Raw genomic sequence first — 113229 nt, forward strand, 5'->3', positions numbered from 1 at the left:
CGGCGGGCTTTTTTTACATGGGTGAAATGTCAGCTCCGGGTGCGTTCGTAGAAGCGCTGTGGCAGACCCCAGGCGATGATGAGGAAGCTCACCACCAGCGCTGCAGCCAGAGCGTACAGCCCCATGGACGCGCTGCCGGTGACGTCCTTGACCTTGCCCACCATGTAGGGGCTGATCAGTCCGCCTAGTTGGCCGATGGAGTTGATCAGGGCGATCCCGGCGGCGGCGGCCATGCCGGTCAGAAAACGCTGGGGGAAGACCCAGAACAGACCGATGGCGGAGATCACGCCCGTGGCCGCCAGCGTCAGACCGAACAGCAGCGCCACCGTGTGTTCGCTGTACATGCCGCAGATGAAGTAGCCCGCGCCGCCGAGCAAGGCCGTCAAAGCCAGGTGCCAACGGCGTTCACCGGTGCGGTCGGAGTTCTTGCCCAGCAGAATCATGGTCACGCCGGCGACCAGATAGGGAATGGCCGAGATCAGGCCGATGGCAAACGTGTCCTGTGTGCCAGCGGTCTTGATGAGCTGGGGCATCCAGAACACCAGGCCATAGATGCCGCCGGCCAGGCACAGATAGATGATCGACAGAATGTAGGTGGCGGGTTCGCGCAGCGCCGCACCGAAGTGGTGGGTATCCGCCTTCTTGGCATCGCGGCTGACCATGCTGCTCCAGAACTGCCGGTCGCTGGCGCTGAGCCATTTGGCATGCTCGATTTCATCGTCCAGGTGGAACCAGACGATGATGCCCAGCACGATGGAAGGAAGGCCTTCCAGCAGGAACAGCCATTGCCAGCCATGCAGGCCCATGGCGCCATCCGTGAACTTCATGATGCCGCCCGAAATGGGGCCGCCGATGATGCCGCAGAAGGCAATGCCGGACATGAAGATGGTGTTGATGCGGCCCCGGCGCTGGGCGGGGAACCACTTGGTGAAGTAGTACAGGGCGCCGGGCACAAATCCCGCTTCCAGGGCACCGACCAGGAAACGGATGAAGTAAAAGCCCATCTCGCTGGTGACGAACATGGTGCAGGCCGAAGCAATGCCCCAGGTCACCATGATGCGCATGATCCAGATGCGGGCCCCTACCCGGTGCAGGATCATGTTGCTGGGCACTTCAAACAGGAAGTAGCCAATGAAGAAGATGCTGGCCCCCAGGCCATAGACCGCATCCGAAAAACCCAGCTCGCTTTGCATCTGCAGCTTGGCAAAGCTGATGTTCACACGGTCCAGGTAGGCCATGACCCAGCAGATCACCAGCAAGGGGATGAAACGCCAGAAGACTTTGCCGTAGATCTCCTTCTCGCGTGAAACTTCCCCGGTGTTTAATCCACTTTCTACGTGCAGTGTTGTGCTCATAGCTTGTCTCCTTTTTTATTGATGGAACACGCCGCTATGCTGCGGCGTTGTCAGCTCAGTCAGTAGGTCGCCCGGCCGCCGGAAAGATCGAAGACCGCGCCCGTGGTGAACGAGTTTTCCTCGCTCACCAGCCAGCCCACCAGCGATGCAATCTCGTCGACCTGGACGAAGCGGCCGCGGGGAATCTTGGAGAGCATGTAGTCGATGTGCTGCTGCGACATCTGATCGAAGATCTTGGTCTTGGCCGCCGCCGGGGTGATGGCGTTGACCGAGATGTTTTGGCCGGCGGTTTCCTTGCCGATGCTCTTGGTCAATGCAATGACACCGGCCTTGGACGCGCTGTAGGCGCAGGCATTGGGGTTGCCTTCCTTGCCGGCGATGGACGCTACGTTCACCACCCGGCCATAACCCTGGGTCACCATGCCCTTGAGCAGCACCTTGTTGACGTTGAACGTGCCATGCAGGTTCACCTTGATCACCTGGTCCCATTCCGCAGCCGGGTAGTCGACCGTGGGGGCGTTGGCGCCCGCAATGCCGGCACTGTTCACCAGGATGGAAACCGGTCCCAGGGCGGCCGCCGTGTCCGCGCTGGCCTGCTCCACACTGGCCATGTCCGTGATGTCGGTGACGACGGTGTGCACGGTGCCTTTGGCCTGCAGGTTCTGCTGCGCTGTCTGCAGGGCCTGGGGGTCGCGGTCCCAGATGGCCACGGCCGCACCGCCGTCGAGCAGCCGCTCCACCACGGACAGGCCAATGCCTTGGGCGCCGCCGGTGACCACTGCCACCTTGCCTGCGAAGTCGTACTGGTTCATGTTCATCTCCTTACGCGGCAATCACGCGCTGTTGCTGTTCGCCCAGGCCATCGATGCCCAGGCGCATGGTCTGGCCTGCGCGCAGGTACACCGGTGCGGGCTTGATGCCCATGCCGACGCCGGGTGGGGTGCCGGTGGAGATGACATCGCCGGGGTGCAACGTCATGAAGCGGCTGAGGTAAGCAATGATTTCGGGCACCTTGAAGATCATCGTGGCGGTGCTTCCGTCCTGGTAGCGGTGGCCATCGACTTCCAGCCACAGCCTGAGCTGGTGCGGATCCGGCACCTCGTCCTTGGTGACCAGCCAGGGTCCGGTGGGGCCGAAGGTGTCGCAGCCCTTGCCTTTGTCCCAGGTGCCTCCGCGCTCGATCTGGTATTCGCGTTCCGATACGTCGTTGACCACGCAGTAGCCTGCCACATGGTCCATGGCCTGGCTGGCGTCGATGTAGGACGCGGTTTTGCCGATGACGATGCCCAGCTCCACTTCCCAGTCGGTCTTGACCGAGCCGCGGGGAATCTTCACGTCGTCATTGGGGCCGACCACGGCCGAGGTCCATTTGTTGAAGACCACGGGCTCCTGGGGGATGGGCATATTCGATTCGGCGGCATGGTCGGCATAGTTCAGGCCGATGCAGATGAACTTGCCGATCTGGCCTACGCAGGCACCCAGGCGAGGTTGACCGGCCACCAGCGGCAGGGTGGCGGGATCCGTGGCCGCCAGCTGGGCCACGGCGGCGCTGGCCAGGAACTTTCCGTCAATATCCGCCGTCAGGGCGGAGATGTCCCGGATGCGACCTTCCGTGTCCAAGATTCCTGGCTTCTCCGCACCGGCTGGGCCATAACGCAACAACTTCATACAACGTCTCCAAGTAATTTATTCGACGCTGCGCAGTCTAGGAGTCGCCAGCAGGCGCGCACATGCGGAACACAGGTCCAGGTAGAACAAAATGGAATCTCCGGAGAAACCCGAGCAGGATGTGGCGCAGCAATTGGCCAGCCTGCATGCCATGGGCGGCCGGCTCAAGTTCAAGCAGCTCAAGCTGCTCATCGCCATCGAAGACATGGGCTCGGTGCACCAGGCCGCCGTGCTGCTGCACATGTCGCAGCCGGGCGTGAGCAAGGCCCTGCGCGAAATAGAAGAAGCGATTGGCGTCACCTTGTTTGCCCGCACGCCACAGGGCCTGGTGCCGACCGACATGGGGCGTTGCGCCATCCGGTATGCGCGCCTGATGCTGTCCAGCCTGGCACACATGCACAAGGAACTGCTGGGCATGTCCCGCACTTCCGGTGTACGCATTGCCGTGGGTACGATTGCGGGCGCATTGGCGGCCGTGTTGGCCAATGCCCTGATTGCCTTCCACAGGCTGCACCCGGATGTGACGGTCGAGCTGCAGGAGGGCACCAGCGCCGACCTGCTGGAAGGCCTGCAAAGCGGCGTGCTGGACCTGGCGCTGTGCCGGACATCGGTGGCCCGGCGCACCGATATCTTCCATTTCGAATGGCTGCGCGAGGAAGAGGTGGCGGTGGCGGTCTCGCCCATGCATGCGCTCAGCCGCACCCCGGATGTCGGCTGGGAACAGGTGGCGCAGTACCCGTGGATTCTGTTTCCTGGTCACATGCCGCTGCGCACTCTGCTGGAGCGCGAGGCGGCCAGCAACGGCGTGGTGCTGGCGTTCAGGCCGGTGGAGACCTCATCGACGTTTGCCACCGCGCTGTTGCTGAACAAAAGCCCTGCCATGGTGGCCCTGATGTCGCTGGAGACCCTGCAGTTTTTCGAGGCCCGGCAGACGCTGGCACGGCTGGACCTGAAAGTGCATGCCAATGCGGAGCCCTACGGCCTGGTGACCCGGGTCGGGGCACCGGAGTCGGCAGCGCTGACGGCGCTGAAGGCCTGTATTCGCAGGCAGGCCCTATCGGCCTGAAACCTGTTGGAACCGGGAGGGCCGGCTGGCCCGTGGCTGCAGCACCCCGTCAGCGTGGTGCAGCAGGGCTCATTTCACTGTGCCTGGGCTGTCTGGCGACTGCGGGCGGCTCCCAGTGTGATCCAGGTCAGCGCCACGCCGCACAGTGCGCCGGTGGCCATGCCCACCACCATGGGCAGGGGCTTGCCGGTGGAGAACAGGCCCACCAGTTGCATGGCGATGGCGCCCATGAGCATCTGCAGCGTGCCCAGCAGGGCCGATGCGGTGCCGGCAATGGCGCCATGCTCTTCCAGGGCCAGCACGGAGGTGGTGGGAATCACCAGGCCCATGAAGGCACTGGCAATGAAGTACAGCGCCATCAGTACCGCCAACTGATCGCCGCCCAGCAGGTAATAGGTCAGCAGTGCGACCATGACCACACCGCTGGCGCTGGCCGCCAGCTTGACCACGGTGGCCAGGCCGAAGCGCTGGCCCAGCGCGCCGGTGAACTGCGCGGCACCGATGAAGGCCACGGCATTCAGTGCAAACGCCATGCTGTACTGCGTGGTGGAGAGGCCGTAGTGGTTGATCAGCACAAAGGGCGAGCCGGCCAGGTAGACGAAAAAGCCCGCCATGGCGCAGGCCCCGATGAAGACCAGACCCAGGTAGTGCGCGTCACGCAGCAGCAGCGCATAGGCGCGGAACGTGTCGGCCAGATGGCTGTCGCCGCGTGCCGCTGGGCCACGGGTTTCGGGCAGGCCGCGCACCATGGCCAGCATGCCCAGTACCGCGGCCGCAGTGACCGCCCAGAACACCCAGCGCCAGCCGCCCAGCCCAATCACCGCGCTGCCGGCCAGCGGTGCCAGGATGGGCGAAACGCTGAACACCAGCATCAGCAGCGACATCATGCGGGCCGCCTCGTGGCCGGTGTGCAGATCACGCACCACGGCGCGGGGAATCGCCATGCCGGCTGCAGCCCCCAGGCCCTGGATGAAGCGCAGCACTACCAGGGTCTGAATGTCCTGCGCCAGCGCGCAGCCGATGCTGGCCAGCACGAAGATGGCCAGGCCCAGGTACAGCGGTTTTTTGCGGCCCCACAGATCGGCCAGCGAGCCGAACAGCGGCTGGCCCACGCCCAGCGCCAAAAAGAAGGCCGTCAGACTGGCCTGCACGGCCGATACCGGCGCGTTCAGGCTGGCGCCGATCTGCGGCAGCGCCGGCAGGTACATATCGATGGCAAACGGCCCGATGGCCGAGAGCAGGCCCAGGATCAAGACCAGACGCAGGGCGGAAGTGGAGGAGGGGGAGGCGGGAGCAGAGTTCGAAACGGGCAAATCAGACATAGGGGCGGGATTGTCGCGGATGGGCAGAGGTTGCTGTGCGGCAAGGGCACTGGATGTCCCTGGATGGCCTGGCTGCGTCTGCAGGGAGTGCCGGTGCGGTGATGGCGTTACCCGCCATGGGTGTGTTGGCGCGCAGGTGCAATGCGACCCTCCCCGCCAGGATCCCGGGAAGAGGTGTTCGTTCCTGCCGCTAGGGTGGCATGGCGGCCGCAATCTATGTTGGCAGGGAGCGCGCAGACGGCGCGAAGGCACAGCCGAGGTCGATGTCGATGGCTATGCGCTTGCAGACGGTTTAAACCGCTCTCAGCTTTGCTGTTTGTCCAGCCGCTTCAGGAACACGCCCAGCTCTTTCACCACCTGGGCATCGCCCTTGTCCTGGGCGCAGGCCAGGCCGCTCTCCCAGGCCTGGCGCGCGGCGGTGGGGTTGTCCAGCGCCAGCTGGGCTTTGCCCAGCAGTTTCCAGGCCACGGAATAGTGCGGATCCAGTGTGGTGGCGCGCAGCAGGTGTTCCAGGGCAGCGGCAGGCTGCGCGTCGTCCAGTGCGGCTTTGCCCAGGGTATAGCGCAGCAGCGCGGTTTCCTTGCCGGCATCCAGTAGTGCCTGGAGGCGTTGTGTCATGGCGTTCATGGTCCAGTCCCTCGCGCAATGCATGCGCTGAACGCCATCTTGCCTGTGGTGCAGCACACGCACGCGGTGTAGGGGTGCAGGTGCATGCCCTAAACCATTGATGGCAGTGCAGGCACTGCAGGCGCGGTCAGTCCGCCGTACAGTGAAGGTCTGCGACTCCAGGAGCGCTGCCATGCTTACGTTCACCTTGATGAAACCCGAAGGCATTTTGCGCTTGCACCCCAGCGGTCCGCTGACCGAGCAGGACTTCGAGCGGCTGCGGACCGAGGTGGATGCCTATCTGATGGGCCACGCCCGGCTGAATGGGGTGCTGGTGCGGGCGGCCGAGTTTCCCGGCTGGGAGAATTGGGCCGGGTTCAGTGCCCACATGCACTTTGTGCAGGCGCACCACAAGCGGGTGGAACGCATTGCCCTGGTGACCGACAGCGCGGCGGCAGGCCTTGCCGAGTTTCTGGCCGAGCATTTCACTTCGGCCGAGGTGCGGCGTTTTGCGCTGGCCGATGAGCGGCTGGCGCTGCAGTGGCTGCAAGCGGCATCCTGATCGCTGACCAGAAACCCCTTGGTGGTTGGCGGGCTGCGCTGCTGCCATCCTGAAATAAGGAGGCACGCAGCCGCGCGCAGGCGTGTTCAGCGCATGCGCCAACGCACCAGTGCGGCGGCGGCCACCAGCAGGACCGAGGCGCTGAGCAGCACCGCAGTGAAACCCTGGTCAAAGGCCCTGTGGGCGGCGTGCACCAGCGGCTGTGCCATGGCGGCGGGCAGGCCTTCGGCCGCTAGCAGTGCTTCGTCCAGGCTGTCACGCACGCTGGCGGGCATTGCACCGGCCAGCGCCGGGAGCGCCAGACTGTGGGCGTAGACCGCCGAGAGCATGCTGCCCATCAGCGTCACGCCCAGGGCACCCCCCAGCTCGTACGACACTTCTTCCACCGAGGCGGCCATGCCCGCGCGTTCGGGCGCGACGCTCATCAGGATGGTGGCCGACGCTGCCGTCATGGTGGCGCCTACGCCAAAGCCCAGCACTGCCAGGCTCAGCACCTGCCATGGCGTGGCGGCTAGGTGCACCCACCAATAGGCCGCCATGCCCAGACCGGCTACCAGCAGCGCGCGCGCCAGCAGCAGCGGGCTGCCCCAGCGGTGCAGCAGCCGGCCGGCAATGGGGCCGGCCACAAACGCCGCCACCGGCAGGGGCAGCGTGGCCCAGCCTGCTTCCAGGGGGGAATAGCCCGCGACCAGTTGCAGCCGCTGGCTGAACACCAGTTGCATGCCCAGCAGCGCGGCCGACGAGGTCAGTGCGGCCACCACCGCCATGCTGAACGTGGGGTTGCGAAACAGCTCCAGGTCCAGCAGCGGGTGGGCACTGCGGCGCTGGCGACGCACGAAGATGGCCAGAAACGCCGTGCCCAGCAGCAGGGTCAGCAGCGCCATGGCCCAGTTCGGCGTGGCCTTGCCCGCTTCCTTGATGGCATAGGTGCAGGCCACCAGCCCCACCATCACCTGCAGGCTGGCAATGCCGTCCCAGGGGCGCTGGCGGTCGCCGTGCGAGGGGGCGATATAGCGACAGGCCAGGGGCAGCGTGACCAGCACAATGGGCACGTTGAGCAGGAACACCGAACCCCACCAGAAATGCTCCAGCAGCGCGCCGCCCACCACCGGCCCGAAGGCCGCACCGCCCGAGGCCACCGAGGCCCAGATGCCGATGGCCAGGGCACGTTCCTTGTCATCGCCAAAGCTCAGTCGGATCACCGACAGCGTGGCCGGCATCATCATGGCGGCGCCCACACCCAGCAGTGCACGCGCGGCAATCAGCACGCCGGTGTCGGGAGCAAACGCCGCCAGCAGCGAGGCCGCACCAAACACCGCCAGGCCTGACAGCAGCATCGTCTTGTGACCCAGCTTGTCGCCCAGTGTGCCCATGCCCAGCAGCAGGCCCGAGACCACCAGCGCGTAGATGTTGAGGATCCACAGCTTGGCCGAGGCACTGGCCGCCAGATCGTGTGTCAGCCGGGGCAGGGCGGTGTAGAGCACCGTCATGTCGATGACGATCAGCAGCAGGGCCACGGACAGAATGCCCAGCACCAGCCAGCGGTGGCGCGCGGCGGGAGCGGTGTGGAGGGGAGTGGAAACAGACAGAACCATGACAAAACCAATGCGTATCAGCCAGCGCTCCAGCTCTGCTGGTGCGCAAAGACCGCATGATTAATCAATTTATTGATTTATAAAAGTTTGATTCAATCAATAAAATTGATGCATGGAATGGACACTTGAACGCCTGAACCAGTTTGTTGCCGTGGCCGAATGCGGCTCGATGACGCAGGCCGCACGCCGTCTGGGCCGGGCGCAGTCGGCTGTGAGCATGGCCATGGGCTTGCTGGAGGCTGATCTGGGCGTGGCGCTGTTCAGCCGTGCTGGCCGCAGCGTGCAGCTCACACCGGCCGGCAGCGTGATGTTGCTGGAAGCTCGCGCGCTGCTGCACCAGGCCCAGGCGCTGGAGCTGCGGGCCCGTGCACTGGCCGCAGGCCAGACCGCCACGCTGTGCATGGCGCTGGACGAGGCGCTCCCGTACCCGCCGATCGCCCGGCTGCTGCGTGAACTGGCCCAGCACTATCCGGCGCTGGAGCTGACGGTGCTCAATGGCACGGCTGCCGAAGTAGCGCTGGCCGTGCAAAGCCAGCGTGCCCAGCTGGGCTTTCAGTTTGACCGGGGGGTGGTCGGCGGACAGTTTGCCCAGTGCGCCGTGGCAAGCGTGCCGCAGATGGTGTGTGTGGCGCACGACCATCCGCTGGCCCGGCAGTCCCGCGTCAGCCGCCAGGCCCTGGCTGCGCAGCGCCAGCTGGTGATGTGCATCGAAGGCGTGGAGGAGCTGATGCTCAGCCCCCGCGTGTGGCGCTCGGACAGCTTTTATGTGCTGGCCGACATGGTGGCCGATGGCCTGGGCTGGGCCATCCTGCCGCGCAACATCATCGAGTACGGCGAGGGGCTGTCGCGCCTGAGCGTGCTGCAGTGCACCGAGCTGCTGCTGCCGCCGCTGGCCGTGCGCATGCTGACGCTGCAAGGCGCGGTGCTGGATGCCACTGCGCAATGGATCCAGCAGCGCATGGCCGAGGTGCTGATGCCCGAGGACCAGGGTCTGGTCCCCTGATGGCGGACAGCGCGTTGCGTCGCCGGAAGGGTATCCGGGCCCTGGTGCGACACGTTTTTTTCTCTAAAGCCTTCGTATAGAAATCACTGCAGACCCTTATGCAGACAGCACGGTTTGCTCCTCTTTCTGCAGGAACGCCTGTGCCATGGCGTTCACCCGCAGCGCTTCGGGCTTGTGGTTAGCAGCGCTGCCCCCACCTGTGGCAGTCTGTGGACTTCTGACCTCTTTCGCGCCATGCCACTCTCCAACCCCTTGGCCCGTTTCTTTCGCAGCCCGGTTGTGGCCTATCCGCAATCGCCGCAGTTTGCGGGCGGGCGCTTTCGCAACATCCACCCCCGTCCTGCCCAGGGTCCGCAGCCCGGCGCCAAGGTGATGTGGGATTTTTTCTTCAACAAGCCGCGCAACTCGGAGCCGGCGGCACCGCTGCCGGTGCAACCAATCACGCGCGCCCAGCTGGAGGCGGCGCCCGAGCGCAGCCTCTACCGCATCGGCCACTCTACCTTGTTGATGAAGCTGCGTGGGGGCTGGTGGATCACCGACCCGGTGTTTGCCGAACGTGCCTCCCCGTTGGCGTTCTTCGGGCCCAAGCGCTTTCATGCACCACCCATTGCCTTGGCAGAGTTGCCACCACTGCGCGGCGTGCTGCTGTCGCACGACCATTACGACCACCTGGACCGTGCCACGGTGCGGATTCTGGCGGCCAAAACCGATCTGTTCATCTGTACCTTGGGCGTGGGGGACCGGCTGGTGGCTTGGGGCGTGCCGGCAGCCAAGGTGCAGCAGTACGACTGGTGGCAGGGCACGCAGGTGGATGGGCTGCGCTTCACGGCCACGCCGGCCCAGCATTTTTCGGGTCGCAGCCTGCGCGACGGCAACCGCACGTTGTGGGCGTCCTGGGTGATCGAAGACCTGGAAAGCACGCAACCGCTGCGCATCTTCTTCAGTGGTGATGGCGGCTACTTTGACGGCTTCACGCAGATCGGCCGGCAGTTTGGCCCCTTCGATGTGACGCTGATGGAGACCGGCGCCTACAACGAACACTGGCCCTATGTGCACATGCACCCGGCGCAGACCGTGCAGGCCCACCAGGATCTGGGCGGCAAATGGCTGCTGCCCATCCACAACGGCACCTTCAACCTGGCCATGCATGCCTGGTGGGACCCGTTCGAACGCGTGGTGGACCTGGCCGAAGCCCAGGCCATTGCCGTGGCCACGCCGCTGATGGGCGAACGGCTGGACCTGGGGGCCCCCCGCGCCGGCGAGCGCTGGTGGCGGGCGCTGGTGCCGGTGGAGGTGGGGGAGCCCCGTACCGCGTGATAGGGCGGCCCTGTGCATCGCCCATGCGGTGCCCCCGGACCGGGCGCTCAGTCCAGGCTGATATGGCTCTGACGGATCACCTCGGCAAAGCGCTGGTGCTCGGCGGCAATGAACTGCTCCAGCTGTTTGCGGGTGGCGGGAAAGGGCGTGTAGCCAAAGCTCTGGAACTTGGTGCGCGCTTCGGGGGTGTCCAGTGCGGCTTGGGCATCCTGGCGGATCTGCTCCGCCACGGCGGGCGGCAGGCCGACCGGGGCCACCAGTGCGTTCCAGCCCGAGACTTCCAGCCCTTGCGGGCCACCGGATTCGCCGACAGTGGGCACATCCGGAAAATCGGGCGAGCGCTGCGGTGCCGCAATCGCCAGAAAGCGCAGTTTGCCGGCGCGCTGCAGCGGGCCGGCAGTGGCGGCGCTGCCCAGCGAGAAGTGCAGATCGCCGGTGGACACCGAGGTGTAGAGCTGCGAGGTTTCCTTGAACACCACATGCTGCATGCGGGCGCCGGTGCGGGCGGCCAGCAGCTCGGCCCCCAGGTGCACCGGGTTGCCCACCGACCAGGAACCGTAGTTCAGCTGGCCCGGACGGGCCAGGGCATCGGCCACCAGCGCGCCTACCGAGCGGTAGGGGCTGTTCTGCGGAACCGTGATGAAAAAATAGGTCTTGAACAAGGCCATCAGCGGCATGAAGTCGCGCTGCGGGTCGTAGGGCAGTTTTTTGAACAGGCTGGGGTAGGCCGACAGGTGCAGGCCATCCAGCACGATCAGGGTGCTGCCGTCCTGGGGAGCGCGCTTGAAGGCATCAATGGCAATGAAGCCGTTGCCACCCGGGCGGTTCTCCACCACCACCGGCTGGCCCCAGCGGCGCGCCAGGCCATCGGCCAGCAGGCGGGCCACACCGTCCGGACCGCCCCCCACCGGGAAGGGAGTGATGATGCGCACCGGCTTGCCAGGAAAGGCAGGGGCGGGCGGGGCCGCATGGGCCGCAGCAAGCGGCAGCGCGCCCAGAGTCCCCAGCGCCAGGACAGCGCCCAGGGCCCGGCGGGCCTGTGCAAAACGAGAGAGCATGGTGCAGTGCGGTGGCCGCAGGTGGGGTAGCGGTCCGTTCAAAAATGGGCTGCAGTGTACAAAAGGTGCTGCCGCGTCTGCTGCCTGCCGGCCCTGGTGGGGGCAAGGGTGTGGTGCGGTCCCAAGGGGCCGCTGCGTGCTAGGCATTTTCCCGCGTTGCAGGATGCGGTGCGCAAAGGCCCTGGCGTGGCCGGCTGGCGGCCGGTACGCGACAATCGGCCCATGACGACCACTCCTGCGCAGCAACCCCGCAACCCCTTGCACGGCATCACGCTGGAGCGCATCGTGACCGAGCTGGTGGACTACTACGGCTGGCCCGGCCTGGGCGACCGCATCCAGCTGCGCTGCTTCAATGTCGATCCCAGCATCACTTCCAGCCTGCGCTTTCTGCGCAAGACGCCCTGGGCGCGCGAGAAGGTGGAAGGGCTGTACCTGTTCATGCTGCGCGAGCAGCGGCGGTACGGGGAGCGCTGACAGGTTCGTTTCTGCGCGGTGGCCGCTGCTGCATCTGCAGCGTTGTGGCCTCGCAAGCCTGGGGGTGAAGGCCGTCTGCGCTGCGGCGCGCAACCGCTTCAGGCCTTGGGTTTGGCCTGGAAATGCACAAACTGCGGAAAGTGTTCGGCCACGCCGGGGCCGTCAAAGTCCCAGCCCTTGCACTGGCCCAGGTAGCGCGGCGGGGTGTCCGGGGCGGTGGTGAAGGCGCCGACAATGCTCTGGAAAGTGGCGGTGGCCATGCTTTGCAGCAGCTCGCGCATATGGGTGCAGCCGGCGATGGTGCCCAGGTGCGTCTCGATCGACTTGCGCCAGCCGCGTGCCATGCAGCTGCCCACCATCTTCTGCATGGCCTCCAGCGCGGCGGGGCAGCCACCCAGAGGGTGGGCATCCATCACGGCTTCGATGGACTGCACCACCAGCTGGGTATTGACGGTGACGCGGATCCACATGTGGTGGACGGGGTCGCCTGCCTTGCGTATGCCGGGGCTGTTGACCCGGGGCACATCGACGGCCTTGGTGTCCAGCAGTTCGCCTTCGATGTCCCACAGCCCGTCCTCACGGACAAAGCTGTTGAAGTGGATGCGGCGGATATGCTGGGGCGTGCGGGCCACCGTGGGTGCGGACAAAGGCATGTGGGACGTGGATGTCAAAACGCAGCTGCATAGGCCGTGTCTTATGAATTTGATAGCGTGATGGCGGCTGCTGCGCACGGATGGCGCGCAACAGCCTGATTTGGTCTGCATCCTAGCGAAAAAGCCGGCGCCGCGCTGTCCGGTGCGGCTCAGTGTGCTGCAGCGCCGCGGCGGTCAGCCATGGCGGATGGCCACGGTTTTCAGCACCGTGAAGCCGTACAGCGCTTCAAACCCTTTTTCGCGGCCGTGGCCGCTGGATTTGACGCCGCCAAACGGCAGCTCCACGCCGCCGCCCGCGCCGTAGTTGTTGACGAAGACCTGGCCGCAGCGCAGTGCCCGCGCCATGCGGAACTGGCGCGCGCCGTCACGCGTCCACACACCGGCCACCAGACCGAAATCCGTGCCATTGGCCAGGCGGACGGCGTCGGCTTCATCGTCAAACGGCATGGCGGCCAGCACCGGGCCAAACACCTCTTCCTGCGCCAGGCGGTGGTCGGGCGGCACATCGCGCAGCAACGTGGGCGCCTGGTAGAAGCCGGATTCGGGCGCTTCTTCCACGATCTGGCCCTGGGCCACGACCGGAATGCCCGCCACCTGTGCGTCCGACAGGAAATCCCACACGCGCTGCTGCTGGCTCTGGCGGATCAGCGGGCCCACATCCAGGTCCATGGCGGCCGGGCCCACACGCAGTGCGGCAAAGGCTTCGCCCAGGCGTTCCAGCAGCGGCTCGTAGATGCTGCGCTGGACCAGCAGGCGTGATCCGGCCGAGCAGGTCTGGCCGGCGTTCTGCACGATGGCGTTGATGAGCGTGGGGATGGCGGCGTCCAGGTCGGCATCTTCAAACACGATCTGCGGGCTCTTGCCCCCCAGCTCCAGCGTGACGGGCACATGGCGCTCGGCAGCAGCCTGCTGGATCAGCGTGCCCACATGGGGACTGCCTGTGAAGCTGAGGTGGTTCACATCCGGGTGGCGGGCCAGCGCATCGCCCGCCTCATGGCCGTAGCCGGTGACGATGTTGATGCAGCCGGGCGGAAAGCCGGCCTCGGCCGCCAGCTGGGCCACACGCAGCACCGAAAGGCAGGCGTCTTCCGCCGGTTTGACCACGCAGGTATTGCCTGCTGCCAGCGCTGCGCCCACGCAGCGGCCGAAGATCTGCATCGGATAGTTCCAGGGCACGACATGGCCGGTCACGCCATGGGGCTCGCGCCAGGTCAGCACGCTGTAGCCGTCCTGGTAGGGAATGGTGTCGCCGTGCAGCTTGTCGCAGGCTCCGGCGTAGAACTCGAAGTAGCGCGCCAGCGCCAGGGTGTCGGCCTGGGCCTGCTTGGTGGGCTTGCCGCAGTCGCGCTGCTCCAGTGCCGACAACTCCATGCCGTGTTCCAGCACCAGGGCGGACAGGCGGGCCAGCAGGCGTCCGCGCTCCACGGCCGGCGTCTTGCGCCACACGGTCTCGTAGCACTGGCGCGCCGCAGAAACTGCACTGGCGATGTCTTCGGCGTTGCCGCGCTGGATGTCTTCAAATGGCTGGCCGTCCGACGGATCAATCACCGCGATCGTGCGGCCGGAGGTGGACGGGACGGAGGCATTGGCGATGTAGTGGTAGAGCATGCCGGCCATTGTGGCGATCTGCGCGGACTGCGCCAGTCGCGCAGCCGTCATGGGGTGGGCGTACGGAGAGGCGGGCGCTTCGATGGTGCCTTCAGCCCTGGCATCAGTGCGCATGAGATGGGTACGGGATGCTCTCAAATGCGGAGCTTTCGGGAATTTCCCGCAGTCGCCGGCTGGCCCGCCGCTGCGCGGGATGCCCCCAGTGGACAAATGCCAGCGGGCGCCGGAATATGTGCCGAAGTGAACAAGCGTGCTTTTTTGACTTCTCTCCCCATTTTTCGCTCTGTAGCCCAGCCGGAGACGCCCCATGAAAACCTTGACCGACCAGCTGTCGCAGTACGCCGACTACCACCGCGATCCGCGCAACATCCTGACCCATTTCTTTGGCGTCCCCATGATCCAGATGGCCGTGGTGATTCTGCTGTCGCGTCCGGCCTTGGACATCGTGGCCCTGGGTGGGGTGCCGGTGTCGCCCGCCGTGCTTGCCGCCGTGCTGGCTTGCAGTTATTACCTGCTGCTGGACCTGCGCTACGGTCTGACCATGGCCGCGGTGCTGGCGGCCATGCTCGCCGTGGCTGCACCGCTGGCCCAGCAGGCCACCAGCATCTGGCTGGCCTGGGGCCTGGGCCTGTTTGCAGTGGGCTGGGTGATCCAGTTCATCGGCCACTATTACGAAGGGCGCAAGCCGGCTTTCATGGACGACATCGTGGGCCTGCTGATCGGTCCGCTGTTCGTGATGGCGGAGATGGGCTTTGGCCTGGGCCTGCGCCGCGAGGTGCAGCAGGCCATCGAGGCGCGCAGCGGCCCGGTGCGCCAGCGCCAGGCACCAGCCAACTGAGAGGTGTTGGCGCGCAGGGGCATGCCCGCTGAAGGGGGGCTGTGCGGCAGGCGCTGCGCCGGGCGGTGCGGATATTCCGTGCGGCTGCAAGAAGCCGGCAAGGGTGAACCCCTAAAATGCATGGGTTGGCCCCTTGCGGGCTTTTGTTTCAACCCACCCACACAGCACCATGTCTCTGAACAATGTGACCCCCGGCTCCAAGGCCCCTGAAGTCTTCAACGTCATCATCGAAATCTCGGCCAACTCCGCTCCCGTGAAGTACGAAGTGGACAAGGAAACCGGCGCCCTGTTCGTGGACCGCTTCATGGGCACGGCCATGCACTACCCCGTGAACTACGGCTATGTGCCCCAGACCCTGGCCGGCGACGGCGACCCGGTGGACGTGCTGGTGATGACCCCCTTCCCCCTGCCCAGCGGCGTGGTCGTGCCGTGCCGCGCGATCGGCATCCTGCAGATGGAAGACGAAGGCGGCGTGGACGGCAAGGTGCTGGCGGTGCCCACCCAGAAGCTGCTGCCTTCCTACGACAAGATCAACCACCTGAGCGATATCCATGAGCTCACCCTGCAGCAGATCGCCCACTTCTTCGAGCACTACAAGGACCTGGAAAAGGGCAAATGGGTCAAGGTGCTGGGCTGGAAGGGCGTGGATGTGGCCCACAAGGAAATCACCGACGGCATCGCTGCCTACAAGGGCTGATCCGCCGCAGGCGGTATCCCTATTGTCAGAATGGTTTGACCGGCCGGCCTTCGCAGGCTGACATTGCCGGTCCCTGCTGCCTGGGTGACGGGCACGCCAAGCTGACACCATCGCCGCGATAACGCGCGTTCCTCTTCGGGAATGCGCGTTTTTTTTGTAACATCTGTCGGCTCGCCGTTGGTCGGCCTCTGCCGGGGCTTGGTGGTGGGCGGGTGCCTCTGGCACTCCTTACAACAAGGAGAGGGCGTATGTTGCGATGGTCTGATATGCGGGTGGGCACCAAGCTGTTTGGTGGTTTTGCCCTGGTCGTGTTCTTGACGCTGGTGGTCGGTGGCCTGTCGCTGTGGCAGCTCCAGCGGCTGAACGCCGCAATGGAAACGGTCAGCAACCATTCCATGCCCAGCGTGGCAGATACCGGCAATCTGCGCGGCCAGTGGAACCGCTTTCGCCGCATGGAAGCCGGCATCCTGAATGCAAACAGTCTGCAGGAGGTGCAGAGCATCACCAAGCAGTCCGAAGCGCTGCTGCAGCTGATTCAGGGTGTGGAAAAGTCGTATGAATCGCTGCCCCGTTCGGAGGCCGAAAAGCAGCTGATGCAGTCCTACCAGCAAAACCGCAGCGCCTATCTGGACACCCATGCGCAATTCCTGAAGGAGGCGCAGGCCAAGGATTACGCTCAGGGCAGCGGGGATCTGCTGCTGGGCGACACCGTCTCCAATCTGTATGCCGGCCAGGCGGAAGTGAGCTTTGTGGCACTGGCCGAGACCGTGGGCAAGCTGATGCAGCACAGCTTGGACGAGGCCGACCGTGCCCGCACGGCGGGCCAGCAGGTCTATTCTGCCGCCTGGTGGTGGGTGGTGGCCGGCATGGCGGCCAGCGTGGTGCTGGCGCTGCTGTGCGCCTGGTTGGTGACACGTGCCGTTACGCGGCCGGCATCGCAGGCGGTGCAGGTGGCGCGCCGCATCGCCCAGGGCGACCTGGCGGAGGCCGTGCCGCAAGGCGGCAAGGACGAAATGGGTGCGCTGCTCAATGCCTTGGGTGCCATGCGCGACAGCCTGGGTGAAGTGGTGGAGCATGTGCGCCACAACGCGGAATCGGTGGCCACGGCCAGCAGCGAGATTGCCCAGGGCAACAGCGATCTGTCCAGCCGCACCGAAGAGCAGGCCAGCGCGCTGCAGCAGACCGCGGCGGCCATGGCCCAGCTGGGCTCCACCGTGCGGCAGAACGCCGAAAGCGCCCGCCAGGCCAACCAGCTGGCCATGAGTGCCTCCACCGTGGCCGTCCAGGGCGGCGAGGTGGTGGGCGAGGTGGTGACTACCATGCGCGGCATCAACGACAGCAGCCACAAGATTGCCGACATCATTGGCGTGATCGATGGCATTGCCTTCCAGACCAATATCCTGGCGCTGAACGCCGCGGTGGAAGCGGCCCGCGCCGGTGAGCAGGGCCGCGGCTTTGCGGTGGTGGCCGGCGAAGTGCGTACGCTGGCCCAGCGCAGTGCCGAAGCGGCCAAGCAGATCAAGCTGCTGATCGACGAAAGCGTGCAGCGGGTGCAGACCGGCAGCCAGCTGGTGGACCGCGCTGGTGCCACCATGACCGAGGTGGTGGGCGCCATCCGCCGCGTGACCGATCTGGTGGGCGAGATCACCGCGGCCAGTGCAGAACAAAGCGAAGGCGTGTCCCAGGTGGCCGATGCCATCACCCAGATGGACACCGCCACCCAGCAGAACGCGGCCCTGGTGGAAGAAAGTGCGGCAGCGGCCGACAGCCTGCAGCGCCAGTCCGGCGATCTGGTGCAGGCCGTGGCGCGATTCCGCACCGCCGGTGGCGCGCAATGGGCGCTCCCGGTGGCTGCTGTGACGGCCTCTGCACCGCTGGCGGTGCCGCGCAGGGCTGCTGCATCGGCCATCCCCGCATCCGTTGCTGCCGAAGCCCATGCGCCGCAAAAGGCCCAGGCCGGCCTCCCGTCTGTATCCACTCCCGTGCGTGCCGCTCCGGCCAAGGCGGCGGCACTCACGGCTGCCGCGGCAACCACCACTGCAGCCACGGCCGCTGCGGACGACGAGTGGGAGCAGTTCTAACGTCTTTTCCGCACTGCGCGGGCCAGCCGCGTTGCGTGCCTCCATGCCCGAATGGCCTGTAGACAGGCCGCTCTCACCACCCCATGCCACCGCTCCGGTGCATGGGGTTTTTTGTGGGTGGCTCTGGAGGCGCGGTGCCTGCCGGTTCTGTGGCGCAGGGAGATTCTGCCGTCCGGCTCTGGGTGCAGGACGGGCGGGCTGTTGCGGCTGCTTGCTGGCACGCTCCCTGCATTAGCCTGCAGTATGGGCCTGGCACAGGTGTCGGCACGTTCAGGACCGTTTGGCCGCAGGCCGGGGAGGACACAGATGACGCAGCACCACGCAGCCAGCGCCGGTTTTTCTGAGTGCCTGACCTTTCGCCTGGGCGAAGAGGAGTACGGCATCGACATCCTGCGGGTGCAGGAGATCCGCTCCTATGAAACGCCCACCCGCATCGCCCACGCACCGGCGTTCATCAAGGGGGTGATCGATCTGCGCGGTGTGATCGTGCCCATTGTGGACCTGCGGCTCAAGCTGGCCTGTGCCAGCTCCGAATACACGCCGTTCACGGTGGTGATCATCCTGAATGTGGCCCAGTCGGTGATGGGCGTGGTGGTGGATGCCGTGGCCGACGTGGTGCAGATCCCGCACGAGGCGTTGCGACCCGCGCCGCAGTTTCAGAGCCAGTCCCAGGTGGATGGGGCCTTCATCAAGGGTATCGCCAAGGTGGGCGAACGCATGTTGATCGTGGTGGACATCGCCGCCATGCTGACGGCCCAAGAGATGGGAGTGTTGCGCACGGCAGCGCAAGCTGCCTGAAGTGCCGGCCGGGCCATCAACGTTGGCATGGCGCGCGGCAGCGCCGCCATGGGCATAGATATACAACAGGGAGGGAAACATGCAGAACTGGAAGATATCAACGCGGCTGGCCGCAGCATTCGGGATGCTGGTGGTCGTGCTGCTGGGGGTGGCCGGTGCGGCGCTGCTGCAGCTGTCGACACTGAACGCTGCCACCAAGCAGATCACCGGAAACAACCTGATCAGTGTGGAGCTGATCAACAAGCTGGGGGCCGACATGATCGAGGCGCGCCTGCTGGAGCTGCGCCATGTGTACAACGAGAGTCCGGAATACAAGGCCAGCATCGAGCAGCAGATGGGCAAGCTACAGGCCGGCATGGATGACATCAAGGCCAGATATGCGCCGCTGGTGTATTCCGAGGCCGAACGCAGCGCATATGACACGCTGTTGGCCCAGCGCAAGGAATATGTGGTGCTGATGGAGCGGCTGTTCCAGATGTCGCGCAGCGGTGAAAACGACAAGGCCCGCGAATTCATGAACGGCGAGTCGCTCCAGCTTTACAACGCCTCGTCGGCTACGCTGAACAAGCTGCTCGAAATCAATACCAACGATGCCAACAACGAATCGCGCAAGGCTGATGCTGCATTTTCCAACGGCGTATGGGTGATGGGCGTGGCGGTGCTGCTGGCGCTGGCACTGGCCGTGATCTCGGGGATCTGGATCACCCGCTCCATCCGCACACCGCTGCAGCTTGCCGTGGCCCTGGCCGACAAGGTGGCGGGCGGCGATCTGAACAACCGCATCGACGTGCGCACCACCGACGAGCTGGGCCAGCTGTTCTCGGCCCTGCAGCGCATGCAGTCCAGCCTGGCGGAGACGGTCAGGGTGGTGCGCCGCAATGCCGAGGGGGTGGCCTCGGCCAGCAGCCAGATCGCCAACGGCAATGCCGACCTGTCCAGCCGTACCGAAGAGCAGGCCAGCTCGCTGGAGGAAACGGCGGCCTCCATGGAGGAACTGGGCTCCACCGTGCGCCTGAACGCGGAGAATGCCCGCGAAGCCAACCAGCTGGCCCGCACGGCGGCCGATGTGGCCGTGCACGGCGGCGACGTGGTGGGCGAGGTGGTGACCACCATGCGCGGCATCAACGACAGCAGCCGCAAGATCGCCGACATCGTGGGGGTGATCGACTCCATTGCCTTTCAGACCAATATCCTGGCGCTGAACGCCGCCGTGGAGGCGGCCCGTGCCGGCGAGCAAGGCCGCGGTTTTGCCGTGGTGGCCAGCGAGGTGCGCTCCCTCGCCAGCCGCAGTGCCGCAGCGGCCAAGGAGATTGCGGCGCTGATTTCCGAAAGCGTGGGCCGGGTGGAGCGGGGCACGGTACTGGTCGACAAGGCTGGCAACACCATGGCCGAGGTGGTGGACTCCATCCAGAAGGTGACCGCCATCGTGGGCGAGATCAGCACCGCGAGTGCGGAACAGAGCCAGGGCGTGACCCAGGTGGGCGAGGCAGTGTCACAGATGGACACCGTCACCCAGCAGAATGCCGCCCTGGTGGAGGAAAGCGCCGCTGCGGCCGACAGTCTGCGCCGCCAGGCCCAGGAGTTGCTGCAGGCGGTGGAGGTCTTTCGTCTGTCCGACAGTGAAGTGCACCACGGCGCTTCCAGCGCATCGGCGGCCTTCGCGGTAGTGCCGGCGCAGCCGTCCAGTGTGGGATCGCGGGGGCGTGTGCTGGGCCTGGGGCTGCGCAAGAAGACCGCTGCCACGGCGGTGGCTGCCGACGTGTTCTGAACACCGGGGCCCGCAGTGGGCCCCGGTAGCATCCCTGACGTCTCTGGAGACTTTAGCCAGCGCTGTGGCGCAGGGGGCTGTGGGCCTGCAGTTCCTGCAGATAGTGGGCCATGCCTTCGCCCTCGCGTTCCAGAAAACGCTCCACCGCATCGGCAAACGCCGGGTGGGCCAGCCAGTGGTAGCTGGCCGTGGCCACCGGCAGCAGGGCGCGGGCCATTTTGTGCTCTCCCTGGGCGCCGCCTTCAAATGCCGCCAGCCCGTGCTGGATGCACCACTGCAGCGGCTGGTAGTAGCAGGCGTCAAAGTGCAGGCAATCCACCCGCTCCAGTGCCCCCCAGTAGCGGCCATAGGCCGTGGCACCGCGCAGTGCGGCAGTGGGCGCTTGTGGGGCCAGATGCGCCAGCGCATCCGCAGCGCCTGCTTCGGCATGGCGGTCGTCTGGGCCGGGTGTGGCATCCGCGCTGACCGCGATCAGGCTGCATGCCATGCGCTGGCCGCCGCGTGCAGCCACAAACAGCACCCAGTGGCCGGGCAGGTCCTGCGCCATGCGGGCGAAGAAGTCACGGCTCAGATACGGTGGGTTGCCATGCTCATGGTAGGTCTGGGCATAGCAGCGGTAGAAGAAGTCCCAGTCGGCCGCGCGGATCTGCCGCCCCGCCAGCACCTGGAACTGCACGCCGGCCTGGGCCACGCGCTGGCGTTCCTGGCGGATTTTCTTGCGCTTGGCCTGCTGCAGCTGGGCCAGGAAATCATCGAAGTCGGCATAAGGGCCGCTCGTGGGGTTGCAGGCCGTCTCGGCAGGTGGGGCGTCAGGGGCCGTGGAGAGGGGCGAGGACCGGTTTTGCCAGTGAAACTGCACGCCCGCGCGCGGCATCCAGCCCACTTGTTGCAGAGCGGCATGGTCTGCCGCATCCCCGAACAGCACATGGGCGGACGACAGCTGCTGTGCGGCACACCAGTCCTGCACGGCCTGCACCAGCTGCACACGCAGCGCGTCGCTGGCGGCCAGCAGCCGGCTGCCGGGCACGGGCGTGAAGGGCACGGCCACCACGGCCTTGGGGTAGTAGGCCAGGCCATGCTCCTGGTAGGCGCGGGCCCAGGCCATGTCGAACACATATTCACCCCAGGAGTGGGCCTTGAGGTACAGCGGGCAGGCGGCCACCATTTGCTCGCCCTGCGGCTCGGTGTGCCACAGGGTGATGAAGTGCGCATCCCAGCCGGTTTCCCGCACGGCGCTGCCGCTGTCCTGCATGGCCGCCAGGTAGGCATGGCGCATGAAGGGGGTGGGGGTTGCCTGCAGTGCCAACAGGGCATCCCAGGCCGTTGCTGCAATCTGCTGCACGGAGGTAAACACGCGGGTGATAATGGGCTTTTCAGTCATGCGGGGCGCAGGCAGGGTCTCGTTCCGCACAGTTTATGCAGGCCGTTTCGGCCCCAACGCCTTCCATGACGCTTTCCATTCGCATCGCCCAGCTGAATTTTGTCGTGGGCGATCTGCCCGGCAATGCCCAGAAAATCATCGATGCCGCCACCCAGGCCTATGCCGACGGTGCGCAGCTGCTGCTGACGCCGGAGTTGGCTCTGAGCGGCTATGCGGCCGAAGACCTGTACCTGCGTCCGGCCTTCCAGGCGGCTTGCGACCGCGAACTGGAGCGCATCGCCCAGGCCACGCTGTCCTGGCCGGGGCTGGCACTGGTGGTGGGGCACCCCACGGTGGTGGACTATCCTGAAGAACGCCGCCGCTACAACACCGCCAGCGTGCTGCGCAGTGGCGTGGTGGAACGCAGCTACCACAAGCAGTGCCTGCCCAATTACGGCGTGTTCGACGAGCAGCGCCACTTTGTGCCCGGTGACCGCAGCTGTGTCATCGACCTGGCCGGCGTGCGCGTGGGCCTGCTGATCTGCGAAGACGCCTGGCAGCCGGCACCCGCCATGGCCGCGAAGGCCGCCGGGGCCCAGTTGCTGGCCGTGCTCAATGCGTCGCCTTTCCACCACCACAAGCAGCAGGAGCGCGAGCGCGTGCTGGGCCAGCGTGCGGCCGAAACCGGCTTGCCGCTGGTCTACGCCCATCTGGTGGGGGGGCAGGATGAGCTGATTTTTGACGGCGGCAGTGTGGCGGTGAGCGGGCAGGGCTCCGTGGTCGTGCGCGGGCCCTCGTTCCGTGAAAGCCTGGTGGCCCTGCGTGCCACGGTGGTCCAGGGGGCCGTAGAGCTGGCAGGCGACATTGCCCCCGAGCAGACGCCCGATGCCGCCCTGTGGGATGCCCTGGTGCTGGGCGTGCGCGATTACCTGGGTAAAAACCGCTTTCCCAGCGCCGTCCTGGGTCTGTCCGGCGGCATCGACTCCGCCCTGGTGCTGGCGATTGCCGTGGACGCGCTGGGCAAGGACAGGGTTCGCACGGTGATGATGCCTTCGCCGTACACGGCGGACATCAGCTGGATTGACGCCCGCGACATGGCCGAACGCCTGGGCGTGCGCTATGACGAAATCGCCATTGCACCGCAGTTCGAAGCCTTCAAGGCCGCACTGGCCAGCGACTTTGCCGGTCTGGCAGAAGACACCACCGAAGAGAATCTGCAGGCCCGCATTCGCGGTACGCTGCTGATGGCCTTGTCCAACAAGCATGGTTCCGTGGTGCTGACCACGGGCAACAAGAGCGAAATGGCCACCGGCTACTGCACGCTGTATGGCGACATGGCGGGTGGCTTTGCCGTGATCAAGGATGTGCTCAAGACCCGGGTGTTCGACCTGGCGCGCTGGCGCAATGCCAACGACCCTTACGGCACCGGTGCCAATCCGATTCCGGAACGCATCATCACCCGCCCGCCCAGCGCCGAGCTGCGCCCGGATCAGAAGGACCAGGACAGCCTGCCATCGTATGAGGTGCTGGATGCCATCATCGTCCGCTACATGGAAAATGACGAGCCTATGGCATCCTTGGTGGCCGACGGTTATCCTGCTGCGGATGTGGACCGGGTCACGCGGCTGATCCGCATCAACGAATACAAGCGCCGCCAGGCGCCGGTGGGCATCCGTGTCTCGCCGCGCAGCTTCGGCAAGGACTGGCGCTACCCGATTACCAACGCGTTCCGGGCCTGAAGCCCGTGGGCGCACCGCAAATTTCACAACCTAGCTCTGGAGTAATCCCACTATGAAAATGATCACCGCCATCATCAAGCCGTTCAAGCTGGAAGAGGTGCGCGAAGCACTGGCCGAATGCGGCGTGACGGGCTTGACTGTGACGGAGGTCAAGGGGTTTGGCCGTCAGAAAGGCCACACCGAGCTGTACCGTGGTGCGGAGTACGTGGTGGACTTTCTGCCCAAGGTGAAGATCGACGTGGTGGTGGCCACCGAAGATGTGGACCGCTGCGTGGATGCTGTGGTGGCCGCTGCCCGCACGGGCAAGATCGGTGACGGCAAGATCTTTGTCACCCCCGTGGAGCGTGTGGTGCGCATCCGCACCGGTGATCTGGACAACGCCGCCATCTGAGCCGGCGGCCTTTTCAGGCCAGCGGGTGCGACAGTGGGCAGGATTTCCGCAGTTTCAGCAGCGCACCGATCGGGTAACCGCTGGGATCGGAAGCTGCGATATCCAGCAGAGCGACCACTTCTCCATCAAAAAAAGCAGCCCTGAGGCTGCTTTTTTTGCGGATGGCATGGGGTGGTGGGGTCAGATTTTGCCGCGCAGGTTCTGGCTTTCGGGCGCCAGGCCCGCCTCTTCAACCAGGGCCTGCAGCAGCGCACCGATGTCGGTGCCGTGGCGGATCAGGTCCATCTGCCAGGGGCCCATGAAACCGCTGGCCACGCTGCTGTCCAGGAACTGCAGCATGTGGTCATAGTAGCCAACGGTGTTCAGCAGGCCGATGGGCTTGTCGTGGTAGCCCAGCTGGCGCCAGGTCCAGACTTCAAAGAACTCCTCGAAAGTGCCAATGCCGCCCGGCAGCGCCAGAAAGGCGTTGCTGCGTTCGGCCATCATGGCCTTGCGCTCGTGCATATTGGCCACGATGTGCAGCTCGTCGCAGGCAGTGTTGGCCAGTTCCTTGTCGACCAGGGCCTGGGGAATCACCCCCACCACGCGGCCGCCCGCCTGGCGCGTGGCTTCGGCCACCGTGCCCATCAGGCCGGTGCGCCCGCCGCCATAGACCAGCTGGCCGCCCAGCTTGCCAATCCACTGGCCCACCGCAGTGGCGGCTTCGGTGTAGGCGGAGTTCTCTCCCGGACGGGAGCCGCAGTAGACGCAGATCGAAAAAGCGGGGGTGGTGGTGGCGGTCATGCAAACAAAGCGGCGGCAAAGCGCGCGTATAAGGCAGAAACAAAAGCGGCGCCGCACAGCAGCAGGCTCAGCAGCACGGCAGCACTGCCCATGTCCTTGGCGTTCTTGGACAGCTGGTGCCATTCCGGCCCGATGCGGTCGATGGCGGCTTCCACTGCGCTGTTGAGCAGTTCGGTGATCAGCACCAGCAGCACGGTGGCGGCCAGGAACATGCGCTCCAGCCAGCTCTGGCCCAGCCACAGCGCGAGGGGGAGCAGGGCGATGGCCAGGATGGCTTCGGTGCGGAAGGCTTTTTCCTTCCAGCCTGCGCGCAGGCCGGCCAGCGAATAGGCGCCGGCATGCAGGATGCGGGTGAGCCCGGTGCGCTGCTTCTGCGGGTTGTCAAATGGTGTCGGTGCGGTCATGGCGTCGGGTGAAGCAAGGTGTCAGGACTGTACCGATGTCAGACGGGTTCCGGCCAGCACATCGTGCCAGAACTGGCGCTGCGGGTGAAAGCGGCTGAGCACGGCCCAGACCAGCACCCAGCCGCAGACCAGTACGGTGCTTTCGATGGCGGGCAGGTGAAATGGTGCCACGGCGGCCAGCGGGGGCAGAAACCACAGCCAGCACAGCGCATAGCGGGCCAGGGCGCGTACGCGGGTCAGCGGGTGACCTTCAGGGTCGACCACCTGGATGCGCCAGGTCTTCATGGCCAGGGTCTGCCCGCCGCGGCTCCAGAACCAGACAAAGTAGGCGCCAAACACCACAAACAGCACCACCTGCAGCACATGGGCACCTTGGAGCGCCGGAATCAGCAGGCCCAGCACCCCCTGAATGAGCACGGCGATAAAGAGCAAGGCAAACAGCAGCAGCCCTTCATACAGCCAGCAGGCCATGCGACGGCGCAGGCTGGGAGCTTGCAGGTTCAGGGGGGCGGTGGAGGGAGGGGCGACGGTGTTCACGGAACGGCGATCAAAATCCAGGCGGCAGCGTCAGGGCGAACCGGTGCGGCACGTGCTGGAGGCGCATGGGGGTATGCGCCGCTGCAGAACCGCGCCCGCCGGCCAGCGCTCCCGCGACCGGAGCGGGCGGGGCAGGTCTGCCCTGCTTACTGCGGGGAGTGGATGGGAGGGAAATCGGGGTGCGAGTGGCTGACGGAAGCGTCTCTGTCGGTCACTTGCTCAAGGGGGGCATTGTCACCCAAAGGCGGCAGGCTGATCACGGGGGCTGCCTGGGGCACCACCACCGGAGCAGTCTGCACCGGGGGGGGCGCCACGGGAGGGATCACCGGTGCCGTAGGTGCCGGCTGCTGGCGCACCGGCGGTTGGGGTGGTGGCAGCAGGATCTTGGGCGGGTTGGCCACGGTCTGCGGTGTGTTGCTGGCCGCGGGAATGGTGGCCAGCTTGCGTTTGGACTGCGGGCGCAGGGCCGTAGCGGCACCCCGGGTCTTGGGGGCGGCCTTGGCGGCCAGGCGGCGCTTTTCGTCGGAGCTCAGGGCCTGGTAGGCATCCCACTTGGCTTGCAGATCCTCGGGCGAGAGCTGGCGGCTGGTGAAGAAGTTCAGGCGTGCCTGGTTGCGCTGCTGGACGCTCAGGCTGGACCAGGTCTGCATGCGTTGCTGCAGCTTTTCCTGGTCTTCGGGGGGCAATTGGTCAAATCCGTCGGCCAGGCTGATCCAGCGGCGCTTGGTCAACTCTCCCATGGTGCTCCAGCGCTCCTTGAGGGGGGCGAGCACTTCGCGCTGCGCGCCTGTCAGTTCGTTCCAGCCGGGGCCCGAACTGGCGCGCTGCAGGGTCTGGTGGGTGCCTGCCGACAGCGAGCGGCGGGCTTTGCCGGTGGCCGACGAGACGGACATCTCGGCCGGCACGGCGCTGGGCGCCATGCGCACCTGCGACACCACCCAGCCGCCGCCGATCGCCAGGCCCAACAACACAGCAGCCGCCACAGTGGTGGCGGCGCGGGTCAGGGTGGAGGAGGCGTTCAGTGGGCTGGTGGGCATGCAGGCAGAAAACTGGGCGTCAGTGCGCCGGGGTGGACGGGTTGCTTTGCAGGAACTGGATGAAGCCAGGGTCTGTGTAAGCGTCGGGCGGCAGCGCGTCGGTCAGCAGCTCGGTGTCGAGTTCGGCCACTTCCAGGGTGGAACTGGCATCTTGCTGCACGCCGATGAATGCAATGCCGGCCACCATGGCGGCGATGGGCAGCGCGGTGAGCGCATGGCGCAGCCACTGCGGCATCCAGCCCGACGGGCCGGTGCCCAGGGTCGCCGAGCCGTCGGCGCCCATCTGGACGCTGTGCAGGGTCGCTTCCTGTGCCGGACGGGCGATGGTGCTGACGGCGCGCTTGCGCATGGACAGGGCCTGCTCGCGGGAGGCGCGCAGGCGCTCGGTCACGACATAGGGCAGATCGGCTTGACCGGCGCTCAGGCGTGCAGCGATCTTGCGGCCGAAACGATCGGCAACACTTTCGGTGGAGATGCTGGTGGTCATAACTCGATTCCTTTGGCCTTCAATGCCTTGCTGAGGGTCTGGATGGCGCGAAAACAGTGGGTTTTGACGCTCCCTTCGGAGCAGCCCATGGCCGCAGCCGTTTCTGCAACATCCATTTCCTCCCAGTAACGCATCAGGAAGGCCTCGCGTTGACGTGCTGGCAGTTCTTGTATCTCTTTTTCGATGCTCTGCAAAACCTGAGCGCGCTGTGTTGAATCTTCGGCGCTCTGCACGGTTTTCTGTGCAGTGTCGCTGGCATGACTTTCCAGCCAGTCGTAGCCATCGTCTTCGCCGTCGCGTTGCTCGAAGTCCCCGATGTTGGTGAACAGGGCGTTGCGCGTCTTCTGGCGGCGGAACCAGTCCAGCGTGCTGTTGGACAGGATCCGCTGAAAGAGCATGGGCAACTCTTCCGGCGGTTTGTCCCCGTAATGCTGGGTCAGCTTGATCATGCTGTCCTGCACGATGTCGAGTGCAGAGTCCTCGTCGCGCACGTGGAATACCGTGCGCTTGAAAGCACGTTTTTCCACGTCTTTGAGGAATTGGGACAGTTCTTGTTCAGTAGCCAAGGCAGGGGCCGCAAGGGGAGGCGAAGGCCGCGGTGCGGCCCGGAGAAAACGCGATTATCGCATTTACATTTGAATTTTCGGCATGAACGGTACAAATGCGTGTTGCAGTGCGATAATGTTCGCTGCATTTCAAAAAGGCAAACGGGTCACGGTCCGGCGTCCACTCATGTCGCCCATGTCCTTGGCCCTAAGTCCTGAACCACTCCCACAAGGAGGCGGCCAGGGGCACCCAAGGTTTTTCGTTAGAGAAATTCACAAAGGTTGATCATGGAAATCTCCAAGGCCGAGCTGTCTTCTGCAGCGGCTGCTTCCACACAGGCGGGCACCCAGGAATTGATGGGCGCCGAAATTCTGGTCAAGGCCTTGCAGGCCGAAGGCGTCCAGCACCTGTGGGGCTATCCCGGCGGTGCGGTGTTGTACATCTACGACGCGCTCTACAAACAAGATTCGATTCAGCATGTGCTGGTGCGCCACGAACAGGCGGCCGTGCATGCGGCAGACGGCTTTGCCCGTGCAACCGGTGAAGTGGGCGTGGCGCTGGTCACTTCCGGCCCCGGCCTGACCAATGCAGTCACCGGCATTGCCACCGCCTATACCGACTCCATCCCTCTGGTGGTGATCAGCGGCCAGACGTCCACCAACTACATCGGTACCGACGCCTTCCAGGAATGCGACACCGTGGGCATCACGCGCCCGGTGGTCAAGCACAACTTCCTGGTCAAGGATGTGCGCGATCTGGCGGCCACCATGAAGAAGGCCTTCCACATTGCCCGCACCGGCCGTCCCGGCCCCGTGGTGGTCGACATTCCCAAGGATGTGTCCTTCAAGAAGGCGACCTATTCCGGTTACCCGCAGAGCGTGGAGATGCGCTCCTACAACCCGGTGAAGAAGGGCCACTCCGGTCAGATCCGCAAGGCGCTGCAGCTGCTGCTGACCGCCAAGCGTCCCTATATCTATACCGGTGGTGGCGTGCTGCTGGGCAATGCCTGCAACGAGCTGCGCCAGCTGGTGGACCTGCTGGGTTACCCCGTCACCCACACGCTGCTGGGCTTGGGGGCTTATCCGGCCAGCGACCGCAAGTTCCTGGGCATGCTGGGCATGCACGGCACCATCGAAGCCAACAACGCCATGCAGAACTGCGATGTGCTGCTGGCCGTGGGCGCGCGCTTTGATGACCGCGTGATTGGCAATCCCAAGCACTTCATGTCGGTGGAGCGCAAGATCATCCACGTCGACATCGATCCTTCCTCCATTTCCAAGCGCGTGAAGGTGGATGTGCCCATCGTGGGCGACGTCAAGGATGTGCTGACCGAGCTGATCGCCATGATCCGCGAAGGTGCTGCCAAGCCCGATGCCGCGGCCCTGGGTCAGTGGTGGAATACCATCGAAGGCTGGCGCGACCGCGACTGCCTGAAGTACGACCGCGGCAACGGCGATGTCATCAAGCCCCAGTACGTGGTGGAAACGCTGTGGAACCTGACCAAGGATGCCGACGCCTACATCACCTCCGATGTGGGGCAGCACCAGATGTGGGCTGCACAGTACTACCGCTTTGACGAGCCGCGCCGCTGGATCAATTCCGGCGGCCTGGGCACCATGGGGGTGGGCCTGCCCTATGCCATGGGCATCAAGCTGGCCAAGCCTGAATCCGAGGTGTTCTGCATCACGGGTGAAGGCTCGATCCAGATGAACATCCAGGAGCTGGCCACCTGCTTCCAGTACAACACGCCGGTGGTCATCTGCGCGCTGAACAACCGTTTCCTGGGCATGGTGCGCCAGTGGCAGGAGATTGAATACTCCGGTCGCTACAGCCACAGCTACATGGATTCGCTGCCCGACTTCGTCAAGCTGGCGGAGGCCTATGGCCACCGCGGCATGCTGATCGAAGATCCGGCCCAGGTCGAATCCGCGCTGCAGGAAGCGCGCCGCATCGTGCGTGAAGAAGGCAAAACCGTGTTCCTGGACTTCCGCACCGATCCGACCGAAAACGTCTTCCCCATGGTCCAGGCCGGCAAGGGCATCACCGAGATGCTGCTGGGCGCCGACGACCTGTAAGCCCTGCTCCGGAAAACCGGGCGGCTGCACACGCAGCGCCGGTTTCCGGAGGATGGCAGCGTGCCTACGCGGCAAGCCACTTTTTATTGACGAATCTATTGTCCGCCAAGCCTGGCACTTACCGGTGTCAGGGGAGGGCGGCGAAAAGAGGAATCTGGACCTATGAAACACATCATTGCCGTGCTGCTCGAAAACGAGCCCGGAGCCCTGTCGCGCGTGGTCGGCCTGTTTTCGGCCCGCGGCTACAACATCGAATCCCTGACCGTAGCGCCGACGGAAGACCCGTCGCTGTCGCGCATGACCATCCAGACCACCGGTTCGGACGACGTCATCGAGCAGATCACCAAGCACCTGAACCGCCTGATCGAGGTGGTGAAGGTGGTCGATCTGACCGAAGGCGCCTACACCGAGCGCGAGCTGATGATGGTCAAGGTGCGTGCCGTGGGCAAGGAGCGCGAAGAGATGAAGCGCATGGCCGACATCTTCCGCGGCCGCATCATCGACGTCACCGAAAAAAGCTACACCGTGGAGCTGACCGGCGACCAGTCGAAGAACGATGCCTTCCTGCAAGCCATCGACCGCACCGCCATTCTGGAAACCGTGCGCACCGGTGCCAGCGGCATCGGCCGCGGCGAACGCATCTTGCGCGTCTGAACCCTGTGCCTGTGGAGCGCTGCTGACGCGGCCATGACCCGGTTGTAAGCCTGGTCGTACACAATCCCCTTTTTTCGACCCAACACCTACCCCAACAAGCAACTGGAGCCAACCATGAAAGTTTTCTACGACAAAGACTGTGATCTGAGCCTGATCAAGGGCAAGACCGTGGCCATCATCGGCTATGGCAGCCAAGGCCATGCACACGCGCAAAACCTGAACGAATCCGGCGTGAACGTCGTGGTTGGTCTGCGCAAGGGCGGCGCCTCCTGGGACAAGGTCGGCAAGGCCGGCCTGAAGGTCATGGAAGTCAACGACGCCGTGAAGGCCGCTGACGTGGTCATGATCCTGCTGCCCGACGAGAACATCCCCGAGGTGTACAAGAACAACGTCGAGCCCAACATCAAGCAAGGCGCCATCCTGGCCTTCGCCCACGGCTTCAACGTGCACTACAACCAGGTGGTGCCCCGTGCCGACCTGGACGTGATCATGGTCGCCCCCAAGGGCCCAGGCCACACCGTGCGCTCCGAGTACCTGAAGGGCGGCGGCGTGCCTTCCCTGATCGCCATCTACCAGGACAAGTCCGGCAAGGCCCGTGACGTGGCCCTGTCCTATGCCATGGCCAACGGTGGCGGCAAGGGCGGCATCATCGAAACCAACTTCAAGGAAGAAACCGAGACCGACCTGTTCGGCGAGCAGGCCGTGCTGTGCGGCGGCGCGGTGGAGCTGGTGAAGATGGGCTTCGAAACCCTGACCGAAGCCGGCTACGCCCCCGAAATGGCGTACTTCGAATGCCTGCACGAGCTGAAGCTGATCGTCGACCTGATGTACGAAGGCGGCATTGCCAACATGAACTACTCCATCTCGAACAACGCCGAGTATGGTGAGTACGTGACTGGCCCCGAAGTCATCAACGAAGAATCCCGCAAGGCCATGCGCAATGCCCTCAAGCGCATCCAGAGCGGTGAATACGCCAAGATGTTCATCAGCGAAGGCCGTCTGAACTACCCTTCGATGACTGCACGCCGTCGCCAGAACGCAGATCATGCCATCGAGCAGGTCGGCGGTCAGCTGCGTTCCATGATGCCTTGGATCTCCAAGAACAAGCTGGTCGACCAGTCCAAGAACTGATCGCGTTGCACCCGCCTGCTGCCGCAAGGTGGCGGGCGAACCGGTGCACGGCCAGGCCACCTGCAAAGGTGGCTTTTTTTATGCGTGTGGCAGGCTGCGGCCATGGCCTGCGGCGGGCTGTCGCAGCCCGGGTACACTGCACTCCATCGCGCGCTGCCACAGGCATGCGCCTAAAATACTACGGTTTTGATAGCTGCCCGTGAAAGCGGTTGTGGCGTAGGAGATCAGTTTGATGCAAAACGAGAACGAATCCGGCGACGCCGTGGCCGTCAAGCCGCGCAGGCTGCGCAAGGGCATTTATGTGCTGCCCAACCTGTTCACGCTGGCCGCGCTGTTCGGTGGCTTTTATGCCATCGTCATGGCCATGAACAACCAGTTCGAGCTGGCGGCCGTGGGCGTGTTCTGCGCCATGGTGCTCGACAGCCTGGACGGCCGGGTGGCGCGCATGACGCACACGCAAAGCGCGTTTGGCGAACAGATGGATTCGCTGTCCGACATGGTGTCCTTCGGCGCTGCACCGGCGCTGATCGCCTATGAATGGGCGCTGCGCCCGCTGGGCCGCTGGGGCTGGATTGCAGCTTTTGTGTACTGCGCCTGCGCGGCGCTGCGCCTGGCGCGCTTCAATGTGAACACGGGCGTGGTCGACAAGCGCTACTTCCAGGGCATGCCATCGCCTGCTGCCGCGGCCCTGGTGGCGGGTTTCATCTGGCTGACCAGTGCGCTGATGGTGTCGCACCGCGATGTGCCCATCTTCGGTGAGGTGATTTCCTGGTTTGGCGGCTACCCCACGGACCGCGCCGACCTGTCGTGGATCATGTTCGCCATCACGCTGTTCGCCGGCCTGACCATGGTCACCAACATTCCCTACTACAGCTTCAAGGACATCGGCGGCGCCAAGAGCGTGCCGTTTGTGAGCCTGGTGGTGGTGGCCTTGCTGATCGGTGTGGTCAGCATCGAGCCTGCCACCATGCTGTTCCTGATCTTCGTGGGCTACTCGATCTCCGGCTATGTGATCTACGCCTGGCGCCGCTCGCAGGGCCACCAGGTCAGCATTGTCTCCACGTCCAAGGATGAGCCGGACGAGCGCGGTCTGCACCAGGATGATTGATCGTTACCAAATAAATGCGGCTGTGCCGTGCCAGTTGTGCTAAAGTGATCCGCATGCAAAACCTGTCGCTAGCTCTACTAATCTTCATGTCCAACGGGCAGAGCCAGTAGCGCGCGCGTACAACCACCTACTTCCACGGCCCGTCAGCACCAGCGACGGGCCGTTTTGTTTTTGAAGTCGCTGGGAAGCAGGCCACTTTTCTTGAGTCACTAAAGAAAGATCTCTTCGATGTTGCAGAATCCCGCCACCAAATACCGCCCCTTCGCTCCCGTGCGCTTGACCGACCGCACATGGCCCGATGCGGTGATCTCCAAGCCACCGGTCTGGTGCAGCGTGGACCTGCGTGATGGCAACCAGGCGCTGATCGAGCCCATGGACATCGAACGCAAGATCCGCATGTTCGAACAGCTGGTGAAAATCGGCTTCAAGGAAATCGAAGTGGGCTTCCCTTCGGCTTCGCAGATCGAATTCGACTTTATGCGCAAGCTCATCGAGGAAAACCGTATCCCCGATGACGTCACCGTGCAGGTGCTGACCCAGGCGCGTGAACACCTGGTGCGCCGCACCTTTGAAGCACTGGAAGGCGTGCCCCGTGCCATCGTCCACCTCTACAACGCCACGGCCCCCGTGATGCGCCGTGTGGTGCTGAACATGAGCGAAGACGAAATCGTCGAACTGGCCACCACCAATGCGCAGATGTTCACGGACATCGCCGCCACCTATCCCCAGACAAAGTGGACCTTCCAGTATTCGCCCGAGATGTATTCGGACACCGAGCTGGAATTCTCCAAGCGCGTGATCGATGCCGTGACCGCCGTGTGGAAGCCCACACCGCAGAACAAGTGCATCATCAACCTGCCGACCACGGTGGAGCACTCCACGCCCAATATCTTTGCCGACATGGTGGAGTGGACACACCGCCACATCGAGCGCCGCGACAGCGTGGTGCTGTCGGTGCACCCGCACAATGACCGCGGTACCGGCACCGCCACGGCAGAGCTGGCCATCATGGCTGGCGCAGACCGCCTGGAAGGCTGCCTGTTCGGCAATGGCGAGCGCACCGGCAATTTGGACGTGGTGAATGTGGCCCTGAACATGTACATCCAGGGTGTGAACCCGGGGCTGGATTTCTCCGACATCGACGGCATCCGCGCCACGGTGGAGCACTGCAACCAGCTGCCCGTGCACCCACGCCACCCGTATGTGGGCGATCTGGTCTACACCTCGTTCTCGGGCTCGCACCAGGATGCCATCAAGAAAGCGTTCGCCGCATACCGGGATGGCGAGATCTGGGACATGCCTTATCTGCCCATCGACCCCAAGGACCTGGGCCGCAGCTACGAAGCCGTGATCCGCGTGAACAGCCAGTCGGGCAAGGGTGGCATCGCTTACCTGCTCGAAAGCGAATACGGCCTGCAATTGCCCCGCCGCCTGCAGATCGAATTCAGCCAGGTGGTGCAGCGCGAGATGGACGCCTCGGGCAAGGAACTCACCGCTGCCGACCTGTGGTCGCTGTTCCAGCGTGAATACGGTCTGGGTGAATTCCGTACCCCCCAGTACCGCCTGCAGGAAGACAATGGTGTGGTGACCCTGTCGGCAGCCATGGACTGGGAAGGCCAGCGCCTGGAGCTGGAAGGTGAAGGCACCGGCCCGATCGACGCCTTTGTGCAAGCGCTGAGCAATGCCGTGGGCCGTTCCGTGCGCGTGCTGAACTACAGCGAACACGCCGTGGGCGAGGGTGCCAATGCCCAGGCCATTGCCTATGTGGAAGTGCGGGTGGATGACTCCGAGGTGGTGCACGGCGTGGGCAAGGATGCCAACATCGTTTCCGCCTCGATCCGCGCCATTCTGTCGGGCCTGCGCCGCGCCCCCCAAGGGCAGCCTGTGGCCGCCTGATCCTGTTGAGATGGACCCCGGACGGAGGGAATGGCCAGTGGTCTATAACCCTCTGTCAAGCCCTGCCATTTTTGCCTGGCAGGGCTTTTTTACGTGGGCAACCAGTCTGTATGCGAAGTGTGCGCTTCGGTTTTACAAAAAAACAGGATGCAAAAATTTGTACCAAGAATATAATTTGATAAACGTCATGCGGACTTGAATGCAAGTTACTGATTTACTTGTATTTTTGCGCTGCAGCATCCCAATTTCTTAGCCGCCTGGAGCATTGAATGCATCCCCCCAGCCGATCCGCACACGGCCGTATTGCCCAAGCACTGGCTTTTCTCACCATTTCCTGTGCGTTGTCCGTACAGGCGGCCCCCAGCAAACAGCCTGCCAAGAAGCAAGTGTCCACTACGGCTTCCAAGCGCGCCGCCGCCAAGGACGAGCCCCGCAAGCGTGTGGTGGTCAAGGTCGAACGCCAGAAGGCCGTGGTGGCCAAGGCTGCTCCGCGTGGCAAGGTCGCCCGCAGCGCCAAGGCACCGGTGCGTGCCGCTGCAGCGGCGGCCGCTGTGGCGACGGCCGCTGCAGTGGCCCGTCCTTCCTTTGGCCAGATTGCCGGCCTGCACATGGTGAATGATCCGCTGGACCTGAAGTCCAGTGTGGCCCTGGTGGTCGACCAGGACACCAAGGAAGTGCTGCTGAGCAAGAACGACCATGCGGTGCTGCCCATTGCCTCGCTGACCAAGCTGATGACGGGCTTGCTGATCTCCGAAGCCAAGCTGCCCATGGACGAGCAGATCACCATCACCCAGGATGATGTGGACACCGAAAAGCACAGCAGCTCCCGTCTGCGGGTGGGCACCACGCTCACGCGCGGCGAGATGATGCACTTGGCGCTGATGTCCAGCGAAAACCGTGCTGCCCATGCCTTGGGGCGCAGCTATCCGGGTGGCCTGCAGGCTTTTGTGCGCCAGATGAATGCCAAGGCCAAGCTGCTGGGCATGAACGATACCCGCTACATCGAGCCGACCGGCCTGTCCAGCAGCAACCAGTCCAGTGCCCATGATCTGGCCGTGCTGGTGAATGTGGCCCATGCCGATCCGCTGCTGCGCGAGCTGTCCACGTCGCCCGGTTTCGAGGTGGCGGTGGGCAACCGCATGATGCAGTTCAACAATACCAACCGCCTGGTCAAGAGCGACAACTGGGACATCGGTCTGCAAAAGACCGGTTACATCTCGGAAGCGGGCCGCTGCCTGGTGATGCAGGCCAGGGTCTCGGGGCGCAAGCTGATCATGGTGTTCCTGGATTCGGCCGGCCGTTTCAGCCGCCTGGGCGACGCCGAGCGCGTGCGCAGCTGGGTGGAGTCCATGGGCCCCCACGCAGCACGCACCACCACGGCCGCCCACATCAAGGGCTGAGCCAGGGCGCCCGTGCGGCAGTGCACGGACAGCTCCTCCGAAAAGGGACCGCAAGGTCCCTTTTTTGTGCGCTGCACAACGGTGCTGGAGAGCGTTGTGTTGCTGCCCGATTCGGCCTTTGCCCCAATCCATGAGGTGGTTGGCTGCTCTTGATTTGGGAGTGTAGGGCGTTCAAAGGGATGCACAGCCTGCCCGTGCACTTACCACCACCACCCGCAGGTGCGGGCGAGCGTGCGAAAATAGGGTATTAGTGCGCTGCAGGCACACAACCAGACGAACAAGCCGTCCTGCATGCCCATCCTCGGCGTCCGCGCCGGGGCCAACACGGACCGAACATGACAAGCTACAACGCCCCTTTTGAAATTCACGTCCACGGCCAGGTGGTGGTGCGTGCCGATGTCACTTTCGAGCAGCTGCAAGAAGCGCTCAAGCCGCTGTGGGCCTATGCCGGCGCACGCTCGCTGACCGATGGCGCCAGCAGTTCCTATGACGAGGAGCCCGGCATCCAGTTCAATGCCAAGGAGCATGTGCTGCAGATGTGCTGGACGGTGTCGGGTGACGAGGATTTCCGCCAGGCGCTGGACGATATGTGCATGGGCCTGAACGAGCTGGCCGAGCAGGGCGCTGCCATCGAGGTGACGTTCTATGACGCCGAGTTCGACGAAGAGGAAGAGGCGCCCGGCACCCAGTCGCGTGACGACTTCGTGATGCTGTTCGTCGGGCCCAACCCGGCCGCCATCATGCAGGTGCAGCGCGATCTGCTGGTGCAGGATGTGATCAACATGATGGAGCGCCACTTTGACGCCAGCGAGCTGGGCGGCGTGGTGGGCGAGATCGACAAGCTGTTCACGCAGCGCTTTGACAGCCTGGTGAACTCGCTGGAGCTGGGCAAGCCACCGCGCGGCCCTGGCAGCGGAGGCGCCGCAGGCGGCCATGGGGGCAACGGCCGCCGCCCGCGCCACCTGCACTGATCATTCGTTTTTTGTCTTGGATCCACCGGCTGCATGGCGCCTGTACCAGGTGCCATGCAGCCGGTGGCCGCTTGTGAGATGACCACTTCCGCATTCACCCCCTTGCCCTATCTGTCGGCCTACCCGGCGACGCTGCAGGACCAGGTGCGTGCGTTGATGGCCCAGCCCCAGGGCGTGCGCGACTGGTTGCTGCGCCGGCACCCGCATGCCCACCAGCTGCGTACCGACAAGGCCTTGTATGGCTATGTGGACGATCTGAAGAACGACCATCTGCGCAAGGCCGGCACCATCCACAAGGTGGTGTACGACAACAAGGTGCACATCGTGCGCAATGCACTGGGCACGCACACGCGCCGTTCCGTGGTGCAGGGCAGCAGGTTGAACACCCGCCATGAAATCCGCATCGCCGCGCTGTTCCGCCAGGCTCCCGAGGCTTTTTTGCGCATGATCACCGTGCACGAGCTGGCCCACCTGCGTGAGCTGGACCACGACAAGGCCTTCTACAAGCTGTGCACCTACATGGAGCCGAACTACCACCAGTACGAGTTCGAGGTGCGTGTCTATCTCAGCCATGTGGAAGTGGGTGGCGACAAGCTGTGGGGTGGAGACGCCGACCCGGCTTGATCGCCGCCGCAGCACCTGGTGCCGCAGTGCATGCCGCAGCCCGGGCTGGCGCCGTGGATGGCGTGGCGTGTGGAGCCTGCAGCAGGCTGTGCTCGCTGACTGCGAGCCGGCCACACCGCAGGCCATAGACAGCCTGAACCTTCTGCGCAGGCTTGTGCCCTCCGCCGGCAGTGCCATCGTTCAGCGCGCTGGCACAGGCTCCGCATGCAACGGTACATCCACCGTGCGGCAGCAGTCGGCCGGCAGGTCCAGCCAGCGCCGGGCTGCAGACTGCAATGCGTCCAACTGGCCGGTGGTCATCAACTGGATCTGCGTGGATCCGGCCAGCGCATCGGGTCTGGCGGTGGCCGGCTCCGGTGCCAGTGTGCCGGCCTGGGCCAGGATGCGGCGGGTCTGCCGTGCCACGGGGGCACCGGTGTCCACCAGCTGCACCTCGGGCCCCAGCAGGGCGCGCAGATCGTCCTTGGCAAAGATGTAATGGGTACAGCCCAGCACCAAGGTGTCAATCTGCCCGGTCTTGACGCCAAAAGTGCCGAGGGCGCCGGTGTAGCGCGCGCACAGGGCTCGGATTTCGGTGGCGCTGGCATCCTCGGGGGGCGGTGCTTCCGTGCTCACTTCGATCGCACGGGCCAGACCGTCGCAGGCCTGCACATGGAACTGGGCGCGGCCGCCATGTTCGGCCACCAGGCGGGCAAAGCGCTGGCTGTTGACCGTGCCGCGCGTGGCGATCACACCGACATGGTGGGTCTGGCTGGACAGTGAGGCAGGCTTGAGGGCCGGCTCCACGCCAATCAACGGCAGATCGGGCATCTCGGCGCGCAGCAGCTCCACCGCAGCGGCTGTGGCCGTGTTGCAGGCGATCACCAGCGCCTTGATGCCGTAATGCTGCCGCAGGTGCTGCGCCACCGTGCGGGTGCGGGAGATGACAAAGGCATCGCCGCGCTCGCCGTAGGGGGCATTGCCGCTGTCGGCCAGGTAGACGAACTGCTCATGGGGCAGCTCATGGCGCAAGGCCTGCAGCACGCTGAGGCCGCCGATGCCGCTGTCGAACACACCGATGGGGGCGGGGGAGGCGGGAAGCGGGATGGAGACCATGGTGGTGGGGGGCGGTGTGTGTGGCGTTCGGAACACGGCAGTATGCACGGTTGCCGAGGGAACGAAGTCAAGGCCCGCCCATGGGCCGGTGCGCAGGGCGGTCTATGCGTGGCCTGCGCACCGTGAGCGTGTGGTGACCGGGTGCTGGCGTACCTTTACCGCGGCACGGTGTCCGCCGCCTGTAGGCGGTACAGCACATGGGTGCGCAGCGGGTGGCCTACCGCCAGGGCTGGGTGTTCGAACGTGGCGGCATCGCGCTGCATACCCAGGCGCTGCATCAGCGCCTGCGAGCGCTGGTTGCAGAGGGTGGTGAAGGCCACCACATCGGTCAGGTGCAATGGGCCAAAAGCAAAGTCCAGTGCGGCGCGGGCGGCCTCGCCGGCCAGGCCCTGACCCCACCAGGTGCGGGCCAGGCGCCAGCCGATTTCCACGCAGGGCGCAAAGGGCAGGGCTGCGCTGGGAATGTTCAGCCCCACAAAGCCGATGAACTGGCGCGTCTCCAGGTGCTCGACCGCCCAGAAGCCCCAACCCTGGCGCACGATGCGCCGGTTGATCTCATCGGCCAGGGCATTGCTTTGTGCCGTGCTCAAAGGGGCGGGAAAGTGGCGCATCACCTCGGCATCGGCCGTCAGCGCTGCAAAGGCCGGCCAGTCGGCCGGCTGCCAGGGGCGCAGCCGTAGGCGTGCGGTCAGCAGGACCTGGGGCTGTTGGGCAAAGCGGGCAGTGTGCGGTGGCATGGGGGCAAGGCTTACGTCGGGGTGTCGGTATCGTCTGGCACGCTGGCGCCGCAGCTGGGGCAGAACTGGTGCTGGTGGTCGACGGCATGGCCGAGCGGGCACTGGCGCAGCCGCAGCAGGTGCGGCATGCGCCAGGCGGAATAGAAGATGCACAGCGCCACGGCATAGAACAGCATGCCATGGCCGGTAAAAGCGCGCAGACTGCCCCATTCGGATGTCTTGTCCTTTGCAATGCTGACAAAGAAGTTGGCAAAGGCATAGGCGAACAGCAGGCCGATGGCGACACGCATCCACAACGGGCAGCCCGCCAGCACCCGCTGCCACGAGAACTGCTTGCGTCCGCCGGGGCTGATGCGCTGGGCAATCAGCACCGCCGGAACCCAGGCCGCAAACATGCCGCCGATCAGCAACTTTGCATGTTCCCGGGCCAGGGGCTGGAGCAGCCCGGGCATGTGGCCCGTCCAGGCGGCCAGGTGCAGGGAAAAGCTCAGTACCAATCCGGTGGCAGACAAGGCCATCAAGGGCCACAGAAAAACATGCATGGAACAGTGAGAGGGCAAACGGGTCGCGATGGCGCCGGCAGTGCTGCCATTGCTGCCAGCGCGGTCTGCGCGGCCGGCGTGCGCCCGAAAAGATCAAAACAGGTGGAGCGTCCGAGTATGCGGCATGACACACCACGCCAAATGCACAGGGCTGCGGTCTAGGGAGCGCTGCCGGTGTGTTCCGGTACGTTCAGTCGCACGGTGTGGACATAGTCCCCCAGGTCTGTGCGCCGGCTGAGCACCGTGGCGGGCAGCGGGCCTTCGGGCAATTGGTCGAAGGAATCGCTGTCCACGCAGAATTCGAACAACCAGAACCGGGTGTCGGCCAGTTGCAACTGGTGGTGGCAGCTGCGGCGGCCGGAGCCACGCTTTTTCTGGGCCTGTGTGCTGCGGCTGGCTTCCTCACCGGTCCAGCGGGTCAGCAGCATAGGGGCCGTCATGGCCAGATCCAGCCACAGCACCAGCAGAAAGAATCCCACACACAACGGGGCCAGGGTCCAGCGCTTGACGGGGCTGTAGCTGAGCCAAGGGCCCGCAGGCGTCCACAGACCGCGTCGAAACCAGTACCACAGCAGACCGCATGCCGCGCTGGTGCACAGCACGGCCAGCAGCAAGGCGGTGCGCGACCAGCCGGAGACGGGCACAAAGCTGCGCGAGAAAATGGGGACCAGGGCGCTGAGCATCACCAGCAGGAATACGCTGATCAGCCATCTCTGCCGCGTGGGGGTTCCGGGGGCCCAGAGTCCGTGTCTCATGCCAAAATTCCCTCTCTATGCGGTGCGCTGCCAAGCAGATGCTATGGTTTTATTATCCAGCAGCCAAGGCGCGGACCCGGTGCTCACCCGCCTGAGCAGGGGGCGTGCGCCACTGAAGAGCGGGCCGAGGCGGAACAGCGGGGAAGCCGCAGCGCTGCACAGCCATGTCGGAAGGCGCTCAGGAACCTCGGTATGACCTGCGAGATCAGTATGACCTGCATGGGTGCATCAGATCACGATGCCGTGCTTGTCCATCAGTCGGTACAGCGTCATGCGCGATACGCCCAGATCGCGCGCCGCCTGGGTGATGTTGTGGCCGGCTTTGGTCAGCGTGCTCTGGATGATCTCACGCTCGGCCTGGGTGCGGGCATTTTCCAGGCCGATGCCCACCAGTGGCTCCGGTGTGGACAGGCCCAGATCGGCGGCGCTGATCCAGCGGCTGTCGCTCATCACCACCGCGCGCTGCACGCGGTTGTACAACTCGCGCACATTGCCGGGCCAGTCGTACGCCGCCATGGCGGCCAGTGCGTTCTGGGCAAATCCGTGCAGGCGGGTGCTGCTGTGGCCACCGCACAGCGCAAAGAAATGCTGTGCGAGCACCACCACATCTTCCCGCCGCGCGCGCAGCGGCGGCACGTCGATGGGCAGCACATTCAGCCGGTAGAACAGGTCTTCCCGAAAGCGTCCCTGGCTCACCGCATGCTGCAGCTGCACGTGGGTGGCGGCCACCACCCGGGTATCCACTGCCACGCTGTTCAAGCCTCCCACGCGGTAGATGCTGCGCTCCTGCAGGAAGCGCAGCAGATTGGCTTGCAGCTCCAGCGACAGATCACCGATCTCGTCCAGAAACAGGGTGCCGCCATGGGCCGCTTCGATCAGCCCCTGCTTGCGGGCCGTGGCCCCGGTGAAGGCCCCTTTTTCGTAGCCAAACAATTCGGACTGGATAAGCGATGGTGCAATGGCGGCGCAGTTCACCGCCACAAAGGGCGCGGCGCAGCGGTCGGAGCTGTCGTGGATGGCACGTGCCGCCAGCTCCTTGCCACTGCCGCTTTCGCCGCTGATCAGCACCGGGGCATGGTTGGCCGCCACCTTGCGCAGCTTGAGGCGCAGCTGCGCCAGCACGGCACTGTGGCCGACCATGCCCAGCGTGGCTTCCCTGGTGGCGGGTGTGGATGGCGCCTGCAGGCTGCGCCGCAGCTCGCTGCGGCGGTACAGGTAGTCCAGCACGCGGGCCACTTCGGTCCAGTCGGGAGGCGTCAGCTGGTAGTCGAAAAAGCTTTCCAGCAGCAGGGTGCGCAACGCGGCCGATTCCAGCGCGCTGGCATCGCACAAGGCCACCCATTCCAGCGGCTGCAGGCGCTGGATGCTGGTGACGGCCGATTCCAGATGCGTCCAGGACAGGGGTCCATGGCCTGTGCTGCTGCAGGTGTGCGGGCCGAGCAGCAGCAGCCCCGCCTGGATGGGCTGCTGCGCCAGCGCCTGCCGGGCATCGGCCGTATTGCCGACCCAGATGGCCTCCCATCCCAGGTGGTGCAGTGCACACAACAGCGGGGAAGGGTCGGGCAGTCCCCAGGTCAGGGTCAGAACTTTTTTAGCCTGCATGCTCCATCACTTAAAACGACATGGGCACGCGCACGCTCAGGGACAGGTCGGGTGTGTCGCGGGTCAGGCCTGCACCCACCGATACATTGATCGTGGTGCGGGGGCTGTAGCGGTAGGAATAGCCCAGCAGCAGCGAGGCCAGCTGGATGCGCACGGCGTTGGCCAGGGCTGTGCCGTTTTGCTTGGTGCGGCCTACGGTGTTCAGTTCCACCCCCAGGCTGAAGGACGAGCGATCGTTGAGCGCCAGCCCCATGCCGAAGTTGATGCCCAGCACATCGCCGGGCTTGACCGAACCGATGTATTCCTTCTCGCCATTGAGCACTGTGCGGGAGACGCCGCTGCGCCCGAAGTTGTGCGTGTAGCTGACGCTGCCGAAGAACACGGCAGGGTCCGATGGCAGCAGCCACGTCAGGCTGGTCTGCAGGGAGTTGAAGCCGGAGCCCGTGGGCAGTTCCAGCGGCATGCCGGTGCCGGTGGTGTTGCCAATACAGCGGGTGACGCAGTCGGTCACCACATCGAAGGGGTCTTTGCCGGTGCGGGTCTTGAAGCGCAGGCCGGCGATCAGATAGGGCTTGTTGGCCTGCGGTTCGTTCAACTGGTAGCGCAGTGCCAGTTCCACGTCGCCGATGGCGTTGCCACGGTTGCTGAACGCGCGTTCCGACGCGGAGCCGGTGAAGATTTCACGGCTGATGGAATCATCGCGCCGCGATACATAGGGGATGCGGATTTCGCCTTCCAGGCGCTTGGTCAGGCCGAAGCGGCCCGTCAGTGCCATGGTCAGGGTATTGCGTTTGACTTCACGCACATCTACCAGGCCAATCAGCAGAGCGGGAATCACGGTGTAGCCCACCAACGCCACCCGGTTGCTGGAGGAGTAGCCGTATTGGACCGAGGGCTCCAGCACGTAGTGGCCGGGTTGGGTCAGGATGCCGGGCTGCTCGAAGATCTGGGCCACCTGCAGCGGCGCTTCCGGCTCCGGTGGCGCAGTGCCCACCCGCACGGCGCGGCCCCCGGGATCGGGTGGTGCCATGCCGACGGCGGCGGTGGCGGCCGGTACCGCATTGGCTGCCGATGGCGACCGGTAACCGCCATCGGCGACCGCGGTGGCGCCGCCTGGCTGGGCCTGCATCTGGCGCTGCAGCTCATCGTGCTGGGAAACTTGTGTGTCCAGTCGTTCGCGCAAGGCCTGGATTTCCTGTGCCTGTGCCTCCAGCCGTGACTGCAGCAACTGCACCTGCTGCATCAGCGTGGGAGGGCGCGCCGGCACCGGCGCGCGGCTTTTGGTGGCACGTGGTTTGCTGAGGTTTTCCGACGTGGAGGATGCCGGTGCATCGGTGCTTTGTGCCAGGGTGTATCCCGGCGCCAGACTCAGCAGCGGCAGCAGACATGCCGCACCGTAAATGCGCGGTTTCAGCGCGGAATGCAGGCTCGGCATGGATTGTCTCCTCGGTACGCAATCGACTTGCTCGGATGCCTTGTGCAGCGGCCACCGCCTTTTCCGTCCAGGCATTTCGAAGGCAGTGTGGAAGACGTCCCGACAAGCGGCAAGCCGCCTGCTGCAAGCGAACGTAACGGGTGTTCAGGAAATCTTTGCATGCTGCACAGCGGTGTCGCAGCCGTGCAGCACCGGGGCCAGGCAAGGGCTCCTGAGAAGCGCAATTTCGGGCCCAGCGCAGGTCGGATGTCACATGCACGTGACGGTGTGTTTTATGTGATTTTCCTATCGAGATGGCGCATCCATAAAGGGAAATGCATGGGCTGAATGCGGGCCGTGCGGGGTGCTATGCCATGCCGTTGGCCTGCAGGAAAAGTCAGGTGGCCGGCATGCCATGTCACACCCATGTGACAGACCGCAACGGTGGTGCGCACCCTTGTGGAAGGCTGCTGTGGGTGTGGGGATCTTCTACAACCAGAAACAAAAAAGATCGAACCTGAATCAGGCTATACAAGCGATTGAAGCGCAGTGAGCACTGGCATAGAAGCTGCTAAGCGACCTTCGATCTGCGCCTGCGCAAATCACTCCTAGTCGGTTTTCATTCCTTTTTCCCTATTTCGGAGGACGTATGCAAAAGACACTTCTGGCCACTGCTGTGGCTGTGCTGCTGGGTGCCAGCGGCGCGGTCATGGCCAACACCACGGATCAGGATACGGTGCTGGGCAACAACACATCGAACAGCACGATGAATGAGGACTACTCCAGCACCACCAACACCGCAACCACCACCACCACCACGCGCACTCCAGACAACAGCATCAACAAGAACTCCGGCGCTGCCACCGCCAGTGCTGCGCGTTCTGTCGCGCTGAACAACGGCGCCACCGGCAACTTCAGCAACGCGTTCAACGTGACCACGGCCGTGGCCAGCAGCAACCTGACCGGCTATGTGTCCGGCAATGCCATCAGCAATATCGGCAACTGGGCGACCAATGCCGGCAATGCCAATGGCGGTACCGGCAACGGCGGCACAGGTGGTGCGGGCTCCGGAGGAACGGCAGCCGGTAACGGCCAGGGCGGCTCCGGCGGTACCGGCAACGGTGCGGTGGGTGCCACAGGCGGTAGTGCCTCCAACGGCAGCAGCTCCGCTGGTGCCGCCAACAACCAGGGTGCGAGAGCCGGCAACGGTGCTTCGGGCAATGGCGGCGGAGCAGGCGGCGCCAACAGCGGCGGTCCCGCTTCCACCACCACCACAGCAGGTGCCGGCGGCGGCGGTGCTGGCAGCAGTGCTGGCGCCACGGGCGGCAGCGGCGGCCTGCTGGGTACGGGCGGTGCGGCCGACAACTCCAGCGGTGCAGCATCGGGTGGCGCAGGCTCGGCAACGGCCGGTGGCGGTTCGCCCATCAGCACCGGTGGGGAAGGCACCCGGACTGCAGGCAGCGGTAGCGGTGGTGCCGGTGGCAGCGCCACCAATGGCAGCGCAACCTCGGGCAGTGCCAGCAATGGCTCGGCCACCGCAGGCAACGGCGGCAATGGCGGCAACGGCACGGGCGGTACAGGTGGTGCAGGCAGCGCCACCAACACCGCCCATGGCGGCACCGGCGGCACCGGCGCAGGCGGCTCCGGCGGCGCAGGCGGCACCAACCGCGTGAACGCCGGTACCTTCAGCATGGCCAACACCATGACCAGCGTCGGCCAGTCGGCCGCCGGCATCATGATCGCCAGCCAGAACAGCGGCCTGTCTTCCATGGTGCAGCAAAGTGTGAACGTCCAGGCCAATCTGGCCGTGGGTCGTTAACGCGCAGCGGCTGCAACCCCCCTGAGATGGCCGGGCGGCCATTTCAGGGGCGCGTTGCGGCAGTTCGACACTCTGTCCCCAGTGAAAGGAGCCGCCATGTGGGTCTCGATTTCGCACCGGTGCTGGCCATGGGTCTGCAGCCTGCTGCTGTATGGAGTGACGGCATTGCCCGCAGGGGCGGAGCCTTTAGCGGTCGTGGGTGCATCCGCCGCGGAGTCGGTGTTCGGCACGCCCGTGCCAGCCAGCCAGCTGGCCGATGCGCGCGGTGGATCTTTTCACACCGAAAACCAGATGACATTGACCGGGACCACCAGTGGCAACAGTGCCCAGAACGTGATCACCGGCAGCAACGCCATCGAAGCCGGTTCCTTCGATCAGATGACCGGCCTGCCGGTGGTGATCCAGAACTCGGGCGCCAATGTGCTGATCCAGAACGCCGTCATCGTCAATTTGCAAATGCAGTGAACCGCGCGCATTGCGCTTTCATTGCCGGGGGAGCTTGCCATGCCCGCACCATCCTCGTTGTTCTGCCTGGCCATGCTGCGCGCGGGGCAGCCGGCGCCGGGTTTTCGCGGCCTCTGCCGGGGGCTGTGCCTGGCTTGCGGCCTGATTGCCGCAGGGCTGGCGCAGGCGGCGGAGCCTGCTGTCGCCGCGCCTGCTGACACCGGCCAGGGCTACGCCTACTTTGCATCGCTGGGCCAAGGCAGCGTGCGCCTGCCCATCACCAGTTTGCGGGACGGTCGCCTGGCCCGCACGCTGATCCAGCAGTACGACTTCAGCTGCGGCTCTGCGGCCCTGGCCACCTTGCTGACCCACCATTACGGCATGGCCACCACCGAGCAGGCTGTGTTTGAATACATGTTTGCGACGGGTGACCAGGCCAAGATCCAGAAGGAAGGTTTTTCGCTGCTGGACATGAAGCGCTATCTGGCGCAATGGGGCATGCAGGCCGATGGATTTGCCCTGGGGCTGGAAAAACTGGCCGAAGCGCGCACCCCCGCCATCGTGCTGATCAATGAAAACGGCTACCAGCACTTCGTGGTGGTCAAGGGGCTGGAAAAAGACCGTGTGCTGTTGGGCGACCCCGCCCAGGGGACGCGTGCCATGTCGCGCACGCAGTTTGACGCCGTGTGGCCCAGCCGCCTGCTGTTTGTGATCCACAACCGGATCGGCCAGGGCCAGTTCAATCTGGCGCAGGACTGGCAGGTGGCGCCGCGCAGCCCGCTGGCGCAGGGGCTCAGCCGCGAAAGCCTGAGCGCCATCACCTTGCCCAAGCATGGCGTGGGAGACTTCTGATGTCCCGCAAACACCTTCCTGCGTGGTGCGCGGCCAGTCTGGTGCTGGCGGCGGCCGCACCTGCGCTGCAGGCCCAGGAAATGCCGGAAACCACGGTGCGGGCATCTGCCGGACCCTCCAGGGCAGTAGAGCAGATCTGGCACACGGTGGCCGATGCGCAGCTGGACCGCATGCGGGGTGGTTTCGATGTGGGCGGCGGACTGATGGTCTCGCTGGGCATCCAGCAAGCCACCTATATCAATGGCCAGCTGGTGACCCAGACCGCGATTCCGCTGGCCCAGCTGAACCAGCTCACCGCCGCCCAGGCCGCCACCTTGCGCGAGCGGCTCAACACCTTGACGGTGGTGCAGAACGGCCCCGGTAACCGTTATGGCGCGATCCAGAGCCCGGCCGATGGCAGTGCGCTGGTCAGCCAGATTGCCGGTGCAGGGGCTGGGACGGTGATCCAGAACAGCCTGAGCGGCCAGCGCATCCAGCAACTGACCACCATCGATGCGAGCTCCAACGGCATGGGGCTACTGCGTGCCGGCCAGTGGCAGCAGACCTTGCGCGACAGCATGGGGGCCGTGGGCGGCATGCGCTGAGCGCCTTTCAGGTCCTGGGGCCGTGTGCGCCCGGTGCAAGCTAGGCCCGTGCCGTGTAGATGGTCTTGCCTTCCTGCCCGCAAGCCACGTCTGTTCGGGGTCGCAGGCAGGCCAGGTGGGGCCGCTACGCCTGCTCGGCGTTGCCGCTCGCCACCGGTGTGCACAGCTCCACCAGCGTGCCGTCCGGACAGCGCACATAGGACACGGTCTGCCCCCAGGGCTTGGCTGTGGGCGGCGACAGTTCGGCGGCACCTGCGGACAGGGCCTGTGCATGGGCGCCCGCCACATCGGCCGTGACCAGGGCGATTTCAAACCCCAGGGGCTGGAGGGACGAGTGGGCTGCCACATGGCCGCCCGGGAAGTTGCTGTCCCCGAGTGCATGGGCCGCAAAGGCCAGGGTGGTGGCGCCGGTGTCCAGCTCGCCATAGGTGCCGGAATCGTGCACAAAGCGCTGGCGCAGGCCGAAGGCGCGCCGCCAGAAATCCAGTGAGGCTGCCACGTCGGGCACGTAGATGATGGTGTATCCCAGCTGCATGGTTCGTTCCTGCATGGTGTGGTCGCTGTGCCCCGGGTTCAATGGGGGCCGAATGCCGCATGGTATGCGACCTCGCCGGTTGCCTTGCTGTTCCCGAAAGCCAGTACCTGGAAGTAGGGCGCAGGGACACCGGCAAAAACGCACTCGGCACGGTGGGCGAAGCCAAAGCGGCCGTAGTAGGCCGGCTCTCCCAATACCACGCAGCCTGCGGCACCCCGGGCACGCAGCAAGTCCAGCCCTTGCTGCACCAGGGTAGCACCCACTCCCTGACCTTGGTGCAGGGGCGCGACCGCGATCGGGCCCAGGCCGTACCAGCCCGCACTGCCGTCGGAAAAAGTGATCGGCGAAAAAGCCGCATGACCGACCACCTGTCCATCCTGCTCTGCCACCAGCGACAGCGTGAGCGCTCCCGCCGCGCGCAGGCGCACAATGATCAGGTGCTCGGTCTGGTCACTGTGCGGGTGGTGCTGGAACGCGGCACGGGTGATGCGGTCGATAGCGTCCACATCAGCGGCAGTCTCGGGGCGGATGGCACAACGGGGCATGGCAAAACGCAAGGCAATGAATGCGGTGGAGCGTGGCAGAGAACCCGGCGTGCATTGGGCCGACCCGCAGGGCGCCGCCGTTCAGAGAAAGCCGATCCAGCGGCCCACCAGCACCATGGCCAGCCACAGCAGCAACGACAGGGCCGCACGGCAGCGCACCGCCACGGAGGGCGCTGCGGTGTTATGTGCACTGGCCGACCAGCCGATCGCCCCATGCTGCCAGGCGATATTGCCCAGGGCCAGCACCAGCAAGGCCAGCTTGCATTGGAAAGCGGTGTTGACGGCGTAATCCGCCGGGCGCACGCTGAACAGCCACAGACCGGTCAGCAGCGCCAGCGCCAGGCCCAGGGCGGCCATGGACTGCAACACCGGCCGCAATGCAGCCAGGGGCACCTGACGCCACAGCCCCAGCAGGCGCAGATCCAGCGGCACGATGGCGCCCACCAGCAAGCCCAGGCCCAGGATGTGGGCGGCATTCACCCACAGATAGGCCGTGCCCGATGCCTGCAGCCAGCGTGCGCCAGGCCACAGGGACAGCGCCTCCAGGGCCTGCAGCAATGCCGCGGGCATGGGGGCTCAGTCCTGGATGCGCTCGGGGTACATGTCGTAGTTTTTGCCCCCCACGGTGATGCGCACGGCTTTCATGTGCAGTGCCTGGGCATCCTTGCTGCGGTTGCCGCGCACGGTGATGGCGTCGCCCACCTGGGCGGTATTGCCGGCAAAACCCGAGCGCTCGGTCTGCGACGGATTGCCCAGGTCCACCTGCCAGCGCCCGCCATCGGCTGCCTGGACGGTCAGCACAGGGTGGGGCGGCGCCATGGAAATGCGTGCAATCTGGCCTTGCAGCGTCATCTGTTCGCCTTCGGCCCAGGACCAGCCATGGTGTGCCTGGGCTGCGACCGTGCCCAGCAGCAGCGCAGTGGCCGCGGCCAGGCGGGACAGGGGCAGCAGGCGGCGCTGCGGCCCGGATGGGTGGGGCAATGGGGTCATCGGAGCCTCCTTGCAGACGGTAGGGTGGGCGAGCGGGGGCACGGACTGCGCCGTGCGGGGGATGGGTCAGCTTGCGTGCATTTCCTGCGCCTCACACAATGCCTTGAGCCGTTGCAGCGCGCGCGGGTAGGTGTCGTGCATGTATTGCACATAGTCGGCCACGGTGTCCACTTCCACCCGCAACTCGGTGCCGCCGGCAGGCAGATCCCGCAGGTGGAAGTTCTCGTAGGCCGGAGCCCAGGCCAGTACCTGGGGACTGTGCGTGTCGTCCACACCCTGGCGGATCTCGCCCAGGTGGCGGATGGACAGCAGGGTGCCTTCGCGCCGCTCGGCAATTTCAGAAGTCATGCCATCGCCGCTGGGCGCCAGGAAACGGATTCTGGCACCTTGCTCCCACGAGCCTTCGTAGGTGGAGCCTTCGCAGAAGGCGGACGTCCAGTCGCGGTAGCCGTCCGGCGACTGCAGGGTCAGCCAGACCCTGCTGCGCGGGGCGGCGATGCTCACCGCAAAGTACAAGCGTTGTGTCATGGCAGCGGTCCTCCGGGTTGCAGGATGGCTCCATGGTAGAGCGCCTGCGGCACCGGCACATCCCTCGTGCCTGCTGGCGGTACGGGTTTGCTGCAGTGCGGCACCATGCTGGAAAACCATGTGCAGACATTCCCGCAGACCAGCCCTTGAGGCCCTGGTGGCAAGGCCGGGCGCCGGAATAATGGCTGCCGCACTTTTTCCTTTCACATCTGGCGGAGGCAACATGGCGGTGGACTTTGCAGCGGGGACACGGGGAGGCTACGGTGGTGGGCTGGCGGTTGTGGCCATGGGCCTGCTGCTGGCGGGTTGCGGCACGGCGCCGCCGCAGTTGCCGGCCCAGCCGCTGGCATGCAGCGCCTTGCAGGGCCAGCAGGTGCCGGCTGGGCAGATCGCTTTGGCCACCCGGGGCGCGGTGGTCACCCAGGCGCAGGAGGTGGCAGCGGCGGGCGAAGGCGCTGCCGCCGTGGGGGCCTATTGCAAGCTGCTGGTGGACATCCGTCCGGTGGACCCGGCGGCCCCCATGATCAAGGCGCAGTTCAATCTGCCGCAGCAATGGAATGGCAAGGCCTTGATGGGCGGCGGTGGCGGCTACAACGGCACTATCCCCAGCATGACGGGCAACTATGCGGCCGGGCCTGCGCGCACGCCGGTGCCGCTGGCTCAGGGCTATGCCACGTTCTCCAGCGATTCCGGCCACCAGGCGGGAGCCACCACCAGCCGCGACGGCAGCTTTGGTACCAACGATGAGGCGGTGCGCAACTTCAGCGGCGATGCCCTGAAGAAGACACGCGATGTGGCTGCCCAGCTCATCGGCTGGCACTACGGCAAGCTGCCTGCGCGCTGGTATTTTGTGGGCGGCTCTACTGGCGGGCGTGAGGCCCTGGCCGTGGCACAGCGCTGGCCCAAGGATTTTGATGGCGTGATTGCCTGGTACCCGGCCTGGAATGCTGCGGCACTGGATTTGCAGTTTGGCCGTATCACCCGCGCCCTGGCCCAGCCAGGGGCCTATCCCAGTCAGGCACAGCGTGCGCAGCTCCTGCGTGCTGCGCTCCAGACCTGCGACAAGCTCGACGGGGTCGAGGATGGCGTGGTGTCCAACGTGGCCGCCTGCAACCGCCAGTTCGACCCGGCCACCGCCCTGGTGGACGGCAAACCGCTGCGCTGTGAAGGCGGGCGCGCTGCGGGCGACCACTGCCTGGCCGATGCGCAGATCACGGCGCTGAAGGTGATGGACAGTCCCATCACCTTCAGCCGTCCGCTAGGCAGCGGCGAAACACAGTATCCCGGCTTCAACCTCTGGGGGGCTGACCTGGGCCTGGCGCGTGGCACGCCGCAAGCGCCCACCATCACGCTGCTGGCACTGGGTACCGGCCAGCCCGGCAGCCCCATGCCGCTGACAGCGCCCTATCACAGCGTGTTCTGGGACCAGTGGGTGCGCTTCTTCGTCACGCGCGATGCGCAGTTCAACAGCCTGACGCTGGACCCGCAGGCCCCCGGCCCCTGGCAGGCGCGCATCGATGCGCTGACCCGGTTGCAGGACATCAACCGCACGGACCTGTCCGCCTTCCGCGCACGCGGCGGCAAGCTGCTGATGGCGCATGGCACGGCCGATGTGCTGGTCAGTACCCGGGCCACGCAGCAGTACTACCAGCGCATGGTGCAGAGCATGGGCCAGGCGGCGGTGCGCGACTTTGCCCGCTACTACGAGGTGCCAGGGTATGGCCACGCGGTCAGCGGGATCTACAACGCCGCATGGGACAGCCTGGCGGTGCTGGATGCCTGGGTCACACAGGGCCAGGCCCCGCAGGCGCAGGTGGTGGAAGACACCGTGGGGCAGCCGGGCCGCACCCGCCCGCTGTGCGAATACCCCAGTTGGCCGCGTTACAACGGCAGTGGCGATGTGAACGCCGCCGCCAGCTTTCGCTGCGTGACCGAATAGACGCGCAGTCCGCCTGCATGCTCCCACCGCCCGCGGGAGCTTGGGTGGGAGCAAGGTCGGCCATCAAGACCGGCCATCAGCCTTTGCGGAACACCAGCGTACGGTTGTTGGCCGGCATGGCATGGTCCTGCACCAGCTCCAGCCCATGGCGGGTGCCCAGTGCCTGCAGGGCTTCCAGGTCGCGGATGCCGCTGGCTGCATCGCGCTGGCGCAGCCAGGCATCGAAAGCGCGGTTGCTGTCGCTGGTGAACTGGCCGCCGTAGTTGAACGGGCCGTAGACGGCGAACACGCCCCCCATGGGCAGATGGGCGCCCACCAGCGCGAACATGCGCTCCACCAGCGGCCAGGCCACGATGTGGCAGGTGTTGCTGGTGAACACGGCGTCGAATGCTCCATCGGCTGTCTGCGGCCAGTGGCTGCTGTTCAGATCAAAGATCAGCGGTGCACGCAGATTCGCGGCGGGCTGGGTAGCATGCCAGGCGAGGATGCCCGCATGGTGCTCGGGCAGGTCGCAGGTCTGCCACACCAGTTGCGGCAGGAGGGGTGCCATATACACGCTGTGCTGACCGGTGCCCGAGCCGATTTCCAGCACCTGCCGCCGATCGGCAAAAGCCTGTTCCAGCACCGCCAGGATCGGCGCCTGGTTGTTGGCGCAGGCCTGGGAGAAAGGGCGTTCGGCTGGCGTGTCGGGGTGGGGTGTGAACGGATGCATGCGAAGAAGAGGACGGGTGTCGGGAAGAAGGATTGTCCGCGCCACAGAGCCATGGCGACCCATGGCCCTCTGACGCCAGGGCCCTGCCGTACAAGTGTGCGGGGGCCGCGTACACATGCAGTGCCTGGAGCGCACGCCCCCCATTTCCTGCCCGCTCACCCCATGGCGGCTGCAGGCCGTACGCAGGCATCGGCGGGCTTTCCTGGCTGTCCTGACTGCGATAGGCCATGCCATGGCCGCCGCAGTTGGCCCCGGCTGCGTTCAGCCTCCGCGCACCATCTGCAGGATCTTGGCGGTGTTCAGCCCGCGTGCGGTTTCCTGCATCTGGGGCAGGTAATGGGCCTGCAACTGGCGTCCGTCGCGCATCACATGCTGGTAGGCGCTCTTCAGCATCTCGGTGCTCAGGGTGCGGCCGCCGGAGTAGTACTGGTTGGCCACATGGCCCAGGGCGTAGGTGCTGGCAAAGCTCATGCCGCTGCTCACGGCCTGTTTGCCCAGGCCGCCGAAGATGCCTTTGCCGGCCTTGCCCAGCAGGCCGCCGAGCAGCTTTCGGCCGGCTTCTTCCAGGTACTGCGAGGTCAGGCCCACGCCCAGCGCGGCCAGCAGGTCCTTGATGTGGCCCTTGTCCAGCTCGTAGCCATAGCTTTGACCGATCTGGTAGACCAGTCGCATCTGCAGCGGAATGATGGCCAGAGTCGACAGGTTTTCCGGCAGCAGCTCGATGGCACCGTTCACGATGGCGGCTTTCAGAATCTTGCTGTCCATTTCGGTGGCGGACAGCTTGCCGGGACGGCGCTGTGCCGCTGCACACAGCGGGTCGACCGCCGTGGGGTGAGGCACCGGTTCCTGCGAGGGCAGGGTGTCCACGTCAGGCAGTTGTGCGTTCAGCGGCGCGTCGGCGACGGTCTGTGCCTGGCTGTCGAAGCTGCTGGCCGCACCTGCATAGCCGGCCACCGCGGTGGCTGCATTGCTGGCGTTGCCGGTGCCACTGGCGCCCATGCCCCAGGCCTGGCGCAGCTGTGCCAGAAAGTCCTGCTCCTTGGCGCTGGTGTGGCCATCGGCCTCGCACACGCAGACCGCCATTTCATAGGCCAGCTGGCGCGCTTCGGGGGTGGAGAGCTGGGCCAGCACAGCGGGCAGTTGCACGCGGCGCAGCAGCACATCCTGGTACAGGCCGGGCAGGTTCACTTGCTGGTCCCCCGCCAGACCTTCGGCCACCTGGCGGATCTGTTCGCGCTCGCGATCGTGCTTCTCTCCGTCGGCGAAGGAAGCCAGGAGGCAGATGGTCAGGGTGGCGCGAATGTCTTCAGAGGTCATGGTGTTCCCAGGTAGGTGAAGGGGTCCAGATGGGAGTGCTGCGCAGGCAGCAGGTTCCGTGCACGCCAAGGCGCTGTTTGAAAAGACAGCAGCCTGTGCACGTGCAAGGCATGGGAGCGGCCTGTGTGTGGTGAATTCTGGTGGGCCGTGGCGCCCGGCGTCGGATCTGCACATGCTGCCGCTGGTCGCTGTTCAAACCAGTTTACGTGCGTAGCAGGCAGTTTGAAAAGTGCATGCAGATATTCAGTCCCTACCTGTGGGCATCTGTGTGGCCACCTCGGCCTGCCAGCGGTCCAAGTTCTGTTCGTTGGCGGGGACCACCACGGCCTGCACGGCTGCCGCCACGTCGGCACTGTCAAACACCTGCTCCCAGTCCACGCGGGTGCCGGGCTGACCGTCGGACGGGTGGTCTGTCAGCGTGATGGTCAGTCGGAAATGCGGGTGGTTCAGGTGGCGGATAACCACGCGGTCGGGTGCATCCACGGCCTCGAACACCGATTCGTTGGCGTAGTGCCGGCCGTCCGGTCCGTGCATGGTGAAGCGCCACATGCCACCGCTTTCGACCTCGCATTCGGTGAAAGTGTTGTGGAACCCGGCCGGCCCCCACCAGCGGGCCAGCCGGGTGGGATCGGCCAGGGCGGCAAACACGGCGTCGGGCGGAGCGGCAAAGTGCCGGTGGGTGTGAAAGCGGGTCATATCGCACTCCTGGTGGCGGGCACAGCGGGGAGGGGGCTGCGGCCATGGCAGTGCCGTGAGCAGCGTATGGCCCTATGGAAGCACTGCCGGGGCCGATCGGCAAGAGCTGACCCGTTTCCAGCAGGGTTTTCAGACCGCCTGGCGAAGCCCGCAAGCCTGACCCTGCCTCAGGCCTGGGCCTGTGCAGGAGTGCAGGCGGCAGGGCAGCACTCCGTTCCAGCCAGGACATCCATCAGCAGGAACTGGCCGGGCTGGCTCTGGTGGCGGTCGATCTGCGGCACCAAACGCTGGAAATGCTCGGTGGCGCAGTGCGTGTCCAGCGCCGCGCGGTCGGGCCAGGTTTCGATGAAGGTGAAATGCCCCGGATCCTTCTGGTCCACAAACAGCTCGTAGGACAGGCACAGCGGCTCCTGCCTGGTTTTCTCCACCAGCTCGCGGTACAGCGGCAGCACGGTGGCAATGTGTTCCGGGCGGATGAAGTCTTGGGCAATCACTTTGAGCATGGGGCGGTGTTCCTGGTGGGGCGTGGAGCGCATTGGCGGCGGCACCGTGCTGCGCCATGCCGTCCTGCATGCTGCTGAACCTATCACACCTGGATATGCACGCTGGAGGGCCTTTAGCGACGTGGCAAGTGGAAAGCCGCCACGCAATACGGAGCAGACGTCTTGATGTGCCAGCCTCAGCGAGGGCAGCCTGGCTGCAGCAGCCGCCGCACGTCAGCACCCCATGGCGAGCGACCACGTCCCCGGTTCCAGCGCTGTACCCACAAAAAGGCCCGCTGTCGGTCAGCGGGCCGGTGGTACCAGCGCGGTCAGTGCATCTGCTCATGGGGCGGTGGCGGGGCTTCGGTGCCCAGCTGCCGCTTGTTGCATTTGCTCTGCTGCTGGCTGTATTTGGCCTCGTGCAAGGGCTGCCCCATCTGCAAAGGCCAGGGGGACGGGCTGGGCATCTGCTCCGGGCGCAAACCGGTCATGGCAGCCGCTTCCGTCCCCGCCAGGGTGCTAGCGCTGTTGCTGGGGTTGCTGCTTGGACGGTTGCCCGGGCTGCTGTTGCCCGGGAGATTGCTGCTGTTGCTGCTTCTCCTTGGGCTGGCCCGGTTGTTGGCCGGGTTGTTGTGGCTGCTGGTTCACTTGGTTCTGCGGGTTGTGCTGCTGTTGCATGGCAAAAAGCTCCTTCAGTGGTGAACGACAGACCGGGTGGCCTGTCTGACAGATCGGGGCGAGCTGTCTGGTGCCACCTTCGCCGCATTTGGAAGCCACTTTGTAAGCGTGGGGCTTACATGTTTTCCCTTGGGCACCCGAGGGGGACAGGGCGCTGTGCTCTGTCCCCGAATGGAACGTTTTTTTACGCAATCACACAATGATGTCGTTCAAGGTGGAGGTAAGGAGGTTTTTCATGCCCTTGCATCTGTCTGCCGCTGCACCCGCCATGCCCAACCCGCACATCCCGAACGAGCCCCTGCTACCGCCGGATCCGGACAAGGTCCCGGGCCGTCCCGAGCCCGTGGCGCCGCCTGCACCGATTGACCCACCGGTCACCGCGCCGCCGATCCGGTTGCCGCCGCAGCCGGTGCCTCCATCGCCATCAACCAGCCAAGGAGCACGCCATGCCACGCGGTGACAAGTCGGCCTATACCGACAAGCAAAAGCGCCAGGCCCGCCGCATCGAGGAAAGCTACGAGAAACGCGGTGTGAATCCTGACAAAGCGGCCGAAATTGCCTGGGCCACGGTGAACAAGGAAACCGGCGGTGGCAAGCTGTCGGGCTCCGGCCGGGGCCACCCGGTGGACCGCGTCTCGGCCCGCAAAGGCGGGCGCATCGGCGGTGCTGCTTCCGCTGCGCGCACGGCCGAAGAGCGGTCGGCTTCGGCCAGGAAGGCGGCGGCAACGCGCAAGCGCAATGCCGAGGCCAAACGGGCCGCTTTGGCGAAATAGCGCGATCCAAGTCGCACAAGCGCCGCATCAGGGCCGTATCAGAGCCGCAGAATGCGCATTCCCCATGCCATCTGGCTGAGGGTTCCTGCATTTCTCCGTGAAGAGATGGCGGCGATTTTTCTGGTGGAAGACACCGTTGAAAGGTCTGGGCAGGCACCCAATAAAAAACCGCCCGAAGGCGGTTTTTTATGCAGGCAGCAGCGGAGTGGTTACGCACCGGCCACTTCAATGCCCTTGAATTCGCCGGTCGCAATCTTTTCCTTCCAGACTGCAGGGCCGGTGATGTGGGCGCTGGTGCCGCCGGCATCCACGGCCACGGTGACGGGCATGTCGACCACGTCGAATTCGTAGATGGCTTCCATGCCCAGGTCTTCAAAGCCCACCACCTTGGCGTGCTTGATGGCCTTGGAGACCAGGTAGGCAGCGCCGCCCACGGCCATCAGGTAAGCGCTCTTGTGCTTCTTGATGGCTTCGATGGCGACGGGGCCGCGCTCGGACTTGCCGATCATCGAGATCAGGCCGGTCTGCGACAGCATCATCTCGGTGAACTTGTCCATGCGGGTGGCGGTGGTGGGGCCGGCCGGGCCGACCACTTCGTCGCGCACGGGGTCCACGGGGCCGACGTAATAGATCACGCGGTTGGTGAAGTCCACGGGCAGCTTTTCACCCTTGGCCAGCATGTCCTGGATGCGCTTGTGGGCGGCGTCACGGCCGGTCAGCATCTTGCCGTTGAGCAAGATGGTGTCGCCGGGCTTCCAGCTGGCGACTTCTTCCTTGGTCAAGGTGTTCAGGTCCACGCGCTTGGACTTGTTGTAGTCAGGTGCCCAGTCGATCTTGGGCCAGCTGTCCAGCGAAGGCGCGTCCAGGTACACGGGGCCGGAGCCGTCCATCACGAAGTGGGCGTGGCGGGTGGCGGCGCAGTTGGGGATCATGGCCACGGGCTTGGAAGCCGCGTGCGTGGGGTACATATTGATCTTGACGTCCAGCACTGTGGTCAGGCCGCCCAGACCTTGGGCGCCAATGCCCAGGGCGTTGATCTTCTCGAACAGCTCCAGACGCAGCTTTTCCACGTCGTCCAGCTCTGCACCGCTGGCAGCCTTGGCCTGCAGCTCGTACATGTTCAGGTCTTCCATCAGGCTTTCCTTGGCCAGCAAGACGGCTTTTTCTGCCGTGCCGCCAATGCCGATGCCGATCATGCCGGGAGGGCACCAGCCTGCGCCCATGGTGGGGATGGTCTTGAGCACCCATTCCACCAGGTCGTCGCTGGGGTTCATCATGATCATCTTGGACTTGTTCTCGGAGCCGCCGCCCTTGGCGGCCACGGTCACGTCCACCTTGTCGCCGGGCACGATCTGCACATTGATCACGGCGGGGGTGTTGTCCTTGGTGTTCTTGCGCTTGAAGTGGGGGTCCGCCACCACGGACGCGCGCAGCGTGTTGTCGGGGTGGTTGTAGCCACGGCGCACGCCTTCGTTGATGGCGTCTTCCAGGCCCATGGTGAAGCCTTCCCACTTGACGTCCATGCCCACCTTCAGGAACACGTTGACGATGCCGGTGTCCTGGCAGATGGGTCGCTGGCCGGTGGCAGCCATCTTGGAATTGGTCAGGATCTGCGCCATCGCATCCTTGGCCGCAGGGCTTTGCTCGCGCTCGTAGGCGCGGGCCAGATGCTGGATGAAATCCGGCGTGTGGTAGTAGCTGATGTACTGGAGGGCACCTGCGATCGAGTCGATCAGGTCCTGCTGGCGGATGGAGGTCGTCATCGTGAAGCTTCTCTGTTATAGGTGCGCAGGGGCTGCGCTCGGAAAACCTGCTGATTATCCGCGCTAAGCCCCCGGGCTGTAGGCCAAAGCCGACAAGTCTTATAGAGGACTTGGGGCGCGCCGCAGCTTACTGCAAGCCGCTGTCCGGGTGCTGACTGTGGGGTTCTGGGGACTTTCAAAAACCATAGCTTCTTGCGCCCGTGCATATTGGGAAAAAAGCCAATCCGGCCACCTGTGCAGCATGGCTGTGCCCGATGTGCTGCGGTGCGGTACAACACGCCAATGAGAATGGCTGTCATTGCCTGGGTTAGCATGGCGGTCTGCTTTTTTGCTGGCATGCCTGCGCATGCCAGTGTGTTTTGCGGCCAACCGTAGCCAGATCGCCTCCAGCCAGCTGCGCCGCCTTGTTTGCTTTCAAGGAGTCCCAAAATGACGAGCACTTCCACCCCCGGCCAGGCCATGCGCCAGGAAAAAGACACTTTCGGCCCCATCGACGTTCCGGCCGACAGGCTCTGGGGCGCCCAGACCCAGCGTTCGCTGCAGAACTTCGACATCAGCGGCGAACAGCAGCCGCGCGAGATCATTGCCGCGCTGGCGCAGGTGAAGAAGGCATCGGCCACGGTGAACCACGCCCTGGGCCTGCTGGATGCCAAGAAGTCCCAGGCCATCAACGCCGCTGCCGACGAAGTGCTGGCCGGCCAGCACCCGGGCGAATTCCCGCTGGTGGTGTGGCAGACCGGTTCGGGCACGCAGACCAATATGAACGTCAACGAGGTGCTGGCCAACCGCGCCAGCGAGCTGCTGGGCGGCGAGCGTGGTGAGTCGCGCCTGGTGCACCCGAATGACGACGTGAACAAAAGCCAGTCCAGCAACGACGTCTACCCCACGGCCATGCATGTGGCAGCGGTCACGGCCATTGAGCAGAAGCTGCTGCCGGCGATTGCCAAGCTGCGTACCACCTTGCAGGCCAAGAGCGAGGCGTTTGCCGACATCGTGAAGATCGGCCGTACCCATCTGCAGGATGCGACGCCGCTGACACTGGGCCAGGAAATCTCCGGTTGGGTGGCCCAACTGGCGCACAGCGAAAAACATGTGCGCGCCGCGCTGCCCCATCTGTACGAGCTGGCACTGGGCGGTACCGCCGTGGGCACGGGCCTGAATGCGCCCAAGGGTTACGCCGAGGGGGTGGCTGCCGAGCTGGCCAAGCTGACCGGCTACCCCTTCATCACCTCGCCCAACAAATTTGAATCGCTGGCATCGTGCGACGGGCTGGTGCACGCCCATGGCGCGCTCAAGACCCTGGCCGCCAGCATGGTGAAGATTGCCAACGATGTGCGCTGGCTGGCCAGCGGTCCGCGCAGCGGCCTGGGCGAGCTGTCGATTCCCGAGAATGAACCGGGCTCCTCGATCATGCCCGGCAAGGTCAACCCCACGCAGTCCGAAGCCGTGACCATGCTGGGCGCCCAGGTGTTCGGCAACGATGTGGCCATCAACTTTGGCGGTGCCAGCGGCAACTTCGAGCTGAACGTGTTCCGCCCGCTGGTGGCGCACAACTTCCTGCAGAGCGTGCGCCTGCTGGCCGATGGCATGGTCAGCTTCAATGACCACTGCGCCGTGGGGATCGAGCCCAACCGCGAGCGCATTGCCGAACTGGTCAGCAGCTCGCTGATGCTGGTGACGGCACTCAATACCCATATCGGCTACGACAAGGCCGCCTACATCGCCAAGAAGGCTCACAAAGAGGGTTCGAGCCTGCGCGACGCTGCCATTGCCAGCGGCCATGTGACGGCCGAGCAGTTTGACCAGTGGGTGGTGGCCAAGGACATGGTGGGCAATCTGTAAGCCTGTTTCGGTCCCTGTGCTTTCGGTCTGGTGTTCCCTGGCCGTAAATTCCGTACCCCGCTGCCGTTGGGGTTGCAGGTGCCGGGCAGCTCAGGGGGTTGCAGTCTCCTCCCCAGCTGGAAGCCGATGGCTTCCAGTGAGTGGTTTCGCACAGAATGCTGCGTATGCGAAGCGGGCGCAGCCACTGGAGTGCGTTGCGGGCACCTTGACCGGCAGACCTGCCAGCGTCATGAAAAAAAGCACCCTGCAGGGTGCTTTTTTGTGGAAGGTACGTGCGGTGGTGCCGGCTGCTTACATGCCCAGCGATTTGAGCAGGGCTTCGGTATCGGCGTCGGTGGAAGAAGGCGCCGTGGCGGTCGCAGCAGCCGTGGCGGCGGAGGCACCGGCGGCGGCAGGACTGGCAGCAGGCGCGCCGGCTGCGGCCATGATGGCATCGGCGTCGATTTCGGCTTCGGGCACAAAGTCGCGCAGGGTGATGAACTCGGTGCGGTCCACCGCCAGCTCCAGATAGAAGATGTTGTTGGCGGCGGTGTAGAAGGTGACGCGGCGCGCCTCGGGGTTGTCGAGGTTGGCGTCCACGCTCAGCTGCACCTGCTTGTTCAGCACCAGCATCTTGGGCTGGTTCTGGGTGATGTGGGTCTGCAGTTCGCGGCGCACCTTGCCGGTGAAGTCGCCCACCACCTGGTTCATCAGCTCGCCCATCACGTTGCTGACTTCGTCCGAGGTGTAGCTGGTGGCCAGGTCGCTTTCGGACAGGCCCATGTTCAGCAGGTAGTTGCGGTACAGCTCCATGGCCGACGCGGCGGACAGGTTGATGATGACCAGACCGGAGAAGCCGCCGTCAAACAGCACAAAGCATCCGATGTCGGGCTTGAGGTAGGTCTTCTGGATGCGCTGCACCACGCCGGAGTATTGCACCTGGCTGTTGGTGGCCACGTTCAGCACGCGGGTGACGGAATTGCACAGGCTGAGCAACAGCTCCTCGGTGCCTTGGACGACGTTGGGGTTCTCTTGGCTCATGGGGGTGCCTGTTCAGGAAATAGCACGATTATGGATGCAACAGTTGGTCACAAGTGTGTTGGGTCGTGCGACAGCGCGATCGCGCAGCCAGCGGCCCGGTCTGGACAGCATGGCAGGGCGGGTGGTGCCGCACTGCGGCAGCGCGCGGCCATGGGCGCTGCCCGGCTGCGCCGGGTGGTCTGCAGCATTGTCGGCGCGCTATTTTTTGAGTAGCTTTTCGGCCAATAACCGTGCGTGCAACAAGCCCAAAGGCGTTGAATGCATGACTGCCCGCAAGGGGTATTGGCACAGCAGTTTCTCCCTGCCTGGCCAGGGGCTCTGCTAACGTGCGGGCATGAAGTACATGTACAACCATGGACAGGAGGCATCCATGTCGCATTCCCTGTGGCGCGTGGCCGGCTGTGTGCTGGCTGTGGCCAGTCTGGCGGGCTGTTCCACCGTCTCGCAAAAATGGTCGCAATGGCGCGGCACCAGCAGCACATCGGCTGCGGCGCAGCAGCCCGGCGTTCTGCAGCCCAGCACGGAAACGGGCCGTTGGCAGGGCGTCTACAGCTATGAAGCCGACAGCGGCCGATTCCTGGACTGCAAAACCGGGCAGATCGTGCCGGTGTTGATGGAAGGGGACAACGCGCTGCTGGAGAATGCCTATATGGCGTCGCGCAATGGTCCCAACACCGCCATGCTGGCCAGTGTGGATGGCCGCATCGTCGAACGTCCCTCTGCCGATCCGGTGATGGCCCAGCAGGGCAAGAAGGAGCTGGCGCTGCGCGTGGAGCGTTTTGTGTCGCTGTCCAGCGCCACGTCCTGCGCCGGGGACAAGGCCAAGAACCTGGGTGTGCCCGTACCGGTGGCGGCAGCCGCTGCGGCCGGGCAGGGTGGAGCCAAGCCCGCCGCTGCAGAGCAGGCCTCGGTGTCGCTGGACAATACCTATTGGAAGCTGCTGACCTTGAACGGCAAGGCCGTGCCCCGCCTGGACAAGGAAGCGCACATCATCCTGCAGCAGCAAGGTCGGCTGGTGGGCTCGGGCGGCTGCAACCGCTTGATGGGCAGCTGGAAGCAGGACGGTCAGCAGCTGCAGTTCGGTCAGGTGGCCGGCACCCGCATGGCCTGCAAGGGCGCGGCGTCCAGCACCGAATCGGCCATGCTGAAAATGCTGGGCCAGGTGGCCAGCTGGCGCATCCATGGTGAACAGCTGGAATTGCTGGACGCCAAGGGCAAGCTGCTGGCGCAGCTGCAGGCCGTGGCCTTGCGCTGATCCACTGAATAACAGCATTGCGCTCCATGTAAAGCGGCCCCACAAGGGGCCGCTTTTTTTATGGTTTTCTAGGGGCGACGCAGTTGCCCGGAACTGCGTTTATTCCGGCAGATTGCCCAGCGGGCGGCCCAGGTACTTTTCCGAGATGGCGTTCAGCGTGCCATCGGCCTTGGCGGTGCGCAGGATCACGTTCACCTGGTCCAGCAGGGCGGTGTTGCCCTTGGCCACACCGATGAAGCAGGGCACATCTGTCAGCAGCAGCTTGTATTCGGCACCCAGCTTGGGGTTGCGCTGCATGGTCAGCCCGGCCACGGCCGCACTGTGGGCCAGCACCTGGCTCTGGCCGGTCACGAACGAGGCGATGGTGGCGGTGTCGTCCTCAAAGCGCTTGATCTGTGCACCGGCAGGGGCCAGCTTGGTCAGCGCATCGTCCTGGAGCGAGCCGCGCGTGACCGACACGGTTTTGCCGGCCAGATCGCCAAACTGCTTGATCGCCAGGCTCTTGTTGGCATACAGGCCCGAGAAGAACGGGGCGTAGGAGATGGTGAAGTCCACCACTTTCTCGCGCTCGGGGTTCTTGCCCATGGAGGAGATGATCAGGTCCACCTTGCCGGCCTGCAGCGCGGGAATGCGTGCAGGCGAGGTGACGGTGACGATGTTGAGCTTGACGCCCAGCTGCTTGGCGATCAGCTCGGCCGTGGCGACGTCGGAGCCCTGGGGCTTCATGCTGGCGTCGATATAGCCATAGGGCGGGTAATCGGTCTGGATGCCGACGTTGAGGACTTTGTGGGCCTGGATGTCGGCCAGTGTGGCGGCCTGGGCGGTCAGACCGCAGAGGCTGGACAGGCCCAGTGCGGCCAGTGAGGACAACAGGGTGCGGCGGGGCAGGGAATGCAACATGAAAAGCTCCGGGGAGTGAAACCAATGCCCGGTGCTGCATCGTGGTGCAGGCGACCGGGTCCACCGGCAGTGAATGCATAGACCGTGCCTGCCCGCACAAAAAAACCGGCCGCAGGGGCCGGTGGATGGATTGGCGCCGTGTGCAGGCGCTTGCTGTGTGGGCACAGCAAACGGCCAAGCGCGTTCCCGTGGGGCTTTAGCGTGCCGCGTCGCGTGCCTGCTGCAGCCAGCCGTCGAACTGCTTTTGGTGCGCCTTGATCCAGCCCGTGGTGTGGCGTTCGATGTCGGCAGCCTTGCCCTGGCCCTGGCTCATCATGAAGTTCTGGGCATTGATGTCGGCCACGGACAGTTGCATCACGGCAAACAGCTTGGCGGCGGCGGGGTTCTTTTCCGCCCAGGCCTTGTTGGCCACGATCTGCTGGTTGTTGGCGATGAAGCCGTAGTTCTTGCCATTGGCCAGCTTGGTGTCGGTGCCGGCCTGCTCACCGGGCATGGCCGAGAAAGGCACCTGCAGCCAGACCACATCCTTGCCGGGCTTGAGCACATTGCTCACCCAGTACGGCGTCCAGGTGTAGTAGAGGATGGGCTTGCCGGCCTTGTAGCGGGTGATGGTGTCGGCCATCAGCGCCGCGTAGGTGCCCTGTTTGTGCGTGACCGTGTCGCGCAGCTTGTAGGCGGACAGCTGGTGTTCGATCATGGCCTCGCAGCCCCAGCCGGGGGTGCAGCCGGTCAGGTCGGCCTTGCCGTCACCGTCGGTGTCGAACAGCTTGGCAATCTCTGGGTCCTTGAGCTGGCCGAGGTTGGTGATCTGGTGGGCGTCGGCTGTTTTCTTGTCGATCAGGTAGCCCTGGGCGGCGTTGGCCGAGAACACGCCCTGGCGGTAGAGCTTGGCGTCACCACCGGCATTCTTGTAGTAGTCGGCATGCAGCGGGTTCCAGTGGTTGGCCATGAAGGTGGCGTCGCCATTGGCCAGTGCGATGTGGGCCGTGGGGTATTCCACTTCCTTCACGGGCTGCACGTCGTAGCCCAGTTGCTCCAGGGCTTTGATGACCAGCAGGGTCTGGAAGGTTTCTTCGGCGATGGAGCTTTTCAGCGGCTGGACTTTCACGCCCTTGCCGGGCAGGTCGGCGCTGTCGGCCGCCAGGGCCATGCTGCCAGCCATGGCCAGGCCTGCGGCCACGGCGCAGGCGCGTTGCCAGGCCGAGCGGGGGGCGTTGGCGGCGGGGAGGGTCTGTGTATCGGGGGTGTATGCAGTGTGCAACGTCATCCTTGGTGTTCCTTTGTGTTGTGGTTGGTGTGGTGTCTGGGTGAGGTGCCTGGCTGGTGACCTGGCACGACACCACGGCCGTGCAGGCCATCAGCGAGGGGGCGGGCCGTCAGCTGGCCGATGGCTGGGGCGGCAGCGGAGTGGGCTGTGCCTGTGCCGTGGTTGCCGCAGCCGCAGTTGGCGCTGCCGGCGCTGTGGCTTCTGTCGGCGCCGCAGGGGCCGGGCGCAGCATGCGCACCACCAGGCCTGCCGGGCCGGTCTGCCACCAGCGGGCGCTGCCGCGTGTGTTTTCACCCATGGCCTGGGTCAGACGGTCCAGCACGATGGCCAGCAGCACAATGCCCAGGCCGCCTACGGTGGCCAGGCCCATATCCAGGCGGCCGATACCGCGCAGCACCATCTGGCCCAGACCGCCGACGGCGATCATGGAGGCGATGACCACCATGGACAGCGACAGCATCAGTGCCTGGTTGATGCCGGTCATGATGGACGGCATGGCCAGCGGCAGCTGCACTTTCCACAGCAGCTGCCAGGGCGAAGCGCCGTAGGCGCGGCTGGCCTCGATCAGGTCCGGACGTACTTGGCGGATGCCCAGATTGGTCAGACGGATCAGCGGCGGCAGCGCAAACACAATGGTCACGATCACCCCCGGCACATTGCCGATGCCGAACAGCATCACCACCGGCACCAGATAGACAAAGGCCGGGGTCGTCTGCATGGCGTCCAGCACCGGGCGCATCCAGCGCTGGGCGCGGTCGCTGCTGGCCAGCACGATGCCCACCGGCAGGCCGATGACCACGCAGAACAGCAGCGAAGTCAGCACCAGGGCCAGGGTCACCATGGCTTCGGACCAGATGCCCAGCGCCGCGACGATCAGCAGCGAGATGGCCGAGCCGACGGCCAGCTTGCGGCTGGCGAACTGCCAGGACAGCAGGGCAATCAGCAGCACCAGCACCGGCATGGGCACGGCCAGCAAGGTGTCGGTCACGCCGTTGAGGGTGGCATCGATCGGTGTGCGCACGGCCTGAAAGAAGGGGCGGAAATGGTCCACCACCCAGCCCAGGCCGTCGTTGATGGCGTCCTGCACCGGCAGGCCTTCGGTGGTGATCTGGTGCCACAGGGCCGTCAGGCCGCTCTGGCTGCTGTCATCCACCGGGGTGGATGTGGCCGGGGCGCTGAGCCAGTCCATGCTGGTGTCGGGCGCATCGGCGCTGCCGCCCCAGGGATCGGTGCCGGCATCGGTGGCGCTGGCTGTCGGAGCATCGGCCTGCATGCTGCTGGCCGCCCAGGGATCGTCGACTGCGGCATCGGCCGAGGTGGCGGGCATCGGGTTGGGGGCGTCCTGTGCGGTGCTGGCGGCCCAGGGATCGTCCTGCACCGGGGTGGTGGTGTGCAAATCGTTCATGCGGCATCTCCGGTCTGGTTATGGACAGGCGCGGCAGGCTGGGCATGCGGCGCCACGGCGGGTTCCGCCGCATGCACGGGGAACTTCGGATTCAGCTGGATGGGCGGCACTTCGATCTGGGGCGGCGGCACGGGGGGGGTGTCGCGGTCCAGGAACTTGAGCATGGTGGTGCGGCTGACCACACCGAGGAAGCTGCCGTCCTCGTCCACCACGGGCAGCGCGAAGGGCACGGCCGCCACCGGGCCGAACAGGTCGGCCACCGGTGTGCTGCTGGCCAGCGGCACGGCGTTGGGGATGAAGGCGTGCTGCAGGCCGCGCATGCTGGGCTGGCCCTGCAGCGCATCCCGCAAGGACTGTGAAGAGACCACGCCCAGGTAGCGCTTGCGGCTGTTGACCACATAGGCGTGGTCGCGGTCGGAGTCCTCGATCAGGCGCAGCGCGGCGCGGCAGCCGCGGTCGCTGTGCTCGGAGATGATGGTCATGGCCTGGCGGGCGATGTCGGCGGCCTTGAAGACCGAGGCCGCATCCACGCCGCGCACAAAGTTGCGCACGTAATCGTTGGCCGGGCTGCGCAGGATTTCATCGGGCGTGCCCACCTGCACCACCTGGCCGTCCTTCATGATGGCGATGCGGTCGCCAATGCGCATGGCTTCATCCAGGTCGTGTGAGATGAAGACCACGGTGCGCCGCTTGATCTGCTGCAGGCGCAGGATCTCGGATTGCATCTCGGTGCGGATGATGGGGTCCAGGGCGGAGAACGCCTCGTCCATCAGCAGGATGCTGGGGTCGGATGCCAGGGCGCGGGCCAGGCCCACACGCTGCTGCATGCCGCCCGACAGGGCATCGGGGTAGCTGGCGCCCCAGGCGCCCAGGCCGACCTGTTCCAGCGCTTCCTGTGCGGCTTTCTGGCGCGTGGGCTTGTCCACGCCGGCCAGTTCCAGGCCGAAGGCGGTGTTGTCCAGCACCGTCATGTGGGGCATCAGTGCGAACGACTGGAACACCATGGAGATGTCCTTGCGGCGCAGGGCGCGCAGGTCGCGATCGTTCAGCTGGTTGATGTCCTGGCCATCCACCACGATCTGGCCGCTGGTGGGCTCGATCAGGCGGTTGAGCAGGCGCACCAGCGTGGACTTGCCCGAGCCGGACAGGCCCATGATGACAAAGACCTCGCCGGCCTCGATGGTGAAATGGGCGTCGAACACGCCGATGGACTGGCCGGTGCGTTGTAGGATGTCTTGTTTCGACAGCCCCTGCTGCACCAGGTCGAGCGCAGCCTGCGGCTGGTCGCCGAAGACTTTGAACACATGCTCGATGCGGATTTGTTTGGCCACTGGTTTCTCTCCCTCATTGGTTTTGGAGGTTGAACACAGTGCAGCCGCGCCATGGGCATGCCCATGGCGGCCTACACGCGAAGCCGGAAAACGTGGGGCCCGATGCACCGGCGCAGCGGGGAACACCCGTTGCGCCACATTGAAGGGCAGGTATGGCAGGGCCCGCATGGCACGTGAGGGTGCGCAAGGGCCGCAGGAGCGAGGGAGGAAGTCAACGGTCAGACCGCCGGTTGCTTTCCCTCGGAACGGGTGGCGGCGCAAGGCCGAAAGCCACCCGGATGAAAGTCCGTGCATCAGGGCCGGAATCCGGCCTGTGGCGGCATCTCGTTGCGTGGCAACGGTGCGCGCCAGAGTCAATCCACCCGCAAAAGGGATGGATTACCTGCATGGCAGGTTGTTAATGAAGCGCTTATTCTAACTATTGGTTATGTTGTTGTCAATGATTTTTTTGCGTTGCAGCATTCCCGGGGATGGCAACGGTGGGCTTCGTGCGTTCTGTCGCTGGCAACGGAGCGGAAAAAGCAGCAACCCCGGAACCTTGCGGTAGCCGGGGTTGCATGTGGGCAGAAAATGCCCGGATGGGCGCTTTGCAGAGGGGGCTCAGTGGGCGCTGTGGCTGGCGTGGCTGCTGTGGATCAGCTTGTCGGTGAAGGCAATGGCCAGGGCGCTGAGCAGGAAGACCACATGGATGATGGTCTGCCACATCAGCACCTGCACTTCATAGTTGCCGGCGTTGATGAAGCTCTTGAGCAGGTGGATGGAGCTGATACCGATGATGGACAGGGCCAGCTTGACCTTGAGCACCGAGGCATTCACATGGTCCAGCCACTCGGGCTGGTCGGGGTGGCTGTCCAGGCCCAGGCGGCTGACAAAGGTTTCGTAGCCGCCGACGATCACCATGATCAGAAGGTTGGAGATCATCACCACGTCGATCAGTGCCAGCACCACCAGCATGATGACGGTCTCGTTCAGGCCGGTGATGGCGGCTTCGGGTTTGTAGCCGATGTTGGTGATCAGTGCCTGCAGCGCTTCCTGGCTGCCGAAGGCGGCTTCCACCAGGTGCAGCAGCTCGATCAGGAAGTGCCAGACATAGACGCCCTGGGCCGCGATCAGGCCCAGGTACAACGGCAGCTGCAGCCAGCGGCTGGCAAAAATCAAGGCCGGCAGGGGGCGCAGGGCCACAGGCGTGGACGAGGGTGGGGAGGCAGGAGACTCGGGTTTCGGGTCAGCGTGGGCCATGGTGGGTCAGAGGAGGGTTGAAGGAAACCGTAGCAGCGAAGCGCTGCTGGGCGGGCATTGTATGCGGCGCCATTGTGGAAACCCGAGGGGGAAGACAGGGCTTTTTGGGGGCTACAGTGGGAGATAGACGGCGAGTCAGTGGTATGTAAGTGCCCGACACGACAGTACGCCGCAAACAAACCCTACAAGTGCAAGGAGACTCAGCCATGAACGCACCGACCAACGCCATCGAATCCGTGCTGGTGGAAAACCGCGTCTTTCCCCCATCCGATGCGACCCAGAAGGCTGCCCGCGTGTCCGGCATGGCCGCTTATGAAGCCCTGTGTGCCGAAGCGGACAAGGACTATGAAGGCTATTGGGCCCGCCTGGCCCGTGAGAACGTGGTGTGGACCAAGCCCTTCACCCAGGTGCTGGACCAAAGCAATGCCCCGTTCTTCAAGTGGTTTGCCGACGGCGAACTGAATGCCAGCGCCAACTGCCTGGACAAGCACATCGGCACCCCGGTCGAGAACAAGACCGCCATCATCTTTGAAGCCGACGGCGGCGAAGTCACCAAGGTCACCTACAAGGAGCTGCTGGCCCGCGTGAGCCAGTTCGCCAACGCGCTCAAGGCCCGTGGCGTGCAAAAGGGCGACCGCGTGCTGATCTACATGCCCATGACCATCGAAGGCGTGGTGGCCATGCAGGCCTGCGCGCGCATCGGCGCCACGCACTCGGTGGTGTTCGGCGGCTTCTCGGCCAAGGCGGTGCAGGAGCGCATCGTGGACGTGGGAGCCAGTGCGGTGGTCACGGCCAACTACCAGATGCGTGGTGGCAAGGAACTGCCGCTGAAGGCCATCGTCGACGACGCGCTGGCGCTGGGCGGCTGCGATGCCGTCAAGACGGTGCTGGTGTACGAGCGCACACCCACGGCATGCGCCATGGTGGCCGGCCGTGACATCACCTTCACCGAAGCGCTGGCAGGTCAGTCGACCGAATGCCCGGCCGTGCCGGTGAATGCCGAGCACCCGCTGTTCATCCTCTACACCAGCGGCTCCACCGGCAAGCCCAAGGGCGTGCAGCACAGCACCGGCGGCTACATGCTGTGGGCGCGCCAGACGGTGAACTGGACCTTCGACATGAAGGACAGCGATGTGTTCTGGTGCACGGCCGACATCGGCTGGATCACCGGCCATACCTATGTGGCCTACGGCCCGCTGTCGGCGGGTGCCACGCAGATCGTGTTCGAAGGCGTGCCGACCTTCCCGAACGCCGGCCGCTTCTGGCAGATGATCGAGCGCCATGGCTGCACGGTGTTCTACACCGCGCCCACGGCCATCCGTTCGCTGATCAAGGCCGCGGATTCCGACGAGAAGGTGCACCCCAAGAACTGGAACCTGTCGTCGCTGCGCATCCTGGGCAGTGTGGGCGAGCCCATCAACCCCGAAGCCTGGATGTGGTACTACAAGCACATCGGTGGCGAGCGCTGCCCGATCGTGGACACCTTCTGGCAGACCGAAAACGGCGGCCACATGATCACGCCCCTGCCTGGTGCCACCCCGCTGGTGCCCGGTTCGTGCACCTTGCCGCTGCCCGGCATCACTGCGGCCATCGTCGATGAATCCGGCAACGACATGCCCAACGGCGCCGGCGGCATCCTGGTGGTCAAGAAGCCCTGGCCGTCGATGATCCGCAATATCTGGGGTGACCCCGAGCGCTTCAAGAAGAGCTACTTCCCCGAAGAGCTCAAGGGCTACTACCTGGCCGGCGACGGCGCCGTGCGCAGCGAAGACCGCGGCTACTTCCGCATCACCGGCCGGATCGACGATGTGCTGAACGTCTCCGGCCACCGCATGGGCACGATGGAAATCGAATCCGCGCTGGTGTCCAAGACCGATCTGGTGGCGGAAGCCGCTGTGGTGGGCCGCCCGGACGACCTGACCGGCGAAGCCATCTGCGCCTTCGTGGTGCTCAAGCGCCCGGTGCCGACCGGCGAAGAAGCCAAGGCCCTGGCCAACGAGCTGCGCAACTGGGTGGCCAAGGAAATCGGCCCCATCGCCAAGCCCAAGGACATCCGCTTTGGCGAGAACCTGCCCAAGACCCGCAGCGGCAAGATCATGCGCCGTCTGCTGCGCTCCATCGCCAAGGGCGAAGCCATCACCCAGGACACCAGCACGCTGGAAAACCCTGCAATCCTGGAGCAGCTTGCCAAGACCAACTGATCCAGAACGCCGCGCAACGCGGACACCGGGTGCTCTGCGACCGCTGCGGCCCTGATGCTTCGGATGCGGTACCGCCGCACCCGTTTATGCCACCGCCACAAGCGGTGGCTTTTTTCTGGGCTGGCGCAAACAAGCGCCAATGTGGCGCGGGACAGGGGCCATTCCTACCTGGGCTGAATCCAAGATGCGTTACAAATGCGGCGAAGGGCAGGCAGTAGTGCCGCGCCCGCTGACCGGACCTTGGAGATTTTCATGAAAGCAAGAACCGCTTTGCTGACCTTGATCGTGCTGCTGATCGTGTTCCTGGCCACGATGAACTGGCAGGCGCTGAACCAATCCACGCCCGTCTCGCTGGGCTTCACTACGGTGGAGGCCCCGCTGGGTCTGATCATGCTGTGCTTGACGGCGCTGCTGGCCATCTTCTTTGTGGCCTATGTGGTCACGTTGCAGGGTTCGGTGCTGATGGAGACCCGTCGGCACAACAAGGAAATGCTGGCCCAGCGCGAGCTGGCTGACAAGGCCGAGGCTTCGCGCTTCACCGAGCTGCGCACCGTGCTGGAGCTGCGCCACCAGGAAGCGCAGCAGCAACTGCTCAACCGCCTGGATGCGCTGGAAGAGCAGTTCAAGGCCCGCGCCCAGGAAAGCGACAACTCCACCGCCGCCTATGTCGGCCAGCTGGAGCAGCAGCTGCGCGCCGGCGTGGCCGCCGATTGGGGCAGCGGCAAAGGCCATGCGGCCAAACCGGCCGAAGGCCGCACCGATCCGCTGCTGTGATGACGGCGCTGCTGCAGCCAGGGCCGCGCCCGGTGCGCAGGCAGTGACGGCGTCCCAAGGGGGCCGCATGCGCCATGCAAAAAGCCGCTGGGCACAGGCCAAGCGGCTTTTTTGGTGGGCAGGGGTCTCACGGCCCTGCGGCGGGTGCCCGCGACGTGCGGGATTACTTCAATGTCAGTATCCAGGCGGCCAGCTTCTTGGCATCGGCTTCGCTGACCTGGGTGTTGGCGGGCATGGGCACCGGCCCCCAGACGCCGCTGCCACCCTTGACGATCTTGGCGGCCAGCTTGTCCACAGCGTCCTTCTGGCCGGCGTACTTGCCGGCGACGTCTTTGTAGGAGGGGCCCACCAGCTTCTTGTCCACGGCATGGCAGGCCATGCAGTTCTTCGACTGGGCCAGCGCCAGATCGGCCATGGCCGGGGCGGCAACGGACAGGGTCAGGGCCAGGGTGATCAGAACACGCTTCATAGCTACTTTTTCCTCGAGGGCTTTGGCAGAAGTGGGGGAAACAGGGTCGGATTGTAGGCCCGGCCGCAGGCAGGTGCGCATTCCCTGCAAGCGGGTGGATGCCATGGGGTTATTGGGGTTGGCAGGGCCGTGGCTCCGGCATGCACCAGAAGGCTGATATCGCGTTTTGCGATGGCTGGCTCGGTCGCCAGCAGGGATTTGCGCCTGCGCCTTCGCGGGGTGGCTGGGTGATAATCTGCGGTGATCCTGCGTGGGATGGACGGTGGCAAACCGGCCGCTGCGCGCAGGCCTGCAGACCTTTGCTACAACGACATTCCCCATGCCCGCATACCGTTCCAAAACCTCCACCGGCGGCCGCAACATGGCAGGTGCGCGCGCCTTGTGGCGTGCCACCGGCATGAAAGATGGCGACTTCGAAAAGCCCATCATCGCCATTGCCAACTCCTTCACCCAGTTCGTGCCCGGCCACGTGCACCTGAAGGACCTGGGGCAGCTGGTGGCGCGCGAGATTGAAAAGGCCGGCGGCGTGGCCAAGGAATTCAACACCATCGCCGTGGACGATGGCATCGCCATGGGCCACGACGGCATGCTGTATTCGCTGCCCAGCCGCGACCTGATTGCCGATTCGGTCGAATACATGGTGAACGCCCACTGCGCCGACGCGCTGGTGTGCATCTCCAACTGCGACAAGATCACCCCCGGCATGCTGATGGCCGCCATGCGCCTGAACATCCCGGTGATCTTTGTCTCCGGCGGCCCCATGGAAGCGGGCAAGACCAAGCTGGCGAATCCCGAGACCAAGACCATCGAGTTCAAGAAGCTGGATCTGGTGGATGCCATGGTGATCGCCGCCGACCAGCGCTATTCCGACGCCGATGTGGCGGAGGTCGAGCGCTCGGCCTGCCCGACCTGCGGTTCCTGCTCGGGCATGTTCACCGCCAACTCCATGAACTGCCTGACCGAGGCGCTGGGCCTGTCCCTGCCCGGCAACGGCACCGTGGTGGCCACGCACGCCGACCGTGAAGCGCTGTTCCTGCGCGCCGGTCGCCGCATCGTGGAGCTGGCCCGCCAGCACTACGAACAGGACGATGCATCGGTGCTGCCGCGTGCCGTGGGCTTCAAGGCCTTCGAAAACGCCATCACGCTGGACATCGCCATGGGCGGCTCCACCAACACCATCCTGCACCTGCTGGCGATTGCCAAGGAAGCCGGTATCGACTTCACCATGGCCGACATCGACCGCCTCTCGCGCGTCGTGCCCCAGCTGTGCAAGGTCGCACCCAACACGCCCAAGTACCACATCGAAGACGTGCACCGCGCCGGCGGCATCATGGCCATCCTGGGTGAGCTGGACCGCGCCGGCAAGTTGCATACCGATGTGCCCACCGTGCATGCCAAGACCATGAAGGAAGCGCTGGACCAATGGGACATCGTGCGCACGCAGGATGAAGCCGTGCGCCACTTCTACATGGCCGGCCCTGCCGGCATTCCCACGCAGGTGGCTTTCAGCCAGAGCACCCGCTGGCCCAGCCTGGACCTCGATCGTGCCGAGGGCTGCATCCGCAGCTATGAGCATGCGTTCAGCAAGGAAGGCGGTCTGGCGGTGCTGACCGGCAACATCGCCCTGAATGGCTGCGTGGTGAAGTCCGCCGGGGTGGACGAATCCATTCTGGTGTTTGAAGGCACGGCCCATGTGGTCGAGTCGCAGGATGAAGCCGTGGAAAACATTCTGGCCGACAAGGTGAAGGCCGGCGATGTGGTGATCGTGCGCTATGAAGGCCCCAAGGGCGGCCCCGGCATGCAGGAGATGCTGTACCCCACCAGCTACCTCAAGTCCAAGGGTCTGGGCAAGGCCTGCGCGCTGCTGACCGATGGTCGTTTCTCCGGCGGTACGTCGGGTCTGTCCATCGGCCACTGCTCGCCCGAAGCTGCTGCAGGCGGCGCCATCGGCCTGGTGCAGAACGGCGACAAGATCCGCATCGACATTCCCAACCGCACCATCAATGCGCTGGTCAGCGATGAAGAACTGGCCCGACGCCGCGAAGTGCAGAACGCCAAGGGCTGGAAGCCCGCCAAGCCGCGTCCACGCAAGATCTCGGCCGCACTGAAGGCCTATGCCATGCTGGTCACCAGCGCGGATACCGGTGCCGTGCGCGACCTGTCGCTGCTGGACGATTGAGCGACGGTTTCTGACCGGCGCGCGCTGCTGCGTCGTGTCCGCCATGCACCAACCGCCCCATCCGCAGGATGTGGGCGGTTTTTTCATGCGCAGCACATGGACGCTCGGCGGTCGGAACGGGGCGCGATACGGGGGGAGGGGGCTGCACAGGGAAGGAATAATGGCGGTTCCTGCCGCCTGATGCCGCATGCATGCCGGCGCCCGGGCGGTACAGAGCCATTTCCGTTCTTCAGGGGCCCCAATGAAACCCACCTGGTCACAGCGGCTGCGCAAGAGTTTCCAATCCCTGGGTCCCGGGCTGATCACCGGGGCTGCCGACGACGACCCCAGCGGTATCGCCACCTACTCCCAGGCCGGGGCGCAGTTCGGCTTCTCCATGCTCTGGAGCATGGTCTTCACCTTGCCGTTGATGGCGGCCATCCAGATCATCAGCGCGCGCATCGGCTATGTGACCCGCCGTGGGTTGGTGGCCAATATCGGACAGGCCTATCCGCGCTGGGTGCTGGTCTCCACGGTCACGTTGCTGGTCGGCGCCAACACCCTGAACATTGCCGCCGACCTGGCGGCCATGGCCGAGGCATTGCGGCTTCTGCTGGGTGGTTCGGCCCATATCTATGTCGTCAGCTTCGGGATGCTGTGCCTGCTGCTGCAGGTGTTCCTGCCGTACCGCGTGTATGTGCGCGGGCTGAAGTGGCTGACGCTGGCCTTGCTCGCCTATGCGGCGGTGGCGTTGACCATTCCGCTGAACTGGGGCGATGTGCTGCGCGCGGTGGTGTATCCGCGCCTGGCGCTCAGCAACGAGGTGCTTTTGATGGTGGTCGCGCTCTTTGGCACCACCATCAGCCCCTATCTGTTTTTCTGGCAGGCGGCGCAGGAAATGGAAGACCTGCGTGGCGGCCCGGTGCATTCGCTGCAGGAGGTCCGGCACCATCTGCGCCGGATCAAGTTCGACACCATCCTGGGGATGACGTTCTCCAACCTGATCGCTTTCTTTGTCATCCTGAGCACGGCTGCCACCTTGCATGCGGCAGGGCTCACCCACATCGAAACCTCTGCACAGGCCGCCGAAGCGTTGCGGCCGGTGGCCGGCGATCTCACATTTTTGCTGTTCAGCCTGGGCATCATCGGCACGGGCATGCTGGCGGTGCCGGTGCTGGCGGGATCTGCGGCGTATGCCGTTGCGGAAGCCTTCCGGTGGGAAGGCACCCTGAGCGCGCGGCTGGGGCAGGGCGAGGGCCGTGGCTTCTATGGGGTGATCGCATTCGCCACGTTCGGCGGTGTGGTGCTGTGTTTCACGCCCACAGACCCGGTGAAGGAGCTGTTCTGGGCGGCCGTGCTCAACGGGGTGATTGCGGTGCCCATCATGGTGGTGATGATGCTGCTGGCCACCCGGCGGGACACCATGGGGGCACACACCATAGGTCACCGCCTGCGTGCCCTGGGGTGGCTGGCCACCGCAGCCATGGCGGCCACGGTGGTGGCCATGCTGGTCACGCTGTGATGGAGCAGGGGCGGTGGCAGGACGGCCTGCCTCGCCCAGCGCTCAGGGTTCCCAGCGCCCGGCCACGTTCTTCAGCAGGGTGTTGGTGGCCGCCAGGCGCCGGTTCTGCACGCTGATCAGACTGTTCTGTGCGCTCAGCACCGTGGTCTGGGCCGACAGCACATTCAGGTAGGCCACGGTACCGGCCTTGTACTGGTTGTTGGCCACGTCCAGCGCCTTTTGGGCAGCGGCCACGGCCTCGGTCTGCACCTGCTGCTCCTGCGCCAGGTGGGTGGCGGCCACCAGGTTGTCCTCCACCTCCTGCAGTGCGGTCAGCACGGTTTGCTTGTAGGTCGCGCCTGCCAGGTCCAGCGCTGCGCGGGCCGACTCCACCGCGGCCGAGCGGGCACCGCCGTCGAACAGGCTCAGCGCCATCGCCGGCCCCAGCGACCAGAACAGATTGGGGGCACTCAGCAGCTGCGACAGTGTGCTGCTGCGATAGCCGCCTGCCGCCGACAGCGTGAGCGCCGGAAAGTAGGCGGAACGCGCCACGCCCACCTGGGCATTGGCTGCGGCCACACGGCGTTCCGCCGCCGCAATGTCGGGGCGCTGTTCCAGCAAGGTGGAGGCCAGCATGCCCGGCACCTGCGGCGGAGCCGGCAGCTGCCCGGTGACGGGCAGGCTGAACTGGGCGGGGGCCAGGCCCAGCAGCGCAGCCAGGGCATGTTCGTACTGGGCGCGTGTGGTCCGGGATTCCAGCAACTGGGCCTGGGTGCTCTTGTACTGTGATTCGGCCTGGGCCACATCGGCCGACGAGGCCACACCGGCGCGGTAGCGGTTCTGTGTCAGCTGCCAGCTTTGCAGGTACGCCTGCAGGCTGTCCTGCAGCAGCTGCATCTGCGCTTCGGCCGCACGCAGCGCGAAATACGTCTGCGCCACCGTCGCCTGGCTGGACAGGCGTGCCGCGGACAGATCGTCCCGGCTGGCCTGGGCGCTCAGCTGGTCGGCCGCCACCTGCCCGGACAGCCGCCCCCACAGGTCCAGCTCCCAGCTGGCAGTCAGGCCCAGCGAGTAGCTGTTGTTGATGCCGGCACTGCCGCCGGTGCTGCTGCCCGTGCTTCCGCCTGCGCGGGCCCGGCTGGCGCTGCCCGATGCTCCCAGCGTCGGAAACAGGCCGGCCCGGCTGCTGGCCACCGCGGCCTGTGCGGCACGCAGCCGGGCCACCGCCTGTTCCACGCTGGGGCTGCCGGCCTCAGCCTGGTCCTGCAGCCGGTTCAGCGTGGCATCGCCATACAGCGACCACCAGGATGCGGGCACGGCAGCCGCTGTATCGCCTTGCGTGGCGCCATGGCGGGAAGGCTGCCACACTCCCCACTCGGTCGCAGAGGGTGTGGCTTCCTTGAAGGTGGCGGGCACATCCAGCGCCGGGCGCTGGTAGGTGGGGGCCATGGAACAGCCGGTCAGTCCCAGGGCCAAGGCCAGGAGCAGGCTGGTCACGGGCCAGGGCGACTTCAGATCAGCGAACGGATTCAGCGCGTGCCATCGGACAGGCAGGCCTTTTTCATGCATAGCGTGGGTCCAGTCAATCATGCGGGTGCTCCGGGTGTGGCCGCCACGTTGCCCCGGCGCCGCCAGCTGCGTTGCCAGCGGGTGCGCAGGCGGTCCAGCAGCACGTAGACCACGGGCGTGGTGTAGAGCGTGAGCAACTGGCTGACCAGCAGGCCGCCCACAATGGCAATGCCCAGCGGCTGGCGCAGCTCGGCGCCGTCACCCCGGCCCAGTGCCAGCGGCAGCGCACCGAAGATGGCGGCCATGGTGGTCATCAGAATGGGGCGCAGCCGCAGGTTGCAGGCGCGGTAGATGGCCTGCGCGGCGGTGGCGTGACCGCCTTTCTCGCGCTCCAGTGCGAAGTCGATCATCATGATGGCGTTCTTCTTGACCAGGCCGATCAGCAGGATCACGCCGATGAAGGCGATCAGGGAGAACTCGGTCTTGCACAGCATCAGCGCCAGCAGCGCGCCCACGCCGGCCGATGGCAGGGTGGAGAGGATGGTCAGCGGGTGGACCAGGTTCTCATAGAGGATGCCCAGCACCAGGTAGATGGTGAGGATGGCCGCCAGAATCAGCAGCGGCTGCCCGGCCAGCGCCTGCTGGAAAGCGCCCGCGGTGCCGCTGAAGCTGCCGCGCATGGACACCGGCATGCCCAGATCGGCCATGGCCTGGCGGATGGCGTCATTGGCCTGCGACAGCGAGACCCCGGGTGGCAGGCTGTAGCTGATGGTGCTGGCCGGTGTGCCGCCTTCGTGGCTGACCGTCAGCGGGGTGTTGGTGGTGGTGATGCGGGCAAACGCCGTCAGCGGCACCTGCTCGCCACTGCTGTTGACGAAGAAGAAGCCGCGCAGCGTCTCCGGGCTCTGCAGGAACTGGGGGGCGGCTTCCATCACCACGCGGTACTGATTGAGCGGGTTGTAGATCACTCCTACCTGGCGCTGGCCGAAGGCGTCGTTCAGGGTGTTGTCGATCTGCGCCACCGTCAGTCCCAGGCGTGCGGCCTGGTCGCGGTCGATCACCAACGAGGTCTGCAGGCCATAGTCCTGCACGTCGCTGTTCACATCGGTGAGCTCCGGCAGGGTGGACAGTACCTGGCGGATGCGCGGCTCCCAGGTGCGCAGCTCGGCGTTGTCGTCGGCCTGCAGCGTGAAATCGTAGGAGGCCATGCTCTGGCGGCCGCCGATGCGGACATCCTGCTGCGCCACCATGAACAGGCGTGCACCGGGTTCGTTCTTGAGCTTGTCGCGCAGGCGGTTGATGACCTCGTCACTGGACACCTTGCGCTCGGACAGGGGCTTGAGCGACATGAAGATATTGGCGGCATTGCGCTGGCCGCCGCCGGTGACACCGGTCACGTATTCCACCGCCGGATCCTGCTGCACGATGGCCAGAAAGCGCTGGATGCGCCGCTCCATGGCCTGGAAGGAGGTGGACTGGTCGGCGCGGATGAAGCCCATCACCCGCCCCGTGTCCTGCTGGGGCATGAAGCCCTTGTCGATGGCCACATACAGGTAGACGTTCAGCCCGATGACCGCCAGCAGCACCAGCAGCACCAGGGGCTGGCGGCGCAGGCTCCAGGCCAGGGTGCGGCGATAACCGGCGGTGAGCGCGGTTTCGCCCCGGCCGATGGCGGCCGAGATGCGCTGCCAGAAGCCTTGCCAGCGTTGCCGCCAGGCACTGCGCTGGCCCTTGCGCGCCTGCATGCGGGCCTGCTGTGCCGGTGTGCGCAGCAATGCCGCGCACATCATGGGCGTGGTGGTCAGCGACACCACCATGGACACCAGGATCGCAGCGGACATGACCACCGCGAACTCCCGGAAGAAGCGCCCCACGATGCCGCCCATGAACAGAATGGGCACGAACACCGCAATCAGCGACAGGCTCATGGAGACCACGGTGAAACCGATTTCCCGTGCACCCTGCAGCGCCGCCTGCAAGGGCGACTTGCCCCGTTCCATATGGCGCATCACGTTCTCCAGCACCACGATGGCATCGTCCACCACAAAGCCCGTGGCCACCGTCAGGGCCATCAGCGACAGATTGTCCAGCGTGTAGCCGCACAGGTACATGATGCCGAACGTGCCCATCAGCGAGGCCGGCACGGCCACGGCGGGGATCAGCGTGGCCCGCCCATTGCGCAGGAACAGGAACACCACCAGGATCACCAGGGCCACCGAGATCACCAGCGCGCGCTCCACCTCCACCACGGAGGCCCGCAGCGTGGGGGTGCGGTCGGAGACGATGGTCATGTCGATGGCCGCCGGAATGGATGCCTGCAGCTGCGGCAGCAGGGCACGCACCCGGTCCACGGCTTCCAGGATGTTGGCGTCCGGCTGCTTGAAGATCTGCAGCAGGATGGCGGGCTTGCCGTTGGCCACGCCGAAGTTGCGCACGTCCTGCACCGAGTCGCTGACCTCGGCCACATCCTGCAGCCGCACGGCATAGCCGTTGTTCCAGCTGAGCACCAGCGGGGCGTAGTCGGCCGCCTTGGACGCCTGGTCGTTGGTGCCTACCTGCCAGTAACGGTCCTCGCGCTCCACCGCCCCCAGGGGGCGGTTGGCATTGGTGCTGGTGATGGCGCTGCGCACCTGCTCCAGCGAAATGCCGTTGGCCGCCAGGCGCACCGGGTCCAGTTCCACCCGCACGGCGGGCAGGGCTCCGCCGCTGATGCTGGCCTGGCCCACGCCTTCGACCTGGGAGAGCTTCTGCGCCAGCACGGTGGAGGCGGCGTCATACATCTGCCCACGGGTGAGGCTGGAAGATGTCAGTGCCAGGATCAGGATGGGCGCATCGGCCGGGTTGACCTTGCGGTAGGTCGGGTTGCTGGGCATGCCCGAAGGCAGCAGGGTGCGCGCCGCGTTGATGGCAGCCTGCACATCGCGCGCGGCGCTGTCCACGGTGCGCGACAGATCGAACTGCAGGGTGATGCGGGTGCTGCCCAGGCTGGAGCTGGACGTCATTTCATTGACGCCGGCAATCGATCCCAGCGCCCGCTCCAGCGGCGTCGCCACGGTGGCCGCCATGGTGTCCGGCGCGGCCCCGGGCAGGCTGGCCGTGACCGAGATGGTGGGGTAGTCCACCTGCGGCAGCGGCGCCACCGGCAGCAGGAAATAGGCTACGCCACCCACCAGGGCCATGCCGATGGTCAGCAGCATGGTGGCGATCGGGCGGAAGATGAAGGGGGTGGACAGGCTCATGTCCCCTCCCGGGCGCACACCTGGCAGGGCCGACACGGCGTAAACGGCGGGCGGCGAGGATCAGGCATGGCCGTCCTCCTGCACATCGGCTTCGCTGCGCGGCAGTTGCTGGACCGCCGGCAGGCCATGGCGCACGCGCCAGCGCTCGGCCCAGCCCTCGAACGTCAGGTAGATCACCGGCGTGGTGAACAGCGTCAGCAGCTGGCTGAGCAGCAGCCCGCCCACCAGCGTGACCCCCAGGGGGTGGCGCAGTTCGCTGCCCACTCCGGTGCCGATCATCAGTGGCAGTGCGCCCAGCAGGGCCGCCAGGGTGGTCATCAGAATCGGCCGGAAGCGCAGCAGACAGGCCTGGTGGATGGCGGCCCGCGCGCCCATGCCGCCCTCGCGCTGGGCCTCCAGCGCGAAGTCGATCATCATGATGGCGTTCTTCTTGACGATGCCGATCAGCAGCACGATGCCAATGATGGCGATGATGTCCAGGTCCAGCCCGGCCAGCAGCAGGGCCAGCAGTGCCCCCACCCCCGCCGACGGCAAGGTGGACAGGATGGTGATGGGGTGGATGGTGCTCTCATACAGCACGCCCAGCACGATGTACATGGTCACCACGGCCGCCAGCACCAGCAGCAGCGTATTGGACAGCGAGGCCTGGAAGGCCAGGGCCGCCCCCTGGAATTGCGCGTCCACCGACAGCGGCAGCTGGCCGCGGTCGCGCAGGGACTGGATTTCCTGCTGCGCAGCCTCCACCGCATGGCCCAGCGACACGCCGGGCGCGGTATTGAAGGAAATGGTGGCCGCCGGCAACTGGCCGACGTGGTTGACGGCCAGGGCCATGGGCCGCTCGCGCACCGTGGTCACCGAAGTCAGCGGCACCGGCTTGCCGGCACTGGAGGCCACATGGATGGACTGCAGCGCCTCCGGGCCCAGCTTGAACTGGGGCGCCACTTCCAGCACCACCCGGTACTGGTTGGACTGGGTGAAGATGGTGGAGATCAGCCGCTGGCCGAAGGCGTTGTAGAGCGCCGTGTCCACGGCTGCAACGGTCACCCCCAGCCGGCTGGCCTGGGCGCGGTCGATTTCCACGTAGGCCTGGCGCCCCTGGTTTTGCAGGTCGCTGCCCACATCCAGCAGCTGCGGCAACTGGCGCAGCCGCTCCACCAGGGCCTGGGTGCTGGTTTCCAACTGCGGCATATCCGGCGAGGACAGCAGAAGCTGGTACTGGGTGCGTGCCTGCCGGTCTTCGATCGTCAGGTCCTGCACCGGCTGGGCGTACAGGCGGATGCCGGGCACCTGGGCAGCCGCATCGCTGAGGCGCCGCAGCACAGTGGCCATGGTGTCGCGCTGGCCATGGGCCACCAGGTCGATCTGGATGCGCCCGGTATTGAGCGTGGTGTTGCTGCCATCCACGCCGATGAAGGAGGACACGCTTTGCACGGCGGGATCTTTCAGCAGCTGTGCGGCCAGGGCCTGCTGGCGCTCGGCCATGGCTGCAAACGAGATGGACTGGTCGGCTTCGGTGGTGGCCGCAATGGTGCCGGTGTCCTGGTCGGGAAAGAAGCCCTTGGGCACGGCAAAGTACAGTAACACTGTGATCGCCAGCGTGGCCAGAAAGACCAGCCATGTCAGGGCACGGTGGTCCAGCACCCAGTCCAGCCAGCGCCCGTAGCCGACGATGACGCCATCGAACCACCGGGCCACGGCGTCTGCCGTGCGGCCCCAGGCAGTGCGCGCAGGGAGGGGCGCATTGTCGGCTTCGGCCTGCGGCTGGTGGCGCAGCAGCCGTGCGCACAGCATGGGCGTCAGCGTGAGCGAGACCACTGCCGAGATCAGGATGGCCACCGCCATGGTGATGGCGAACTCATGGAACAGACGGCCGACCACGTCGCCCATGAACAGCAGCGGAATCAGCACCGCGATCAGCGAGATCGTCAGCGAGATGATGGTGAAACCGATTTGCTTGGCCCCCTTGAGCGCGGCCTGCATCGGTGGCTCGCCCTTTTCCACAAAACGGGCGATGTTCTCGATCATCACGATGGCATCGTCCACCACAAAGCCGGTGGAGATGGTCAGGGCCATCAGCGTGAGGTTGTTGATGGAAAAGCCCGCCAGGTACATCACGCCGAAGGTGCCGATCAGCGACAGCGGTACCGCCACACTGGGGATGAGCGTGGCCGAGGCGCTGCGCAGGAACAGAAAGATCACCATCACCACCAGGGAGATGGACAGCGCCAGTTCCCACTGCATGTCCTCCACCGAGGCCCGGATGGTGACCGTGCGGTCCGTGAGGATGTGCACATCCAGCGAGGCCGGCAGCGTTTCCTGCAGCTGGGGCAGCAAGGCCTTGATGGCGTCCACCGTGTCGATCACGTTCGCCCCCGGCTGGCGGCGGATGTTGAGGATCACCGCCGCGCTGGCACCCTGTGCCGGCGTGCCGGCCCAGGCGGCCAGGCGCGTGTTCTCTGCGTCGTCCACCGTCTGCGCCACATCGGCCAGGCGGATGGGGTTGCCGTTCTTGAAGGCGATCAGCAGATTGCGGTACTCGGAGGCGGACTGCAGCTGGTCGTTGGCGTCGATGGTGGAGGCGCGGTAGGGACCATCGAATCCGCCCTTGGCGGCCTTGACGTTGGCCGCTGCGATGGCGGTGCGCACATCGTCCAGCGTCATGCCATAGCTGGCCAGGGCCGTCGGGTTGGCCTGGATGCGCACGGCCGGCCGGCGCCCGCCGGCGATGGCTACCAGGCCCACACCCTTGACCTGGGACAGCTTGGGCGCCAGACGGTTTTCCACCAGGTCGTTGACACGGATCACCGGCAGCGAAGGCGAGGTGATGGCCAGCGTCAGCACCGGCGCATCGGCCGGGTTGACCTTGCTGTAGAGCGGGGGCATGGGCAGATCGCTGGGCAGCAGATTGGCCCCGGCATTGATGGCGGCCTGCACCTGTTGCTCGGCCACGTCCATGGACATGTCCAGCGAGAAGCGCAGATTGATGACGGATGCGCCCCCGGAGCTGGTGGACGACATCTGGTCCAGCCCCGGCATCTGACCGAACTGGCGCTCCAGCGGCGCTGTGACGTTGGACGTCATTACGTCCGGGCTTGCGCCGGGGTAGAGGGTGGTGACCTGGATGGTGGGGTAATCCACCTCCGGCAGGGCCGAGATGGGCAGCAGCCGGTAGGCCAGGATGCCGGAGATCAGCACCGCCACCATCAGGAGCGAGGTGGCAATGGGCCGCAGAATGAAGAGGCGGGAGAGATTCATGGTGACCGAAGACGCTGGTGGCGTGTGTGTCTGGTACGGGTCCGTTCACATACGACCGTGTCAACGGCCACCGCTGGCGCCGGCCGCCGCGTTGCCCGCGCCCGTGCCGGACGGTCCCGATGGCGCGGCGGCGCCGGGCTGCCCGGCGGGCGCCGATCCTGCGGCACCGGCACTGCCATTTGCAGCGTTGCCCGCCCGCTCGGCCCGCAGCTTCTGGAAGAAGGCCTTGCGCTCGTCGGGGCTCATCTTGGCAACCTGTTCGCGCTGTGCGGGCGTCAGATTGCGCATGCTGCGCGGCTGGCTGGCGGCGTCCTGCACGGCCTGGTCGACCTGCTGCACCTTGCCCGCGGCAATCACCGTGACCGGTGCGCCCTCGCGCAGGCGGTCGATGCCATCGGTGACCACCTGGTCGCCCGGCTGCAACTCTCCTTGCACACTGACGCGATCGCCATCGGTCACGCCGACCTTGATCTTGCGCTGTGTGACCGTGTGGTCGGCCTGCACCAGATACACATAGTTGTTCTGCACGGCCGTGGCAGGCACGGTCAGCACCTGTTCCAGTCGATTGACCTGCAGCCGGACATTGACGAACTGGTTGGCAAACAGGCTGCCTGCAGCATTGGCGAACGCTGCCTTGGCCTTGACGGTGCCAGTGGTGGTGTCGATGGCGTTGTCCAGCGCATTCAGGCGGCCTTTGCCCAGCAGCTGCTTTTGCTCTCGATCCCACAGCTCGACTGGCAGTTCGGCGCCTTGGGCCAGTTGCGGTGCCAGGGTGTTGACATGGGCCTCGGGGATGGCAAACACGGCGTCAATCGGCCGCACCTGGGTGATGGTGACCAACCCATTGGCGTCCGACGGGTTCACCACATTGCCCAGGTCCGCCTGGCGCAGACCCAGCCGGCCCGCAATGGGGGCTGTCACCTTGGTGTAGCTGAGCTGCAGTCTGGCGGCGTCCACCTGCCCCTGGTCTGCCGCCACCGTGCCTTGCAGCTGGCGTACCAGTGCGGCCTGGGTATCGACCTGCTGGCTGGCAATCGAATCCTGGGCGAGCAGTGCCTGGTAGCGCTGCAGATCCAGCTGGGCATTCTTGAGCTGTGCCTGGTCGCGCTGCAATGCCCCCTGGACCTGGCCCAGGGCTGCCTGGAAGCTGCGCGGATCGATATCGGCCAGCAACTGGCCCGCCTTGACTTCGTCGCCTTCCTTGAAGTGCAGCTTTTGCAGTTCGCCCGAGACCTTGGCACGCACCACGGCGGTGGCCCGGGCATTCAAGGTGCCAATGGCGCTGATGAGGACGCGCACATCGCGTCGGTCCACCTCGCCAACGGACACGGGCTGGGCGGTGGCTCCCCCACCGTTTCGGTTCGCACTGCCTCGGGCGCCGCTGCGGCCAGGGTCTGCCGGTGCGGAAGCTCCCGTGCCGCCAGAACCGGTCTGGCGGTGCCCCTGCCACCACCATGCTGCAGCGACCGCCAGCAGGATGGCCGCAGCAAGCGCGAGCCAGGGCACCAACCGCCGCGACCGTACGCCAGGGGGGAAACGCATAATTCACTCCAGATGACAAGTGCCGCCATGCTAGCGCTGCTGCGGCGCCTTTTTGCAGGCTTTACGCCAGTTGAAGCGCCCGTCAGTATCTGGCAAGCATGTCGCCTTGCGGCCCTGGATGGAGTGCAGCCGTATCGCGCAGCAGGGCGGGCGCGGTTTTCTTGGCATCGGGTGGGGCCGGTTGACCGCCGGCTGCCGGTCCGCACCGGCGGGCACATCGGCGTGGCCGCCGGTGTGCCCGCCGTCCACTCCGGCTGACCTGCCTGCTTTCCGGTATCCGGAAGGTGCGGCAACTGCGGCCCGGTTTTTCCGTACCGCAAGTCCAGGCATCCATGGGTTTCTGTGCGTACCGCCGGCCGGCTGTGTGTGGCCAGGGACTCCTGGGTGGTCTGCGCAACGGTTCCACCACGGTGCTGCGCCGCCGATCGCGTGGCCCCAAGGGTCGGGGTGTGTGGAAGGCAGGTGAGCCGGATCCGGAACAGGGCCCATGGCTTTCCATGGGCGGCAGTCTGGGTATGGGCTGCCATGGAAATATGTCACCAGCGGGACATCGATAATGGACTGCGCGCAGCGTTGCGCCAAGGAGTTGTGGTGAGCAGTGGGTGGAGCAGAAACAGACGCCAGGCCGTGGTGGCCGGGGTGTTGGGCATGGTGGGGTGTGCGGTGCCGGGCGGGGCTTTTGCACAGACGGCTGCGCAGCCGGCCTATCCGCAGCGGCCGGTCAAGCTGGTGGTCCCGTTTGCTCCGGGCGGCTCGACCGACATCGTGGCCCGCCTGGTGGCCGAGGCCATGCATGTGCCGCTGGGGCAGAGCGTGGTGGTGGAAAACAAGGCCGGTGCGGGTGGCATGGTGGGGGCCGAGGCCGTGGCCCGTGCGGCACCAGACGGTTATACCGTGGGCCTGGGCTCCATCAGTACCCTGGCGGTGAACCCGGTGGTGCTGCCGCAAGTGCGGGTCGATCCGCTGAAGGACCTGGCGCCGGTGCTGCCGCTGGCATCGATTGCGTCGGTGTTCTCGGTCCGGCCCGAGCTGGGGGTCAGGGACTTCAGCAGCTTTGTGCGCGCGGCCAAGGCCCAGGGCGACCGCTGGGCGGTGGGCTCATCGGGCGTGGGTTCCGTGGGACATCTGATTCTGGCGGCCTTCAACCGCGACCTGGGCCTGCAGCTGCGCCACATTCCCTACAAAGGCATGGGGCCGGTGGTGCAAAGCGTTCTGAGCGGGGAAACGCAAATGCTGAGCGATCAGTACCCGTCGTCGGCCCCCCATCTCCAGAACGGCTTGCTGCAGCCATTTGCGGTGGCCGCCGAGGCGCGCGTGCCTGCACTGCCGCAGGTGCCGACCCTGGCCGAACTGGGCTATCCTGAACTCAACAGCCTGGCCATCACCTGGTTTGGCCTGGTGGTGCCGGCCGGCACGCCGCAGCCGGTGGTAGCCCGCCTGAATGCCGCGGCCAATGCGGCGCTGCAGCAACCCACCTTGCGCGCCCGGCTGGCCCAGCTGGGTGTGCATCCTCTGGGGGGAACACCTGCCCAGCTGCAGCAGATGGTGGTGCAGACCACTGCCGTGGTGCGCAAGCTGGTGCAGCAGGAGCGGGTGATGGACGCCGCCCAGTAAGCGGTGTTCCGTGGTACCGCGCCATCTGCGGGTGCTGCAGCGGCCGCGCCATCCAGAGCGGCTTGAACCGGATCTGCAGCGATAAAAAAAGCTCCCGATCCGGGAGCTTTTTGCAGGCGTGCCATCGGGTGGAGCCCGCGGTGTCCTGGCGTCAGGCCACTTCGCCCATCTGGCTTTGCAGGTAGTTGGGCAGTCCGACACGTTCGATCAGACCCAGCTGCTTTTCCAGCCAGTAAGCATGGTCCTCTTCCGTGTCCTTCAGCTGGGCCAGCAGCAGGTCGCGGGTCTGGTAGTCGGCGTGGCGTTCGCACAGGGCCATGGCGGCACGCAGGTTGTTGCGCACCTGGTACTCGACGGCCAGGTCCTTGCGCAGCATGGCTTCCACGGTGTCGCCCGCCTCGAAAGCGTGGGGGCGCATGTCGGGCTTGCCACCCAGGAACAGGATGCGGCGCAGGATGGCGTCGGCATGCATGGTCTCTTCTTCCATCTCGTGGCCGATGCGGGCAAACAGGCGCTGGAAGCCCTGGTCTTCGTATTGGCGGGAGTGGATGAAGTACTGGTCGCGTGCTGCCAGCTCGCCGCGCAGCAGTTCTTTCAGGCAGTCAATGACTTCGGGATGGCCTTGCATATTGTTCTTCTGTGAGAGTGGTAATGGACCAAGTATCCGGCGTCTGCAAGGCTTTCCCAAATCGGTGCAGGAGAATTCCCGCGCAAATCCGTTCTGTATGCGGGCGCTAAGCACTCGCATTCGCATTGGGGATGGGCTGTGGGCTTGTACTGGCGTGGAGATCACGGGGTGCGCATGGCCGCCATCGGCAGTGCCCCAGGGCGCAGCCACCAGGCCATGGCGCACAGCACTGGCAGCATGGCCCAGTTGACCGCCTGCCAGCCCAGGGTCTGCACCAGCACGCCCGATGCCAGCGACATGCTCGCCGCCACGGCGCTGTTGGTCCATTCCATCATCGGCTGGGCCACGCTGCGTTCCTCGGGCCGGTAAGCCTGGGTCAGCAAGGTGGTGCCGGCCAGCAGCAGCAGGTTCCAGCCTGCACCCAGCAACAAGGAGCTGGCCAGGTACTGCGGCTGCGATTCGCCGGTCAGCGCACAGAGGGCGCTGGCTGCGAGCAGTGCCACGCCCAGGCCTGCCACGCGGCGGGCTCCCCAGCGGTCCAGCGCCGCGCCGGCCCACAGCGATGGCACGAACATGCCCAGTACATGCCACTGGATGACGTGGGCCGAAGCCTCCAGCCCATGGCCGTGGCCATGCATGGCCAGCGGCGTGGCATTCATCACCAGAATCATCAGCCCGTGGGCACACGCCGTCAGCAGCAGGGCCTGGCGGATGGCGGGGCGTTGCCACAGTGTGCGGCGGGTGGCGATGGCTGCATGTTCCATGGACGTGGCCGCAGTCTGCGTTGCCGCCGCAGCCGCCGGTGCAGCAGATGGGGGTGGTGTGCGGGAGACGGGAACGCACTGCAGCACTGCCCAGGCTGTGGCGGCCAGCAAGGCCAGCACCAGGTAGGCGCCTGCCAGCGGCGTGGCCAGCAGGTGGCGGCTGTGCAAGGCCAGCGTTGGGGCCAGCAGGGCTGCTGCAATGCCGCCGGCCACCACCCATGCGGCTGCACGCCCTTTGTGGGCCGGGTCTACCCCTTCCAATGCCGCAAAACGGTAGTAGCCGGCCGATGCCTGGTAGGCGCCCACCAGCAGCACGCCCAGGTTGAGCAGCACAAAGCTGTGCAAGTGGATGCTGGCGGTGCAGACCAGGCCGCCCGCCACCCCCAGCAGCGCACCGCGCTGCAGACCCTGGCGCGGGCCATGCCGGGCCATCCAGCGGGCCATCGGCCCCACCGTCAACAGGCTGCCGGTCACCAGCAGGGCCAGGGGCAAGGTGGCCAGCAGCGGCCAGGGGGCCAACTGCTGGCCCACCAGACCGGTCAGGGTGATACCGATGATGGAGCAGCTCCAGTACAAGGCCTGGGCGGTGCTCAGCACGGCCAGACTGGGATAGCGGTAGGGCAGCAACATGGAACAGTCTCCAGAAACAGGGAAAAGCAGGGATGCAGCAGCCCGGCAGTCCGGGGACTGCCGCCATCGCACAGGAGGAAAGGGCTGTGGAGCGAAAGGGTGCTCAGCCCGCGCCAAAGCGTTCGGCAAACGCCTGCGGGCTGATGGCCAGGTGGCGCTGAAAGCTGCGACGCAGCGTCTCCGGGTGGCCAAATCCGCACAGCCGTGCCACGGTGGCCACAGAGGCCTGGCGCTGGCTGAGCAGGGCCGTGGCGGCTTCCAGCCGCACGCGTTCCACATAGCGGGCGGGGGTGGTGCCCAGCTCGCGCTGGAACACACGTGCCAGCGTGCGCGGTGGCAGGCAGGCCTGGGCGGCCAGCTGTTCCACTGTCAGGTCCTGGGCGATCTGGCTGGGAATCCATTCCAGCAGCTGGGTCAGTCGGGGGGCGTGCTGCGTCTCGGGGGTCAACAGGGGGCTGAACTGGGCCTGTCCGCCAGGGCGGCGCATGAACATCACCAGGTGGCGTGCCACGGCCAGCGCCAGAGGGCGGCCCAGATCGGCCTCCACCAGGGCCAGCGCCAGGTCGATGCCGGCGGTGACGCCGGCCGAGGTGAAGCGCCGCGACTGGACCGGGTGTGCCGGGTGGTAGGTGTGCAGGCAGTCGCTGTCGATCTGGCTGGCCGGGCTGCACTGGCGCAACTGGGCCATGCGCAGCCAGTGTGTGGTGGCGTGCACGCCGTCCAGCAGGCCGGCATGGGCCAGGACCAGCGCTCCGGAGCAGACCGAGCCCAGGCGCTGCACCTGCGTGGCGGCATGGCGCAGCCAGTCGCGCAGCGCACGGTCGGCGGCGGCCGCGTCGGCCCCGTCCCCGCCCGGGACCAGCACGGTGGTGGCAGGGTGCAGCGGCACATCGCGCCAGCCGCAGTCGGCATTCAGCCGCAGCCCGGACGAGGTGGCCACCGGGCCCGCAGCCTGGGCCGCAAACACCAGCCGGTAGTGGGGCGGCAGGCCGTGGCGGGCGCGTTCGTCATTGGCCGTGGCAAACACCTGCATGGGGCCGGTCACATCCAGGCTCATCACGCCCGGGTAGAGCAGGCACAGCACCTGGTGGCTGTCGGTAGCGGGCAGGACCGGGGCGTTGGTGTGGGCAGGCATGGCGGCAGTGTGCGGTGCCTGGCCGGTGGCCGCAAGGACATGCTTCCCACCTTTTCTGCCAATCTGTGCCCATCGCTGCCATTTTTTTCCATCGAGCCGTTGCCGCCTGCGGGCAGTGCGGGGTGTGGCCCGTGGGGTTACAGCGCTGCGGCACAATGGCCGCCATGCTGATGTATCCCCAGATCAATCCCGTGGCCCTGCAACTGGGGCCGCTGGCCATCCACTGGTATGGCCTGACCTACCTGGCTGCCTTCGGGCTGTTTTTGTGGCTGGGCACGCGCCGCCTGCGCCACCCGCCCTTCAACCGCATGCAGGGCGAGACCGCCTGGTCGCGCAAGGATGTGGAAGACATCCTGTTCCTGGGCGTTCTGGGGGTGATCGTGGGCGGGCGTCTGGGCTACTGCCTGTTCTACAAGCCCGGCTTTTACCTGGCCAACCCGCTGCAGGTTTTTGCGGTGTGGGAAGGTGGGATGAGCTTCCACGGCGGTCTGCTGGGGGTGGTGGGGGCCATGCTGTGGTTTGCCCATTCGCGCAAGCGCCACTGGCTGCAGGTGGCCGATTTTGTGGCGCCCTGCGTGCCCACAGGGCTGGCGGCCGGGCGCCTGGGTAATTTCATCAATGGCGAGCTGTGGGGCCGCTTTGCCAGCCCGGAGCTGGCCTGGGCCATGGTGTTCCCGCAAAGCGGCTCCATGCAGCCGCGCCACCCTTCGCAGATCTACCAGTTCCTGCTGGAGGGCCTGCTGCTGTTTGTGCTGCTGTGGCTGTATGCACGCAAGGAACGACGCCAGGGGCAGGTGGCCGCGGTGTTCCTGCTGGGCTATGGTGCTTTCCGCTTCATTGCCGAGTACTTCCGCGAGCCCGATGACTACCTGGGTCTGCTGTCGCTGGGCATGAGCATGGGCCAATGGCTGTGCGTGCCGATGATCGTGGCTGGCGTGGCGCTGTGGCTCTGGTCGGAGCGCACCCAGCCGCTGCCGCAGAAGCTGTGACCGCTTGGCGACAATTTGTTGCCTAATTTGTTTCTGAGGCGCTCTGTTCCTGCGTAAGATGCTATGGTTGTGGTAGTGATGACGGCGTAGGTAGTGTTGCGGACTTGCCTCCGAAGTGACCGCTACGCTGCCGATCTGCCACCCATAATGGATACGTGCATTGCCCCGCATGCAAAAGCGGTGGTGGTGCGCTACAGCCAATGCCTCGCAGGATCGCCTCCATGAACGTTGCTTCCGAATGGTTCTCGCGCAGCATGTCCTTGCTGCGCAAATCGCCCCCGGCTACCGAAGCAGGTGCCGACACCGTCCGTCCGCTGGCGCAGCGCCTTAAAGCCACGCTGCGCCGTGGTGCCGAAGCCAATCCTCCCCATGTGCTGCGCAAATTGCTGGAAGACCTGCGTGCTGCGGCCGACGAGCAGGTCAGCGAGGTGGAAGGTGCACGCCATGCCAAAGAAGTGATGGCCTGGTACGCACAGGTCACCCCTGCGCAGCGCCAGGACCTGTGGCTGCTGCTGTGTGAACTGTTTGGCCCGGATGCCCAGCGCATCGAAGCGGCCCGCGCACAATACGAAAAAGCCAAGACCCCCACCGAGCAAGGCCAGGCCGAGATTGCCTTGCGCAAGGCGCTGGTGTCGGCGCGCACGCGGGTGCTGCAGCGTTTTTCTGTGCCCGAAGGCGGCATGCGCTTTCTGGTGGACCTGCGTGCCGAGCTGCTGGCCTTGCCCAAGAGTGACAAGCGCTTTGCCGCCCTGGACGCCGAGCTGGAATACCTGTTTTCCACCTGGTTCGATGTGGCGTTTCTGGAGCTGCGCCGCCTGAGCTGGGATTCGCCCGCTTCGCTGCTGGAAAAGCTGATCCAGTACGAGGCCGTGCACGACATCCGCAGCTGGGCCGACCTGAAGAACCGCCTGGACAGCGATCGCCGCTGCTACGGTTTCTTCCATCCGCGGATGCCCAACGAGCCGCTGATCTTTGTGGAAGTGGCGCTGCTGGACCACATGGCCGCCAGCATCACGCCATTGCTGGACGAGCATGCCGCACCGGTGGATCTGGCCAAGGCCACCACGGCCATCTTTTATTCCATCAGCAACACCCAGACCGGTCTGCGCGGCGTGAGCTTTGGCAATTCGCTGATCAAGCATGTGGTCGAGACCTTGCTGGCGGAGTTCCCCAAGCTGAAGCATTTCGCCACGCTCTCGCCTATTCCCGGCCTGCGTGGCTGGTTGTCCAAGCAGGGCGATGCGCTGCTGGCGCAGTGGGACGACAAGCGCCACCAGGAAGTGGCCAAGGCGCTCAAGACGCAGGCCCCTGTCAAGGTGGCCGATCTGATCGCCGCAGCCGACGGTGCGCTGGAGTGGAAGGAAGACACCGTGCTGCGCAAGGCGCTGGCCTGGTGTGCGGCGCAGTACCTGGCCAAGGAGGTCAAGGACAGCCGTCCGCTGGACCCGGTGGCACGCTTTCACCTGGGCAACGGCGCCCGGGTGGAGCGCTTGAACTGGGGCGGCGATCCATCGACCAAGGGCATGAAGCAGGCGTTCGGCTTGATGGTCAACTACCTGTACGACCTCAAGCGCCTGGACAAGCACCGCGCCCTGCTGGCCCAGGGCAAGCTGCCGGTGTCGGCCGAGATGGAATCTCTGTGCAAGGGTAAATGACGATGGGGTGGATGCATGCCTGAGCTAGATCGCCTGCGTCGACAGCTGCTGGGAGCACTGGGCGCCGCAGGCATCGGTACCGTCGCCCCGGCGTGGGCGCAAAAAACCGCGCCGCTGCCGCCTGCTGTGGGCCGCTGGCCGCAGCAGGAGGTGGAGCTGACCGTGCCATTTCCGGCCGGCGGCAATTCTTCTCTGCTGGGCAAGACCATGGCGCGCCAGTTTGCCCGGGAGACGGGCCAGCCCATGCGCCTGGAATACCGTGGCGGCGGCGGCGGCACGGCCGGCGCCACCTACGTGGCCAAAGCCCCGGCCGATGGTTCGCACCTGCTGATGGGCGGCGTCAGCATGCTGGCCTCCCGCGCCGTGCAGTTGCAGCTGGACGTGGATCTGTACGAGGATTTCGCGCCGCTGGCGCTGGTGGCCCAGATGCCGCTGGTGCTGCTGGTCAGTCCGCGCCGGCTCAATGTGCGCACCTGGCCCGAGCTGCTGGCCGAGCTGCGGCGCAAGCCCCAGCGCTATCGCTATGCGTCGGCCGGCATTGGTACCTCCAACCATGTGGCCGGTGAATGGTTCAAGCTCGAGACCGGTGCCTTGCTCGAGCATGTGCCCTACAAGGGCTCGGGGCCTGCCATGCTGGATGTGGCGCAAGGCAATGTGGAGCTGATGCTGGACGGCCTGGCGTCGGCTCTGCCGCACCTGCAGGCGGACCGGCTGCGGGCGGTGTTTGTCACCGGCCCGCAGCGTTCGCCGCTGCTGCCCGATGTGCCCACGGCCCACGAACTGGGCCTGGACGATTTCCAGTCCATGCCCTGGTACGGCATTTTTGCCCCCAGGGCCACTCCGGCATCCGTGCAGGCGCGGGCTATCGAGGTGTTCCGCAGCATGGCGGTGGCGCCCGCGGTGCAGAAGGAGTGGCGGGCCATGGGGGCCACCTGGCCGGGGCTGTACGGCCCGGAGTTCAAACAGTTTCTCCAGGATGAGATGAAGCATTGGGCGCGCATTGTGCGCGAGACTGGCGCTGCGGCGCGGCCCTGAGATACCGAAAGTACCACCATGACAGGACAGATCACGCTGCGCCCCTGGAGCGCGCAGCCGCAGCATGCCGGCATCTGGCGTGTGGGCATCGACCACCCGGGCAAGCTCAATGCCATGTCGCGCGCCATGTGGGTGGCACTGCGCGAGACCCTGCAGGCCGTGAATGCCCGCAGCGATGTGCGCTGCCTGGTGGTGCAAGGGGAGGGCGCGGCTTTTTGCGCCGGCGGCGATATCGCCGAGTACCCGGGCTTTCGCTTTGACGAGGCGCAGCTGACGCATTTCCACGAAGGCGAAGTCTGGGGTGGGCTGCAGGCCTTGCTGGACTGCCCGGTGCCGGTGGTGGCCGCGATCCGCGGCGCCTGCATGGGCGCTGGGGTGGAAATCTCCAGCTGCTGCGATCTGCGCGTGGCGACCGAGGACGCCAAATTCGGCGCACCGATTGCCAGGCTGGGCTTTCCAATGGCGCCCCGCGAACTGGAGCTGGTGGGGCGGGAAGTGGGCAGCATGGTGGCGCGCCGCATGCTGCTGGAAGCGGCCGTGTTTTCTGCCGCCGAGATGGCGCAGCACGGTTTTCTGGGGCCGGTGGTGGCTGCGGAGCAGCTGGACGCCGTGGTGCAGGCAACGGCCGAGAAGGTGGCGGCCTTGTCGCCACTGGCGGCGCGCCTGAACAAGCAGGCGATGCGCAGCCTTGCCCAGGGCGGGGTACCGGCGGTGGTGCAGCCCTATGCCTATGCCGATGATGCGGAACACCGCGAAGGTATTCACGCCTTTCTGGAAAAGCGCAAACCGCAGTTCTGACCGGGTGTGGTGCACGTTGTGCAGAGGATGTGGTGGCATCGCTGCGGCCTGCCGCTGCCGCAAAGCAAGCACCGAACAACCAGCACGAAGCAGGCAATAAACAAGCACCAAAGGGGCCGCATGCGGCCCCTTTGTCACATTAAGACCGCATTAGCGACCCAGCAGGGGTCTGCGCCTTAGCGCAGCACCAGCACGGGGATCTGCGAGTGCGTGAGAACATGCTGCGTTTCGCTGCCCAGCAGCAGGCGCTTGAGGCCCTTGCGGCCGTGCGAGGCCATCACGATCAGGTCGGCTTTTTGCTTGGTGGCTGCCGACATGATGGCTTCGGCCACGAGGTCGGACTTGGCAATGCTGGTCTTGACCGTCACGCCCACGGCTTTGCCTTCGGCCTTGACCTTGTCCAGCATGGCCTGCGCCTGCTCGGCCCACTGCGCCTCGATGCGCTTGATTTCGGCGTTGTCCACGGTGACACCGCCTTCCAGATAGCTGCGCGGATAGCGGGGAACCACTTTCAAGGCCACCAGCGAGGCACCGCAGAGCTTGGCCAGCGACAGGGCGTTGGCGACAGCTTTGTCGGAAAGGGGGGAGCCGTCGGTGGCCACCAAAATGCGTTCGTACATGAGTTATCTCCTTAATGGCAAGTGGACAGGTCAAAGCTTAGAGCGATCGCCAAGGGTGGTCTTGATGCACATCAATACGCTTATCATCGCGCCCATTACGCTTGAACCATGTCCCACGAAACCCTGAATCCATCGCAGGCAATGGAGCGGACCGTGCTTGATTCAGGCCGCCTGGAGGTCCCCGGCAACATCGCCCTGCTCGATGATCCGCTGGAGTGGGGCTCGTTCGGGCGCCCTGCAGGTGCGCCCGCTGCGCAGGCCGACGTTGCCGATCCGCTGCAGGTTCCCCTCTGGGAATCGAACGTGGTGCTGGGCGGCATGCACTGCGCCACCTGCGCGCTGACCATCGAGGAAGCCTTGCGCACCGTGCCTGGCGTGCAACGGGCCGATGTCAGCGGCTCCACCCACCGCGCGAAGGTGCAGTGGAACCCCTCTCTGGTACGCCCTTCGCAATGGATGGCCGCCATCCAGAAAGCGGGCTATGGGGTGTTGCCTGCGCGCGACGCCCATGCGCGCGAGCTGCGCCAGGCCGAAAACCGCCGTGCGCTGTGGCGCTGGCTGGTGGCCGGCTTTTGCATGATGCAGGTGATGATGTACGCATGGCCGGCCTATGACGCCAAGCCGGGCGATCTGACCTTGGAGATGGAAACCCTGCTGCGCTGGGCTTCGTGGGTGATCTCGATTCCCGTGGTGCTGTTTGCCTGCGGACCTTTCTTTCGCAGTGCGTGGCGCGATCTGCGCACGCGCAGCATCAGCATGGACCTGCCGGTGGCGCTGGGCATGTTGATCACCTTTGTCGTCAGCTCCATGGGCACGTTCGATCCGGCGGGGCCGTTCGGCAAAGAGGTCTATTACGACTCGCTGACCATGTTCGTGTTCTTCCTGCTGTCCGGCCGCTGGCTGGAGCTGCGCCTGCGCGACAAGACGGCCGGTGCGCTGGAAGCGGTGATGAACCGCCTGCCCGACAGCGTGGAGCGCCGTCTGCCCGATGGCGGCTGGGAGCGCGTGACGGTGCGCCGACTGAAGGCCGGCGATGTGGTGCGGGTGCTGGCTGGCGAGGCTTTCCCCGCCGACGGGCAGCTGGTGCAAGGCCAGACCCATGCGGATGAAGCACTGCTGACCGGGGAGTCCACGGCCGTGCGCAAGGTGGTGGGCGATACGGTGACGGCCGGCAGTTTCAACCTGGGTGGCCCGGTCGAAGTGGCGGTTGACATGGTGGGTGCGCAGACCCGCTTTGCCCAGATCGTGGAGCTGATGGAAAGCGCGGCCTCGCAGAAGCCGCGCCTGGCACAGCTTGCGGACCGTGTGGCCAAGCCGTTCCTGGTGGTAGTGATGCTGGCGGCACTGGCCGCCGGCGTGTACTGGTGGCCCAGCGATCCGGGCCACGCCATGATGGTGGCGGTGGCCATTCTGATCGTGACCTGTCCCTGCGCACTGTCCCTGGCGACGCCGGTGGCCATGCTGTCGGCAGCGGGCAGCCTGGCGCGCCACGGGGTGCTGGTGCGCAATCTGCAGGCCCTGGAAACCCTGGCCGAGGCCGATACACTGGTCTTTGACAAGACCGGCACCTTGACGCAGGACGGCATGCACGTGCTGCAGGTCCAACCCGCTGCCGGGCAGGCATCTGCACCTGTGCTGGCGCTGGCCGCCCTGGTGGGCGCGCAGTCGGTGCACCCGGTGTCGCGGGCCGTGGTGCAGGCGGCGCGCGAACAGGCGGCGGATGCGCCGGGCTGGACCTTGCTGGAGGCGCAGGAAGTGGCCGGCGCAGGCATGCGTGCGCGGTTGCAGAACCCGCAGGGCGTGGTGCATACGCTGCGCCTGGGGTCCTGGGCGTTTGCAGGCCAGGGCCAGCCCCAGGATGGCCGCCAGTGCGTGTATCTGGCCGCAGAGCAGGGGGACGCTGCCCTGCAGCCCTGGGGTTTTGTGGAGTTGAGCGAAGGTCTGCGCCCTGAAGCGCAGGCCACTGTGACCGCGCTGGCGCAGGCTGGCATGGAGATCCACCTGCTTTCCGGCGACCGCGATGCGGCCGTGCAGCAGATGGCACGCGCCGCCGGCATTGCCCATGTGCAAGGAGAGTGCTCGCCGGAAGACAAGCTGGATGCCCTGCGGGCGTTGCAGGCCCAGGGCCGGCATGTGGCCATGGTGGGGGACGGCCTGAACGATGGCCCGGTGCTGGCAGGTGCCCATGTGTCCTTTGCCTTTGGCCGCTCCGTGCCGCTGGCGCAGTCCCGCTCGGATTTTGTGGTGCTGGGCGATGACCTGGGCCTGATTGCCCAGACCACGCTGCTGGCGCGCAAGACGCTGCGCATCGTGCGCCAGAACCTGTTGTGGGCCGCCGGCTACAACGCGCTGAGCATTCCCCTGGCGGTGATGGGCTGGATGCCGGCCTGGCTGGCTGGGCTGGGCATGGCGCTGAGCTCGCTGCTGGTGGTGCTCAATGCGGCGCGCCTGACCCGGCAATTACCTGTTTTGCATACCTCGGATGCAGTGGCTGAAAGTGCACAGCGTGCTGTGGCTGCGCCGGCTGCGCCCCCGCTTCTTGGAGTCCGTTGATGGACATTCTGTATTTACTCATTCCTCTCTCGGTGGCACTGGTGCTGGCGATTCTGGCGGCCCTGTGGTGGGCGGTGTACCGCGGTCAGTTTGAGAGCGTGGAGCAAGAAGGGGAGCGCATTCTTCGTGACGATTGATGATCGTCAACACACCAAAACGCGAAACGGTGAACACTTTCAGTGCTAATTAAGAGGTACCCGATGGATTCTCTAAAAACTAATGCTGTCCATTACGACGATACAGTTGTTCGGCAGTTTTCAATCATGGCCGTGGTATGGGGGGTGGTTGGTATGGCAGTGGGCGTGCTTGTCGCGTCCCAGCTGGCCTGGCCCGAACTCAACTTCGGTATTCCCTGGCTGAGTTTCGGCCGTTTGCGACCACTGCATACCAATGCGGTGATTTTTGCGTTTGGTGGCTGTGCGCTGTTCGCGACCAGCTACTACGTGGTGCAGCGAACCTGCCACACGAAGCTGTTTCTGCCCAAACTGGCAGCCTTCACCTTCTGGGGTTGGCAGTTGGTGATCCTGCTGGCCGCCATCACGCTGCCGCTGGGCTACACCTCCGGCAAGGAATATGCCGAGCTGGAGTGGCCCATCGACATCCTGATCGCAGTGGTGTGGGTGGCCTACGCCGTGGTGTTCTTTGGCACCATCGGCATTCGCAAGGTCAAGCACATCTATGTGGCCAACTGGTTCTTCGGCGCCTTCATCATCGCCGTGGCCCTGCTGCACATCGTGAACAGCGCCGCCATCCCGGCCGGCCTGCTCAAGAGCTACTCGGCTTACGCCGGTGTGCAAGACGCCATGGTGCAATGGTGGTACGGTCACAATGCCGTGGGCTTCTTCCTGACCGCAGGTTTCCTGGGCATGATGTACTACTTCGTGCCCAAGCAGGCAGGTCGTCCCGTGTACTCGTATCGCCTGTCGATCGTGCACTTCTGGGCCCTGATCTTCACCTACATGTGGGCGGGTCCTCACCATCTGCACTACACCGCGCTGCCTGACTGGACCCAGTCCGTGGGCATGCTGTTCTCGCTGATCCTGCTGGCTCCCAGCTGGGGCGGCATGATCAACGGTGTGATGACCCTGTCGGGCGCCTGGCACAAGCTGCGTGACGACCCCATCCTGCGCTTCCTGATCGTGTCCCTGTCGTTCTACGGCATGTCCACCTTCGAAGGCCCGATGATGGCCATCAAGACTGTGAATGCCCTGTCGCATTACACCGACTGGACCGTGGGCCACGTGCACTCCGGTGCCCTGGGCTGGGTGGGTCTGATCACCATGGGCTCGCTGTACTACCTGGTGCCGCGCCTGTTCGGCCGCGAAAAGATGCACTCCGTGCCTGCCATCGAGCTGCACTTCTGGATGGCCACCATCGGCATCGTGCTGTACATCGCTGCGATGTGGATTGCCGGTGTGATGCAAGGTCTGATGTGGCGCGCTGTCAATCCCGACGGCACCCTGACCTACACCTTCGTGGAAAGCGTGAAGGCGACCTATCCCTTCTACGTGATCCGTGTGGTGGGTGGTCTGCTGTACCTGGCCGGCATGCTGGTGATGGCATGGAACGTCTGGATGACTGCGATCTCGGGCCGTGCCGTCAAGGTGCCCGTGGTGGCCGTGAACCCCGCACACGCCTGATCTTGAGGAGCCAATATGTCTGCATCTAATAACAAGGGCTTTTCCCACGAGAAGGTGGAAACCAGCAACTTCCTCATGATCGTCCTGATCCTGCTGGTGGTGGCGGTGGGTGGCCTGGTGGAAATCGTGCCGCTGTTCTTCCAGAAGTCCACGACGGAAGCCGTGCAAGGTGTCAAGCCTTACGCGCCGCTGCAACTGATGGGCCGTGACGTCTATCTGCGCGAAGGTTGCTACAACTGCCACTCGCAGATGATCCGTCCCTTCCGCGCTGAAACCATGCGCTACGGCCACTACTCGGTGGCAGGCGAGTTCGTGTACGACCACCCCTTCCAGTGGGGCTCCAAGCGTACCGGTCCCGACCTGCACCGCGTGGGCGGCAAGTACAGCGATGAATGGCATCGCATCCACTTGAACAACCCGCGTGACGTGGTGCCCGAGTCCAACATGCCTGCGTACTCGTGGCTGGCCACCAGCGCGGTGGACCATACCGTGGTGGCACAGCGCATGAGCGCACTGCGCACGGTGGGCGTGCCATACACCGACGAGGAAATCGCTGGTGCCGAGGAACAAGTCAAGGGCAAGACCGAGATGGAGGCTGTGATCGCCTATCTGCAAGGTCTGGGCACCGCACTGAAGTAAGGGGAGAGGGTCATGGATATCACCACCATGCGCATCGTGGCCACGCTGGCATCGCTGGCGTGTTTCGTGGGCATCTGGTGGTGGGCTTATGCCCGCCGCAACCAGACCCGATTCGAAGAGGCGGCCATGCTGCCATTTGATCAAGACTGATTTCTCCACCAGAACGAGAACATCCCATGAGCGATTTCGTAAACAATTTCTGGTCGGTATACGTCTCAGGCATCACCATGGTGGGCATCCTGGCCTGCCTGATCCTGCTGTTTGTCACGGCCCGTAAGAAGGTGGTGTCGGACGAAGACAACACCACCGGCCACGTCTGGGACGAAGACCTGCGTGAGCTGAACAACCCCATGCCCCGTTGGTGGATGTGGCTGTTCATCATCACCGTGGTCTTCAGCCTGATGTACCTGGCGATGTACCCCGGCCTGGGTTCGTACACCGGCAAGCTGCAATGGAGCCAGACCGGCGCCTATGACAAGGAAGTCGAGAAGGCCAAGGCCGATCTGGAGCCGCTGTATGCGCGCTTCACGGCCATGTCGACCGAGGACATTGCCAAGGACAGCCAGGCCATGGCCATTGGCGAGCGCCTGTTCATGAACAACTGCGCCCAGTGCCACGGCTCTGACGCACGCGGCGGCAAGTCCTTCCCCAACCTCACCGATGGTGACTGGCTGCACGGTGGCACCCCTGACCGCATCCACGAAACCATTGCCAAGGGCCGTATCGGCATGATGCCGCCCCAGGCCGAGGCGGTGGGTTCGCCGGAAGACGTGCGCAACCTGGCCCACTATGTGCTGAGCCTGTCGGGCAGCCCCCACGATTCCGTGAAGGCTTCGCTGGGCAAGTCCAAGTTCACCACCTGCGCAGCCTGCCACGGCATGGACGGCAAGGGCAACACCATGCTGGGTGCGCCCAACCTGACCGATGACGTCTGGCTGCATGGCTGGGGTGAACAAGCCATTGTGGACATGGTCACCAACGGCAAGATGAACCAGATGCCTGCCCAGGAAGGCAAGCTGACACCGGCCCAGGTCAATGTGTTGACCGCCTATGTGTGGAATTTCTCGCACAAACAGGGATCGGCAAACTGATCCTCGATGAACGAGGCGGCACGCGAGTGCCGCCTTTTTTCATTGGCGAATTGAGAATGAGAGTTGCCCCATGACTTCGATCAAAGAGGATAAGGCCCCCAAGAAGGTCATCCCCATCCAGGCTGCAGAGCAGCCCCGCAGCTTCTATGAGGCGCACAAACGTGTCTACCCCCGCTCCATCAGCGGCCTCTTCATGCGCTGGCGCTGGGCCCTGGTGTTCCTCACGCAGATCATCTTCTACGGCCTGCCATGGCTGGAGTGGGGGCAGCGCCAGATGGTGCTGTTCGATCTGGGCGCGCGGCGCTTCTATCTGTTCGGCCTGGTGTTGTACCCGCAGGATTTCATCTACCTGGCGGGTCTGCTGATCATCTGCGCCCTGGCGCTTTTTCTGTTCACGGCCGTTGCAGGGCGACTGTGGTGTGGCTTCAGCTGCCCGCAAACCGTGTACACCGAAATCTTCATGTGGATCGAGCAGAAGGTCGAAGGCGAGCGCAGCGCGCGCATCCGCCTGGACCAGGGGGGCTGGACGTTCGAGAAGATCTGGAAGAAATCCACCAAGCAGCTGCTGTGGATCGTCCTGTCCGTGTGGACGGGCTTCACCTTTGTGGGCTACTTCGTGCCCATCCGCGAGCTGGGCGTGGAACTGCTGGCGCTGCAAGGCGGCTGGCAGATCTTCTGGGTGCTGTTCTATGGCTTTGCCACCTATGGCAATGCCGGGTATATGCGTGAGCAGGTGTGCAAGTACATGTGCCCCTATGCGCGTTTCCAGAGCGCCATGTTCGACAAGGACACGCTGATCGTCAGCTACGACCCGGTGCGCGGCGAGAACCGCGGCCCGCGCAAGAAGAATGTGGACTACAAGGCCCAGGGCCTGGGCGACTGCATCGACTGCAAGCTCTGCGTGCAGGTGTGCCCGGTGGGGATCGACATCCGTGACGGCCTGCAGTACGAATGCATAGGCTGCGGCCTGTGCATCGATGCGTGCAACAGCATCATGGACAACATGCATTACCCGCGCGGTCTGATCCGCCTGACCACGCAAAATGGCGTCGCACAGGGCTGGAAGCATGCGCAGATCCTGCGCCGTGTGCTGCGTCCGCGCGTGCTGATCTATTCCGGCGTGCTGATAGCGCTGGCCGTGGCCATGGTGGTCAGTCTGTCGCTGCGCGAGCCTTTGAAGGTGGATGTGATCCGCGACCGCGCATCGCTGGCGCGCATTGCCGCCGGCGGCAAGCTGGAGAACGTGTTCCGCCTGCAGGTGATGAACGCGACCGAGACCGAGCAGACCTACCGGGTACGCGCCCATGGCCTGGAAGGTATCGCGGTAGCATCGGAAACCGAGGTGGTGGTGCTGCCCGCCGAAACGCGTGGCGTGGCGGTGCGGGTGCAGATTCCGTATGGCTCGGCGCCTGCGGGTTCGCATCCGGTGTATTTCGATATCGATGCCGTGAGCGGCCAGGGCAAGGTGAGCGAGAAATCGGTGTTCATCGTGCCCCGCTGAACCGTGCAGGTGCCTGCGGCCAAGGGCCCGGGCACCGCAGAGAAGTTTGACCCAGGCGTTCCATGGCGCCAGAAAGACGTTCTATGACGACAACAACGCAACAAGCAGTCAGCCCTGAAAAATCCGCCGCGCCGTGGTGGAAGTTTGGCCATGTGTGGCTGGTGCTGGCTGGGCCGATCATCGTGGTGATTGCCGGCCTGACCACGTTCTGGATTGCGGTGCACAGTCCTGATCCGGTGATCGAGGAGGACTACTACCGCAAGGGCATCGAGATCAACCAGACGCTGCAGAACCCGGAAAAGAGTTTTGCCCCGGCGCTCCAGAGCCGCAACCACGCCGCCACGCCGGAAGAGGCGCAGCCCAGCATGAAGCCGTGAGGCGCTTGGTAAGCACGCTGCAAAAAAGCCAACCGACCGGTTGGCTTTTTTGTGCCTGCTGTGCAGAAGGGGTGCCCCGTCACGGCCTGAGCACCTGCCGCATGGGTTTGAACGGTTCCGGTCACCAAAAGCCAGATCGGCCGGAGGACAGGGGAGACGCAGCGGCTGCCGTGCCGATCTGCGGCAGTCAATCAGCGCGGAGCGAGGCGGATTGCGCCATCCAGGCGGATCACCTCGCCGTTGAGCATGTCGTTTTCCAGGATGTGGCAGGCCAGCTTGGCGTAGTCCTGGGGCGTGCCCAGGCGGCTGGGGAAGGGCACGCCGGCAGCCAGCGCATCCTGCACTTCCTGGGGCATGCCGAACAGCATGGGTGTGCCAAAGATGCCGGGGGCAATCGTCATGTTGCGGATGCCGTTGCGTGCGAGATCACGGGCAATGGGCAGTGTCATGCCGACCACGCCGCCCTTGGACGCGGCATAGGCTGCCTGGCCGATCTGGCCGTCGTAGGCCGCCACGCTGGCGGTGGAGATCAGCACGCCGCGCTCGCCGGTGCTTTCCGGCTCGTTCTTGCTCATGGCATCGGCGGCCAGGCGGATCATGTTGAAGCTGCCGATCAGGTTCACCGTGATCACCTTCTGGTACAGCGCCAGGCTGTGGGGCCCGTTCTTGCCCACGGTCTTTTCGGCCGGGGCAATGCCCGCGCAGTTGACCAGGCCCATCAGCTTGCCCAGCGACACGGCCTTGGCCACCACGGCCTGGCCGTCGGCTTCGTTGCTGACATCGCAGCGCACAAAGGCGCCGCCAATGTCTGCTGCCACGGCTTCGCCTTTTTCCTGCTGCATGTCGGCGATGACAACGGTGCCGCCCTTGGCGGCCAGCATGCGGGCCGTGCCTTCACCCAGGCCTGAAGCGCCGCCGGTGACGATGAAAACCTTGCCTTGAATGTCCATGGTGTCTCCTGTTGGTATGTGACGTATACGTCAATTATGCGGGGTGATGGGGTGCGGCCCTGTCCCGTGGATGCAACAAAAAACCCGGCCAGGGCCGGGTGGATTGCACAGGGAGGGGCGGTTTACTGGAAGCCGACGCGGTCCAGCATCTGTTGCACTTTGACCATGTTGGCGCCCACGGCCGAGATCGGGATGGTTTCGCTCTTGAAGGGCTTGCCCTGGGTCATGGCCTTGAGTGCGGGGTTGTCCACGGCCACGCCCTTGGCGGTGGGCCATTCGTTGTTGCCGTTGGCAAAGTAGTTCTGGGCGGCCGGGCTGGCCAGGTATTCCAGGAATTTGACGGCGTTGTCCTTGTGCTTGGCGTGCTTGGCCACCGCACCGCCGGCAATGTTCATGTGGGTACCGTAGCTGTCCTGGTTGGGGAACACCACACCGACCTTTTCGGTGACCTGCACATCGGCCGGGTTGGCCGAGCGCATCAGGCGTGCCAGGTAGTAGCTGTTGGTCACGGCGATATCGCATTCACCAGCGGCCACGGCCTTGATCTGGTCGGTGTCACCACCCTTGGGGGCGCGGGCCAGGTTGTCCTTGATGCCCTTGAGCCAGGCTTCGGCCTTGGCCTCGCCCATGTGCTCGGTCACGGCGCCGAACATGCTCAGGTTGTAGGGGTGGGAGCCGGAGCGGATGCAGATCTTGCCCTTGTTCTTGGGGTCGGACAGCGCTTCGTAGGTGGCCACGTCGGCGGGCTGCACCTTGGCCTTGTTGTAGACCACCACCCGGGCGCGGGTGGAGAAGCCGAACCAGCTGATGCCGCCATCGGCTTCAGGCTTGCTGCGCAGGTTGGCGGGGATGGCGTTGTTCAGCGCTGCCGAGTGGATGGGCTGGAACAGGCCGTCCTTCTCGCCACGGTACAGGCGCGCGGCGTCGACCATCAGGATCACGTCGGCGGGTGAGGCGGCGCCTTCAGCCTTCAGGCGGGCAATGATGCCTGCATCGTCGGAATCCACGCGGTTGACCTTGATGCCCGTGGCCTTGGTGAAGCCGGTGTACAGCTCTTCGTCGGTGTTGTAGTGGCGGGCCGAATACAGGTTCACCACCTGCTCCTGGGCCAGCGCATGGCCGGCAACGACCAGGGCACAAGCGGAAACAAGGGCTTTCAAAGCGTGCTGCATGGATGGACTTTCAGTGCAAAACAAAAGAAGGAAATGAGGGCGCATGATAGTCTGAACGCGAATCTTTCTTAACCACAAGCCCGCAGTTGTTGTGGGCGATCAAGCAGTGCGACCGGCAAGCCCTGGCCGAGGCAAAAAAAAACCCGGTCAAAGACCGGGTTTGAAAGGATCCAAGAAACGGGGGTTTCGAGAGGATCCAAGGAGACAACTGGTGCCATGAAGCACGGTGGTGCTCCAGGCGATGGCGCGATTATAGGGTAATCCCTAGATGATTGTCAAAGGCCATCGCGTCGGCATGTCCAGGGCTTAGCGCTTGCGGCTGGCGGCCGTAGCGGCTTGGGTGGCGGTGGAGGCCACTGCATTGATGTTGGCTTCGGTCATGTCGGAAGCTTGCTTCACGGCCTTTTGCATGCTTTCGAAGGCATTGGTGGCGGCCGACACGGCGCTCTTCATCACGGCCACGGCGGTTTCGGAACCGGCGGGAGCGTTCTTGGCGGTGCTGTCCACCAGGCTGGAGAAGCTTTTTTGCAGCTCGGCAGCCTTTTCTTCAAAGGTCTTGGAGAATTCGCCGCTGGTGGCCGAAGCGATGTTGTACAGGTGGCGGTTGTAGGCGGCGGTCTTTTCGGCCAGGGGCTGGAACAGGTTGGCTTGCAACTGCAGCAGCTCTTGCGCGTCCTTCACGCTCAGCAGGGATTGGGTGTGGCTGGCGGCCTCGTTCAGGGCGGCGCGGGTGGCCGTCACATTCAGCTCCACCAGCTTTTCCACGCCTTCGAAGGCCTTGGAGGTCAGGCCAAACAGGGTTTCCAGGTTGGCTTTTTGTGCGCTCAGGATTTGGTCAGCGGTCAGGGACATTGTGGTTCTCCAGGTTGGGTGGCCATACGCTGGCCAGTTGCGTCACAACTGCGGGCTTCAAGAATTTATGTTGCGCTGCAGCATGACTGAATTTTATGCAGTGTCGGATTTCGCGCAAGTGTTTTTGCTGCGCTGCATCAAATATTTACCCAAATGCGGTTTTCCATACACAGAAAGCCGGATGGGCGGCCGGTGCCAGGGGTGTTGCGCGGCCACAAAACCACGTTTTGCCCGATAGGCGGCTTGCGGGTGGAGCCACACAATGTCCGCCATGAACGACAAGCCAGCTTCCTTTTCTGAACCTTCTGCCGCTTCTTCTGCTGCCGCTGCGGGGCGGCCCAGTGCCCAGCTGCGCTCCAGCTACCCGGTGTTCCTGCCCATCACCACGCGCTGGTCGGACAACGATGTCTACGGCCATGTGAACAACGTCGTCTATTACAGCTGGTTCGACACGGCCGTGAACGCTCACCTGATTGAGCAAGGGGTGCTGGACTTCCAGGGAGGAGACACCATCGGTCTGGTGGTGGAGACGCAGTGCAACTACTTTGCCTCCCTGGCCTATCCGCAGAAAGTGGAGGCCGGCATCCGCGTGGCCCGGTTGGGCGGCAGCAGCGTGCGCTACGAGGTGGGCATTTTTGCCGAGGGCAGCGAGGAATCGGCGGCGGCCGGCCATTTTGTGCATGTGTATGTTGATGCCACCACGCGCCGTCCCAAGCCGTTGCCGGAGGCGCTGCGGCGGGTTCTGCAGGCCTTGCAGCCCGCAGCCGCCGCGGCCGCCGTCTGAAGCGCCAGGGCATGCCTAGTGCATGTACCGGGGCCTGCCGGGGCTGTGCCGGCGCGCAGCTGCAATGAATTTGATAGCTGCCCAGGATCACCACAGTTGCATGGGCGGTGATTTGGATGGCTATGCGTGCGCAGCGCGGTTTTGCCCGGGTCGGTGCCCGCTTGGCCTACACTGTGCCCTCTGTTTCGATCGCGCCGCCATGCGAGCGCACTTTCCATGATCATCCACAGCCTGCTCGACACCGACCTGTACAAGTTCACCATGATGCAGGTGGTGTTGCACCAGTTCCCCGGTGCTGCCGTGGAGTACAAGTTCAAGTGCCGCAATCCGGGCGTGCAGCTGGCCCCCCTGGTGCAAGAGATTCGGGACGAGATCCGCCAGTTGTGCAGCCTCAGCTTCACCACCGATGAGCTGGATTACCTGCGTTCGCTGCGCTTCATCAAGAGTGATTTTGTGGATTTTCTGGGGCTGTTCCGCCTCAATGAAAAGTACATCCAGGTCACGCCGCTGCCCACGGGCGAGATCGACATCACCATCCAGGGGCCCTGGCTGCACACCATCCTTTTTGAAATCCCGGTGCTGGCCATCGTCAACGAGGTGTATTTCCGCAATACCCAGCCCCGGCCGGATTGGGACGAAGGCCGCGCGCGGCTGCAGGCCAAGATTGCCCAGATGCGCGGCGAAGGGCTGGAACACCTGAAGATTGCGGATTACGGCACGCGCCGGCGCTTTGCGCGCAGCTGGCACGAAGAGGTGCTGCGCACCCTGTGCCGGGATCTGGGTGCGGGCGAGCAGCGGCCAGCCCCAGGCCATGGTCCCGGGCAGTTTGCCGGCACCAGCAATGTGCTGTTTGCCAAGGAACTGGGCATCTTGCCGCTGGGCACCATGGCGCATGAGTACCTGCAGGCCTGCCAGGCGCTGGGCCCGCGCCTGCGCGACAGCCAGATCTACGGCTTTGAATCCTGGGCGCGGGAGTACCGTGGGGATCTGGGCATTGCGCTGTCCGATGTGTACGGCATGAACGCCTTTCTGCGCGATTTCGATCTGTATTTCTGCAAGCTGTTCGATGGCGCACGCCACGACAGCGGCGACCCGTTCGCCTGGGGGGAGCGCCTGCTGGCGCATTACCGCGACAACCGGGTCGATCCGCTGACCAAGACACTGATCTTCAGTGACGCGCTGACCATCCCGCGCACCATCGAGCTGTACCGGCGTTTCCATGGCCGCTGTCTGCTCGCCTTTGGCATCGGCACCAATCTGACCAACGACCTGGGCTATGAGCCGCTGCAGATCGTCATCAAGATGACGCGCTGCAACGGACAGCCCGTGGCCAAGCTGTCGGACACACCGGGAAAAAGCATGTGCGACGACCAGAAGTACCTGGCGTATCTGCGTCAGGTATTTGACATCGCTCCCACGGCATGATCGGGTGCGCAGATGCGGCCAGGCGATGCGCCAGGGGGCGGTATCTGCGTCAACAATTACAAAGAGACAAAATAAGGAATATCCCAATGAAGCATCTGCGCAGCGCGGGCCTTGGCCTGCTGGGACTGGTGGGCCTGTTGCCCGGCGCTGCCATGGCGGCGGAAATCGATGGCGCTGCGCTGTCCGTGCTGTGGGGTGTGCCTTTTGCAGGCGTCCTGCTGTCGATTGCGCTGATGCCGCTGCTGGCGCCCACGGTGTGGCACCACCATTTCGGCAAGATCACCGCCGCCTGGGCTCTGGCTTTTCTGCTTCCGTTTGCATTGGCATTCGGTGCCGGCACCGCCGGTGTGCACCTGGTGCATGCGCTGGTGGCGGAGTATGTGCCGTTCGTGATCCTGCTGACAGCGCTGTACACGGTGGCGGGTGGCATCTACATCCGTGGCAATCTGCGTGGCACGCCGTTGCTGAACACCGGTATCCTGGCCATTGGCGCGGTGCTGGCCAGCTTCATGGGAACGACGGGCGCGTCCATGCTGCTGATCCGCCCGCTGATCCGTGCCAACGACAACCGCAAGCATGTGGCCCATGTGGTGGTGTTCTTCATCTTCATTGTCTCCAATGCGGGAGGCTCGCTCACCCCGCTGGGCGATCCACCGCTGTTCCTGGGTTTTCTGAAGGGGGTGGAGTTCACCTGGACCTTGCGCCAGATCTTCTCCGAAACGCTGTTTCTGGTCGGTGTGTTGCTGGTGATCTTCTATCTGCTGGACAGCTGGTATGCCAGCCGCAATGGCGAGCGCAAGGCCGTCGATCCCACGCCGGACAACGCCACGCCCACCCAGCTGGGTTTTGACGGCAAGTTCAATTTCGTGCTGCTGGGCGTGGTGGTGTGCCTGGTGCTGATGAGCGGATTGTGGAAGTCGGCCGTGGTGTTTGACGTGATGGGCACCGAGGTGGGCTTGCCCGGCCTGGTGCGCGACGTGGGGCTGATCGGCGTGGCACTCCTGTCGCTGTGCATGACACCTGCCATGGTGCACGAGCGCAACCAGTTCGGCTGGGGACCGATGCAGGAAGTGGCCAAGCTGTTTGCCGGAATCTTTCTGACCATCATCCCGGTGATTGCCATGCTCAAGGCCGGGGTGGACGGTCCGTTCGGCGCCATTGTGCGCGCCGTCACCAACCCGGACGGCACACCCAACCCGGCCATGTACTTCTGGGCGACGGGTGCGCTGTCGTCCTTTCTGGACAATGCGCCCACTTACTTGGTGTTCTTCAATACTGCGGGCGGTGACGCACAGGTGCTGATGACCAGCATGGCGGCAACGCTGTCGGCCATCTCGGCCGGTGCCGTGTTCATGGGGGCCAACACCTACATCGGCAATGCGCCCAACATGATGGTCAAGGCCATCGCCGAAGACCGGGGCGTGCGCATGCCCAGCTTCTTTGGCTACATGGCCTGGTCCTTTGGCATTCTGGTGCCGCTGTTTGTGGTGATGACCTTCATCTGGTACCGCTGATGCGATGGTGCACAGGGCGGCAGACGGTTCGCGTACCTGATCCGTCCAGGGCCTCTTTTCCACTACCATCGTTTCTTTGATCCAGCCGGAGAGCTTTGCATGAGCAGCGCACGTGACGACGCCACCTTGGCCACCGCCATCGCGGCGCTGCACAACAACGTCCACTATCTGGGCGCCATTGCCCAGATGGCAGGCCGGCGGCAGGTGGTGGTGACGCAGACCGTGGTGTCGGACAGCGGAGCGCCCTTGCTGGAAAAGGGCACGGTGCTGGAAGGTGATCTGCTGGCGCTGCTGGCCGGACACCGCTTGCCGGCACCGTTGGACGCGCAGCTGGAAGTGAGCGAGCCGGTCGACATCGGCCTGCTGCATGTGGAAATGACGCGCCTGCTGTCCGAGCACCCGCTGGGCCGGCTGCTGGCGGCCGACCTGGGGGCCGAAGGGGCCATACTGGGCCGGGCACTGCGGCTGATGCCCTGGCCGCATGCCGCGCGTTTCAAGATGACGGTGGTGCAGGACCAGTTGCCCCTGCTGTTCGAGCACAGCGTGCTGATGGCCATGGTGTCCGTGTTCCTGGCCATCCGTGCGGGCTGGGACGAGGCGCAGTGCGCCAGGTTGGCGGCGGCGGCCCTGCTGCACGATGTGGGCATGCTCTATATGTCCAATGCCTGGGCCGACGCCGAATACCGGCTTTCCGAGCGGGAGCGCGTCCAGCTGGCCGCGCACTCCATCACCGGCTCCATGGTCGTGCAGAGCATGGGCGCCTACCCCTTCAGCGTGGAAGATGCCGTGCTGGAACACCATGAATGCATGGATGGCAGCGGCTACCCGCGCCACCTGATGGGCGAGGCGATCTCGCCCATGGGTCGCATTCTGGTGGTGGCCGAAGTGGTGTCGGCTTTCTTCGGCAAATACAAGGCCATAGCCGGCGAGCGCCTGTCACTGGCACTGCGCCTGAATTCCCGGCGCTATCCGGCGGAGCAGGTGGCCCCAGTGCTGGCGCTGCTGCAGCGCGATGCCGCTGCCGCCGCACCGCCGGCCGTGGATGTGGTGCTGCGGGATTGCCAAGCCGTGGCTACGGTGCTGCAGTACTGGGCCTCCTGCAAGCGGGTGCTGCCCGAGCAGTGGCAGGCGCAGTCCGGCAGCCGGGCGCTGATGTGGGTGGATGCCCGCATGCGCGCCATCGAACTGTCTTTGACCGAATCCGGTGCCCACCCACGCTCGCAGGACGACTGGCGTGCCATCTTTGCGCAGATGCCCGAGAGCGTGGCCGAGCTGGGCCTGATCCACCGCGAAGTGCTGTGGCAGATGGACAGCTGCATGGACACCTGCCAGCGCCGTTGGCCCCCCACGCAGCCCGTGCAGTCGACCGCGGAGCGCGCCTTGTGGACCTGGATCCACAGCAGCCGCAAAGTCTTGAACCAGGGCACAGCGGCCAACGAACCCGATGCGCCGCTGCCACAGTGACTGTGTGCTGCGGATGTGATTTTTCAACAGAGAACCGACCTGGAGACTCCCCTCGCCATGCCCCGACAAAGCATTCTGATCGCCCGTGCCATTTCGCCCGAAGTGGTGGACTTCTTGCGCCAGCACTTTGACGTGCACACCAACCAGGACGATGTGGTCTGGAGCCCCGAAGAGCTGGCCCAGCGGCTGCAGAGCAAGGATGGCGTGCTGACCACGGGCTCGCAGACCATCAATGCCGCCCTGCTGGCGGCCTGCCCGCAGCTCAAGGTGGTGTCCAACATGGCCGTGGGCTACAACAACTTTGACGTGCCGGCCATGACGGCGGCCGGCGTGCAGGGCACCAATGCCCCCGATGTGCTGACCGAGACCACGGCCGACTTTGGCTTTGCATTGCTGATGGCCACGGCCCGCCGCGTGACCGAGAGCGAGCATTACCTGCGTGCCGGTCTGTGGAAGGAGTGGCGCTACGACCTGTTTGCCGGCAGCGAGGTGCATGGCAGCACGCTGGGCATCATCGGCATGGGCCGTATCGGCCAGGGCATTGCCAAGCGCGGGGCGCATGGTTTTGGCATGAAGGTGGTCTACCACAACCGTTCGCGCCTGACGCAGGCGCTGGAAGCCGAATGCAAGGCCAGCTACGTCAGCAAGGAAGAGCTGCTGAAGACCGCCGACCATGTGGTGCTGGTGCTGCCTTTCACCCCCGAGAACCGCCACACCATTGGTGCGGCCGAGCTGGCGCAGATGAAGCCCACGGCCACGCTGATCAATATTGCGCGTGGCGGTATCGTGGACGATGCTGCTCTGGCCCAGGCGCTGCGCGCCAAGACCATTGCGGCCGCGGGCCTGGATGTGTTTGAAGGCGAGCCTGCCGTGCACCCCGATCTGCTGACGGTGCCGAATGTGGTGCTGACGCCGCACATCGCCAGTGCCACCATGACCACCCGCCGTGCCATGGCACAGCTGGCGGCGGACAATCTGGTGGCCGTGCTGGGTGGTCAGGCGCCGCGTACGCCGGTGAACCAGCCGGACGCAGCGGCACGTGCGCTGCGTTGGGCATGACATTCCAGATTCTCTGAGCGGTTGCCCGGCTGAACGCTTTTCTCGCTCCGGCTGTGCCGGAGCAGGGAGGCATCTACACGGCAGAGTGCCGCAGCAGGCATCTTGAAAAAGTGAGCTTCGAGCCCTGCTTTGGAGCTGCTTTTGGCGCTGTGCCATGCCGAAATTGACGACAATCTTCTGCAGAAAGTTGGCAATTCTTTAGCGCAAGGAGCAGGCAGTGGTGCACGCATGGATGGTTTGGCTGGTGCTGGGGCTGATCCTGGCCGTGCTGTTGTTGCAGCTGTGGCTGGCATTGCGCCCGCGTGCTGGCGGCGATGCGGCACTGGCCGCACAGCTGCTGGCGTTGCAGCAGGCAGGGCAGCAGACGCAGCTGGCACTCGCCAGGAATGACGGCGCCATGGAACACATGGCCCAGCAGTTGCTGGGTTTGAGCCACCAGTTGAACCAGCACCAGCAAGCGGCCAGTGACAGCCTGCGCAAGCTGGTGGACGGTCGCATGGCGCAAAGCCTGGCTGAGGCGCGTGCCAGCCGCCAGGAACTGCAGCAGCATTTCCAGCAACTGCAGGAAGCCATGGCCCAGCAGCTGCACCGGCTGCAGCAAGGCACTCTGCACAATGCCGAGCAACTGCGGACCACGCTCAATGAGCGGCTGTCCGCCATCCAGACCGACAATGCCGACAAGCTGGAGGCCATGCGCCGCACGGTGGACGAAAAGCTGCACGAAACACTGGAGCAGCGCCTGGGCGAATCGTTCAAGCTGGTCAGCGACCGGCTGGAGCAGGTGCACAAGGGCCTGGGCGAGATGCAGTCGCTGGCCGGCAGCGTGGGCGACCTGAAGCGCGTGATGACCAATGTGAAAACGCGGGGCACCTGGGGCGAGGTGCAGCTGGGCGCCATCATCGACAACGTGCTCACTCCGGCGCAGTACGCCAGGAACGTCAAGACCGTGCCGGGCAGTGATGAACTGGTGGAATTTGCCATCCGCCTGCCGGGGCAAGGCGGGATGGACGATGTGCCGG

Annotated in this window: 103 protein-coding genes (1 of these 103 cut by a window edge); 52 read left to right on the plus strand and 51 right to left on the minus strand. The window is 65.1% G+C overall.

What is annotated here, in order from left to right; all coding sequences use genetic code 11:
• Positions 1–29: 29 nt before the first annotated feature.
• Genes B3349_RS02250 through B3349_RS02260 form a run of 3 tightly spaced genes read right to left on the minus strand, consistent with a single transcriptional unit; the run spans position 30 to position 3023 of the window.
• Positions 30–1355, minus strand: coding sequence for an MFS transporter (locus B3349_RS02250; protein ID WP_291586074.1), 1326 nt, complete (start codon positions 1353–1355; stop codon positions 30–32).
• A 59-nt stretch (positions 1356–1414) separates the two neighbouring features.
• The gene (locus B3349_RS02255; RefSeq protein ID WP_291586076.1) at positions 1415–2167 is read right to left on the minus strand and encodes an SDR family NAD(P)-dependent oxidoreductase; all 753 of its coding nucleotides are present in this window, start codon (positions 2165–2167) and stop codon (positions 1415–1417) included.
• Positions 2168–2177: 10 nt separating this feature from the next.
• The gene (locus B3349_RS02260) at positions 2178–3023 is read right to left on the minus strand and encodes an ureidoglycolate lyase (RefSeq protein ID WP_291586078.1); all 846 of its coding nucleotides are present in this window, start codon (positions 3021–3023) and stop codon (positions 2178–2180) included.
• A gap of 91 nt (positions 3024–3114) precedes the next feature.
• Here B3349_RS02260 and B3349_RS02265 point away from each other — a divergent pair, with 91 nt between their 5' ends.
• Positions 3115–4089, plus strand: a complete 975-nt coding sequence (locus B3349_RS02265) for a LysR family transcriptional regulator (RefSeq protein WP_291586080.1) — start codon at positions 3115–3117, stop codon at positions 4087–4089.
• A 74-nt stretch (positions 4090–4163) separates the two neighbouring features.
• On the opposite strand, the gene B3349_RS02270 is transcribed toward B3349_RS02265, so the two are convergent.
• Both B3349_RS02270 and B3349_RS02275 read right to left on the minus strand, forming a co-directional pair.
• Positions 4164–5411, minus strand: coding sequence for a multidrug effflux MFS transporter (locus tag B3349_RS02270; RefSeq protein WP_291586082.1), 1248 nt, complete (start codon positions 5409–5411; stop codon positions 4164–4166).
• Between the two features lie 303 nt (positions 5412–5714).
• Entirely contained in the window at positions 5715–6038 is a 324-nt protein-coding gene (locus B3349_RS02275; RefSeq protein WP_291586084.1) for a tetratricopeptide repeat protein, read from the minus strand.
• 172 nt (positions 6039–6210) lie between these two features.
• Between B3349_RS02275 and B3349_RS02280 the strand changes: the two genes are divergently transcribed.
• Positions 6211–6579 carry a SpoIIAA family protein gene (locus tag B3349_RS02280; RefSeq protein WP_291586085.1) on the plus strand — a complete coding sequence of 123 codons (369 nt, stop codon included), beginning with the start codon at positions 6211–6213 and terminating at the stop codon, positions 6577–6579.
• Between the two features lie 86 nt (positions 6580–6665).
• On the opposite strand, the gene B3349_RS02285 is transcribed toward B3349_RS02280, so the two are convergent.
• Positions 6666–8174, minus strand: coding sequence for an MFS transporter (locus B3349_RS02285; protein ID WP_291586087.1), 1509 nt, complete (start codon positions 8172–8174; stop codon positions 6666–6668).
• A gap of 112 nt (positions 8175–8286) precedes the next feature.
• On the opposite strand from B3349_RS02285, the gene B3349_RS02290 reads away from it, so the two are divergent.
• Both B3349_RS02290 and B3349_RS02295 read left to right on the plus strand, forming a co-directional pair.
• Positions 8287–9177, plus strand: a complete 891-nt coding sequence (locus B3349_RS02290; protein ID WP_291586089.1) for a LysR family transcriptional regulator — start codon at positions 8287–8289, stop codon at positions 9175–9177.
• A 234-nt stretch (positions 9178–9411) separates the two neighbouring features.
• Entirely contained in the window at positions 9412–10494 is a 1083-nt protein-coding gene (locus B3349_RS02295; RefSeq protein WP_291586091.1) for an MBL fold metallo-hydrolase, read from the plus strand.
• Between the two features lie 47 nt (positions 10495–10541).
• Here B3349_RS02295 and B3349_RS02300 read toward each other — a convergent pair whose 3' ends face one another.
• The gene (locus B3349_RS02300; protein WP_291586093.1) at positions 10542–11552 is read right to left on the minus strand and encodes a Bug family tripartite tricarboxylate transporter substrate binding protein; all 1011 of its coding nucleotides are present in this window, start codon (positions 11550–11552) and stop codon (positions 10542–10544) included.
• Positions 11553–11774: 222 nt separating this feature from the next.
• On the opposite strand from B3349_RS02300, the gene B3349_RS02305 reads away from it, so the two are divergent.
• Complete coding sequence (locus B3349_RS02305; protein WP_280013581.1) at positions 11775–12026, plus strand: VF530 family protein; 252 nt, start codon at positions 11775–11777, stop codon at positions 12024–12026.
• 98 nt (positions 12027–12124) lie between these two features.
• On the opposite strand, the gene B3349_RS02310 is transcribed toward B3349_RS02305, so the two are convergent.
• Together B3349_RS02310 and B3349_RS02315 are read right to left on the minus strand one after the other, a co-directional pair.
• Positions 12125–12679, minus strand: coding sequence for a DUF2889 domain-containing protein (locus tag B3349_RS02310; RefSeq protein ID WP_291586096.1), 555 nt, complete (start codon positions 12677–12679; stop codon positions 12125–12127).
• A gap of 174 nt (positions 12680–12853) precedes the next feature.
• Positions 12854–14287 (minus strand): aldehyde dehydrogenase family protein, encoded by a 1434-nt coding sequence (locus B3349_RS02315; RefSeq protein ID WP_291586306.1) that lies wholly within the window; start codon positions 14285–14287, stop codon positions 12854–12856.
• 307 nt (positions 14288–14594) lie between these two features.
• Here B3349_RS02315 and B3349_RS02320 point away from each other — a divergent pair, with 307 nt between their 5' ends.
• From B3349_RS02320 to B3349_RS02340, 5 genes are all read left to right on the plus strand, one after another.
• A complete protein-coding gene (locus B3349_RS02320) occupies positions 14595–15125 on the plus strand; it encodes an Mpo1 family 2-hydroxy fatty acid dioxygenase (RefSeq protein WP_291586098.1) in 531 nt (176 codons plus the stop codon).
• Positions 15126–15294: 169 nt separating this feature from the next.
• Positions 15295–15822: an inorganic diphosphatase gene (gene ppa / locus B3349_RS02325; RefSeq protein ID WP_280013584.1), complete on the plus strand. Its 528-nt coding sequence runs from the start codon at positions 15295–15297 to the stop codon at positions 15820–15822.
• A 248-nt stretch (positions 15823–16070) separates the two neighbouring features.
• On the plus strand, positions 16071–17903 hold the full coding sequence (locus B3349_RS02330) for a methyl-accepting chemotaxis protein (protein WP_291586100.1): 1833 nt from the start codon (positions 16071–16073) through the stop codon (positions 17901–17903).
• Positions 17904–18209: 306 nt separating this feature from the next.
• Positions 18210–18701: a chemotaxis protein CheW gene (locus B3349_RS02335; protein ID WP_291586102.1), complete on the plus strand. Its 492-nt coding sequence runs from the start codon at positions 18210–18212 to the stop codon at positions 18699–18701.
• Positions 18702–18780: 79 nt separating this feature from the next.
• Positions 18781–20469, plus strand: a complete 1689-nt coding sequence (locus B3349_RS02340) for a methyl-accepting chemotaxis protein (protein WP_291586104.1) — start codon at positions 18781–18783, stop codon at positions 20467–20469.
• A 52-nt stretch (positions 20470–20521) separates the two neighbouring features.
• On the opposite strand, the gene B3349_RS02345 is transcribed toward B3349_RS02340, so the two are convergent.
• Entirely contained in the window at positions 20522–21850 is a 1329-nt protein-coding gene (locus tag B3349_RS02345; RefSeq protein ID WP_291586106.1) for a GNAT family N-acetyltransferase, read from the minus strand.
• Between the two features lie 65 nt (positions 21851–21915).
• On the opposite strand from B3349_RS02345, the gene B3349_RS02350 reads away from it, so the two are divergent.
• Entirely contained in the window at positions 21916–23568 is a 1653-nt protein-coding gene (locus tag B3349_RS02350) for an NAD+ synthase (RefSeq protein WP_291586107.1), read from the plus strand.
• A gap of 52 nt (positions 23569–23620) precedes the next feature.
• Complete coding sequence (locus B3349_RS02355; protein ID WP_066535662.1) at positions 23621–23959, plus strand: P-II family nitrogen regulator; 339 nt, start codon at positions 23621–23623, stop codon at positions 23957–23959.
• A 180-nt stretch (positions 23960–24139) separates the two neighbouring features.
• Here B3349_RS02355 and B3349_RS02360 read toward each other — a convergent pair whose 3' ends face one another.
• From B3349_RS02360 to B3349_RS02385, 6 genes are all read right to left on the minus strand, one after another.
• Entirely contained in the window at positions 24140–24742 is a 603-nt protein-coding gene (locus B3349_RS02360; RefSeq protein ID WP_291586110.1) for an LOG family protein, read from the minus strand.
• A complete protein-coding gene (locus B3349_RS02365) occupies positions 24739–25146 on the minus strand; it encodes a diacylglycerol kinase (protein WP_066535657.1) in 408 nt (135 codons plus the stop codon). Before B3349_RS02365 ends, B3349_RS02360 begins: the two co-directional genes overlap by 4 nt.
• 21 nt (positions 25147–25167) lie before the next feature.
• On the minus strand, positions 25168–25683 hold the full coding sequence (locus tag B3349_RS02370; RefSeq protein ID WP_291586113.1) for an RDD family protein: 516 nt from the start codon (positions 25681–25683) through the stop codon (positions 25168–25170).
• A gap of 146 nt (positions 25684–25829) precedes the next feature.
• A complete protein-coding gene (locus B3349_RS02375) occupies positions 25830–26720 on the minus strand; it encodes a DUF3106 domain-containing protein (protein WP_291586115.1) in 891 nt (296 codons plus the stop codon).
• Between the two features lie 19 nt (positions 26721–26739).
• Entirely contained in the window at positions 26740–27207 is a 468-nt protein-coding gene (locus B3349_RS02380; protein ID WP_291586117.1) for a DUF3619 family protein, read from the minus strand.
• On the minus strand, positions 27204–27773 hold the full coding sequence (locus B3349_RS02385) for an RNA polymerase sigma factor (RefSeq protein ID WP_066535637.1): 570 nt from the start codon (positions 27771–27773) through the stop codon (positions 27204–27206). The genes B3349_RS02380 and B3349_RS02385 overlap by 4 nt, the downstream gene beginning before the upstream one ends.
• A gap of 267 nt (positions 27774–28040) precedes the next feature.
• Between B3349_RS02385 and B3349_RS02390 the strand changes: the two genes are divergently transcribed.
• From B3349_RS02390 to B3349_RS02425, 8 genes are all read left to right on the plus strand, one after another.
• Entirely contained in the window at positions 28041–29828 is a 1788-nt protein-coding gene (locus B3349_RS02390; RefSeq protein WP_291586120.1) for an acetolactate synthase 3 catalytic subunit, read from the plus strand.
• A gap of 162 nt (positions 29829–29990) precedes the next feature.
• Positions 29991–30482 (plus strand): acetolactate synthase small subunit, encoded by a 492-nt coding sequence (gene ilvN / locus B3349_RS02395; protein WP_066535634.1) that lies wholly within the window; start codon positions 29991–29993, stop codon positions 30480–30482.
• A 114-nt stretch (positions 30483–30596) separates the two neighbouring features.
• Positions 30597–31613, plus strand: a complete 1017-nt coding sequence (ilvC, locus tag B3349_RS02400) for a ketol-acid reductoisomerase (protein ID WP_066535630.1) — start codon at positions 30597–30599, stop codon at positions 31611–31613.
• 232 nt (positions 31614–31845) lie between these two features.
• Positions 31846–32721: a CDP-diacylglycerol--serine O-phosphatidyltransferase gene (pssA, locus tag B3349_RS02405; protein WP_291586123.1), complete on the plus strand. Its 876-nt coding sequence runs from the start codon at positions 31846–31848 to the stop codon at positions 32719–32721.
• A gap of 228 nt (positions 32722–32949) precedes the next feature.
• Positions 32950–34617: a 2-isopropylmalate synthase gene (leuA, locus tag B3349_RS02410; protein ID WP_291586125.1), complete on the plus strand. Its 1668-nt coding sequence runs from the start codon at positions 32950–32952 to the stop codon at positions 34615–34617.
• A gap of 269 nt (positions 34618–34886) precedes the next feature.
• Entirely contained in the window at positions 34887–36017 is a 1131-nt protein-coding gene (gene pbpG / locus B3349_RS02415) for a D-alanyl-D-alanine endopeptidase (RefSeq protein WP_291586127.1), read from the plus strand.
• Positions 36018–36352: 335 nt separating this feature from the next.
• The gene (locus B3349_RS02420; RefSeq protein ID WP_066535611.1) at positions 36353–36988 is read left to right on the plus strand and encodes a DUF6806 family protein; all 636 of its coding nucleotides are present in this window, start codon (positions 36353–36355) and stop codon (positions 36986–36988) included.
• Positions 36989–37066: 78 nt separating this feature from the next.
• Positions 37067–37612, plus strand: coding sequence for a M48 metallopeptidase family protein (locus B3349_RS02425; RefSeq protein ID WP_291586130.1), 546 nt, complete (start codon positions 37067–37069; stop codon positions 37610–37612).
• A 180-nt stretch (positions 37613–37792) separates the two neighbouring features.
• Here the strand turns inward: B3349_RS02425 and murI are convergent, their stop codons facing one another.
• The 6 genes from murI to B3349_RS02455 all read right to left on the minus strand — a co-directional run bounded on the left by murI (position 37793) and on the right by B3349_RS02455 (position 43778).
• Positions 37793–38707, minus strand: coding sequence for a glutamate racemase (gene murI / locus B3349_RS02430; protein WP_291586132.1), 915 nt, complete (start codon positions 38705–38707; stop codon positions 37793–37795).
• Between the two features lie 155 nt (positions 38708–38862).
• The gene (locus B3349_RS02435; RefSeq protein WP_291586134.1) at positions 38863–39444 is read right to left on the minus strand and encodes a GNAT family N-acetyltransferase; all 582 of its coding nucleotides are present in this window, start codon (positions 39442–39444) and stop codon (positions 38863–38865) included.
• An 11-nt stretch (positions 39445–39455) separates the two neighbouring features.
• Positions 39456–39986, minus strand: a complete 531-nt coding sequence (locus B3349_RS02440; RefSeq protein ID WP_291586135.1) for a hypothetical protein — start codon at positions 39984–39986, stop codon at positions 39456–39458.
• Between the two features lie 158 nt (positions 39987–40144).
• Complete coding sequence (locus B3349_RS02445; protein WP_291586137.1) at positions 40145–40741, minus strand: hypothetical protein; 597 nt, start codon at positions 40739–40741, stop codon at positions 40145–40147.
• 228 nt (positions 40742–40969) lie between these two features.
• Positions 40970–42343, minus strand: coding sequence for a sigma-54 dependent transcriptional regulator (locus tag B3349_RS02450; RefSeq protein WP_291586139.1), 1374 nt, complete (start codon positions 42341–42343; stop codon positions 40970–40972).
• Positions 42344–42353: 10 nt separating this feature from the next.
• Positions 42354–43778: an acetate kinase gene (locus B3349_RS02455; protein ID WP_291586141.1), complete on the minus strand. Its 1425-nt coding sequence runs from the start codon at positions 43776–43778 to the stop codon at positions 42354–42356.
• 628 nt (positions 43779–44406) lie between these two features.
• Here B3349_RS02455 and B3349_RS02460 point away from each other — a divergent pair.
• The 4 genes from B3349_RS02460 to B3349_RS02475 all read left to right on the plus strand — a co-directional run bounded on the left by B3349_RS02460 (position 44407) and on the right by B3349_RS02475 (position 47456).
• A complete protein-coding gene (locus tag B3349_RS02460; protein ID WP_291586143.1) occupies positions 44407–45576 on the plus strand; it encodes a hypothetical protein in 1170 nt (389 codons plus the stop codon).
• A gap of 195 nt (positions 45577–45771) precedes the next feature.
• Positions 45772–46041 carry a hypothetical protein gene (locus B3349_RS02465; protein WP_291586145.1) on the plus strand — a complete coding sequence of 90 codons (270 nt, stop codon included), beginning with the start codon at positions 45772–45774 and terminating at the stop codon, positions 46039–46041.
• Positions 46042–46113: 72 nt separating this feature from the next.
• The gene (locus B3349_RS02470) at positions 46114–46872 is read left to right on the plus strand and encodes a C39 family peptidase (RefSeq protein WP_414646845.1); all 759 of its coding nucleotides are present in this window, start codon (positions 46114–46116) and stop codon (positions 46870–46872) included.
• Positions 46872–47456 (plus strand): hypothetical protein, encoded by a 585-nt coding sequence (locus tag B3349_RS02475; RefSeq protein ID WP_291586149.1) that lies wholly within the window; start codon positions 46872–46874, stop codon positions 47454–47456. Before B3349_RS02470 ends, B3349_RS02475 begins: the two co-directional genes overlap by 1 nt.
• Positions 47457–47580: 124 nt before the next feature.
• On the opposite strand, the gene B3349_RS02480 is transcribed toward B3349_RS02475, so the two are convergent.
• The 5 genes from B3349_RS02480 to B3349_RS02500 form a co-directional block, all read right to left on the minus strand.
• The gene (locus B3349_RS02480; RefSeq protein WP_291586307.1) at positions 47581–47991 is read right to left on the minus strand and encodes a VOC family protein; all 411 of its coding nucleotides are present in this window, start codon (positions 47989–47991) and stop codon (positions 47581–47583) included.
• A 38-nt stretch (positions 47992–48029) separates the two neighbouring features.
• The gene (locus B3349_RS02485) at positions 48030–48536 is read right to left on the minus strand and encodes a GNAT family N-acetyltransferase (RefSeq protein WP_291586151.1); all 507 of its coding nucleotides are present in this window, start codon (positions 48534–48536) and stop codon (positions 48030–48032) included.
• 81 nt (positions 48537–48617) lie between these two features.
• Positions 48618–49106 carry a DUF2214 domain-containing protein gene (locus tag B3349_RS02490; RefSeq protein ID WP_291586152.1) on the minus strand — a complete coding sequence of 163 codons (489 nt, stop codon included), beginning with the start codon at positions 49104–49106 and terminating at the stop codon, positions 48618–48620.
• A 6-nt stretch (positions 49107–49112) separates the two neighbouring features.
• Positions 49113–49526, minus strand: coding sequence for a DUF6152 family protein (locus tag B3349_RS02495; RefSeq protein WP_291586153.1), 414 nt, complete (start codon positions 49524–49526; stop codon positions 49113–49115).
• 66 nt (positions 49527–49592) lie between these two features.
• Positions 49593–50054, minus strand: coding sequence for an SRPBCC family protein (locus B3349_RS02500; protein ID WP_291586155.1), 462 nt, complete (start codon positions 50052–50054; stop codon positions 49593–49595).
• A gap of 223 nt (positions 50055–50277) precedes the next feature.
• On the opposite strand from B3349_RS02500, the gene B3349_RS02505 reads away from it, so the two are divergent.
• Entirely contained in the window at positions 50278–51993 is a 1716-nt protein-coding gene (locus B3349_RS02505; RefSeq protein ID WP_291586157.1) for a tannase/feruloyl esterase family alpha/beta hydrolase, read from the plus strand.
• A 76-nt stretch (positions 51994–52069) separates the two neighbouring features.
• Here B3349_RS02505 and B3349_RS02510 read toward each other — a convergent pair whose 3' ends face one another.
• The 5 genes from B3349_RS02510 to B3349_RS02530 form a co-directional block, all read right to left on the minus strand.
• Positions 52070–52705, minus strand: a complete 636-nt coding sequence (locus tag B3349_RS02510) for a DUF938 domain-containing protein (RefSeq protein ID WP_291586159.1) — start codon at positions 52703–52705, stop codon at positions 52070–52072.
• 261 nt (positions 52706–52966) lie between these two features.
• Positions 52967–54022: a TerB family tellurite resistance protein gene (locus tag B3349_RS02515; protein WP_291586161.1), complete on the minus strand. Its 1056-nt coding sequence runs from the start codon at positions 54020–54022 to the stop codon at positions 52967–52969.
• Between the two features lie 243 nt (positions 54023–54265).
• Complete coding sequence (locus tag B3349_RS02520; RefSeq protein WP_291586163.1) at positions 54266–54718, minus strand: SRPBCC domain-containing protein; 453 nt, start codon at positions 54716–54718, stop codon at positions 54266–54268.
• A gap of 167 nt (positions 54719–54885) precedes the next feature.
• Entirely contained in the window at positions 54886–55221 is a 336-nt protein-coding gene (locus tag B3349_RS02525; RefSeq protein ID WP_291586165.1) for a putative quinol monooxygenase, read from the minus strand.
• A gap of 308 nt (positions 55222–55529) precedes the next feature.
• Entirely contained in the window at positions 55530–55691 is a 162-nt protein-coding gene (locus B3349_RS02530; RefSeq protein WP_291586167.1) for a hypothetical protein, read from the minus strand.
• On the opposite strand from B3349_RS02530, the gene B3349_RS02535 reads away from it, so the two are divergent.
• Together B3349_RS02535 and B3349_RS02540 are read left to right on the plus strand one after the other, a co-directional pair.
• Complete coding sequence (locus tag B3349_RS02535; protein WP_291586169.1) at positions 55690–55902, plus strand: hypothetical protein; 213 nt, start codon at positions 55690–55692, stop codon at positions 55900–55902. The genes B3349_RS02530 and B3349_RS02535 overlap by 2 nt on opposite strands.
• A gap of 422 nt (positions 55903–56324) precedes the next feature.
• The gene (locus B3349_RS02540; RefSeq protein ID WP_291586170.1) at positions 56325–56651 is read left to right on the plus strand and encodes a plasmid stabilization protein; all 327 of its coding nucleotides are present in this window, start codon (positions 56325–56327) and stop codon (positions 56649–56651) included.
• A 209-nt stretch (positions 56652–56860) separates the two neighbouring features.
• Here B3349_RS02540 and B3349_RS02545 read toward each other — a convergent pair whose 3' ends face one another.
• Complete coding sequence (locus B3349_RS02545) at positions 56861–58414, minus strand: fumarate hydratase (protein WP_066535540.1); 1554 nt, start codon at positions 58412–58414, stop codon at positions 56861–56863.
• Between the two features lie 429 nt (positions 58415–58843).
• On the opposite strand from B3349_RS02545, the gene fumC reads away from it, so the two are divergent.
• Positions 58844–60256 carry a class II fumarate hydratase gene (gene fumC, locus B3349_RS02550; protein WP_291586174.1) on the plus strand — a complete coding sequence of 471 codons (1413 nt, stop codon included), beginning with the start codon at positions 58844–58846 and terminating at the stop codon, positions 60254–60256.
• A 291-nt stretch (positions 60257–60547) separates the two neighbouring features.
• Here fumC and B3349_RS02555 read toward each other — a convergent pair whose 3' ends face one another.
• Complete coding sequence (locus B3349_RS02555; RefSeq protein WP_280000340.1) at positions 60548–61276, minus strand: DUF3334 family protein; 729 nt, start codon at positions 61274–61276, stop codon at positions 60548–60550.
• Between the two features lie 370 nt (positions 61277–61646).
• On the opposite strand from B3349_RS02555, the gene B3349_RS02560 reads away from it, so the two are divergent.
• The gene (locus B3349_RS02560) at positions 61647–62531 is read left to right on the plus strand and encodes an META domain-containing protein (RefSeq protein WP_291586178.1); all 885 of its coding nucleotides are present in this window, start codon (positions 61647–61649) and stop codon (positions 62529–62531) included.
• A 99-nt stretch (positions 62532–62630) separates the two neighbouring features.
• On the opposite strand, the gene B3349_RS02565 is transcribed toward B3349_RS02560, so the two are convergent.
• The 5 genes from B3349_RS02565 to B3349_RS02585 form a co-directional block, all read right to left on the minus strand.
• Entirely contained in the window at positions 62631–63431 is an 801-nt protein-coding gene (locus B3349_RS02565) for a transporter substrate-binding domain-containing protein (protein WP_280010597.1), read from the minus strand.
• A 196-nt stretch (positions 63432–63627) separates the two neighbouring features.
• Positions 63628–64593 carry a glycine betaine/L-proline ABC transporter substrate-binding protein ProX gene (gene proX / locus B3349_RS02570; RefSeq protein WP_280010674.1) on the minus strand — a complete coding sequence of 322 codons (966 nt, stop codon included), beginning with the start codon at positions 64591–64593 and terminating at the stop codon, positions 63628–63630.
• Between the two features lie 214 nt (positions 64594–64807).
• Entirely contained in the window at positions 64808–66103 is a 1296-nt protein-coding gene (proW, locus tag B3349_RS02575; protein WP_291586181.1) for a glycine betaine/L-proline ABC transporter permease ProW, read from the minus strand.
• Complete coding sequence (gene proV / locus B3349_RS02580) at positions 66100–67434, minus strand: glycine betaine/L-proline ABC transporter ATP-binding protein ProV (RefSeq protein WP_291586183.1); 1335 nt, start codon at positions 67432–67434, stop codon at positions 66100–66102. The genes proW and proV overlap by 4 nt, the downstream gene beginning before the upstream one ends.
• Positions 67435–68034: 600 nt before the next feature.
• Complete coding sequence (locus B3349_RS02585) at positions 68035–68673, minus strand: TIGR00645 family protein (protein WP_280010599.1); 639 nt, start codon at positions 68671–68673, stop codon at positions 68035–68037.
• Between the two features lie 206 nt (positions 68674–68879).
• Between B3349_RS02585 and acs the strand changes: the two genes are divergently transcribed.
• Positions 68880–70874 (plus strand): acetate--CoA ligase, encoded by a 1995-nt coding sequence (acs, locus tag B3349_RS02590; protein ID WP_218333876.1) that lies wholly within the window; start codon positions 68880–68882, stop codon positions 70872–70874.
• A 252-nt stretch (positions 70875–71126) separates the two neighbouring features.
• Complete coding sequence (locus tag B3349_RS02595) at positions 71127–71648, plus strand: LapA family protein (RefSeq protein ID WP_291586188.1); 522 nt, start codon at positions 71127–71129, stop codon at positions 71646–71648.
• Between the two features lie 163 nt (positions 71649–71811).
• On the opposite strand, the gene B3349_RS02600 is transcribed toward B3349_RS02595, so the two are convergent.
• Positions 71812–72117, minus strand: a complete 306-nt coding sequence (locus tag B3349_RS02600; protein ID WP_291586191.1) for a c-type cytochrome — start codon at positions 72115–72117, stop codon at positions 71812–71814.
• A gap of 319 nt (positions 72118–72436) precedes the next feature.
• Here B3349_RS02600 and ilvD point away from each other — a divergent pair, with 319 nt between their 5' ends.
• Together ilvD and B3349_RS02610 are read left to right on the plus strand one after the other, a co-directional pair.
• Positions 72437–74296: a dihydroxy-acid dehydratase gene (ilvD, locus tag B3349_RS02605; protein ID WP_291586192.1), complete on the plus strand. Its 1860-nt coding sequence runs from the start codon at positions 72437–72439 to the stop codon at positions 74294–74296.
• A 241-nt stretch (positions 74297–74537) separates the two neighbouring features.
• Positions 74538–75797: an NRAMP family divalent metal transporter gene (locus tag B3349_RS02610; RefSeq protein ID WP_291586194.1), complete on the plus strand. Its 1260-nt coding sequence runs from the start codon at positions 74538–74540 to the stop codon at positions 75795–75797.
• Positions 75798–75839: 42 nt separating this feature from the next.
• Here the strand turns inward: B3349_RS02610 and B3349_RS02615 are convergent, their stop codons facing one another.
• Genes B3349_RS02615 through B3349_RS02630 form a run of 4 tightly spaced genes read right to left on the minus strand, consistent with a single transcriptional unit; the run spans position 75840 to position 85321 of the window.
• Entirely contained in the window at positions 75840–77366 is a 1527-nt protein-coding gene (locus B3349_RS02615; RefSeq protein ID WP_291586196.1) for an efflux transporter outer membrane subunit, read from the minus strand.
• Positions 77363–80524: a multidrug efflux RND transporter permease subunit gene (locus tag B3349_RS02620; protein WP_291586198.1), complete on the minus strand. Its 3162-nt coding sequence runs from the start codon at positions 80522–80524 to the stop codon at positions 77363–77365. The genes B3349_RS02615 and B3349_RS02620 overlap by 4 nt, the downstream gene beginning before the upstream one ends.
• 60 nt (positions 80525–80584) lie before the next feature.
• Positions 80585–83779, minus strand: a complete 3195-nt coding sequence (locus B3349_RS02625; protein WP_291586200.1) for a multidrug efflux RND transporter permease subunit — start codon at positions 83777–83779, stop codon at positions 80585–80587.
• Positions 83780–83839: 60 nt separating this feature from the next.
• Entirely contained in the window at positions 83840–85321 is a 1482-nt protein-coding gene (locus tag B3349_RS02630; RefSeq protein ID WP_291586202.1) for an efflux RND transporter periplasmic adaptor subunit, read from the minus strand.
• A gap of 591 nt (positions 85322–85912) precedes the next feature.
• On the opposite strand from B3349_RS02630, the gene B3349_RS02635 reads away from it, so the two are divergent.
• Complete coding sequence (locus B3349_RS02635) at positions 85913–86935, plus strand: Bug family tripartite tricarboxylate transporter substrate binding protein (RefSeq protein WP_291586203.1); 1023 nt, start codon at positions 85913–85915, stop codon at positions 86933–86935.
• Positions 86936–87086: 151 nt separating this feature from the next.
• On the opposite strand, the gene bfr is transcribed toward B3349_RS02635, so the two are convergent.
• From bfr to B3349_RS02650, 3 genes are all read right to left on the minus strand, one after another.
• A complete protein-coding gene (gene bfr / locus B3349_RS02640; protein WP_291586205.1) occupies positions 87087–87563 on the minus strand; it encodes a bacterioferritin in 477 nt (158 codons plus the stop codon).
• Between the two features lie 161 nt (positions 87564–87724).
• Entirely contained in the window at positions 87725–88957 is a 1233-nt protein-coding gene (locus B3349_RS02645) for an MFS transporter (RefSeq protein ID WP_291586206.1), read from the minus strand.
• Between the two features lie 103 nt (positions 88958–89060).
• The gene (locus tag B3349_RS02650) at positions 89061–90092 is read right to left on the minus strand and encodes a GlxA family transcriptional regulator (protein ID WP_291586207.1); all 1032 of its coding nucleotides are present in this window, start codon (positions 90090–90092) and stop codon (positions 89061–89063) included.
• Between the two features lie 155 nt (positions 90093–90247).
• On the opposite strand from B3349_RS02650, the gene lgt reads away from it, so the two are divergent.
• From lgt to B3349_RS02670, 4 genes are all read left to right on the plus strand, one after another.
• Positions 90248–91081 (plus strand): prolipoprotein diacylglyceryl transferase, encoded by an 834-nt coding sequence (lgt, locus tag B3349_RS02655; protein WP_291586208.1) that lies wholly within the window; start codon positions 90248–90250, stop codon positions 91079–91081.
• Positions 91082–91302: 221 nt separating this feature from the next.
• Positions 91303–92736, plus strand: a complete 1434-nt coding sequence (locus B3349_RS02660; protein ID WP_291586209.1) for a malonyl-CoA decarboxylase — start codon at positions 91303–91305, stop codon at positions 92734–92736.
• 15 nt (positions 92737–92751) lie between these two features.
• Complete coding sequence (locus B3349_RS02665; protein ID WP_291586210.1) at positions 92752–93771, plus strand: Bug family tripartite tricarboxylate transporter substrate binding protein; 1020 nt, start codon at positions 92752–92754, stop codon at positions 93769–93771.
• Positions 93772–93789: 18 nt separating this feature from the next.
• Positions 93790–94569: an enoyl-CoA hydratase/isomerase family protein gene (locus B3349_RS02670; protein WP_291586211.1), complete on the plus strand. Its 780-nt coding sequence runs from the start codon at positions 93790–93792 to the stop codon at positions 94567–94569.
• A 176-nt stretch (positions 94570–94745) separates the two neighbouring features.
• Here the strand turns inward: B3349_RS02670 and B3349_RS02675 are convergent, their stop codons facing one another.
• Positions 94746–95189 carry a universal stress protein gene (locus B3349_RS02675; protein ID WP_066535476.1) on the minus strand — a complete coding sequence of 148 codons (444 nt, stop codon included), beginning with the start codon at positions 95187–95189 and terminating at the stop codon, positions 94746–94748.
• 108 nt (positions 95190–95297) lie between these two features.
• Between B3349_RS02675 and B3349_RS02680 the strand changes: the two genes are divergently transcribed.
• From B3349_RS02680 to B3349_RS02715, 8 genes are all read left to right on the plus strand, one after another.
• Entirely contained in the window at positions 95298–97742 is a 2445-nt protein-coding gene (locus B3349_RS02680; RefSeq protein ID WP_414646841.1) for a heavy metal translocating P-type ATPase, read from the plus strand.
• Positions 97742–97879: a cbb3-type cytochrome oxidase assembly protein CcoS gene (ccoS, locus tag B3349_RS02685; protein ID WP_066535475.1), complete on the plus strand. Its 138-nt coding sequence runs from the start codon at positions 97742–97744 to the stop codon at positions 97877–97879. The genes B3349_RS02680 and ccoS overlap by 1 nt, the downstream gene beginning before the upstream one ends.
• A gap of 63 nt (positions 97880–97942) precedes the next feature.
• On the plus strand, positions 97943–99382 hold the full coding sequence (ccoN, locus tag B3349_RS02690) for a cytochrome-c oxidase, cbb3-type subunit I (RefSeq protein WP_066535472.1): 1440 nt from the start codon (positions 97943–97945) through the stop codon (positions 99380–99382).
• A 15-nt stretch (positions 99383–99397) separates the two neighbouring features.
• Complete coding sequence (ccoO, locus tag B3349_RS02695) at positions 99398–100021, plus strand: cytochrome-c oxidase, cbb3-type subunit II (protein WP_218333890.1); 624 nt, start codon at positions 99398–99400, stop codon at positions 100019–100021.
• Between the two features lie 12 nt (positions 100022–100033).
• Positions 100034–100171: a cbb3-type cytochrome oxidase subunit 3 gene (locus B3349_RS02700; protein ID WP_066535464.1), complete on the plus strand. Its 138-nt coding sequence runs from the start codon at positions 100034–100036 to the stop codon at positions 100169–100171.
• Positions 100172–100197: 26 nt separating this feature from the next.
• A complete protein-coding gene (gene ccoP, locus B3349_RS02705; protein WP_279999233.1) occupies positions 100198–101112 on the plus strand; it encodes a cytochrome-c oxidase, cbb3-type subunit III in 915 nt (304 codons plus the stop codon).
• 70 nt (positions 101113–101182) lie between these two features.
• Positions 101183–102613 (plus strand): cytochrome c oxidase accessory protein CcoG, encoded by a 1431-nt coding sequence (ccoG, locus tag B3349_RS02710; RefSeq protein ID WP_291586219.1) that lies wholly within the window; start codon positions 101183–101185, stop codon positions 102611–102613.
• 83 nt (positions 102614–102696) lie between these two features.
• Entirely contained in the window at positions 102697–102990 is a 294-nt protein-coding gene (locus B3349_RS02715; protein WP_283338755.1) for a FixH family protein, read from the plus strand.
• A gap of 191 nt (positions 102991–103181) precedes the next feature.
• On the opposite strand, the gene B3349_RS02720 is transcribed toward B3349_RS02715, so the two are convergent.
• The 3 genes from B3349_RS02720 to phaP all read right to left on the minus strand — a co-directional run bounded on the left by B3349_RS02720 (position 103182) and on the right by phaP (position 105964).
• Positions 103182–103940, minus strand: coding sequence for a 3-hydroxyacyl-CoA dehydrogenase (locus B3349_RS02720; protein WP_066535453.1), 759 nt, complete (start codon positions 103938–103940; stop codon positions 103182–103184).
• A gap of 122 nt (positions 103941–104062) precedes the next feature.
• Positions 104063–105112: an extracellular solute-binding protein gene (locus B3349_RS02725; RefSeq protein WP_291586224.1), complete on the minus strand. Its 1050-nt coding sequence runs from the start codon at positions 105110–105112 to the stop codon at positions 104063–104065.
• Between the two features lie 306 nt (positions 105113–105418).
• On the minus strand, positions 105419–105964 hold the full coding sequence (phaP, locus tag B3349_RS02730; RefSeq protein WP_066535441.1) for a phasin family protein: 546 nt from the start codon (positions 105962–105964) through the stop codon (positions 105419–105421).
• A gap of 271 nt (positions 105965–106235) precedes the next feature.
• On the opposite strand from phaP, the gene B3349_RS02735 reads away from it, so the two are divergent.
• The 6 genes from B3349_RS02735 to B3349_RS02760 all read left to right on the plus strand — a co-directional run.
• Positions 106236–106748, plus strand: a complete 513-nt coding sequence (locus B3349_RS02735) for an acyl-CoA thioesterase (protein WP_291586227.1) — start codon at positions 106236–106238, stop codon at positions 106746–106748.
• 180 nt (positions 106749–106928) lie between these two features.
• Complete coding sequence (pncB, locus tag B3349_RS02740) at positions 106929–108173, plus strand: nicotinate phosphoribosyltransferase (protein WP_291586309.1); 1245 nt, start codon at positions 106929–106931, stop codon at positions 108171–108173.
• Between the two features lie 86 nt (positions 108174–108259).
• A complete protein-coding gene (locus tag B3349_RS02745) occupies positions 108260–109687 on the plus strand; it encodes a sodium:proton antiporter (protein ID WP_291586228.1) in 1428 nt (475 codons plus the stop codon).
• 99 nt (positions 109688–109786) lie between these two features.
• Positions 109787–111151 carry an HD-GYP domain-containing protein gene (locus B3349_RS02750; protein WP_291586229.1) on the plus strand — a complete coding sequence of 455 codons (1365 nt, stop codon included), beginning with the start codon at positions 109787–109789 and terminating at the stop codon, positions 111149–111151.
• A gap of 57 nt (positions 111152–111208) precedes the next feature.
• Positions 111209–112210: a 2-hydroxyacid dehydrogenase gene (locus tag B3349_RS02755; protein WP_291586230.1), complete on the plus strand. Its 1002-nt coding sequence runs from the start codon at positions 111209–111211 to the stop codon at positions 112208–112210.
• A 232-nt stretch (positions 112211–112442) separates the two neighbouring features.
• A protein-coding gene (locus B3349_RS02760) for a DNA recombination protein RmuC (RefSeq protein ID WP_291586310.1) crosses the window boundary here: on the plus strand, positions 112443–113229 show its 5' portion. Its footprint extends 665 nt past the window's final position; 787 of the gene's 1452 nt are visible here — the first part of the coding sequence; it begins with the start codon at positions 112443–112445; its stop codon lies off the right edge, out of view.

Origin of the sequence: Comamonas sp. UBA7528 (assembly GCF_002479375.1) — a bacterium.
Lineage (GTDB): Bacteria > Pseudomonadota > Gammaproteobacteria > Burkholderiales > Burkholderiaceae_C > Comamonas.

Bases quoted from the DNA above. Each gene is read 5' to 3' on its own strand.
- lgt (WP_291586208.1), top strand. From the start codon at position 90,248: ATGGCCGCCATGCTGATGTATCCCCAGATCAATCCCGTGGCCCTGCAA.
- B3349_RS02610 (WP_291586194.1), top strand. From the start codon at position 74,538: ATGAAACCCACCTGGTCACAGCGGCTGCGCAAGAGTTTCCAATCCCTG.
- B3349_RS02445 (WP_291586137.1), bottom strand. From the start codon at position 40,741: ATGAGACACGGACTCTGGGCCCCCGGAACCCCCACGCGGCAGAGATGG.
- B3349_RS02390 (WP_291586120.1), top strand. From the start codon at position 28,041: ATGGAAATCTCCAAGGCCGAGCTGTCTTCTGCAGCGGCTGCTTCCACA.
- B3349_RS02355 (WP_066535662.1), top strand. From the start codon at position 23,621: ATGAAAATGATCACCGCCATCATCAAGCCGTTCAAGCTGGAAGAGGTG.
- B3349_RS02585 (WP_280010599.1), bottom strand. From the start codon at position 68,673: ATGGCCCACGCTGACCCGAAACCCGAGTCTCCTGCCTCCCCACCCTCG.
- ilvN (WP_066535634.1), top strand. From the start codon at position 29,991: ATGAAACACATCATTGCCGTGCTGCTCGAAAACGAGCCCGGAGCCCTG.
- acs (WP_218333876.1), top strand. From the start codon at position 68,880: ATGAACGCACCGACCAACGCCATCGAATCCGTGCTGGTGGAAAACCGC.
- B3349_RS02330 (WP_291586100.1), top strand. From the start codon at position 16,071: ATGTTGCGATGGTCTGATATGCGGGTGGGCACCAAGCTGTTTGGTGGT.
- B3349_RS02745 (WP_291586228.1), top strand. From the start codon at position 108,260: ATGAAGCATCTGCGCAGCGCGGGCCTTGGCCTGCTGGGACTGGTGGGC.
- ccoS (WP_066535475.1), top strand. From the start codon at position 97,742: ATGGACATTCTGTATTTACTCATTCCTCTCTCGGTGGCACTGGTGCTG.
- B3349_RS02440 (WP_291586135.1), bottom strand. From the start codon at position 39,986: ATGCATGTTTTTCTGTGGCCCTTGATGGCCTTGTCTGCCACCGGATTG.
- B3349_RS02480 (WP_291586307.1), bottom strand. From the start codon at position 47,991: ATGCAGCTGGGATACACCATCATCTACGTGCCCGACGTGGCAGCCTCA.
- B3349_RS02535 (WP_291586169.1), top strand. From the start codon at position 55,690: ATGGCAGCCGCTTCCGTCCCCGCCAGGGTGCTAGCGCTGTTGCTGGGG.
- B3349_RS02290 (WP_291586089.1), top strand. From the start codon at position 8,287: ATGGAATGGACACTTGAACGCCTGAACCAGTTTGTTGCCGTGGCCGAA.
- B3349_RS02520 (WP_291586163.1), bottom strand. From the start codon at position 54,718: ATGACCCGCTTTCACACCCACCGGCACTTTGCCGCTCCGCCCGACGCC.
- B3349_RS02285 (WP_291586087.1), bottom strand. From the start codon at position 8,174: ATGGTTCTGTCTGTTTCCACTCCCCTCCACACCGCTCCCGCCGCGCGC.
- B3349_RS02490 (WP_291586152.1), bottom strand. From the start codon at position 49,106: ATGCCCGCGGCATTGCTGCAGGCCCTGGAGGCGCTGTCCCTGTGGCCT.
- proW (WP_291586181.1), bottom strand. From the start codon at position 66,103: ATGAACGATTTGCACACCACCACCCCGGTGCAGGACGATCCCTGGGCC.
- ccoN (WP_066535472.1), top strand. From the start codon at position 97,943: ATGGATTCTCTAAAAACTAATGCTGTCCATTACGACGATACAGTTGTT.
- B3349_RS02485 (WP_291586151.1), bottom strand. From the start codon at position 48,536: ATGCCCCGTTGTGCCATCCGCCCCGAGACTGCCGCTGATGTGGACGCT.
- B3349_RS02725 (WP_291586224.1), bottom strand. From the start codon at position 105,112: ATGCAGCACGCTTTGAAAGCCCTTGTTTCCGCTTGTGCCCTGGTCGTT.
- B3349_RS02755 (WP_291586230.1), top strand. From the start codon at position 111,209: ATGCCCCGACAAAGCATTCTGATCGCCCGTGCCATTTCGCCCGAAGTG.
- B3349_RS02645 (WP_291586206.1), bottom strand. From the start codon at position 88,957: ATGTTGCTGCCCTACCGCTATCCCAGTCTGGCCGTGCTGAGCACCGCC.
- B3349_RS02260 (WP_291586078.1), bottom strand. From the start codon at position 3,023: ATGAAGTTGTTGCGTTATGGCCCAGCCGGTGCGGAGAAGCCAGGAATC.
- B3349_RS02680 (WP_414646841.1), top strand. From the start codon at position 95,298: ATGTCCCACGAAACCCTGAATCCATCGCAGGCAATGGAGCGGACCGTG.
- B3349_RS02505 (WP_291586157.1), top strand. From the start codon at position 50,278: ATGGCGGTGGACTTTGCAGCGGGGACACGGGGAGGCTACGGTGGTGGG.
- B3349_RS02250 (WP_291586074.1), bottom strand. From the start codon at position 1,355: ATGAGCACAACACTGCACGTAGAAAGTGGATTAAACACCGGGGAAGTT.
- ppa (WP_280013584.1), top strand. From the start codon at position 15,295: ATGTCTCTGAACAATGTGACCCCCGGCTCCAAGGCCCCTGAAGTCTTC.
- bfr (WP_291586205.1), bottom strand. From the start codon at position 87,563: ATGCAAGGCCATCCCGAAGTCATTGACTGCCTGAAAGAACTGCTGCGC.
- ilvD (WP_291586192.1), top strand. From the start codon at position 72,437: ATGCCCGCATACCGTTCCAAAACCTCCACCGGCGGCCGCAACATGGCA.
- B3349_RS02750 (WP_291586229.1), top strand. From the start codon at position 109,787: ATGAGCAGCGCACGTGACGACGCCACCTTGGCCACCGCCATCGCGGCG.
- ccoO (WP_218333890.1), top strand. From the start codon at position 99,398: ATGTCTGCATCTAATAACAAGGGCTTTTCCCACGAGAAGGTGGAAACC.
- B3349_RS02360 (WP_291586110.1), bottom strand. From the start codon at position 24,742: ATGACCGCCACCACCACCCCCGCTTTTTCGATCTGCGTCTACTGCGGC.
- B3349_RS02280 (WP_291586085.1), top strand. From the start codon at position 6,211: ATGCTTACGTTCACCTTGATGAAACCCGAAGGCATTTTGCGCTTGCAC.
- fumC (WP_291586174.1), top strand. From the start codon at position 58,844: ATGACGAGCACTTCCACCCCCGGCCAGGCCATGCGCCAGGAAAAAGAC.
- B3349_RS02380 (WP_291586117.1), bottom strand. From the start codon at position 27,207: ATGACCACCAGCATCTCCACCGAAAGTGTTGCCGATCGTTTCGGCCGC.
- B3349_RS02510 (WP_291586159.1), bottom strand. From the start codon at position 52,705: ATGCATCCGTTCACACCCCACCCCGACACGCCAGCCGAACGCCCTTTC.
- B3349_RS02615 (WP_291586196.1), bottom strand. From the start codon at position 77,366: ATGATTGACTGGACCCACGCTATGCATGAAAAAGGCCTGCCTGTCCGA.
- B3349_RS02675 (WP_066535476.1), bottom strand. From the start codon at position 95,189: ATGTACGAACGCATTTTGGTGGCCACCGACGGCTCCCCCCTTTCCGAC.
- B3349_RS02350 (WP_291586107.1), top strand. From the start codon at position 21,916: ATGACGCTTTCCATTCGCATCGCCCAGCTGAATTTTGTCGTGGGCGAT.
- B3349_RS02300 (WP_291586093.1), bottom strand. From the start codon at position 11,552: ATGCTCTCTCGTTTTGCACAGGCCCGCCGGGCCCTGGGCGCTGTCCTG.
- B3349_RS02720 (WP_066535453.1), bottom strand. From the start codon at position 103,940: ATGGACATTCAAGGCAAGGTTTTCATCGTCACCGGCGGCGCTTCAGGC.
- ccoP (WP_279999233.1), top strand. From the start codon at position 100,198: ATGAGCGATTTCGTAAACAATTTCTGGTCGGTATACGTCTCAGGCATC.
- B3349_RS02455 (WP_291586141.1), bottom strand. From the start codon at position 43,778: ATGCCGAGCCTGCATTCCGCGCTGAAACCGCGCATTTACGGTGCGGCA.
- B3349_RS02565 (WP_280010597.1), bottom strand. From the start codon at position 63,431: ATGTTGCATTCCCTGCCCCGCCGCACCCTGTTGTCCTCACTGGCCGCA.
- B3349_RS02265 (WP_291586080.1), top strand. From the start codon at position 3,115: ATGGAATCTCCGGAGAAACCCGAGCAGGATGTGGCGCAGCAATTGGCC.
- leuA (WP_291586125.1), top strand. From the start codon at position 32,950: ATGTTGCAGAATCCCGCCACCAAATACCGCCCCTTCGCTCCCGTGCGC.
- B3349_RS02515 (WP_291586161.1), bottom strand. From the start codon at position 54,022: ATGACCTCTGAAGACATTCGCGCCACCCTGACCATCTGCCTCCTGGCT.
- B3349_RS02420 (WP_066535611.1), top strand. From the start codon at position 36,353: ATGACAAGCTACAACGCCCCTTTTGAAATTCACGTCCACGGCCAGGTG.
- murI (WP_291586132.1), bottom strand. From the start codon at position 38,707: ATGGTCTCCATCCCGCTTCCCGCCTCCCCCGCCCCCATCGGTGTGTTC.
- B3349_RS02340 (WP_291586104.1), top strand. From the start codon at position 18,781: ATGCAGAACTGGAAGATATCAACGCGGCTGGCCGCAGCATTCGGGATG.
- B3349_RS02600 (WP_291586191.1), bottom strand. From the start codon at position 72,117: ATGAAGCGTGTTCTGATCACCCTGGCCCTGACCCTGTCCGTTGCCGCC.
- B3349_RS02425 (WP_291586130.1), top strand. From the start codon at position 37,067: ATGACCACTTCCGCATTCACCCCCTTGCCCTATCTGTCGGCCTACCCG.
- B3349_RS02620 (WP_291586198.1), bottom strand. From the start codon at position 80,524: ATGAGCCTGTCCACCCCCTTCATCTTCCGCCCGATCGCCACCATGCTG.
- B3349_RS02275 (WP_291586084.1), bottom strand. From the start codon at position 6,038: ATGAACGCCATGACACAACGCCTCCAGGCACTACTGGATGCCGGCAAG.
- B3349_RS02495 (WP_291586153.1), bottom strand. From the start codon at position 49,526: ATGACCCCATTGCCCCACCCATCCGGGCCGCAGCGCCGCCTGCTGCCC.
- B3349_RS02320 (WP_291586098.1), top strand. From the start codon at position 14,595: ATGAAAACCTTGACCGACCAGCTGTCGCAGTACGCCGACTACCACCGC.
- B3349_RS02315 (WP_291586306.1), bottom strand. From the start codon at position 14,287: ATGCTCTACCACTACATCGCCAATGCCTCCGTCCCGTCCACCTCCGGC.
- B3349_RS02545 (WP_066535540.1), bottom strand. From the start codon at position 58,414: ATGACGACCTCCATCCGCCAGCAGGACCTGATCGACTCGATCGCAGGT.
- B3349_RS02295 (WP_291586091.1), top strand. From the start codon at position 9,412: ATGCCACTCTCCAACCCCTTGGCCCGTTTCTTTCGCAGCCCGGTTGTG.
- B3349_RS02700 (WP_066535464.1), top strand. From the start codon at position 100,034: ATGGATATCACCACCATGCGCATCGTGGCCACGCTGGCATCGCTGGCG.
- B3349_RS02540 (WP_291586170.1), top strand. From the start codon at position 56,325: ATGCCACGCGGTGACAAGTCGGCCTATACCGACAAGCAAAAGCGCCAG.
- B3349_RS02630 (WP_291586202.1), bottom strand. From the start codon at position 85,321: ATGCGTTTCCCCCCTGGCGTACGGTCGCGGCGGTTGGTGCCCTGGCTC.
- B3349_RS02365 (WP_066535657.1), bottom strand. From the start codon at position 25,146: ATGACCGCACCGACACCATTTGACAACCCGCAGAAGCAGCGCACCGGG.
- B3349_RS02650 (WP_291586207.1), bottom strand. From the start codon at position 90,092: ATGCCTGCCCACACCAACGCCCCGGTCCTGCCCGCTACCGACAGCCAC.
- B3349_RS02270 (WP_291586082.1), bottom strand. From the start codon at position 5,411: ATGTCTGATTTGCCCGTTTCGAACTCTGCTCCCGCCTCCCCCTCCTCC.
- B3349_RS02715 (WP_283338755.1), top strand. From the start codon at position 102,697: ATGACGACAACAACGCAACAAGCAGTCAGCCCTGAAAAATCCGCCGCG.
- B3349_RS02555 (WP_280000340.1), bottom strand. From the start codon at position 61,276: ATGAGCCAAGAGAACCCCAACGTCGTCCAAGGCACCGAGGAGCTGTTG.
- B3349_RS02625 (WP_291586200.1), bottom strand. From the start codon at position 83,779: ATGAATCTCTCCCGCCTCTTCATTCTGCGGCCCATTGCCACCTCGCTC.
- B3349_RS02255 (WP_291586076.1), bottom strand. From the start codon at position 2,167: ATGAACCAGTACGACTTCGCAGGCAAGGTGGCAGTGGTCACCGGCGGC.
- B3349_RS02525 (WP_291586165.1), bottom strand. From the start codon at position 55,221: ATGCTCAAAGTGATTGCCCAAGACTTCATCCGCCCGGAACACATTGCC.
- pssA (WP_291586123.1), top strand. From the start codon at position 31,846: ATGCAAAACGAGAACGAATCCGGCGACGCCGTGGCCGTCAAGCCGCGC.
- B3349_RS02665 (WP_291586210.1), top strand. From the start codon at position 92,752: ATGCCTGAGCTAGATCGCCTGCGTCGACAGCTGCTGGGAGCACTGGGC.
- B3349_RS02475 (WP_291586149.1), top strand. From the start codon at position 46,872: ATGTCCCGCAAACACCTTCCTGCGTGGTGCGCGGCCAGTCTGGTGCTG.
- B3349_RS02435 (WP_291586134.1), bottom strand. From the start codon at position 39,444: ATGCCACCGCACACTGCCCGCTTTGCCCAACAGCCCCAGGTCCTGCTG.
- phaP (WP_066535441.1), bottom strand. From the start codon at position 105,964: ATGTCCCTGACCGCTGACCAAATCCTGAGCGCACAAAAAGCCAACCTG.
- pbpG (WP_291586127.1), top strand. From the start codon at position 34,887: ATGCATCCCCCCAGCCGATCCGCACACGGCCGTATTGCCCAAGCACTG.
- B3349_RS02305 (WP_280013581.1), top strand. From the start codon at position 11,775: ATGACGACCACTCCTGCGCAGCAACCCCGCAACCCCTTGCACGGCATC.
- B3349_RS02310 (WP_291586096.1), bottom strand. From the start codon at position 12,679: ATGCCTTTGTCCGCACCCACGGTGGCCCGCACGCCCCAGCATATCCGC.
- B3349_RS02595 (WP_291586188.1), top strand. From the start codon at position 71,127: ATGAAAGCAAGAACCGCTTTGCTGACCTTGATCGTGCTGCTGATCGTG.
- B3349_RS02735 (WP_291586227.1), top strand. From the start codon at position 106,236: ATGAACGACAAGCCAGCTTCCTTTTCTGAACCTTCTGCCGCTTCTTCT.
- B3349_RS02345 (WP_291586106.1), bottom strand. From the start codon at position 21,850: ATGACTGAAAAGCCCATTATCACCCGCGTGTTTACCTCCGTGCAGCAG.
- B3349_RS02660 (WP_291586209.1), top strand. From the start codon at position 91,303: ATGAACGTTGCTTCCGAATGGTTCTCGCGCAGCATGTCCTTGCTGCGC.
- B3349_RS02560 (WP_291586178.1), top strand. From the start codon at position 61,647: ATGTCGCATTCCCTGTGGCGCGTGGCCGGCTGTGTGCTGGCTGTGGCC.
- ilvC (WP_066535630.1), top strand. From the start codon at position 30,597: ATGAAAGTTTTCTACGACAAAGACTGTGATCTGAGCCTGATCAAGGGC.
- B3349_RS02530 (WP_291586167.1), bottom strand. From the start codon at position 55,691: ATGACCGGTTTGCGCCCGGAGCAGATGCCCAGCCCGTCCCCCTGGCCT.
- proX (WP_280010674.1), bottom strand. From the start codon at position 64,593: ATGGCTGGCAGCATGGCCCTGGCGGCCGACAGCGCCGACCTGCCCGGC.
- B3349_RS02500 (WP_291586155.1), bottom strand. From the start codon at position 50,054: ATGACACAACGCTTGTACTTTGCGGTGAGCATCGCCGCCCCGCGCAGC.
- B3349_RS02375 (WP_291586115.1), bottom strand. From the start codon at position 26,720: ATGCCCACCAGCCCACTGAACGCCTCCTCCACCCTGACCCGCGCCGCC.
- B3349_RS02335 (WP_291586102.1), top strand. From the start codon at position 18,210: ATGACGCAGCACCACGCAGCCAGCGCCGGTTTTTCTGAGTGCCTGACC.
- B3349_RS02670 (WP_291586211.1), top strand. From the start codon at position 93,790: ATGACAGGACAGATCACGCTGCGCCCCTGGAGCGCGCAGCCGCAGCAT.
- B3349_RS02450 (WP_291586139.1), bottom strand. From the start codon at position 42,343: ATGCAGGCTAAAAAAGTTCTGACCCTGACCTGGGGACTGCCCGACCCT.
- B3349_RS02470 (WP_414646845.1), top strand. From the start codon at position 46,114: ATGCTGCGCGCGGGGCAGCCGGCGCCGGGTTTTCGCGGCCTCTGCCGG.
- B3349_RS02460 (WP_291586143.1), top strand. From the start codon at position 44,407: ATGCAAAAGACACTTCTGGCCACTGCTGTGGCTGTGCTGCTGGGTGCC.
- ccoG (WP_291586219.1), top strand. From the start codon at position 101,183: ATGACTTCGATCAAAGAGGATAAGGCCCCCAAGAAGGTCATCCCCATC.